General features: G+C 60.4%; 108 protein-coding genes, 1 tRNA gene and 2 pseudogenes (2 of these 111 running past the window's edge). 43 read left to right on the plus strand and 68 right to left on the minus strand.

The window, feature by feature from the left end; translation table 11 throughout:
- The 3 genes in view from RT21_RS08765 to RT21_RS08775 are tightly spaced (at most 55 nt apart) and all read left to right on the plus strand, a layout consistent with a single transcriptional unit that may run on beyond the window.
- A protein-coding gene (locus RT21_RS08765; RefSeq protein ID WP_046162442.1) for a M23 family metallopeptidase crosses the window boundary here: on the plus strand, positions 1-42 show its 3' portion. The gene continues 777 nt to the left of window position 1, outside the view; 42 of the gene's 819 nt are visible here — the last part of the coding sequence; the start codon falls outside the window, past its left edge; it ends in the stop codon at positions 40-42.
- Positions 43-61: 19 nt separating this feature from the next.
- Positions 62-604 (plus strand): hydrolase, encoded by a 543-nt coding sequence (locus tag RT21_RS08770; RefSeq protein ID WP_045425295.1) that lies wholly within the window; start codon positions 62-64, stop codon positions 602-604.
- Positions 605-659: 55 nt separating this feature from the next.
- On the plus strand, positions 660-1,967 hold the full coding sequence (locus RT21_RS08775; protein WP_046162443.1) for a mechanosensitive ion channel family protein: 1,308 nt from the start codon (positions 660-662) through the stop codon (positions 1,965-1,967).
- Between the two features lie 58 nt (positions 1,968-2,025).
- Here the strand turns inward: RT21_RS08775 and RT21_RS08780 are convergent, their stop codons facing one another.
- Positions 2,026-4,215 carry a TonB-dependent copper receptor gene (locus tag RT21_RS08780; protein WP_046162444.1) on the minus strand — a complete coding sequence of 730 codons (2,190 nt, stop codon included), beginning with the start codon at positions 4,213-4,215 and terminating at the stop codon, positions 2,026-2,028.
- A 54-nt stretch (positions 4,216-4,269) separates the two neighbouring features.
- Positions 4,270-4,671, minus strand: coding sequence for a DUF2946 domain-containing protein (locus RT21_RS08785; protein ID WP_046162445.1), 402 nt, complete (start codon positions 4,669-4,671; stop codon positions 4,270-4,272).
- 298 nt (positions 4,672-4,969) lie between these two features.
- Here RT21_RS08785 and leuA point away from each other — a divergent pair, with 298 nt between their 5' ends.
- The 6 genes from leuA to RT21_RS08815 all read left to right on the plus strand — a co-directional run bounded on the left by leuA (position 4,970) and on the right by RT21_RS08815 (position 10,938).
- Entirely contained in the window at positions 4,970-6,640 is a 1,671-nt protein-coding gene (leuA, locus tag RT21_RS08790; protein ID WP_046162446.1) for a 2-isopropylmalate synthase, read from the plus strand.
- Between the two features lie 319 nt (positions 6,641-6,959).
- The gene (locus RT21_RS08795) at positions 6,960-8,018 is read left to right on the plus strand and encodes an NAD(P)-dependent alcohol dehydrogenase (RefSeq protein WP_045425283.1); all 1,059 of its coding nucleotides are present in this window, start codon (positions 6,960-6,962) and stop codon (positions 8,016-8,018) included.
- A gap of 120 nt (positions 8,019-8,138) precedes the next feature.
- A complete protein-coding gene (locus tag RT21_RS08800) occupies positions 8,139-8,996 on the plus strand; it encodes a carboxylate/amino acid/amine transporter (RefSeq protein WP_046162447.1) in 858 nt (285 codons plus the stop codon).
- A 98-nt stretch (positions 8,997-9,094) separates the two neighbouring features.
- Positions 9,095-9,826, plus strand: coding sequence for an endonuclease (locus tag RT21_RS08805; protein WP_046162448.1), 732 nt, complete (start codon positions 9,095-9,097; stop codon positions 9,824-9,826).
- 101 nt (positions 9,827-9,927) lie between these two features.
- On the plus strand, positions 9,928-10,554 hold the full coding sequence (locus RT21_RS08810; RefSeq protein ID WP_046162449.1) for a DUF2238 domain-containing protein: 627 nt from the start codon (positions 9,928-9,930) through the stop codon (positions 10,552-10,554).
- A 3-nt stretch (positions 10,555-10,557) separates the two neighbouring features.
- Positions 10,558-10,938 carry a DUF2784 domain-containing protein gene (locus RT21_RS08815; RefSeq protein ID WP_046162450.1) on the plus strand — a complete coding sequence of 127 codons (381 nt, stop codon included), beginning with the start codon at positions 10,558-10,560 and terminating at the stop codon, positions 10,936-10,938.
- 51 nt (positions 10,939-10,989) lie between these two features.
- Here RT21_RS08815 and RT21_RS08820 read toward each other — a convergent pair whose 3' ends face one another.
- Together RT21_RS08820 and RT21_RS08825 are read right to left on the minus strand one after the other, a co-directional pair.
- Positions 10,990-11,784 carry an amidohydrolase gene (locus RT21_RS08820; protein WP_046162451.1) on the minus strand — a complete coding sequence of 265 codons (795 nt, stop codon included), beginning with the start codon at positions 11,782-11,784 and terminating at the stop codon, positions 10,990-10,992.
- Positions 11,772-12,920 carry a pyridoxal phosphate-dependent aminotransferase gene (locus RT21_RS08825; RefSeq protein WP_046162452.1) on the minus strand — a complete coding sequence of 383 codons (1,149 nt, stop codon included), beginning with the start codon at positions 12,918-12,920 and terminating at the stop codon, positions 11,772-11,774. Before RT21_RS08825 ends, RT21_RS08820 begins: the two co-directional genes overlap by 13 nt.
- Before the next feature lie 112 nt (positions 12,921-13,032).
- Between RT21_RS08825 and RT21_RS08830 the strand changes: the two are divergent.
- Positions 13,033-13,281 (plus strand): annotated as a pseudogene (locus RT21_RS08830) (serine O-acetyltransferase); the annotation flags it as partial.
- Between the two features lie 4 nt (positions 13,282-13,285).
- Here RT21_RS08830 and der read toward each other — a convergent pair.
- The 19 genes from der to trmJ all read right to left on the minus strand — a co-directional run bounded on the left by der (position 13,286) and on the right by trmJ (position 29,871).
- On the minus strand, positions 13,286-14,764 hold the full coding sequence (der, locus tag RT21_RS08835) for a ribosome biogenesis GTPase Der (protein ID WP_046162454.1): 1,479 nt from the start codon (positions 14,762-14,764) through the stop codon (positions 13,286-13,288).
- A gap of 106 nt (positions 14,765-14,870) precedes the next feature.
- A complete protein-coding gene (gene bamB, locus RT21_RS08840; protein ID WP_046162455.1) occupies positions 14,871-16,019 on the minus strand; it encodes an outer membrane protein assembly factor BamB in 1,149 nt (382 codons plus the stop codon).
- A 4-nt stretch (positions 16,020-16,023) separates the two neighbouring features.
- Complete coding sequence (locus tag RT21_RS08845) at positions 16,024-16,665, minus strand: YfgM family protein (RefSeq protein ID WP_046162456.1); 642 nt, start codon at positions 16,663-16,665, stop codon at positions 16,024-16,026.
- A 40-nt stretch (positions 16,666-16,705) separates the two neighbouring features.
- Entirely contained in the window at positions 16,706-17,989 is a 1,284-nt protein-coding gene (hisS, locus tag RT21_RS08850) for a histidine--tRNA ligase (protein ID WP_046162457.1), read from the minus strand.
- 14 nt (positions 17,990-18,003) lie between these two features.
- Positions 18,004-19,116 carry a flavodoxin-dependent (E)-4-hydroxy-3-methylbut-2-enyl-diphosphate synthase gene (ispG, locus tag RT21_RS08855; RefSeq protein ID WP_046162458.1) on the minus strand — a complete coding sequence of 371 codons (1,113 nt, stop codon included), beginning with the start codon at positions 19,114-19,116 and terminating at the stop codon, positions 18,004-18,006.
- A gap of 2 nt (positions 19,117-19,118) precedes the next feature.
- A complete protein-coding gene (locus RT21_RS08860) occupies positions 19,119-20,108 on the minus strand; it encodes a RodZ domain-containing protein (RefSeq protein WP_046162459.1) in 990 nt (329 codons plus the stop codon).
- Positions 20,105-20,863, minus strand: coding sequence for a type IV pilus biogenesis/stability protein PilW (gene pilW / locus RT21_RS08865; protein ID WP_046162460.1), 759 nt, complete (start codon positions 20,861-20,863; stop codon positions 20,105-20,107). The genes RT21_RS08860 and pilW overlap by 4 nt, the downstream gene beginning before the upstream one ends.
- 11 nt (positions 20,864-20,874) lie before the next feature.
- Positions 20,875-22,023 carry a dual-specificity RNA methyltransferase RlmN gene (gene rlmN / locus RT21_RS08870; RefSeq protein WP_045425253.1) on the minus strand — a complete coding sequence of 383 codons (1,149 nt, stop codon included), beginning with the start codon at positions 22,021-22,023 and terminating at the stop codon, positions 20,875-20,877.
- 20 nt (positions 22,024-22,043) lie between these two features.
- Complete coding sequence (gene ndk, locus RT21_RS08875; RefSeq protein ID WP_021209485.1) at positions 22,044-22,475, minus strand: nucleoside-diphosphate kinase; 432 nt, start codon at positions 22,473-22,475, stop codon at positions 22,044-22,046.
- A gap of 161 nt (positions 22,476-22,636) precedes the next feature.
- The gene (gene iscX, locus RT21_RS08880; RefSeq protein ID WP_045425251.1) at positions 22,637-22,834 is read right to left on the minus strand and encodes a Fe-S cluster assembly protein IscX; all 198 of its coding nucleotides are present in this window, start codon (positions 22,832-22,834) and stop codon (positions 22,637-22,639) included.
- 13 nt (positions 22,835-22,847) lie between these two features.
- Positions 22,848-23,186 (minus strand): ISC system 2Fe-2S type ferredoxin, encoded by a 339-nt coding sequence (gene fdx / locus RT21_RS08885; RefSeq protein WP_045425250.1) that lies wholly within the window; start codon positions 23,184-23,186, stop codon positions 22,848-22,850.
- Between the two features lie 5 nt (positions 23,187-23,191).
- The gene (gene hscA / locus RT21_RS08890) at positions 23,192-25,054 is read right to left on the minus strand and encodes a Fe-S protein assembly chaperone HscA (protein ID WP_045425247.1); all 1,863 of its coding nucleotides are present in this window, start codon (positions 25,052-25,054) and stop codon (positions 23,192-23,194) included.
- 41 nt (positions 25,055-25,095) lie between these two features.
- The gene (gene hscB, locus RT21_RS08895; protein WP_045425246.1) at positions 25,096-25,617 is read right to left on the minus strand and encodes a co-chaperone HscB; all 522 of its coding nucleotides are present in this window, start codon (positions 25,615-25,617) and stop codon (positions 25,096-25,098) included.
- Positions 25,618-25,624: 7 nt separating this feature from the next.
- A complete protein-coding gene (gene iscA / locus RT21_RS08900; RefSeq protein ID WP_045425245.1) occupies positions 25,625-25,948 on the minus strand; it encodes an iron-sulfur cluster assembly protein IscA in 324 nt (107 codons plus the stop codon).
- A gap of 10 nt (positions 25,949-25,958) precedes the next feature.
- Complete coding sequence (gene iscU, locus RT21_RS08905) at positions 25,959-26,351, minus strand: Fe-S cluster assembly scaffold IscU (RefSeq protein ID WP_045425243.1); 393 nt, start codon at positions 26,349-26,351, stop codon at positions 25,959-25,961.
- 47 nt (positions 26,352-26,398) lie between these two features.
- A complete protein-coding gene (locus RT21_RS08910) occupies positions 26,399-27,613 on the minus strand; it encodes an IscS subfamily cysteine desulfurase (RefSeq protein WP_046162461.1) in 1,215 nt (404 codons plus the stop codon).
- A 30-nt stretch (positions 27,614-27,643) separates the two neighbouring features.
- Complete coding sequence (iscR, locus tag RT21_RS08915) at positions 27,644-28,135, minus strand: Fe-S cluster assembly transcriptional regulator IscR (RefSeq protein WP_045425239.1); 492 nt, start codon at positions 28,133-28,135, stop codon at positions 27,644-27,646.
- Between the two features lie 183 nt (positions 28,136-28,318).
- Entirely contained in the window at positions 28,319-29,095 is a 777-nt protein-coding gene (gene cysE / locus RT21_RS08920; protein ID WP_046162462.1) for a serine O-acetyltransferase, read from the minus strand.
- A complete protein-coding gene (trmJ, locus tag RT21_RS08925) occupies positions 29,095-29,871 on the minus strand; it encodes a tRNA (cytosine(32)/uridine(32)-2'-O)-methyltransferase TrmJ (protein WP_046162463.1) in 777 nt (258 codons plus the stop codon). Before trmJ ends, cysE begins: the two co-directional genes overlap by 1 nt.
- Positions 29,872-30,023: 152 nt before the next feature.
- On the opposite strand from trmJ, the gene suhB reads away from it, so the two are divergent.
- Positions 30,024-30,839 (plus strand): type III secretion system regulator SuhB, encoded by an 816-nt coding sequence (gene suhB / locus RT21_RS08930; protein ID WP_045425233.1) that lies wholly within the window; start codon positions 30,024-30,026, stop codon positions 30,837-30,839.
- Positions 30,840-30,888: 49 nt separating this feature from the next.
- On the opposite strand, the gene RT21_RS08935 is transcribed toward suhB, so the two are convergent.
- The 6 genes from RT21_RS08935 to queA form a co-directional block, all read right to left on the minus strand.
- Entirely contained in the window at positions 30,889-31,422 is a 534-nt protein-coding gene (locus RT21_RS08935) for a glycine zipper 2TM domain-containing protein (RefSeq protein ID WP_046162464.1), read from the minus strand.
- 72 nt (positions 31,423-31,494) lie between these two features.
- Positions 31,495-32,403, minus strand: a complete 909-nt coding sequence (secF, locus tag RT21_RS08940; protein ID WP_046162465.1) for a protein translocase subunit SecF — start codon at positions 32,401-32,403, stop codon at positions 31,495-31,497.
- A 12-nt stretch (positions 32,404-32,415) separates the two neighbouring features.
- Positions 32,416-34,284 carry a protein translocase subunit SecD gene (secD, locus tag RT21_RS08945; protein WP_045425221.1) on the minus strand — a complete coding sequence of 623 codons (1,869 nt, stop codon included), beginning with the start codon at positions 34,282-34,284 and terminating at the stop codon, positions 32,416-32,418.
- Positions 34,285-34,351: 67 nt separating this feature from the next.
- The gene (yajC, locus tag RT21_RS08950; RefSeq protein ID WP_021209500.1) at positions 34,352-34,681 is read right to left on the minus strand and encodes a preprotein translocase subunit YajC; all 330 of its coding nucleotides are present in this window, start codon (positions 34,679-34,681) and stop codon (positions 34,352-34,354) included.
- A gap of 41 nt (positions 34,682-34,722) precedes the next feature.
- A complete protein-coding gene (gene tgt, locus RT21_RS08955) occupies positions 34,723-35,838 on the minus strand; it encodes a tRNA guanosine(34) transglycosylase Tgt (RefSeq protein WP_177327078.1) in 1,116 nt (371 codons plus the stop codon).
- Between the two features lie 14 nt (positions 35,839-35,852).
- Entirely contained in the window at positions 35,853-36,902 is a 1,050-nt protein-coding gene (gene queA / locus RT21_RS08960; RefSeq protein WP_046162649.1) for a tRNA preQ1(34) S-adenosylmethionine ribosyltransferase-isomerase QueA, read from the minus strand.
- A gap of 113 nt (positions 36,903-37,015) precedes the next feature.
- Here queA and RT21_RS08965 point away from each other — a divergent pair.
- The 3 genes from RT21_RS08965 (at position 37,016) to RT21_RS08975 (ending at position 38,351) form a co-directional block, all read left to right on the plus strand.
- Positions 37,016-37,102: transfer RNA gene (locus tag RT21_RS08965), tRNA-Leu, on the plus strand.
- 440 nt (positions 37,103-37,542) lie between these two features.
- Entirely contained in the window at positions 37,543-37,755 is a 213-nt protein-coding gene (locus RT21_RS08970; protein WP_003284681.1) for a cold-shock protein, read from the plus strand.
- A gap of 98 nt (positions 37,756-37,853) precedes the next feature.
- Positions 37,854-38,351, plus strand: coding sequence for an RDD family protein (locus RT21_RS08975; protein ID WP_045425216.1), 498 nt, complete (start codon positions 37,854-37,856; stop codon positions 38,349-38,351).
- 77 nt (positions 38,352-38,428) lie between these two features.
- Here RT21_RS08975 and lptG read toward each other — a convergent pair whose 3' ends face one another.
- Positions 38,429-39,490 (minus strand): LPS export ABC transporter permease LptG, encoded by a 1,062-nt coding sequence (lptG, locus tag RT21_RS08980; RefSeq protein ID WP_046162466.1) that lies wholly within the window; start codon positions 39,488-39,490, stop codon positions 38,429-38,431.
- Positions 39,483-40,604, minus strand: coding sequence for an LPS export ABC transporter permease LptF (gene lptF, locus RT21_RS08985; protein WP_046162467.1), 1,122 nt, complete (start codon positions 40,602-40,604; stop codon positions 39,483-39,485). The genes lptG and lptF overlap by 8 nt, the downstream gene beginning before the upstream one ends.
- Positions 40,605-40,789: 185 nt before the next feature.
- On the opposite strand from lptF, the gene RT21_RS08990 reads away from it, so the two are divergent.
- From RT21_RS08990 to rlmF, 8 genes are all read left to right on the plus strand, one after another.
- Complete coding sequence (locus tag RT21_RS08990; protein ID WP_046162468.1) at positions 40,790-42,283, plus strand: leucyl aminopeptidase; 1,494 nt, start codon at positions 40,790-40,792, stop codon at positions 42,281-42,283.
- 22 nt (positions 42,284-42,305) lie between these two features.
- Entirely contained in the window at positions 42,306-42,725 is a 420-nt protein-coding gene (locus tag RT21_RS08995; protein ID WP_046162469.1) for a DNA polymerase III subunit chi, read from the plus strand.
- Positions 42,726-42,851: 126 nt separating this feature from the next.
- Complete coding sequence (locus RT21_RS09000; RefSeq protein WP_046162470.1) at positions 42,852-43,217, plus strand: hypothetical protein; 366 nt, start codon at positions 42,852-42,854, stop codon at positions 43,215-43,217.
- A gap of 158 nt (positions 43,218-43,375) precedes the next feature.
- Entirely contained in the window at positions 43,376-46,210 is a 2,835-nt protein-coding gene (locus RT21_RS09005) for a valine--tRNA ligase (RefSeq protein ID WP_046162471.1), read from the plus strand.
- Positions 46,211-46,567: 357 nt separating this feature from the next.
- Positions 46,568-47,950: a sodium:proton antiporter NhaD gene (nhaD, locus tag RT21_RS09010; protein ID WP_045425201.1), complete on the plus strand. Its 1,383-nt coding sequence runs from the start codon at positions 46,568-46,570 to the stop codon at positions 47,948-47,950.
- Between the two features lie 73 nt (positions 47,951-48,023).
- Complete coding sequence (locus tag RT21_RS09015) at positions 48,024-48,320, plus strand: winged helix-turn-helix domain-containing protein (RefSeq protein WP_046162472.1); 297 nt, start codon at positions 48,024-48,026, stop codon at positions 48,318-48,320.
- 174 nt (positions 48,321-48,494) lie between these two features.
- A complete protein-coding gene (locus tag RT21_RS09020; protein ID WP_046162473.1) occupies positions 48,495-49,664 on the plus strand; it encodes a YbfB/YjiJ family MFS transporter in 1,170 nt (389 codons plus the stop codon).
- Positions 49,665-49,706: 42 nt separating this feature from the next.
- Complete coding sequence (rlmF, locus tag RT21_RS09025; protein WP_046162474.1) at positions 49,707-50,711, plus strand: 23S rRNA (adenine(1618)-N(6))-methyltransferase RlmF; 1,005 nt, start codon at positions 49,707-49,709, stop codon at positions 50,709-50,711.
- A gap of 34 nt (positions 50,712-50,745) precedes the next feature.
- Here rlmF and RT21_RS09030 read toward each other — a convergent pair whose 3' ends face one another.
- From RT21_RS09030 to RT21_RS09035, 3 genes are all read right to left on the minus strand, one after another.
- Positions 50,746-50,937: a hypothetical protein gene (locus RT21_RS09030; RefSeq protein WP_045425197.1), complete on the minus strand. Its 192-nt coding sequence runs from the start codon at positions 50,935-50,937 to the stop codon at positions 50,746-50,748.
- Between the two features lie 148 nt (positions 50,938-51,085).
- Positions 51,086-51,208 (minus strand): hypothetical protein, encoded by a 123-nt coding sequence (locus tag RT21_RS24125; RefSeq protein ID WP_256203886.1) that lies wholly within the window; start codon positions 51,206-51,208, stop codon positions 51,086-51,088.
- Positions 51,208-52,419 carry an MFS transporter gene (locus RT21_RS09035; RefSeq protein WP_046162475.1) on the minus strand — a complete coding sequence of 404 codons (1,212 nt, stop codon included), beginning with the start codon at positions 52,417-52,419 and terminating at the stop codon, positions 51,208-51,210. Before RT21_RS09035 ends, RT21_RS24125 begins: the two co-directional genes overlap by 1 nt.
- Before the next feature lie 150 nt (positions 52,420-52,569).
- Between RT21_RS09035 and yejK the strand changes: the two genes are divergently transcribed.
- Together yejK and RT21_RS09045 are read left to right on the plus strand one after the other, a co-directional pair.
- Entirely contained in the window at positions 52,570-53,577 is a 1,008-nt protein-coding gene (yejK, locus tag RT21_RS09040) for a nucleoid-associated protein YejK (RefSeq protein ID WP_046162476.1), read from the plus strand.
- A 177-nt stretch (positions 53,578-53,754) separates the two neighbouring features.
- Positions 53,755-54,552 carry an undecaprenyl-diphosphate phosphatase gene (locus RT21_RS09045; protein WP_046162477.1) on the plus strand — a complete coding sequence of 266 codons (798 nt, stop codon included), beginning with the start codon at positions 53,755-53,757 and terminating at the stop codon, positions 54,550-54,552.
- Positions 54,553-54,601: 49 nt separating this feature from the next.
- Here the strand turns inward: RT21_RS09045 and RT21_RS09050 are convergent, their stop codons facing one another.
- Positions 54,602-55,540 (minus strand): glutathione S-transferase family protein, encoded by a 939-nt coding sequence (locus RT21_RS09050; RefSeq protein WP_046162478.1) that lies wholly within the window; start codon positions 55,538-55,540, stop codon positions 54,602-54,604.
- 66 nt (positions 55,541-55,606) lie between these two features.
- Positions 55,607-55,906: a GIY-YIG nuclease family protein gene (locus RT21_RS09055; protein WP_046162479.1), complete on the minus strand. Its 300-nt coding sequence runs from the start codon at positions 55,904-55,906 to the stop codon at positions 55,607-55,609.
- A 273-nt stretch (positions 55,907-56,179) separates the two neighbouring features.
- Here RT21_RS09055 and mltF point away from each other — a divergent pair, with 273 nt between their 5' ends.
- Positions 56,180-57,640 carry a membrane-bound lytic murein transglycosylase MltF gene (gene mltF / locus RT21_RS09060; protein ID WP_045431649.1) on the plus strand — a complete coding sequence of 487 codons (1,461 nt, stop codon included), beginning with the start codon at positions 56,180-56,182 and terminating at the stop codon, positions 57,638-57,640.
- Positions 57,641-57,652: 12 nt separating this feature from the next.
- Here the strand turns inward: mltF and ybaK are convergent, their stop codons facing one another.
- Positions 57,653-58,123 (minus strand): Cys-tRNA(Pro) deacylase, encoded by a 471-nt coding sequence (gene ybaK / locus RT21_RS09065; protein ID WP_046162480.1) that lies wholly within the window; start codon positions 58,121-58,123, stop codon positions 57,653-57,655.
- A 130-nt stretch (positions 58,124-58,253) separates the two neighbouring features.
- Positions 58,254-60,554 (minus strand): 5-methyltetrahydropteroyltriglutamate--homocysteine S-methyltransferase, encoded by a 2,301-nt coding sequence (gene metE / locus RT21_RS09070; RefSeq protein ID WP_046162481.1) that lies wholly within the window; start codon positions 60,552-60,554, stop codon positions 58,254-58,256.
- A 391-nt stretch (positions 60,555-60,945) separates the two neighbouring features.
- Here metE and metR point away from each other — a divergent pair, with 391 nt between their 5' ends.
- The gene (metR, locus tag RT21_RS09075) at positions 60,946-61,872 is read left to right on the plus strand and encodes a transcriptional regulator MetR (protein ID WP_046162482.1); all 927 of its coding nucleotides are present in this window, start codon (positions 60,946-60,948) and stop codon (positions 61,870-61,872) included.
- Between the two features lies 1 nt (position 61,873).
- On the opposite strand, the gene RT21_RS09080 is transcribed toward metR, so the two are convergent.
- The 3 genes from RT21_RS09080 to RT21_RS09090 all read right to left on the minus strand — a co-directional run bounded on the left by RT21_RS09080 (position 61,874) and on the right by RT21_RS09090 (position 65,885).
- Positions 61,874-62,998 (minus strand): GNAT family N-acetyltransferase, encoded by a 1,125-nt coding sequence (locus RT21_RS09080; RefSeq protein WP_046162483.1) that lies wholly within the window; start codon positions 62,996-62,998, stop codon positions 61,874-61,876.
- Positions 62,999-63,080: 82 nt separating this feature from the next.
- Positions 63,081-64,331: a putative porin gene (locus RT21_RS09085; RefSeq protein ID WP_046162484.1), complete on the minus strand. Its 1,251-nt coding sequence runs from the start codon at positions 64,329-64,331 to the stop codon at positions 63,081-63,083.
- Between the two features lie 432 nt (positions 64,332-64,763).
- Positions 64,764-65,885 (minus strand): beta-ketoacyl-ACP synthase III, encoded by a 1,122-nt coding sequence (locus tag RT21_RS09090; protein ID WP_046162485.1) that lies wholly within the window; start codon positions 65,883-65,885, stop codon positions 64,764-64,766.
- 272 nt (positions 65,886-66,157) lie between these two features.
- Here RT21_RS09090 and RT21_RS09095 point away from each other — a divergent pair, with 272 nt between their 5' ends.
- Positions 66,158-66,688 (plus strand): hypothetical protein, encoded by a 531-nt coding sequence (locus RT21_RS09095; RefSeq protein ID WP_046162486.1) that lies wholly within the window; start codon positions 66,158-66,160, stop codon positions 66,686-66,688.
- 1 nt (position 66,689) lies between these two features.
- On the opposite strand, the gene RT21_RS09100 is transcribed toward RT21_RS09095, so the two are convergent.
- Complete coding sequence (locus RT21_RS09100; protein ID WP_046162487.1) at positions 66,690-66,902, minus strand: DUF3820 family protein; 213 nt, start codon at positions 66,900-66,902, stop codon at positions 66,690-66,692.
- A 187-nt stretch (positions 66,903-67,089) separates the two neighbouring features.
- Here RT21_RS09100 and RT21_RS09105 point away from each other — a divergent pair, with 187 nt between their 5' ends.
- The 4 genes from RT21_RS09105 to RT21_RS09120 all read left to right on the plus strand — a co-directional run bounded on the left by RT21_RS09105 (position 67,090) and on the right by RT21_RS09120 (position 71,056).
- Entirely contained in the window at positions 67,090-67,623 is a 534-nt protein-coding gene (locus RT21_RS09105) for an ankyrin repeat domain-containing protein (RefSeq protein WP_046162650.1), read from the plus strand.
- 134 nt (positions 67,624-67,757) lie between these two features.
- Positions 67,758-68,747: an aldo/keto reductase gene (locus tag RT21_RS09110; RefSeq protein ID WP_046162488.1), complete on the plus strand. Its 990-nt coding sequence runs from the start codon at positions 67,758-67,760 to the stop codon at positions 68,745-68,747.
- Between the two features lie 176 nt (positions 68,748-68,923).
- Positions 68,924-69,655, plus strand: a complete 732-nt coding sequence (locus RT21_RS09115) for a substrate-binding periplasmic protein (RefSeq protein ID WP_046162489.1) — start codon at positions 68,924-68,926, stop codon at positions 69,653-69,655.
- Between the two features lie 177 nt (positions 69,656-69,832).
- Positions 69,833-71,056 carry an MFS transporter gene (locus RT21_RS09120; protein ID WP_046162490.1) on the plus strand — a complete coding sequence of 408 codons (1,224 nt, stop codon included), beginning with the start codon at positions 69,833-69,835 and terminating at the stop codon, positions 71,054-71,056.
- Positions 71,057-71,225: 169 nt separating this feature from the next.
- Here RT21_RS09120 and RT21_RS09125 read toward each other — a convergent pair whose 3' ends face one another.
- On the minus strand, positions 71,226-71,951 hold the full coding sequence (locus RT21_RS09125) for an SIMPL domain-containing protein (RefSeq protein ID WP_046162491.1): 726 nt from the start codon (positions 71,949-71,951) through the stop codon (positions 71,226-71,228).
- A gap of 175 nt (positions 71,952-72,126) precedes the next feature.
- On the opposite strand from RT21_RS09125, the gene RT21_RS09130 reads away from it, so the two are divergent.
- Positions 72,127-73,074, plus strand: coding sequence for an alpha/beta hydrolase (locus RT21_RS09130; protein ID WP_046162492.1), 948 nt, complete (start codon positions 72,127-72,129; stop codon positions 73,072-73,074).
- 38 nt (positions 73,075-73,112) lie between these two features.
- Here the strand turns inward: RT21_RS09130 and RT21_RS09135 are convergent, their stop codons facing one another.
- Positions 73,113-74,015 carry an alpha/beta hydrolase family protein gene (locus RT21_RS09135; RefSeq protein WP_046162493.1) on the minus strand — a complete coding sequence of 301 codons (903 nt, stop codon included), beginning with the start codon at positions 74,013-74,015 and terminating at the stop codon, positions 73,113-73,115.
- 296 nt (positions 74,016-74,311) lie between these two features.
- Here RT21_RS09135 and RT21_RS09140 point away from each other — a divergent pair, with 296 nt between their 5' ends.
- Positions 74,312-76,171, plus strand: a complete 1,860-nt coding sequence (locus tag RT21_RS09140; RefSeq protein ID WP_046162494.1) for an SLC13 family permease — start codon at positions 74,312-74,314, stop codon at positions 76,169-76,171.
- Between the two features lie 57 nt (positions 76,172-76,228).
- Here RT21_RS09140 and RT21_RS09145 read toward each other — a convergent pair whose 3' ends face one another.
- From RT21_RS09145 to RT21_RS23805, 4 genes are all read right to left on the minus strand, one after another.
- Positions 76,229-77,239 carry an alpha/beta fold hydrolase gene (locus RT21_RS09145; protein WP_046162495.1) on the minus strand — a complete coding sequence of 337 codons (1,011 nt, stop codon included), beginning with the start codon at positions 77,237-77,239 and terminating at the stop codon, positions 76,229-76,231.
- A gap of 234 nt (positions 77,240-77,473) precedes the next feature.
- Positions 77,474-77,902, minus strand: coding sequence for a 3-isopropylmalate dehydratase (locus RT21_RS09150; RefSeq protein ID WP_046162496.1), 429 nt, complete (start codon positions 77,900-77,902; stop codon positions 77,474-77,476).
- Between the two features lie 85 nt (positions 77,903-77,987).
- On the minus strand, positions 77,988-78,209 hold the full coding sequence (locus tag RT21_RS09155; protein ID WP_045425167.1) for a hypothetical protein: 222 nt from the start codon (positions 78,207-78,209) through the stop codon (positions 77,988-77,990).
- A gap of 49 nt (positions 78,210-78,258) precedes the next feature.
- Entirely contained in the window at positions 78,259-78,411 is a 153-nt protein-coding gene (locus RT21_RS23805) for a hypothetical protein (protein WP_164863226.1), read from the minus strand.
- 201 nt (positions 78,412-78,612) lie between these two features.
- Between RT21_RS23805 and RT21_RS09165 the strand changes: the two genes are divergently transcribed.
- Both RT21_RS09165 and RT21_RS09170 read left to right on the plus strand, forming a co-directional pair.
- Positions 78,613-79,005: a hypothetical protein gene (locus RT21_RS09165; protein ID WP_046162498.1), complete on the plus strand. Its 393-nt coding sequence runs from the start codon at positions 78,613-78,615 to the stop codon at positions 79,003-79,005.
- Positions 79,006-79,130: 125 nt separating this feature from the next.
- Entirely contained in the window at positions 79,131-80,396 is a 1,266-nt protein-coding gene (locus tag RT21_RS09170) for a DUF445 domain-containing protein (protein WP_046162499.1), read from the plus strand.
- Here the strand turns inward: RT21_RS09170 and RT21_RS09175 are convergent.
- From RT21_RS09175 to RT21_RS09190, 4 genes are all read right to left on the minus strand, one after another.
- Positions 80,378-81,052 carry an ATP-binding cassette domain-containing protein gene (locus RT21_RS09175; RefSeq protein WP_046162500.1) on the minus strand — a complete coding sequence of 225 codons (675 nt, stop codon included), beginning with the start codon at positions 81,050-81,052 and terminating at the stop codon, positions 80,378-80,380. The two genes, RT21_RS09170 and RT21_RS09175, sit on opposite strands and share 19 nt — an antisense overlap.
- Complete coding sequence (locus RT21_RS09180; protein WP_045425160.1) at positions 81,045-81,806, minus strand: ABC transporter permease; 762 nt, start codon at positions 81,804-81,806, stop codon at positions 81,045-81,047. Before RT21_RS09180 ends, RT21_RS09175 begins: the two co-directional genes overlap by 8 nt.
- Complete coding sequence (locus RT21_RS09185) at positions 81,803-82,813, minus strand: ABC transporter substrate-binding protein (protein ID WP_082082140.1); 1,011 nt, start codon at positions 82,811-82,813, stop codon at positions 81,803-81,805. The genes RT21_RS09180 and RT21_RS09185 overlap by 4 nt, the downstream gene beginning before the upstream one ends.
- A gap of 113 nt (positions 82,814-82,926) precedes the next feature.
- A complete protein-coding gene (locus RT21_RS09190; protein WP_046162651.1) occupies positions 82,927-83,373 on the minus strand; it encodes an HIT family protein in 447 nt (148 codons plus the stop codon).
- A 244-nt stretch (positions 83,374-83,617) separates the two neighbouring features.
- On the opposite strand from RT21_RS09190, the gene RT21_RS09195 reads away from it, so the two are divergent.
- Positions 83,618-84,322 carry a glutathione S-transferase N-terminal domain-containing protein gene (locus tag RT21_RS09195; protein ID WP_046162502.1) on the plus strand — a complete coding sequence of 235 codons (705 nt, stop codon included), beginning with the start codon at positions 83,618-83,620 and terminating at the stop codon, positions 84,320-84,322.
- 145 nt (positions 84,323-84,467) lie between these two features.
- On the plus strand, positions 84,468-85,787 hold the full coding sequence (locus RT21_RS09200; RefSeq protein WP_046162503.1) for a serine hydrolase domain-containing protein: 1,320 nt from the start codon (positions 84,468-84,470) through the stop codon (positions 85,785-85,787).
- Between the two features lie 32 nt (positions 85,788-85,819).
- Here RT21_RS09200 and RT21_RS09205 read toward each other — a convergent pair whose 3' ends face one another.
- From RT21_RS09205 to RT21_RS09215, 3 genes are all read right to left on the minus strand, one after another.
- Positions 85,820-86,548, minus strand: coding sequence for an anti-sigma factor (locus RT21_RS09205; RefSeq protein ID WP_046162504.1), 729 nt, complete (start codon positions 86,546-86,548; stop codon positions 85,820-85,822).
- Positions 86,545-87,105: a sigma-70 family RNA polymerase sigma factor gene (locus RT21_RS09210; protein WP_335743690.1), complete on the minus strand. Its 561-nt coding sequence runs from the start codon at positions 87,103-87,105 to the stop codon at positions 86,545-86,547. Before RT21_RS09210 ends, RT21_RS09205 begins: the two co-directional genes overlap by 4 nt.
- A 112-nt stretch (positions 87,106-87,217) precedes the next feature.
- Positions 87,218-87,748 carry a DUF3455 domain-containing protein gene (locus RT21_RS09215; RefSeq protein WP_046162505.1) on the minus strand — a complete coding sequence of 177 codons (531 nt, stop codon included), beginning with the start codon at positions 87,746-87,748 and terminating at the stop codon, positions 87,218-87,220.
- A 582-nt stretch (positions 87,749-88,330) separates the two neighbouring features.
- On the opposite strand from RT21_RS09215, the gene RT21_RS09220 reads away from it, so the two are divergent.
- Both RT21_RS09220 and RT21_RS09225 read left to right on the plus strand, forming a co-directional pair.
- Positions 88,331-88,750 (plus strand): YciI family protein, encoded by a 420-nt coding sequence (locus RT21_RS09220; protein WP_046162506.1) that lies wholly within the window; start codon positions 88,331-88,333, stop codon positions 88,748-88,750.
- Positions 88,751-88,768: 18 nt separating this feature from the next.
- Complete coding sequence (locus RT21_RS09225; protein WP_046162507.1) at positions 88,769-89,188, plus strand: VOC family protein; 420 nt, start codon at positions 88,769-88,771, stop codon at positions 89,186-89,188.
- 885 nt (positions 89,189-90,073) lie between these two features.
- On the opposite strand, the gene RT21_RS09230 is transcribed toward RT21_RS09225, so the two are convergent.
- Positions 90,074-90,817: a Mut7-C RNAse domain-containing protein gene (locus tag RT21_RS09230; RefSeq protein ID WP_046162508.1), complete on the minus strand. Its 744-nt coding sequence runs from the start codon at positions 90,815-90,817 to the stop codon at positions 90,074-90,076.
- 76 nt (positions 90,818-90,893) lie between these two features.
- Positions 90,894-91,676, minus strand: a complete 783-nt coding sequence (locus RT21_RS09235; protein ID WP_046162509.1) for a sulfite exporter TauE/SafE family protein — start codon at positions 91,674-91,676, stop codon at positions 90,894-90,896.
- Between the two features lie 200 nt (positions 91,677-91,876).
- Between RT21_RS09235 and RT21_RS09240 the strand changes: the two genes are divergently transcribed.
- Positions 91,877-92,887, plus strand: a complete 1,011-nt coding sequence (locus RT21_RS09240; RefSeq protein ID WP_046162510.1) for a ribonuclease Z — start codon at positions 91,877-91,879, stop codon at positions 92,885-92,887.
- Positions 92,888-93,017: 130 nt separating this feature from the next.
- Positions 93,018-95,135, plus strand: a complete 2,118-nt coding sequence (locus RT21_RS09245) for a TonB-dependent receptor (protein WP_046162511.1) — start codon at positions 93,018-93,020, stop codon at positions 95,133-95,135.
- A gap of 172 nt (positions 95,136-95,307) precedes the next feature.
- Here RT21_RS09245 and hrpA read toward each other — a convergent pair whose 3' ends face one another.
- From hrpA to fadD2, 6 genes and pseudogenes are all read right to left on the minus strand, one after another.
- A complete protein-coding gene (hrpA, locus tag RT21_RS09250; protein ID WP_046162512.1) occupies positions 95,308-99,411 on the minus strand; it encodes an ATP-dependent RNA helicase HrpA in 4,104 nt (1,367 codons plus the stop codon).
- Between the two features lie 116 nt (positions 99,412-99,527).
- Positions 99,528-101,132 (minus strand): M28 family metallopeptidase, encoded by a 1,605-nt coding sequence (locus RT21_RS09255; protein ID WP_046162513.1) that lies wholly within the window; start codon positions 101,130-101,132, stop codon positions 99,528-99,530.
- A gap of 279 nt (positions 101,133-101,411) precedes the next feature.
- Positions 101,412-102,167 carry a methyl-accepting chemotaxis protein gene (locus tag RT21_RS24410; protein ID WP_371263606.1) on the minus strand — a complete coding sequence of 252 codons (756 nt, stop codon included), beginning with the start codon at positions 102,165-102,167 and terminating at the stop codon, positions 101,412-101,414.
- A 102-nt stretch (positions 102,168-102,269) separates the two neighbouring features.
- A pseudogene (locus RT21_RS24415) lies at positions 102,270-103,136 on the minus strand (cache domain-containing protein); the annotation flags it as partial.
- Positions 103,137-103,273: 137 nt separating this feature from the next.
- Positions 103,274-104,962, minus strand: a complete 1,689-nt coding sequence (gene fadD1, locus RT21_RS09265; protein ID WP_046162515.1) for a long-chain-fatty-acid--CoA ligase FadD1 — start codon at positions 104,960-104,962, stop codon at positions 103,274-103,276.
- Positions 104,963-105,174: 212 nt separating this feature from the next.
- Complete coding sequence (gene fadD2 / locus RT21_RS09270) at positions 105,175-106,863, minus strand: long-chain-fatty-acid--CoA ligase FadD2 (protein ID WP_046162516.1); 1,689 nt, start codon at positions 106,861-106,863, stop codon at positions 105,175-105,177.
- Between the two features lie 275 nt (positions 106,864-107,138).
- Between fadD2 and RT21_RS09275 the strand changes: the two genes are divergently transcribed.
- Positions 107,139-107,609, plus strand: coding sequence for a MaoC family dehydratase (locus tag RT21_RS09275; RefSeq protein WP_046162517.1), 471 nt, complete (start codon positions 107,139-107,141; stop codon positions 107,607-107,609).
- A 326-nt stretch (positions 107,610-107,935) separates the two neighbouring features.
- On the opposite strand, the gene ccoM is transcribed toward RT21_RS09275, so the two are convergent.
- The 4 genes from ccoM to RT21_RS09290 form a co-directional block, all read right to left on the minus strand.
- Positions 107,936-108,046, minus strand: coding sequence for a cytochrome c oxidase subunit CcoM (gene ccoM / locus RT21_RS24290; protein WP_045425123.1), 111 nt, complete (start codon positions 108,044-108,046; stop codon positions 107,936-107,938).
- 222 nt (positions 108,047-108,268) lie between these two features.
- Positions 108,269-108,430 carry a hypothetical protein gene (locus RT21_RS23810; protein WP_177327077.1) on the minus strand — a complete coding sequence of 54 codons (162 nt, stop codon included), beginning with the start codon at positions 108,428-108,430 and terminating at the stop codon, positions 108,269-108,271.
- Positions 108,427-109,053, minus strand: coding sequence for an alpha-ketoglutarate-dependent dioxygenase AlkB family protein (locus RT21_RS09285; RefSeq protein ID WP_046162518.1), 627 nt, complete (start codon positions 109,051-109,053; stop codon positions 108,427-108,429). The genes RT21_RS23810 and RT21_RS09285 overlap by 4 nt, the downstream gene beginning before the upstream one ends.
- Positions 109,040-109,339, minus strand: coding sequence for a hypothetical protein (locus RT21_RS09290; RefSeq protein ID WP_019341144.1), 300 nt, complete (start codon positions 109,337-109,339; stop codon positions 109,040-109,042). The genes RT21_RS09285 and RT21_RS09290 overlap by 14 nt, the downstream gene beginning before the upstream one ends.
- 180 nt (positions 109,340-109,519) lie before the next feature.
- On the opposite strand from RT21_RS09290, the gene rapA reads away from it, so the two are divergent.
- Positions 109,520-112,369 (plus strand): RNA polymerase-associated protein RapA, encoded by a 2,850-nt coding sequence (gene rapA / locus RT21_RS09295; RefSeq protein ID WP_046162519.1) that lies wholly within the window; start codon positions 109,520-109,522, stop codon positions 112,367-112,369.
- 164 nt (positions 112,370-112,533) lie between these two features.
- On the opposite strand, the gene RT21_RS09300 is transcribed toward rapA, so the two are convergent.
- On the minus strand, positions 112,534-114,026 hold the end of the coding sequence (locus tag RT21_RS09300) for a DEAD/DEAH box helicase (protein ID WP_046162652.1). 2,917 nt of this gene lie beyond the right edge of the window; 1,493 of the gene's 4,410 nt are visible here — the last part of the coding sequence; its start codon lies beyond the right edge, outside the window — the gene reads right to left on this strand; it ends in the stop codon at positions 112,534-112,536.

The raw sequence follows: 114,026 nt of genomic DNA on the forward strand, positions 1-114,026 counted from the left end.
CGGGTCGACCCGTCGATCTTCATCGGTGCGTTCAAACCCTGACCCGCCCCAAGGACCCCTTATGCTCATCAATGCGCAGGATTCGACGCTTGTCATCATTGACATTCAGGAACGGCTATTCCCCGCCATCGAAGACCACACCACGTTGGCCGAGCACAGCGCCTGGCTGATCCAGGTTGCCCAACGCGTAGGTGTGCCGGTGCTGGTCACCGAGCAGTACAGCAAGGGCCTCGGGCCTACGATCGCAGCCCTGCGCGATGGCATGGCTGACGAGGCGATCATCGAGAAGCTGCATTTTTCCGCAGCGCGCGATGGCGAACTGTTCAGACGTCCCGGTGGCGACCGCAAGCAGTTCATCATCAGCGGCATCGAAACCCACATCTGCGTGCTGCAGACGGTGCTCGACCTGCTGGCTCGCGGCAATCAGGTATTCGTGGTCGAAGAGGCTGTCGGATCGCGCCGCGCCAGCGACAAAGCGCTTGGTCTGGCACGCATGCAACAAGCCGGTGCCAGCATCGTTTCGCGCGAAATGGTTGCGTTCGAGTGGATGGAACAGGCAGGGACCGACCTCTTCCGCTCGATTAGCCGCGAGTTCATCCGCTGACAGGACACCCCCTGGCATGTGGTTGTGGTCTGACGCCAACTGACGGAGCGGTACGATGCAGGAAGAAATGAAGGTCTGGCTGGAATGGCTGGGCGAGCATGCCGAACTGGAGACGCTGGTCGCCAGCGCGGCGCTGGTGTTCGCGGCCTGGCTGGCCAACTGGGTGGTCAAGCGGATCCTGGTGAGCGGTCTGTACAAAATACTGCGCAGCACTCGCGAAACTCAGCTGCAAGATTTCGGCATCATTCGCCGGTTGTCCAACATCGTGCCGGCACTGGTGCTGTCGATTGGAGTGAATGCCGTACCGGGCCTGCCGGAAGCGGCCGTCACCGTCGTGCGCAATGTCTGCGGCGGCTTCATCGTGCTGACCATCGCCCTCGCCCTGGGTGCGCTGTTGGACATCATCAACATGATGTACCAGCGCCGCGCCGATGCGCATGTGCACCCCATCAAGGGCTATCTGCAGGTGGTCAAGATCGTGCTGTACGCGGTCGCCACCATCCTCATCATCGCCACCCTGATCGACCGTTCGCCGCTGATCCTGCTGTCCGGCCTTGGGGCCATGGCGGCGGTACTGATGTTGATATTTCAGGACACCATTCTGTCATTGGTGGCCAGCGTGCAGATCACCTCCAACGACCTGATCCGTGTTGGCGACTGGGTGGAAATGCCGCAGCTAAACGCCGACGGCGATGTCATCGACATTGCTCTGCATACGGTAAAAGTGCAGAACTGGGACAAGACCATCAGCAACATCCCGACCAAGCGCTTTATCAGCGACTCGTTCAAGAACTGGCGGGGCATGCAGGAAAGCGGCGGCCGCAGGATCAAGCGCAGCCTATTTCTGGATCAGCAAAGCGTGCATTTTCTCAGCAGCGACGAATGCGAGCGCCTGCATCGTTTCAACCTGCTCGATGAATACCTCACCGAAAAACGCCGAGAGATTGACGAGTGGAATGCCAAGCTTGAAGAGCGCGGCAAGGAGCCGGTGAATACTCGACGCATCACAAACATTGGCAGCTTCCGTGCCTACGTGGAGCGCTACCTGCGCAGCCATGGAGGCATTCACCAGGGCATGACCCTGATGGTGCGCCAACTCAGCCCTACTGCTGACGGCTTGCCGCTCGAGATTTACTGTTTCACCAACACCGTCGCCTGGACCCAGTACGAGGCGATCCAGTCAGACATTTTCGATCACCTACTGGCGATCCTGCCCGAGTTCGGCCTGCGCGTGTTCCAGCACCCGAGCGGTGCGGACATGCGCGAGGGCTATGGCTCGGTCAGCCAGCTGCTTAGCCGACCGATGCCGCAGTTGCCCCAACCGAGCGACCGGCGCGACGACGACAAGACCCAGGACGGCTGATTGCAGCCAGGCAGTGGAAAACCACCGCTGGCTGCTTCATGCCTGCTGAAAATGCGTGTCAGAAGCTCATGTCGACCCGCGCCCAATAGGTGCGGCCCGGCTCGTTGACACGACGGGTTGCGTCGAGCCCGTAGTCGGCGAAGCCAGCGCTGCCGGCCAGGTTGAGGTGCTCGCTGTAGGCTTTGTCCAACAGATTGTCCACTCCCGCGCTTAACTTGAAGTGCTGATCCAAACGATAGGCACCGTTGACCGCCAGCACGCCAAAGCCGGCACTCTCGTCGAAGTCCTTGCCGACGACGGTGCCCTGGTTTTTTGCAACCCTGCCCTGCGACGCGACCACTCGCCAGAGGCCACTGGTGCTCCAGTCGTCACGCTCGTAAGTCAGGCCAAACCGCCCCTCCAGCGGTGGGATCTGCGGCATGGCACGGTCATCGCTGCGGTTCTTTCCCCATGCGTAGGCAAGGCTCGCATCGCCTTTCCAGTTGCGGGTGAACCGGTAGCTTGCGCCCATCTCGCCACCGGCAATGGCGGCGTCAATGTTGCTTACCTCCGCGCGGAGCATGCTGGGCATCACGCCGGGCACATAGCTGAACAGGATGTAGTCTTCGACCAAACCGGCGTACGCGGAGACCCAGGCTTGCAGCGGGCCATCGGCATACTGCAGGCCGATATCCAGCTGCGTGGTCTTCTCCGGCCGCACCGAATCGAACGGCTGCACGCTGCCGACCGGACCGGGGTTGGAGACGAACAGCTCCCAGTAATCGGGGAACCGCTCGGCATGACCGAGGCCGGCGTACCCGGTGACCGGCATGCTGGCGAGCTCTTTTTCGTAGCGCATGAAGCCGCTGTAGAGCGTGTCACGCCGGGTGTCCCCTGCCGTCGGATTGGTCCAATCCTGACTGACCGGCATGCCCATCATGTTCTTCAGCGTCGGGTGATGGCTGTTGAAGAATGCTCGCTCATCGGTCGCCTCGTGCAGATCCAGCCGCAAACCGCTGATGACTTTCTCGCGTTCGCTGAGTTGCCAGGTCAGCTCGCCGAACAGGCCGTAACTGTGCAGGACGGCATCCGGCACCCAGGGCAGCGCGTCGCTACCCGCCGCCGCCACCATCTGATTGACCGCACCGGTCGGGTTCATGACCTTGCGATGCTCGCTGCGCTGCGCATCAATGCCGGCCTTCAAGTCGACATCGGACCATTGCCAGGTTCCGACCAGCCGGCCACCGAGCGTGCGGCGGTCGACCCGCGACAGGGTCGGCTGGGTCATCATCATTGTCGGAACGAAGTCGCGCAGGCTGTAGTTGTCCATGACGTGGTCGGCGTAGTTGTAATAGACCTGCGCCTCCAGCCCGTAGAAGGTCTCGCCGATATTGGTCTTCTCGAAGCGCAGCCCGAGACTTTCACGCTGGAACTGGCTGCCATCCATGCCCCGTCCGGCGTAGCGGGCGAAGCCGTCGCCACGGCCTGCGGTCAGCTCGACCAAGGTGTCCGCATCCGGCATCCAGCCGAGCGCGACATCGGTGTTCCATTTGTCATAGCGCGACGGCACGGTATCGCCATCGCCGTCCGCGTAGTCGTCAGCCTGCGAGCTGTTGGCCATCAGCCGCGCGTAGCCCTGTGTGCTACCGGCGGCGGCGTCCAAGTTGCGGTCGAAGCGACCGTTGGAGCCGGTCAGCAGACTGGCGTTGAGGCGGTAGTCGGGTTCGCTGAACTGCTCCGGCTCGCGCTCGAAAAGCACCGTGGCCGCCGAAGCGCCGGGGCCCCAGAGCACGGTTTGCGGCCCTTTGATGACGGTTAGCTTGTCGAAGGTGTCCGGGCTGATATAGGAGCTCGGCGAATCCATGCGGTTCGGACACGCACCAAGCATTTCGCCGCCATTGCTGAGCAGTTTCAACCGAGAGCCGAACATACCGCGGAACACCGGATCGCCGTTTACTCCACCGTTGCGCACCGCGGAGAAGCCCGGAATGGTCTTCAGATAATCCGCGCCGTCGCTGGCCGGCATTGGCTGGCGCGGGATCTTCGGATCGGTGACCACTTTAAGCAGGGATTGCTGCGCCACGCCGGTAATGATCATGGGCGTGAGCTGGATGGTCGATTCGGGGTTGGCTTCAGCGGCCATGCCATGACCCGCCAAGGCGCTTAACAGCGCGAGGTGAGCCAACTGCCAACGCAAGCGCAAAGGATGCAGGGAAAGGTTGACGGGCAGACGCGAGGCTACCGCCCGCACAGGGGTGATTCTGGACATAAAGATCTTCCACTTCTGAGATTTAGGAGGAGCCGCGCGTTAGCGGCTCGGAAATCAGCAGTGGAATACGGGTGGCGCCCGCGCATGTCCGCCGGTGAGGCGTGGCATGGCCGGCAGCGGCTGTTGAGGAATCAGCCGTGCGTAAACAGGCGCGAAATGAGGCAACGCAGGTGCGAAGGCCAGCACCAACGGCGGACTCAGCGTCAACAGCTCACAGTAACCGCAGAGGTCGAGCGAAGCGAGCCAGGCCGGCTGGCTATCCGAGCGCGATGGAGAATGCACCGCTGTCGGATGAGCTTTTGCATCGTGATGATGATGCTGGTGCGCGATCGGAGCTGCAGCGTCGGGCTGGGCAGCCTTAAGCTGCGACGCTGAATAGAGCGGTCCCACATGGATCATCAGCATGGCAAAAAGGCCAAGCCAGAGACCCGCTGTGAACTGTCCTTTGCGTCTCACGTAAATCCTGCCGTGGATCGGCTACTGCTCATCGTGAGCCGGATGATCGCACGCCCCGAGGCGCAGGGTGAGTGCGACACGGGGCCGCAATCGAGCCGAGCAATCAATCTTCGATTACGGCGACCAATCGACTGCTTATTTTCCTTTATGGATTTTTATTAGTGTTTTTCACCATTTTTTTCAAGACAGTTGCAATACCCGATAGGTGCGCCCTACATTCGGACCATAAATACGCATCGACCTGCTCTGCCCTCCCTGCTTCGCGCCGCGCTTCGGGGAGCTGCTCAAGGAAATCGCCATGACCATGCTCAAAGATCCTTCAAACAAATATCGCGCGTTTCCGGTGATCAATCTGCCTGACCGTACCTGGCCATCGCAGACCATCACTCAGGCTCCGATCTGGCTGAGCTCCGATTTGCGCGACGGCAACCAGTCGCTGATCGAGCCGATGGACGCGGCGAAGAAGATGCGTTTCTTCAAGACGCTGGTGCAGATCGGCCTGAAGGAGATCGAAGTGGGCTTTCCCTCGGCATCGCAGACCGATTTTGATTTCGTTCGCGAGCTGATTCAGGGCGGGCACATTCCGGATGACGTCACCATTCAAGTGCTGACCCAGGCTCGCGAGGACCTGATCACCCGCACCTTCGAATCGCTCAAGGGTGCCAAGCGGGCCATCGTTCATTACTACAACGCGACGGCACCGAGCTTCCGCCGCATCGTGTTCAACCAAGACAAGGCTGGTGTGGTGAACATCGCCGTCGCCGCTGCGCAGGTGGTCAAGCGTCTCGCCGATGCGGCGCCGGAAACCGATTGGCGCTTCGAATATTCGCCCGAGGTGTTCAGCTCCACTGAGACCGACTTCGCCGTCGAGGTCTGCAACGCGGTGATCGACGTATTCCAACCGACGCCTGAGAAGAAGCTGATCCTCAACCTGCCGGCCACCGTTGAGGCCGCCACTCCGAATATCTATGCCGACCAGATCGAATATTTTGGCCGCCAGATCAACAAGCGCGACTGCGTGCTGATCAGCCTGCACACCCACAACGACCGCGGCACGGGCGTTGCTGCCACCGAATTGGGCCTGATGGCCGGGGCGGATCGCGTCGAGGGCTGCCTGTTCGGCAACGGCGAGCGCACCGGCAATGTCGATCTGGTGACCATAGCGCTGAACATGTACAGCCAGGGCGTCGATCCGCAGCTGGATTTTTCCGACATCGATGCCGTGCGCAAGGTCGTCGAGGAGTGCAACCAGCTGCCGGTCCATCCGCGCCATCCCTATGTCGGCGATCTGGTCCACACAGCCTTCTCCGGCTCGCACCAGGACGCGATTCGCAAAGGCTTCAGCCAACAGGATCCGAATGGCCTGTGGGAAGTGCCCTACCTGCCAATCGACCCGGCTGACATCGGTCGCAGCTACGAGGCGGTGATTCGCGTCAACAGTCAGTCCGGCAAAGGCGGCATCACCTACTTGCTGGAGCAGGAGTACGGCATCAGCTTGCCGCGCCGGATGCAGATCGAGTTCAGCCAGGTGGTGCAGAAGGAAACCGATCGTCTGGGACTGGAGATGAACGCCAAGCAGATCTACTCCCTGCTGGAGGGTGAATACCTGCAAGCCACGGCGCCGTACGCCCTGAAGAGCCATCGTTTGCAGGAAGAAAACGGCACCAGCGCCGTGGAGGTGGAAGTCACCAGCGAGGGTGAAACCATGCACTGGCGCGGGATCGGCAAGGGGCCGTTGGAAGCGCTGGTCGCCGGTTTGCCGGTGAAGCTGGAGATCATGGATTACCACGAGCACTCGATCGGTGCCGGCAGCAATGCACGGGCCGCGGCCTATATCGAAGTGCGTCTGGATGGCGAGCGCCCGCTGCATGGCATCGGCATTGACGAAAACATCACCACCGCCAGCATTCGCGCGTTGTTCAGCGCCCTCAACCGGGCACTGCGTGAGGCCGAACTGAAAGCAGCCTGACCTGAGATGGCGGGTTCTGCTTAGGGCCCGCCACGCTACAACTAGAGCCGCCTGGGAGGCGGCACGATGGCCCACCGCTTGCCGCTACTCTGACGGCAGCATTTGCTCCCGACCCACCGTTTCGTCGTTGCATGACAGACGAGCAATCCCTCGCCAAAGAACCCGGCGCATCACGTACCGAACACCTGCGCCTGGGCCAGGTCTATCTCATTCCAGCAGAAATGCGTGAGTCATCGGCAGGATTGTGCAACCGGTCCTGTTCGCTATAGGCATAGGCTTGAGCACTTCCGCCACCCGATAAAACGCCACAGGAGCGCTCATGAGCACAACCATCGGTTACGCCGCATTTGATCCAAGCACACCACTCGCACCTCATACCTTCTCGCGCCGTGCCGTAGGGCCGAACGATGTGCAGATCGACATTCTCTTCTGCGGCGTCTGCCATTCGGATCTGCACACCGCCCGCAACGAATGGCACAACACCCTCTACCCCTCCGTTCCGGGCCACGAGATCGTTGGCCGGGTCAGTGCCGTTGGCGAGTCGGTCAACCGCTTCAAGGTCGGCGACATCGCTGGCGTCGGCTGCCTGGTCGACAGCTGTCAGAGCTGCCCCTCTTGCGGCGAGGGCCTCGAGCAGTATTGCGAGAATGGTTTTGTCGGCACCTACAATGGTCCCGCGTTCGGCGGTGGCGAGAACACCTTTGGCGGCTATTCCGACAACATCGTGGTGAACGAGAAATTCGTCCTGCGCATCTCGCATACCGAAGACAAGCTTGCCGCTGTCGCGCCCTTGCTATGTGCAGGCATCACCACCTATTCGCCGCTGCGCCAGTGGAAGGTGGGCCCTGGTCAAAAGGTCGGCGTGGTCGGTCTCGGAGGCCTTGGGCACATGGCGGTAAAGATCGCCAATGCCATGGGCGCGCATGTCGTGCTGTTCACCACCTCGCCCGACAAGAAGGAAGACGCCCTACGCCTGGGTGCCAGCGAAGTCGTAGTGTCGAAGAACCAGGACGAGATGAGCGCGCACCTGAACAGCTTCGACTTCATTCTCAATACCGTTGCAGCGCCCCACAATCTTGATGCTTTCCTGTCGCTGCTCAAGCGCGACGCGACCATGACCCTGGTGGGCGCACCGGCGTCGCCGCATCCCTCGCCGAGCGTGTTCGGCTTGATTTTCAAGCGCCGTCGTTTGGCCGGCTCGCTGATTGGCGGCATTGCCGAAACCCAGGAGATGCTCGACTTTTGCGCCGAGCACAACATCGTCTCGGACATCGAGATGATCGATATCCAGACCATCAACGAGGCCTACGAGCGCATGCTCAAGAGTGACGTGAAGTACCGCTTCGTCATCGACATGGCCTCGCTGAAGTCCGCGTAATCCACCCACCACGGGCGCGCCTGGCCGAAGCGCGCCCGTGATCAAAAACAGCGGGTTCAAACCGGCCCTTCCTTCTTTGCCGCCGAGCCGCTAAGGTCGCCGACCTTCTGAGGAGTCGGCATGCGCTACCTGATTTTCGTCACCCTGCTGTGGGCGTTTTCCTTCAACCTTATCGGCGCCTACCTCGCTGGCCAGGTGGACAGCTATTTCGCTGTGCTGACCCGCGTAGTGCTGGCCGGCCTGGTATTCCTGCCTCTGACCCGCTGGCGCGGCGTTGCACCGGGCTTCATAGCGGGCGTCACGCTCGTCGGCGCGTTGCAGTTCGGCGTCACCTACCTCTGCCTGTACCTGAGCTTCAACGTACTGACGGTCGCCGAAGTCCTGTTATTCACTGTACTGACGCCGTTGCACGTGACGTTGATAGACGACGCGTTGAACCGCCGTTTCTACCCCTGGGCGCTGGTAGCGGCCGCCGTTGCGGTATTCGGTGCCGGGCTGATTCGCTATGACGGCGTTTCTCGCGACTTTCTCGGTGGTTTCCTGCTGATGCAGTTGGCCAACTTCACCTTTGCCGCCGGCCAGGTTGGCTACAAGCATCTGGCACAGCGTTATCCATCCGATATTCCACTCCATCGTCGCTTCGGCTACTTCTTCATGGGTGCGCTGCTGATCGTACTGCCGGCCTGGCTACTGTTCGGCAACCCGGAAAAACTGCCCACCACAACCGAACAATGGGCAGTGTTGATATGGATGGGTGTGCTGGCCACCGCGCTCGGGCAGTTCTGCTGGAACAAGGGCGCCACTCTGGTGGATGCCGGCACCCTGGCGGTGATGAACAACATGGCGGTTCCTGTGGGGCTGGTGCTCAATCTGCTGTTCTGGGGCACGCAGACCAATCTTCTGCTACTGACGGTTGGCGGGCTGATCATCCTGGCCTCGCTGCAGATCAACCGGCTGGGTCACAAGCAGGCTCAATGACATTATGTAAGTTATTGTTATATGTGGATTTATCAGCGCAATAGGTAAGATAGCGCGCCCCGCATGGATGCATTTCTCAGTCAGTCGTCGAGAATCCCATGCGCTGTTACAGCCTGCTTCTGCTCGCCCTGCTTTTTCCTGTTCAGCTACACGCCGACGCTCCACGCACCTTTCGCGAGGCCAAGAAAATCGCCTGGCAGTTGTACGCCGAGCGACCCGTGGATTTCTATTGCCGCTGCGCCTTCAAGGGCAAACAGATCGACCTGGCCAGTTGTGGCTACATTCCGCGCAAGCAGCCCAAGCGTGCCGCGAGGGTGGAATGGGAGCACATCGTTCCCGCATGGGTGATCGGCCATCAGCGCCAATGCTGGCAGGACGGTGGACGCAAACACTGCACGTCTACCGACCCGGTGTTCAGCCAGGCCGAAGCGGATCTGCACAATCTGGTACCGGTGGTTGGTGAAGTGAACGGCGACCGCAGCAATTACGGCTTCGGCATGCTCAGCGAGAAGCCCAGCCAGTACGGCGCTTGCCCCTTCGTGGTGAACTTCAAGCAACGCACGGCCATGCCACCGGCCTACGCCCGCGGCGCCATTGCCCGCACTTACCTGTACATGAGCGAGCGCTACGGCCTGCGGCTGTCGAAGCAGGATCGCCGCCTGTATGACATATGGAATCGCCAATTCCCAATCGACGAGTGGGAACGGTGGCGCAACCGCAGCGTCGCCTGCGTTCAGGGCAACGCCAACCCATACATCGGAGCAGTCGATTTGCGGCGCTGCGGCCGTTCGCTTTCGCGTGCGGCCTCAGCACCTGGCCGAGAAGGTTAGCTGGCACACTTTGCCAAGCCGGGGCTCGCCGCGCTTACAGTTGCGGCTAACCCGGCAAGCACTGCATGCTGCCGGCTCTACCGTTAATCATGGCGACGCCAATGCAAGACCGTACGCTTTACGCAGCGCTGGGATCGGGTGTACTGCTGGCATTGATCTGTTCCGCTGTTGCACCCTACGACCGCGCAACCTGGCTGCTCGAGGTAGCGCCAGTGCTGATTGCCGCCCCACTGCTGATCTGGAGTCATCGGCGCTTTCCGTTGACCCACCTGCTTTATTGGGTGATCGCGATCCATGCGCTGGTGTTGATTCTTGGTGGCACCTATACCTATGCCCGCGTGCCGCCGGGGTTCTGGGTGCAGGACTGGTTTGATCTGGCCCGCAACCCTTATGACAAGCTGGGCCATTTCATACAGGGCGTAACACCTGCCTTGCTGGCGCGGGAAGTTCTGCTGCGTCGTCGCTTTATCGCCGGCGGCAAGATGCTGGGCTTTTTAGCGCTTTGCGTCGCGCTGGCATTCAGTGCCTTTTATGAGCTGATCGAATGGTGGGTAGCGCTTATCGCCGGCCAAGGTGCCGAGGACTTCCTGGGAACGCAGGGCGATCCATGGGATACCCAGTCGGACATGCTCATGGCGCTGATCGGCGCGGGGCTCTCTGTCACCCTTCTGGCGCGCATTCAAGACAAACACATCGCTCAGCTGGAGCGTTCGGGCAGGGCTGAGTAAGCCATGCTTTATCGTATTGGGGCCGATGCCGTGCTGATGCTGCACCTCGGCTTTATCCTCTTCGTATTGCTGGGGGGCTTGCTGGTCGCCTGGAAGCGCGGCTTTTTGCTGTTGCATCTGCCCGCGATGGCGTGGGGAATATTTGTAGAGCTGAGCGGGCGCCCCTGCCCACTCACCCATTGGGAAAACCTGCTGAGGCGGCTGGCAGGGGACGCAGGCTACGAGGCCGGCTTCGTCGAGCACTATTTGCTGCCGCTGATCTATCCGGCCTGGTTGAGCGTACCGGTGCAGTACCTGCTGGCCGCCGTGGTGGTCGTCGTCAACCTACTGATCTACGGGGGCCTGCTGTGGCGCAATCGTCACCGACACGCCGCAAAACGCTGAAGCCGTTTAGCCCGCGCTAGCAACCATACCATCGTAAGCATGGCTGAGCGCCTATAGGCTCAGTTCAAACGCGTCGCCATCGTGGTAGGCAGGAAACTTGCTGCGGAACTTGGCCAGATCGGCAGCGCGAAGTGAAGCGCGAAACACCCCATCGGCGTCACCGGCCTCCAGCAGCGGGTCACCGAGATAGTCCAGTACTTGGCTGTCACCACTGTAGGGGTAGCCTTTACCATCTTCCCCGACCCGATTCACCGCCGCGACATAGCAGAGGTTCTCGATCGCGCGTGCGGGCAACAGGCGATTCCAGGCATTACGCCGGGCTGCCGGCCAATTGGCCGTATAAAGGAGAAGGTCGGTGTCATGGGGATCGCGGCTCCACACCGGAAAGCGCAGGTCATAGCAGATCAGCGGGCGCACGTGCCAGCCGTTGAGTTCGAACAGAGCCTGTTTTTCGCCCGCCGTGTAGTGCTTATGCTCACCCGCCATGCGAAACAGATGGCGCTTGTCATAATGCAGAATTTCGCCGTTCGGCCGGGCCCAGAGCAGACGGTTGCGATGGCTACCATCGGCGGCCTCGATGATTACGCTGCCGGTGATCACCGCCTCCATACGGGCCGCCTGCTCGCGCAACCAGGCGTAGGTCGGGCCTTCTTCAGGCTCGGCGAGCTCGGCGGAGTTCATCGAAAAGGCCGTGGTGAACATCTCGGGCAACACGATCAAGTCTGCGCCGCGGGCGTCATCCAGCAACCCGATGAAGCGCTCACGATTGGCAGCGGCATCCTGCCAGACGAGCGTCGTCTGAATAAGGGCCAGTTCAAGGTCGGGTAAATTATTCAGATCGCGCATAGTCGTTCTGCTGCTTGGCGCAGCGTCTCCTCTCGTTTGGCGAAGCAGAAGCGGACGAGCCGCAACTCTGCAGGAGGCGTTTGGTAGAACACCGAAATCGGAATACTGGCCACACCGTGTTCACGGGTCAGCCACTCCGCCATGGCTACGTCGTCGAGATCCGGGCGAATCGCGGAATAATCGGCCAATTGGAAATAGGTGCCCGCGGCGCGCGTGAAGCGGAAGCGCGAGTTGGCCAGCAGATCGCAGAACAGATCACGCTTGGTCTGGTAGAACGCAGGCAGTTCCGCCAGATGCTCGGGATGCGCCGCCATGAAATCGGCAAGCGCCCACTGCAACGGGGTTACGCCGGTAAAGCTGACATATTGATGCACCTTGCGCAGCTCGTTGCTGAGCTCGGCGGGCGCAACTACGTATCCAGTCTTCCAGCCGGTGACGTGGTAGGTCTTGCCGAAAGAGCTGATGACGAAGGCGCGCTGATACAGCTCAGCATGACGCAACACACTGGCATGCTCACGGACGTCGAACACAAGATGCTCGTAGACCTCATCGCTGAGCAGATAGATGTCGCGCTCGCGGATCAGCGCCGCCAGACGGTCGAGATCATCGGCATTGATCAATGCACCGCTGGGGTTATGCGGCGTGTTCAGCACGATCAGTCGGGTGCGTGGGGTAATCGCCTCGGCGAGCTTCTGCCAGTCGATGGCAAAGTCCGGCAGGCTCAGCGCCTGATGCACACAGACGCCGCCGGCGAGTTCCACGGCAGGTTCGTAGCTGTCATAGCAGGGGTCGAAAACGATGACCTCATCGCCTGGGCGGATGACCGCGTGAATCGCACAGAAGATTGCTTGCGTCGCCCCGGGCGTGACCGTGACCTCGGCCTCGGCGCTGACCTGACGGCCATATAACGAGCTGACCTTGATTGCCACCTGCTCGCGCAGTGCCGGTAAGCCGGTCATTGGCGCGTATTGGTTGTGCCCTTCCATCACATGACGGGCAACCGCTTCGCGCAGCGCATCAGGCCCATCGAAGTCGGGAAATCCCTGCGACAAGTTTAACGCGCCGGTTTCAGCCGCCAGCTGCGACATGGTGGTGAAAATGGTGGTGCCGACATTGGGCAACTTACTGATGAGCATGACAGCCTTTCCGACAGGCCTGCCGTACGGGGCTTCGGCAGGGGAAAACAGAATAGCCGATCATGGCGGGCGGGTACGAGGGCGTCCGGGCCTGCGGCATTAGCTTCTGGAGTTGGGCGGGACCGGCAGGGTGAGCAGCGACCGGCACCCTAAGATACGCAGCGGTGTGATGATCGACGCAGGAGCGAAGATACTCGGCGATATCGCAATCGGCGAGGACACGAGTGTCGGTGCCGGAAGCGTGTTGCTGCAAGCCGTTTCACCGCACACGACCGTGGTCGACAACCCGTCCCGCCAAGTCGGCAAGCCGAGGCATGGACGACCGGCCTTGGACATGGACCAGTCGTTCGACGAGACCTGAGAAACTAGCGCTTGTCGCGGCGCTTCTTCTCGGCCTTCTTGTGGTGCGACATGAGACGGCGCTTCTTGTTTACCTGACGGTCGGTCAGGGTGTTCTTCTTGCCTTCGAAAGGGTTTTCGCCGCCCTTGTACTCGATACGGATGGGCGTACCGACCAGCTTCAGAACGCGTCGGTAAGTATTCTCCAAATAACGAGTGTAGGACTTGGGGATCGAGTCGACCTGGTTGCCATGGATAACGATTAGCGGCGGGTTGGCACCGCCCAGGTGTGCGTAGCGAAGCTTGATTCGACGACTGGCGACCATCGGTGGCGCATGCTCGCGAACCGCGTCTTCAAGGATCTGCGTCAAACGGCTGGTGGGCCATCGAGTCACGGCTGAAGCGAACGAGGCCTGCACCGACTTATACAAATTGCCAACGCCGGTGCCATGTTTAGCGGAGATGAAGTGGATGTCGGCGAACTCGACGAAGAACAACCGACGCTCCAGCTCGGTCTTCACATAGTCGCGCTCACTCGGCTCCATGCCGTCCCACTTGTTTAGTGCGATGACCAACGCGCGGCCGCTTTCCAGCACGAAGCCGAGCAGGTTCAGATCGTGTTCGACCACGCCTTCGCGGGCATCCATGACGAAAATCACGACGTTGGAATCCTGGATCGCCTGCAGCGTCTTGACCACCGAGAACTTTTCCACGGCCTCGAAGATCTTGCCGCGGCGACGCACACCGGCCGTATCGATCAGTGTGTATTTTTCGTCATCACGCTCGAAGGGAATGTAGATGCTGTCGCGGGTTGTACCGGCCTGGTCATAAACAATGACCCGCTCCTCACCGAGCATGCGATTGACCAGCGTCGATTTGCCCACATTGGGCCGGCCGATGATGGCGATCTTGATGCCATCCTTTTCGCTCGGTCCAGGGATGCGCTTGGGCTCTTCTCCTTCGGCAACCGCCTCGCCCTTTTCACCCTCGTCTTCGGCAACTTCGGCGTTGTCCTTGGGAAACACACCGAGTGCCTGCTCGAGCATATGGGTGATACCACGGCCATGGGCAGCGGCGATCGGCAGGGCGTCACCCAGGCCCAACGGGCTGAATTCCGCTCGGGCGATGTCTGGATCAATGCTGTCGACCTTGTTCGCCACGAGGAAGTGGCGCTTGTTCATCTTGCGCAGGTGCTCGGCAATCATCTGATCGCCAGGCGTCATGCCTGCACGCGCATCGACCATGAACATCACTGCATCAGCCTCTTGCATGGCTTGCAGGGACTGCTCGGCCATCTTGGCGTCGATGCCCTCCTCATCGCCGGTCAGACCGCCAGTGTCGATGACAATGTAGGTGCGGCCCTGCCATTTGGCCTCGCCATACTGGCGATCTCGAGTCAGACCAGCGTATTCGGCCACGATGGCGTCGCGGCTCTTGGTCAGGCGGTTGAACAGGGTGGACTTGCCGACGTTCGGGCGGCCCACCAGGGCGATTACGGGAACCATACGGCTCTCCACTGCGATATTTCAGAAAACACGAAGGCCGCTGCAAGGCAGCGGCCGAATATTTGTTGTTCCGTCTGGACGGAACAAGGCGCATGACGTGAGGCTGTCAATCCGCCTGGCGAATGGTCATCGCGACAAGCTTGCCATCGTTGCCGTAGGCATACAGCCAGTCACCTTCGACCACGGGTCGAGCTCGCACCCCGGCGCTATCGACGCGAGTTCGCGCGACGAAACGCCCATCAACTTGGCTGAGGAAGTGCAAATAGCCCTCCTTGTCTCCCACCACGACGTAGCTGGAAAAAACCGCCGGGGCGGAAAGCTGCCGACGTAGCAGCGAATCGTTGCTCCACAGCACGGTTGTCGATCGCTCATCGATGCCTAGCACCGTGCCGTCGGCTTGGCTCACGTAGACACTGCCATACCCCATCGCAAGGCCGGTCGCGGTGGACGCATCGCGTTGCCAGAGAATCCGACCGCTTTCGAGATCCAACGCTGCGGCGCGCCCCTGGAAGGAAGCGACATACAAGGTTCCGCCTGAAAGTAGCAGCCCGCCGTCGATATCGACTACGCGTTCAAGCTCGGAACGGCCTTGTGGAATGGCGACCCGCTGCTCCCAGATCGGCAACCCGCGACGGGTGTCCAGCGCCACCACCTTTCCACTGGAAAGGCCGGCGATTGCAAGTTCATTGGTCAGCAGTGGCGCTCCAGTACCGCGTAGCGTCAGCACCGCCGGCGAACTTTCGTAGCTCCAACGTTGCGCTCCGGTGTCGATTTCGAGCGCAATGACGCGATCATCCTGAGTCTGGACCACCACGACATCGCCGTTCACGGCAGGCGCAGCAAGCACCTCGCTGCTGACCTGGCTGCGCCAACGTTCTTCGCCGGTCGAAACATCCAGCGCCAACACTTCACCCCGTAGCGTACCTACCAGAACCAGACCATAGCCAGCGCCTACTGCACCGGAGATCGGGACCTCCAGGTCGTTCTTCCAGTTGACCTTGCCGGTCGTACGGTCCATTGCCACGACCAACCCTTCAACGTCGGCAGCAAATATCTCGTTACCGTAGACAACGGGAGTCAGCAGATTATAGGTCTCGCCCTGACCATCGCCGATGGAGCGGCTCCACTGTTCTTTCAGCTGGATTTCAGCATCAAACTTGACCAGTTCGGCGGGCTCGGGTTCTTTCTTGTCATTGCTGCTGCAACCCGCCACCAGGACGGCCAGGGCCAGCAATGCTGCAGTTTTCCAACGCATCAATTCACGCCTCTCCACGAGCCAGATCGTCAAGTTTCAGCTGCAGGCCACCAATTGCAGCATCCTGCGACAGCAATTCTTTCGCCTTGGAATAGGCAGCGTGGGCCTCGTCAGGACGCTCAAGCTTGACGAGCAGATCACCCCGCAACTCTTCGCGGCTGGCGGCAAATGCTTCAACCGCGTCGCCTTCCAATAGCGCGAGCCCTTCTTCGGCTTTGTCCTGAGCCGCCAGGATACGGGCCAAACGTTGGCGAGCCAGCTCTTCCAGAGTTTTGTCGGCAGGCTTGTCCAGCACCGCCTGCAACTCTGTTGCGGCCTCGTCGAGACGTCCGGACTCCACCGCCACCTTGGCGACGAAGAGGCTGCCGTACTGAGCGTAGTGAGAACCTGCAAATTCTTTCTGCAGCAGATTGCCCAAGCGCGAAATCTCGGCGGTATCTGCTTTCCCTTCTTCCAACGCGGCATTCAGCAACTGCTGGTAGATCGTCGAGGCGCTCTGGGCCTGATTGAGCTGGTGCTTCTGCCAGAACTGCCAGCCAAATACCAGCACCAGAGCGAGCGCGCCCCCCATCAGCAATGGTTTGCCGTTCCGCTGCCACCATTCCTTGATTTGCGCCAGTTGTTCTTCTTCGGTACCCGAGGTCACACTGTCACTCCTTACATTCGCTGAAATCGGACCTGTTTGCTCACGCCAAACAGGCAGCCAGACACTCGGGCAGAGCATCCCAGGCAATGCTTTGTTGCTCGCTATCGTCGCGCAGCGGCTTGCAACCTACCACGCGACCGGCCAGTTCGTCGTCACCCAGAATCAGTGCGAACCGGGCGCCGCTCTTGTCAGCTTTCTTGAACTGACTCTTGAAACTTCCGCCGCCCGCGTTGACCAGCAACCGCAGGCCGGGCAGCGCATCGCGCAATCGCTCGGCCAAGCCGAGTGCAGCCAGTTCGGACGCCTCACCAAAGGCACAGATGTAGGCATGGGCCGGCTGATTAAGCTCCTCAGGCACCAATTCGAGCGTCTCGAGTAGCAATACCAGACGCTCGATGCCCATGGCGAAACCTACGCCTGGCGTCGGCTTGCCGCCAAATTGAGTGACAAGCCCGTCATAGCGACCACCCGCACAAACGGTACCTTGCGAGCCCAGTTTATCGGTCACCCACTCGAACACGGTCCTGCCGTAGTAATCCAGGCCCCGCACCAGCTTGGGATTGATCTGGTAGTCGATTCCTGCCACTTCGAGACGGGCCTTGAGTCCCTCGAAATGCGTACGTGACTCTTGGTCGAGATAGTCATGCAAGGTCGGCGCATCAGCGAGCAGTGCTTGGGTCTGAGCGTTCTTGCTGTCGAGAATACGCAGCGGGTTGCTCGTCAGACGGCGCTGACTGTCTTCGTCGAGTTGCTCGAAATGCTGTTGCAGGTACGCCACCAGCGCGTCCCGATAGGTCGCCCTCGCCTCGCTGGAACCTAAGCTGTTCAGCTGCAGGGTGACTGCACCGGATAGGCCAAGCTTCTTCCAAAGTCGAGCCGTAAGCACGATCAGCTCGGCATCGATATCCGGACCCGGCTGATTGAACACCTCAACACCGATCTGGTGGAACTGACGATAGCGGCCTTTCTGTGGCTTTTCATAGCGGAACATGGGCCCCGCATACCAGAGTTTCTGTACCTGCCCGCCCCCAGTCATGCCATGCTCGAGCACCGCGCGCACGCAACCGGCAGTGCCCTCAGGACGCAGCGTCAGTGATTCCTCGTTACGGTCTAGGAAGGTATACATTTCCTTGTCGACCACGTCGGTCCCCTCACCGATCCCACGGGCGAACAGATCGGTGAACTCAAGAATCGGCAGACGAATCTCGCTGTAACCGTAGCTATCGAGCAGCTGTGCGAAGGTGGTCTCGAGGTAGCGCCAGACCGGCGTTTGGGCCGGCAGAATATCGTTCATGCCACGAATGGCTTGCAGGGACTTGCTCAATTCGTTTCCTTAGTTCAGCTGCGCAGAATCAGCGCAGCGTCTGTCTCGACTTTTTCCGCAGCCTTGCGACGAATCAGCTGCTCCAGTTCATCGACCAGATTGTCGTTGCTCAATTTCTGTGCCGGCTTGCCATCGATATAGATGAGGTTGTTCGGCGATCCGCCGGTAAGGCCGATGTGCGCCTCTTTCGCTTCCCCAGGACCGTTAACGACGCAGCCGATCACCGCGACGTCCATAGGCACAAGCAAATCATCAAGCCGGCCCTCAAGTTCGTTCATGGTCTTGACCACGTCGAAGTTCTGGCGTGAGCAACTCGGGCAGGCGATGAAATTGATCCCGCGTGAACGTAGACGCAGCGACTTGAGAATGTCGAAACCGACCTTGATTTCTTCTACCGGGTCGGCTGCCAGCGAAATGCGGATGGTGTCGCCGATGCCTTCGGCGAGCAACATGCCTAAACCCACCGACGACTTCACCGTACCCGAACGCAAGCCACCGGCTTCGGTAATGCCCAAGTGCAAAGGCTGCTCGATTTTGTCAGCCAAGAGACGATAGGCAGCCACAGCCATGAACACGTCAGATGCCTTAACGCTGACTTTGAAATCCGGGAAGTTCAGCCGGTCGAGATGCTCGACATGGCGCAACGCAGATTCCACGAGCGCTTCGGGTGTTGGCTCGCCGTACTTTTTCTGCAGATCCTTTTCCAACGAACCGGCATTGACGCCAATGCGGATCGGGATGCCGCGGTCCCGCGCTGCTTCGACGACGGCGCGGACACGGTCTTCGCGACCGATATTACCTGGGTTGATGCGCAGGCAATCGACACCAAGCTCGGCGACGCGTAGAGCAATCTGATAGTCGAAATGAATGTCTGCTACCAACGGCAAACTGACGCGCTGCTTGATCTTGCCGAACGCTTCGGCTGCTTCCATCGAAGGTACTGACACACGCACGATGTCAGCTCCGGCATTCCCTAGCCGCTCGATCTGGGCAACCGTGGCATCCACATCGCAGGTTTCGGTATTGGTCATGCTTTGTACGGCGATAGGCGCATCGCCGCCGACCGGTACGTTGCCTACCCAGATTTTTCGAGTAGGGCGACGCTTGATAGGGGACTCACTATGCATGATTACTGTCCGAGCTTTAGACGCGCAGTCTCGCCGCGCGTTTTGCCAGAAAGATTGACGGCTTCACCGTTGAAGCTGACCTGCACACCAGACGCAAAGCCCAGATGCAGATCTAGCGGGGTTTCACCGACCAGGGTGCGACTGCTGCCAGCCTTGGCGAGGCCGCTGTAGAGAACTTCGCCGTTCGCATCGGTAACCCGTGTCCAACAATCCGCCGTGTAGTCCAAGGTCAAACGGCCCTCCCCCGGTGCGACCGCCTCCACCTCGGCGACCTGGGCTGGCGTGGCGTCGGCCTCCGCAGCGGCCGGCGCCTCATTGGAAGGTGCAGTCTCGTCCTGTTGCAATGGCATTTCAGCTGTCGTTTCGACTGCCGGCTGCGCATCTGACTGCAACGTTTCGGTGTTGGCTACTTGGGCCTCGTCGCCGGTTACCGATGGGATCGGATTAATCGGTTCCTCGATTACGGGCTCAACAGGCTCCTCAGCTCGGTCGAGCAGATGAATCTCGGTGGTACCGTCTGCAGCCTCGACCTCAATTCGCTCAAGCGCGGAGACCGACGGGCCCGACTCGGTACGTGCCGAGCGATCCTGCCACCACAAGAATGCACCTACGCCGATTACCAGTGTCAGGATGAAGGTAAAGAAGCGCACCATGCTGCGCGATAGGCGCACGGGCTGATCAATGTGACCGAGGCTATTGACGCTACTGCCCGTTGCATCCGTACCGGTATGTTGGTCGAACTGCTGTACCAGACGATTCTGGTCCAGACCCAGAAGCTTGGCGTAAGCACGAACGTAACCGCGGGCAAATGTGTGACCAGGCAGCTGACTGAAGTCACCCGCCTCGATCTGGGTGAGCGATCGTTCCGACAGATTAAGCTGCTTGGCTACCGAAGAGAGAGACCAGTTTTTGCCTTCGCGTGCGGCGCGTAACGTTTCGCCAGGGTTGGCCAGGGCCGTCGGGGCAGCGGCTTCAGAATGGGGCGCTATCATCGTTGCTCCGAAAGAAACTGTTGATATTCAGGCGTCCCCGGATACAGGCGCTTGAGCTGCAAACCCAGGCTTGCCGCCTGATCGCGGTCCTGATGGATTTTCGCCAAACGGATGCCCAGCAACAGACTGCGGGCATTCTGCTCGGAAAGACTGCTGAAACCGTCGTAGTAGCGTTTTGCAGGAACGTACTGCTTGTCTTCATACGCCATCATGGCCAGTTCGAGCAGTGCGCGTGGTTGCCGACTATCGAGGCGCAGGGCGCGAGTGAAATAGGTTTCGGCCTGCTCTCGCTGACCTAGCATCAATGCGGTCATGCCCATGTTCTGAAAGACATGGGAGCGCCCAGAATAGAGATTATCTTCGGCTGCCTTTGCGAAACGCTCCATCGCTTCGGGATAGCGCTTCTGCTCGAAAAGGAAGCTGCCGTAGTTATTAAGGATACGGGCGTCATTTTGGCCAGACAGGGCCTTGCGGTAATGCTCGTCTGCCAACTGATTTTCCATCTCGTTTTGGAATACCAAGGCCAATGCCGCGTGGGCATCTGCACTGTTTGGATCCAACTCGAGCGCTTTGCGTAGCGGAGATTTGGCACGAGAAGCCTCGCCTTGCTGCAAATAACCGATGCCAAGCTGAATATAGGCATCTCGCGCTTCGTCGCGACCTTCAGAGGTACGCATCGGATTTACCGACCCGGAAGATACGCAGCCAACCATTAGGCTGGCGAGCACAAACAGCAGCGCGACGCGCAAGGTCATCAAAATCCCCCTCAGGAACGGTTCGTAGCAATGGGCGCCGTCACTGGCTCGGATTGCAGCTGGCGCACTGCGATATAGCGCTCGCTTCGGCGTGTTCTATCCAACACCTGCCCGACCAGCTGGCCGCAGGCCGCATCGATATCCTCACCGCGAGTAGTACGCACCGTCACATTGTGCCCGGCTTTGTGCAGGATGTCCTGAAAACGACGGATCGCATTGTTGCTAGGCCGCTCATATCCGGAATGCGGAAAGGGGTTGAAGGGAATCAGGTTGATCTTGCAGGGAATTTTCGCCAGTAGCGCGATCATCTGCTCCGCATGTTCAGGCTGATCGTTGACGCCCTGCAGCATCGTGTATTCGATCGTTAGAACACGCTTTTCGCCCAGATTGGAAATATAGCGCTGACAAGCCGCGAGCAGCATCTCCAACGGGTATTTCTTGTTGATCGGGACCAACTGATCACGCAATTCATCATTCGGTGCGTGCAGTGACAGCGCCAGCGACACGTCGATGACCTTGGACAGTTCTTCGATCATCGGCACCACGCCTGATGTCGAAAGCGTCACCTTGCGCTTGGATATACCGTATCCGAGGTCGTCCATCATGATTTGCATGGCGGCTACGACATTATCGAAGTTGAGCAAGGGCTCGCCCATGCCCATCATGACGACATTGGTGATGGCGCGATCAACCTTCGCCGGTATCGTGCCGAACGACTTGTTGGCAATCCACACCTGACCGATTACTTCGGCAGCGGTGAGGTTGCTATTGAAACCTTGCTTGCCCGTCGAGCAGAAACTGCAATCCAACGCGCAGCCTGCCTGGGAGGAAACGCAGAGCGTGCCCCGTCCACCTTGGGGAATATAGACAGTTTCCACACAGCTACCCGAAGCCACCCGCACCACCCATTTGCGAGTGCCGTCGGTGGAAATGTCTTCGCTTACAATTTCGGGGCCGCGGATCTCGGCAGAGGCCTTGAGCTTTTCGCGCAAGGCCTTGCCAATATTGCTCATGGCATCGAAGTCATCGACGCCAAAGTGGTGAATCCATTTCATGACCTGACCGGCACGAAAGCGCTTCTCCCCTATTGAATCGAAGAAGCTTTCCAGCTGAGGCTGGGTCAGCCCCAGCAGATTTACTTTACCGGTAATCGGAGTCATCTGGATTCACCTTCGCCTGATCAGCGAATGCGGGCACACACTTCGGTGGCAGAGAAGAAGTAGGCGATTTCGCGAGCGGCGGACGCCTCGGAGTCGGAACCATGAACAGCGTTCTCATCGATAGAGACCGCGAAATCGGCGCGAATAGTGCCAGGAGCTGCTTCCTTCGGGTTGGTAGCGCCCATCAGCTCACGGTTTTTGGCGATCGCGTCTTCACCTTCTAGAACCTGAACGATGACCGGACCAGAAACCATGAAAGCGACCAGATCTTTGAAGAAACCGCGCTCGCTGTGCTCGGCATAGAAACCGCCCGCTTCACGCTCGGACAACTGGACCATCTTCGAAGCGACGACGCGCAGACCAGCCTTCTCGAAACGAGAGGTGATTTCACCGATAACATTCTTGGCGACGGCATCAGGCTTGATGATGGAGAAAGTGCGTTGCAGGGCCATTTGAAACTCCAGAAAACGATAGGTTAAAGCGAACGAGTAAACCCGCGAATTATACGCGGGTCACGACGAAAAATATAAGGGTAGCCTCAAGCCTGAACTTGACCACAATAAGCAGTCAGCGCCGGTTAATTCTGTAACAGTGTCCAGCGGGCGGCGTGCGATTAGGCTTCTTCGATCCAGGCCGCCTGTATGGCTTCCAGAACCTTTTCGCCGCCGCGCGTCGGATCGTCAGAAAAACCCGGTAGCTCGACAACCCAACGATGCAGTTCGACGAAATTCACGTAGCGGGGATCCACGTCAGGCTTGCGCTCAGCCAGCTCAATCGCGATATCCAATACGTCAGACCATTTAAGCGCCATGATTCACCTCGCCTTAATGACCTTCGGACACTTGATTGATGGTGTACTTCGGAATCTCGACCACCAGGTCGATATCCGCGACAGCAGCCTGACAGGACAGCCTGGACGTAGGCTCGAGCCCCCACGCTTTGTCCAACATGTCATCTTCCAGCTCGTCGGAGGCTTCCAGAGAAGCAAAGCCCTCGCGGATCACCACATGGCAGGTGGTGCAGGCACAGGATTTTTCACAAGCATGCTCGATATCGATGCCATTTCGCAGCGCAGCGTCGAGCACCGTTTCACCGGGCTGAGCATCTACTACCGCCCCTTCCGGACAATGGTCGGCATGAGGCAGGAAAACAATCTGCGGCATCTGGTTCAATCCTCGATATCGTTAAGCCGCCGTCCGGCCAACGCGGCCTTGACGGTGGAATCTAGTCGGCGTGCTGCAAAAGCATCCGTAATCTGGCTAAGACGCTTGACTTGGCGTTCGATGGCGAGACCATCCTGACTATCAAGAAGACCACGCAATTCGTGCACCTGCGACTTGATCGCCGCGCGCTCTTCATCATCTAGCAAACGCTCGCCATCAACCGCCAATGCGCCCTCAACCGCCTCAAGCAATCGCTGCGCATCGACCAACTGCTCACGAAGCGCTCGGGCCGTTTTGTCTTCACTGGCCTTATGAAACGAATCTTCCAACATGCGAGCAATCTCACCATCAGTCAGCCCATAAGACGGCCTCACCTGGATACTCGACTCGACGCCGGACGCCAGCTCACGCGCCGATACACTGAGCAGGCCGTCCGCATCGACCTGGAAGGTGACACGGATCTTCGCCGCCCCGGCCACCATTGGCGGGATGCCCCGCAGCTCGAAGCGAGCCAAAGACCTGCAATCGGCAATGAGCTCACGCTCGCCCTGCAGCACATGAATCATCATGGCCGTTTGGCCGTCTTTGTACGTGGTGAACTCCTGGGCTCGAGCGACCGGAATGGTGGTATTGCGCGGAATGATCTTTTCCATCAGACCACCCATTGTTTCCAGCCCGAGCGACAGAGGGATCACATCCAGCAGCAACAGCTCCTCTCCATCGCGATTGTTGCCGGCCAGCGTCTCAGCCTGAATTGCTGCACCGATCGCGACCACCTGATCGGGATCGATATCGGTCAGCGGATCCTGGCCAAACATCTCTCCAACCCGCTCACGAACCCGCGGCACACGAGTAGAGCCGCCGACCATCACCACCGCATGGACCTCTTCCAGCTCTACAGACGAATCACGCAGCGCGCGCCTGCACGACTTGAGACTGCGAGCGATCATCGGATCGATGAGTTCGTTGAACATGGCACGTGTCAGAACGCCCTGCCAACCGGCGTAGCGTACTTCGACAGCTTCGGTTTCGCTGAGCTGCTCCTTGGCATCACAGGCAATTTTCAGCACTTCACGCTGGGTGCCCGGATCGAGATCCTGTGAGGCACCAGCCTTAGCCAGAATCCAGCCAGCAACTGCATGATCGAAGTCATCCCCACCTAGCGCTGTATCGCCACCAGTAGCCAGCACCTCGAACACACCCTTGGTCAGACGTAGGATGGAAATATCGAAGGTGCCGCCCCCCAGGTCATAGATCGCCACGACCCCTTCAGCTTCGCGGTCCAGACCATAGGCAACGGCGGCGGCAGTAGGCTCGTTTAGCAGGCGCAGCACGTTGAGATTAGCGAGACGCGCAGCATCCTTGGTCGCTTGACGTTGCGCATCATCGAAATATGCCGGCACCGTGATCACCGCACCGACCAGCTCGCCCCCCAACACTGCCTCCGCACGCTCACGCAACGCGCGAAGTATCTCCGCAGAGACCTCTACCGGACTTTTCGCGCCCTGCACCGTCTCGATGAAGGGCATCTGTGATTGCCCCTCACTGAATCGATACGGCAGCTGCCCACCCAGTTGCTTCACGTCACCAATACCGCGCCCCATCAAACGCTTGACGGACAGAATGGTATTCAACGGATCGCTGGCAGCAGCAGCTTTCGCCGCCCGCCCCACCTCAACCTGAGCGCTGTGATAACGCACAGCGGACGGCAGAATCACCTCTCCATCTGCATCGGCCAACGGCGCCGTAACGCCACTACGCAGGGCTGCAACGAGTGAATTGGTAGTGCCCAGATCTATGCCAACCGCCAGGCGACGCTGGTGAGGTTGCGGGCTTTGTCCGGGTTCAGCTATCTGAAGTAAGGCCATGTCTGTCTGATATCGGGCGCAGCGTCTGGCGCTACGCGGGGTTAATCGTCGAGGCGCTCTTCTAACTGGCGCACTTCCTGGGACAGCTTGTCGAGGAATTGCATGCGGCGCACCAGCCGTTCCGCCTCCTCGCGCTGCGACTCATCCCGCCAGATGCCGGCGAAAGAATCATTGAGATTTTGCTGAGCCACTTTGAGGCGAGCCTTGAAGGAAGCTACGCCTGCGATATCGGCATCGTCTTGCAACTCCTCGAGCTCTTCGCGCCACTGCATCTGCTGCATAAGGAAAGCGGGATCCTGAACGGTCGCCTCCAACGGCATCTCGCGACCTTCGAGCGTCAGCAGGTAGCGAGCCCGACGCGACGGGCTTTTCAAGGTCTGATAGGCCTCGTTCAGATTCGTCGAGCGCTCGATTGCGTAACGCTGCTCGGCCTCACCAGCATCAGCAAACCGGTCGGGATGAACCTTACGCGCCAGCTCGCGGTAACGAGACGACAGCATCCCCGGATCGATATCGAATGTCGGCTGCAGCTCGAACAGCGCGTAGTGACAGGGAGTTCCCACAGCGTCCTCAGATGTTGAAGCTTTCGCCGCAGCCGCATTCGCCACGCACGTTAGGGTTGTTGAACTTAAAGCCCTCGTTCAGCCCCTCGCGGACAAAGTCGAGCTCCGTCCCGTTGAGGTACACGAGGCTCTTCGGATCGATGATCACCTTCACGCCATGGCTGTCGAAGACCGAGTCCTCTGCAGCTGCTTCATCGACGAACTCAAGCACGTAAGCCAGGCCGGAACAGCCGGTGGTACGTACGCCCAACCGGACCCCAAGCCCCTTGCCGCGCCCTTCCAGAGAACGGCGCACGTGATCGGCAGCAGCGGTTGTCATGCTGATAGCCATCGATACCCCCTTAGGCCTGCGGCAACCCTTTTTTCTCACGGTAATCGCGAACGGCCGCCTTGATGGCATCTTCTGCCAGTACCGAGCAATGTATTTTGACCGGTGGCAGCGCCAGCTCTTCAGCGAGCTGGGTGTTCTTGATGGTTTCCGCCTCTTCCAGCGTCTTGCCCTTCATCCACTCAGTGGCGAGAGAACTAGAAGCGATGGCCGAACCGCAACCGTAGGTCTTGAACTTGGCATCTTCGATCACGCCCTGCTCGTTGACCTTGATCTGCAGGCGCATCACATCGCCACACGCCGGAGCGCCGACCATGCCGGTGCCGATGGAAGGATCCTCAGCGTCGAACTTGCCGACATTGCGGGGATTTTCGTAATGGTCAATGACCTTGTCACTGTATGCCATGGTGCAATCCTCATTGAATCAGGCTATGCGGAACTCGACCGTTCGAATCAGTGGGCTGCCCACTCGACCTGCGAAATATCGACGCCATCCTTGAACATGTCCCACAAGGGTGAAAGCTCACGTAGTTTCGTTACCGCCTCGCTGACTTTCTGCGCGGCGTAATCGACTTCCTCTTCGGTGGTGAAGCGACCGAAAGTGAAACGGATCGAGCTGTGTGCCAGTTCGTCATTGCGACCCAGCGCGCGGAGTACATAAGACGGCTCCAGCGAAGCAGAGGTACAGGCCGAACCAGAGGAAACCGCCAGGTCCTTGAGCGCCATGATCAGCGACTCGCCTTCGACGTAGTTAAAACTCAAGTTCAGATTGTGCGGCACCCGTGCGGTCATACTGCCATTTACGTACAACTCTTCCAGATGCTCAACCTGCTTGAAAAAGCGGTCGCGCAGCCGAGTGATACGCTCGTTTTCTACGGTCATTTCTTCTTTGGCAATGCGGAACGCCTCACCCATGCCAACCGACTGATGCGCAGCCAAAGTGCCCGAGCGCATACCGCGCTCATGCCCACCGCCATGCATCTGCGCTTCAAGACGTACACGCGGCTTGCGCCGCACATACAGAGCACCGACACCTTTGGGACCGTAGGTCTTGTGAGCAGAGAAGGACATTAGATCGACCTTCATCTTCTCCAGATCAATCTCCACCTTCCCAGTCGACTGGGCGGCATCCACGTGGAACAGAACACCACGCGACCGGGTGAGCTCGCCGATGGCGGCAATATCATTGATCGTTCCGATCTCGTTGTTCACGTGCATGATGGACACCAGCACGGTGTCGTCACGCAGCGCCGCCTCGACCATTGCTGGAGTGATCACGCCGTCTTCGCCTGGCTCAATGTAGGTCACTTCGAACCCTTCACGTTCGAGCTGGCGAGTCGTATCAAGAACGGCTTTGTGCTCGATCTTGCTGGTTACGATGTGCTTGCCCTTGGACGCATAGAAGTGCGCCGCGCCTTTGATTGCCAGGTTATTCGACTCGGTCGCGCCAGATGTCCAGACGATTTCGCGAGGATCAGCATTGACCAACTCGGCGACCTGACGGCGCGCATTCTCGACGGCTTCCTCGGCTTTCCAGCCAAAAGCGTGAGAGCGCGACGCCGGATTACCAAAGTTGCCTTCGGCAGTCAGACATTCGACCATCTTCTCGGCCACGCGAGGATCGACCGGCGTAGTAGCGGAGTAATCCAGGTAAATCGGCAACTTCATCAGGTATCTCCTATCAGGCTGTCGTCCTGCTCATTCGATGGCGGACGCTTCAATCTTATCCAGTTGCGGAGTCTGGCTATTGGCGCGGCGCATATCCTGACGCAGAGCCACTTCTTGAACCTCGCGGCGCTTCACCAGATCCGCCAGACTGATGCCACTCAAAAATTCGTGGATCTGCTGACTCAAATCGCACCAGAGATGGTGGGTCAGACAGGTGTCTCCCGAATGACAGTCACCCAGCCCCTGGCAGCGTGTTGCATCTACCGACTCGTTGACCGCGTCGATGACTTGTGCGACCTGAATGCCCGCCATTTCACGCGAGAGCTGATAGCCACCACCTGGCCCGCGAACACTGGTCACCAGGCTGCCACGACGCAACTTGGCGAACAGCTGCTCGAGATAGGAAAGCGAGATGCCTTGCCGCTCGGAAATATCCGCAAGGGATACCGGCCCGTGTTGCGCATGCAGCGCAAGGTCGAGCATCGCAGTGACGGCGTAACGGCCTTTGGTAGTCAATCGCATCGGTTCGCACCAAGCATCATGGTTTGAGGCAAGTATGCAATACCCGACTATTTAGATCAACTATAAGTCCCATTAAATCACTCGGACTTTAGCCGCATGAGATGATTTCTACGCGGCGTAGACTCCACCGACTTGCCCGCAGACAGGAATTCATCATAACAGCACGCCCGCCCTACCGCACTTTCAGGAGCGGGGCTCTTCGCCCGCCCGCTTGACCTCAGCGAAATCCTCCTCACGCAGCTCGGGCATCTGCTTTGCACAATAATCGCTGCCAAGTGCGGTCAACGCCTTACACATACCGTCCATGCGCTCCTCGACTGCCTGAACATGATCGAGCAACTGGCCGATAGCGCGCGCCACCGGATCCGGCATGTCCTCGGTCACACCGTATGCATCGAAACCAATCTTCTCTGCGATGGCCTTGCGCTTGGCCTCTTGCTCGTCATCGGACTTAGCAATAACCCGACCCGGAATACCGACCGCGGTGGCGCCGGCCGGAACCGCACGAGTCACTACCGCATTGGACCCGATCTTAGCGCCTGCACCCACCGTAAACGGGCCGAGAATTTTCGCCCCTGCTCCAACGATTACCCCATCCTCAAGTGTTGGGTGACGCTTGCCCTTGCTCCAACTTGTACCGCCCAAGGTCACCCCATGGTAGAGCGTCACGTCATCGCCGATCTGCGCCGTCTCACCGATGACGATGCCCATCCCGTGATCGATAAAGAAACGGCGTCCTATCTGCGCGCCTGGATGGATTTCGATGCCCGTCAGCCAACGCGCCAGATTCGAATTCATCCGTGCCAGCCACTTGCAGTCGTTCACCCAAAGCCAGTGAGACACCCGATGAAACCAGACAGCGTGCAGACCCGGATAACAGGTGATGACCTCGAATGCGTTACGCGCTGCCGGATCGCGATGGAAAACGCTCTGGATATCTTCGCGCATGCCTTCGAACATCAATCACCTCTCCGCTTGTGGGGTTCGCCGCGGACGGCCTTCTGGGTTTCGGTAAGGATTCCGCGCAGAATATTCATCTCCAGCTTGCTTATACCGCTACGGCCGTAAAGCCTGCGCAGGCGAGGCATGAGATGCCGGGGTTTCAGGGGATCAAGGAAGCCAATTTCGACCAAGGTCTGCTCTAGATGACCGTAATAAAGCTCAAGCTCATCAGCCGTAACCGGCTGGGTATCAAGCATCGAGGTTGTTTCGAGCTTCTCCTGCTTGGTCGGCTGATCGTTCGCTGCCAGCCAGGCCATGCGCACTTCATAAGCGAGCACCTGCACCGCAGCAGCCAGGTTCAACGAACTGAAGTCAGGATCTGATGGGATATGCACATGGTACTGGCAACGCTGAAGCTCTTCGTTGGTAAGCCCGGCGTATTCCCGCCCAAACACCAACGCAACCTCACCGCCCCGCTCGACCTGCTCAAGACAGACCGTTCCGGTTTCGCGCGGATCCAGCAGCGGCCAGGGTATGCGGCGATCGCGTGCGCTGGTGCCCAGCACGAGACTGCAGCCCACCAACGCCTCCTCGAGCGTCGCAACGATCTCCGCGGAGTCAAGAATATCGGTTGCACCCGAGGCCCGAGCGACGGCGTTCGGGCTCGGAAAGTCCTCCGGATCCACCAGCACCAAGCGGGACAAACCCATATTTTTCATGGCACGGGCCGCACCCCCGATATTCCCGGCGTGACTGGTATTGACCAACACCACGCGAATGCTCTGTAGCGACACGGTTTTTTCTCTATCAGGAAGCAGACCGAAAGCTTACAGGAAGGATCCGCAGCTTCGCCATTAACCGTCTGAACGAGCCCTTGCCGAGCAACACGCCGCATGGGTTTCTGATAGAATTGCCGGCTTTCTTTAAACGACCAGGTATTTGATCGATGCAGCCCATGCTGAATATCGCGCTGCGCGCCGCCCGTAGCGCTGGCGAAATGATTGTTCGTTCCACCGAGCGCCTGGACGTGATCTCGGTTAGCGAAAAGGACGCGCGCGATTACGTCTCGGAAATCGACCGCACAGCCGAACAACTGATCGTTGCTGCGCTGCGCAAAGCCTATCCAAACCATGGAATCCTTGGCGAGGAAGGCGGACAACTGGAAGGCAGCGGGGACGGCAAAGATTACCTCTGGGTGATCGACCCGCTGGACGGCACCACCAACTTCCTACGCGGCGTACCTCACTACGCAGTCAGCATCGCTTGCAAATACCGTGGTCGCCTCGAACACGCCGTGGTGATCGATCCGGTTCGCCAGGAAGAATTCACTGCCAGCCGGGGCCGTGGCGCCGCACTCAACGGGCGCCGCCTGCGAGTCAGCGCCCGGAAAAGCCTGGAAGGTGCACTCCTTGGCACGGGATTCCCGTTCCGCGACAGCCAGCTGGACAACCTCGATAGCTATCTCAATATGTTCCGAAGCCTGGTAGGCCAAACCGCAGGACTTCGCCGCGCCGGGGCGGCCAGTCTTGATCTGGCCTACGTCGCAGCCGGTCGCTATGACGCGTTCTGGGAGTTCGGCCTGTCTGAATGGGACATGGCCGCAGGCGCGCTATTGATTCAAGAAGCTGGCGGATTGGTCAGCGATTTCAGCGGCAGCCATGAATATCTGGAGAAAGGCCAGATCGTCGCGGGCAACACTAAGTGCTTTAAGGCGGTGCTAACCGCCATCCAGCCTCATCTGACTCCAGCATTGAAGCGGTAACCGCAATCCCCCAAAAAAAACGCCCTTCTGGGCGTTTTTTTATGTCTTGTCACTGCTGCGTCAGCACCAGCTGACCATCATGGACCGGAATTCTCTGACCAGGGTCGCGATCCATCCGAACCTGCCCAGACTTGCCCTCGAGATCGTACTCCACCTCGTAGCCGACGATTTTTTCATGGCTATCGGTGACCGTACTGCAGCGAGTTTCCGTTGTGCTATAGGTGTCATTCGCCTGCATGCGGCCTTGCACCTGATTGCCAGCGTAGCCACCGCCTACGGCTCCGGCGACCGTGGCAATCTTCTTGCCATTGCCGCCGCCAACCTGGTTACCGAGCAACCCACCAACGACCGCACCCACGGCCGTGCCAGCAAGACGATTGCTGTCCTGCACGGGCCTCTGGCGCGTGACCGTCACGTCCTTGCACACCTCACGAGGCGTCTGGATGGTCTCCTTGACTGGCCTCACGGCCAGCACGCTGGCAAATTCAGGCCCTCGATCGACCAAGGTGTAGGTTGCAAAGGCACCGCCAGCGCTCACCACAACCGCCCCCAGAACAGCACCCACCAGCATCGACTTGTTCACTGCGTCTTCCTTCTTCTACGGGCGAGGCCCGCGACGGCGCGTTGGACCTGTTACGCCGCGAGAAGTTCCAAGTCAGGGGAGTTCGTCCACCTCTTCGACAACAGGGGGGATGAGATCTTCACGCGTCAGATTCAGCCACACCAGCAACATGCCAGCCACGTAGACGGATGAGTAGGTACCAGCACCAACCCCAATCAGCAGAGCCAGCGAGAACCCCCACAGATTCTCGCCACCGAAAAACATCAGCGCGCCCACCGCAAGCAGTGTGGACACGGAGGTAGCAAGGGTCCGCAGCAGTGTTTGGGTGGTAGATATATTGATGTTCTCGAGCAACTCCGCCTTACGCAGCATGCGGAAGTTTTCCCGGATTCGGTCGAAGATGACGATGGTGTCGTTCAATGAATAACCGATGACTGCCAACACCGCCGCCAGCACCGTCAAATCAAAGGATATCTGAAACAGGGAAAACACTCCCAGCACCAGAATCACGTCATGGAACAACGACAGCACGGCACCAAGGCCAAATTTCCACTGAAAGCGGAATGCGACGTAAACCAGGATGCCGCCGAGGGCAAGCAACATGCCCAGACCGCCCTGATCCCGCAGTTCTTCACCCACCGCCGGCCCAACGAACTCGACTCGCTTAACCGTTACAGCGCTGCCCGCGTCGCCACCTCTCAACGCTTCGGCAATGCGCTCGCCCAGCAGCGGATCATCGCCTGGCATACGCACCAGGACGTCAGTGGTGGCACCAAAGCTCTGAACTACCGCCTCATTGAAACCTGAACTAACTAGTTGAGAGCGCACCTGATCCAGAGCGATCGGCTGCTCGTACGAGAGTTCGATAAGCGTGCCGCCAGTGAAATCCAGACCAAAATTCAGTCCTTTCACCGCCAGACTAGCTAGGGACACAAGCGTGAGCACTACGGTCAGGGCAAACGCCACGTGACGTACGCCCATGAAATTAATTACGCGTTTCATCGTGCTAGCCCCTTAAATCCACAACTTCTTGAGATCACGGCCACCGTAGATCAGGTTGACCATGGCGCGAGTCACGACGACGGCGGTGAACATGGAAGTCATGATCCCGAGCGAGAGCGTAACGGCGAACCCCTTGATAGGACCGGTTCCCATTGCAAACAGGATGCCCCCAACCAGAAGGGTCGTCAGGTTCCCGTCAACGATCGCCGAAAATGCCCGATCGAAGCCCTCATGAATGGCACGCTGCACCGACATGCCGTTGGCTATTTCCTCCCGGATACGCGAGAAAATCAGCACGTTGGCGTCAACCGCCATGCCCATCGTCAACACGATACCGGCGATACCCGGAAGCGTCAGCGTGGCACCCAGCATCGACATCAAAGCCGTCAGCACGATCATATTGAACAGCAGCGCGACCGTAGCCAGCACCCCGAAGAACTTGTAGATCAGCACCATGAACACCGCGACGAAGAGGAAGCCCCACATCGCCGCCTCAACACCGAGCTGGATGTTTTCGGCGCCGAGGCTCGGACCGATGGTGCGCTCTTCGGCAAAGTACATTGGCGCGGCCAGGCCACCGGCACGAAGCAGCAGTGCCAGCTCGGACGACTCGCCTTGGCCGTCCAGACCCGTGATACGGAACTGACTACCCAGTGGCGACTGGATGGTCGCCAAGCTGATGACTTTCTTTTCTTCTTGGAAGGTCTCGACTCGAACTTCCTGTTCTACACCGTCAACCATCTGCTTGACGTAGCGAGTAGTAGGCCGCTGCTCGATGAACACCACTGCCATGCTGCGCCCGACATTGTTGCGAGTGGCGCGATTCATCAGATCGCCGCCATGGCCATCCAGGCGAATGTTGACCTGAGGCCGGCCATTCTCGTCATAGCTCGCCTGAGCGTCGGTAACCTGGTCTCCGGTAATAATCAGGTTGCGCTCAAGCTGGACAGGAGGACGCCCCTCCTCACGAAACTCAAAGCTCTCCGTTGTTGCACGGGCAGCATCGGCTTCGGCGGCCAGTCGGAACTCGAGGTTGGCGGTCTTGCCCAGAATACGCTTGGCTTCGGCGGTATCCTGTACACCTGGAAGCTCAACGACGATGCGATTGGCACCCTGACGCTGAACCAGCGGCTCGGAAACGCCCAGTTCATTGACCCGATTACGGACTGTGGTCAGGTTCTGTTTGATTGAATATTCACGAATTTCTGCCAGCTTGGCCTCGGTAATCGCCAAGCGCAGTACCTGCTGGCCATTACGCTCAGTGGAGGTCAGCTCGAAATCGTTGAAGCTCTTGCGAATCAGAGACTGGGCAGCAGAAAGCGTGGCCTCGTCAGCGAAACCGAGCTGCACAGCATTTTCCAGCTGAGGGAGGCTGCGATAGCGCACTCGCTCCTTGCGCAACAGACTCTTGATCTCGCCTTCGTACACGTTGAGGCGGGTCTCGATGGCTTTTTCCATGTCGACTTCGAGCAGGAAATGCACACCGCCAGACAAATCCAGGCCTAGCTTCATCGGGCTTGCACCCAAATCGCGTAGCCACTCAGGGGTCGTGGGTGCGAGATTGAGCGCAACCACATAAGCATCGCCCAGCGCCCGACGCACTACGTCCTTGGCAGGCAGCTGATCGTCCTGATCGGTCAATCGCAACAGGCCGCCCCGCCCCTGCTCGTCCAGGTTCGCCGACTTGACCTCGATACCGGCTTCGGCAAGTGCCTTGCTGGCACGATCTAGATCAGCTTCAGTGACATTGAGCGAAGTCGCAGCGCCAGTGATCTGCACCGCAGGATCATCCGGATAAAGGTTGGGTGCCGAATAAATGAAGGCAATGCCAAGCACTACCACTATCAGCAGGTATTTCCAGAGGGGGAATCTATTGAGCATGACGCAGCCCGTCTAATGACGCGGGGCGCCTTGCGCGCCCCGTCGTTGGTGTTGAGTAGAAGTCAGCTCAGATCGCCTTCAGCGTGCCCTTGGGCAGCGTTGCGGCGATCGCCACCTTCTGGAACTTCAGCTCCACCGAGTCGGAGACTTCGATCACGACGAAGTCATCGGAAACTTTGGTGACCTTGCCAGCGATACCACCGGAAGTTACCACTTCGTCACCCTTCTGCAGGCCGCCGATCAGGTTCTTATGCTCTTTGGCGCGCTTGGCCTGCGGGCGCCAGATCATCAGATAGAAAATGACCAGAAAGCCGACCAGGAACAACCACTCGAAACCGCTACCAGCGGGACCAGCGGCAGCCTCTTGAGCATAGGCGGCGGGAATCAGAAAGCTCATGTAGCACTCCTGTTGCAGAGATCAGTTTAGTTATGGATTCGTCACGCAAGCGGCGGCGTTGGCAGGCCACGCTTGGCATAGAAGGCGTCGACAAAGGCCGCCAATGTACCCTGTTGGATAGCGTCGCGTAAACCAGCCATCAGGCGCTGGTAGTGCCGCAAGTTGTGGATGGTATTGAGCATACTGCCCAACATTTCGCCGCATTTATCCAGATGGTGCAGATAGGCCCGAGAGAAGTGTTTGCAGGTGTAACAATCACAACCGGCATCCAGTGGAGAATCGTCGTAGCGGTGCGAAGCGTTGCGGATCTTGACCACCCCGACATCGGTAAACAAGTGCCCGTTTCGCGCATTGCGGGTTGGCATCACGCAATCGAACATGTCCACCCCTCGGCGCACGCCCTCAACGAGGTCTTCTGGCTTGCCGACGCCCATCAGGTAACGCGGTTTGTCCGCCGGCATCAGTGGCGGCAGAAAGTCCAGCACGCGGATCATCTCCTCTTTCGGCTCCCCGACGGAGAGCCCGCCGATCGCCAGACCGTCAAAGCCGATCTCGCACAGCCCTTCTAGTGAGCGCTTGCGCAGCGACTCGTGCATGCCGCCTTGCACGATGCCGAAGAGTGCAGCTGGACTGTCGCCGTGAGCATCCTTGGAGCGCTTGGCCCAGCGCAGCGACAACTCCATTGAACGCCGTGCGACGTCTTCGTCAGCTGGATAGGGGGTGCACTCATCAAAGATCATCACGATGTCGGAGCCAAGATCACGCTGCACCTGCATCGACTCTTCCGGCCCCATGAAAACCTTGGCCCCATCCACCGGCGAGGCGAAATAAACGCCCTCTTCCTTGATCTTGCGCATCGCACCCAAGCTGAACACCTGGAAACCGCCGGAGTCAGTCAGGATCGGGCCCTGCCACTGCATGAAATCATGCAGGTCTCCGTGCGCCTTGATCACTTCGGTACCGGGTCGCAGCCACAAATGGAAGGTATTGCCGAGGATGATCTGCGCCCCGATCCCTTCGATGTCACGCGGTAGCATGCCTTTCACAGTACCGTAGGTACCCACCGGCATGAACGCCGGGGTTTCCACGCTGCCACGCGGGAAGGTCAGGCGCCCGCGGCGCGCCCGCCCCTCGGTCGCGAGCAGTTCGAAAGACATGTGGCAGGTACGACTCATTGGGAATCCTCGGGGCCGCGCGGGGCCGGATTGCGAGTGATGAACATGGCATCACCGTAGCTGAAAAAGCGATAACCCTTGGCAATAGCCTCGGCATAGGCGGCCATCGTTTCTGGATAGCCAGCGAACGCCGACACCAGCATCAAGAGGGTTGACTCTGGCAGATGGAAGTTAGTGACGAGCGCATCGACAACATGAAACGGCTTGCCCGGGTAAAGAAAGATATCGGTATCGCCACTGAATGGCTTGAGCACACCGTCGCGCGCAGCACTCTCAAGCGATCGCACGCTGGTGGTACCGACGGCCACCACCCGACCACCGCGAGCATGGCAAGCCGCCACGGCATCGACGACACCTTGGTCGACCTCGAGCCATTCGCGATGCATATGGTGTTCTTCGAGACGCTCGACACGCACCGGCTGAAAGGTGCCGGCCCCTACGTGCAACGTCACAAACGCACTCTCAACACCTTTATCACGTAGGGCCGCCAGCAATTCCGTGTCGAAATGCAATCCCGCCGTTGGTGCAGCAACTGCGCCCGCCCGTTGCGCATAAACCGTTTGGTAGCGTTCTCGGTCTGCCACGTCGTCCGGCCGATCTATGTAGGGCGGCAAAGGCATATGGCCGACGCGCTCGAGCAACGGCAGCACGTCTTCCTCGAATTCCAGTTCGAACAACGTATCTTGCCGCGCCAGCATCACCGCCTCACCGCCCCCCTCAATATGAATTCTGGCGCCTGCCTTGGGGGATTTACTGGAGCGGATATGCGCCAGCACCCGACGACCATCGAGCACGCGTTCGATAAGCACCTCGACTTTGCCGCCAGTGTCTTTTTGGCCGAACAGGCGCGCCGGAATGACCCGCGTGTTGTTGAACACCATCAGGTCGCCGGGACGCAGGTAATCGAGCAACTCGACGAAACCATGGTGACCCAAAGAACCGGTCGGACCATCGAGCGTTAGCAACCGACTGGCACGACGCTCGGCTAAAGGATGTCGGGCAATTAGCGAATCGGGGAGATCGAAGGAAAAAGCGGAGACTTGCATTGAAAGATCAGCACGGGGCATCAGGGGCGCAAAGCTTAGCGGAAACACCTCATTCTGACCACGCCAGACGATTGACCGCTTCGCAATGCATCCCTATACTGCGCCGCCACTGTGCCTCGATGGCGGAATCGGTAGACGCAGCGGATTCAAAATCCGCCGTTGGTAACAACGTGAGAGTTCGAGTCTCTCTCGAGGCACCATTATCAGTGGACCAGAGGCAGCTATTACTTCTGGTGAAGGGGAACCGCAGCTGAACAGCGGCTTCACCCCCAGGACAGGCCAACAGCAGCCTACCGAAGCAAGCCTTACGCATCATTGAAATGCAGATTAACACTGGCGAAACCGCTGGCTGCGCCGGCTGAATCAAACTGCGATAACACGAATTTCGGCAACACCAAAAAGCACTGAAAGAACCGCTTGCAGTGGGCATAATTCTATGGCTCCAAAGGGCTTGGCATCGCCCAGCGAGTTATCGTAGAGTGTGCCCACTGTGTTTGCATGGGTCGCTGTTGAATCGTGGCCTGATGCAGTAGATCTTCAGATCCGCTACATCCGTTCGACTATTTACTCCTTGCAACCAGTTTCCGCTTTCTGCACATGCAGAGGCGTTTCCACTATTGAGTTTCAAGGATACAAAGCTATGTCGAATCGTCAGAACGGTACCGTCAAGTGGTTTAACGACGAAAAAGGTTTTGGTTTCATCACTCCCGAAAGCGGTCCGGATCTGTTCGTGCACTTCCGCGCGATCGAAGGCAACGGTTTCAAGAGCCTGAAAGAAGGCCAGAAGGTCAGCTTCGTAGCTGTACAAGGTCAAAAGGGCATGCAGGCTGACCAGGTTCAAATCCAGGAATAAGCCCTACCCCGAAAAGCCCCTGATGACAACATCAGGGGCTTTTTTATGCGCGCGTTTCCGTAGAATGCGCCACCGCCTTCCCTCGCGAGACAACAAGCATGCGCAACCACCCTCTAAGCCCGCAGGGCCAGTTTCCTGCCGCCGGCCTGATTCGTAGACTCGCCGCTCTCTTCTACGATGCTTTTCTGTCGATTGCACTGATGATGGTGGTCACGCTTTTCTACCAACAAGTGATCTTGCGTTTTTTTTATGGGAGCGAAGGACTTAGAGCGGTAGCGGAAGCAGGCGGCCTGGATATAGACCCCATCCTCTCGACACTCTTACTGTTCGCCCTGTTCGCATTTTTTGCCAAATTCTGGACGCATAACGGTCAGACGCTCGGCATGCAGGTCTGGGGTGTGCGCATCCAGAACACCGATGGCAGCGCCATCGACCTGTGGCAGGCTCTGCTACGCTTCCTGATTGCGATCATGTCCTGGCTTGCCCTGGGATTGGGCTATTGGTGGATGCTCTGGGACAAGCAACACCGAACCTGGCACGACATCTATTCGGAGAGCCAAGTCGTGCAGCTACCGAAAAACATCCATAAGAAATAGCCTTAAGCCCGGAATCAATCTTCCTCCCCTGCACGACTTAGACAGCTCAAGGCTTTGGAGCTTGCTGCGGATTCCAATCAACCCGCACGCCGCAACAACCAGACACCTGCCAGCGCACAGATGCCCGCTGGCACAGCCACCGCCAGCAGCGGCGAGAAGCCGAACACCTGGCTCGCCGGACCCAACAGGTCCTGCAAAATGCGGAACACGAAGCCAACAATGACACCGGTAAAAATGCGCTGGCCGAGCGTTACGGAGCGCAACGGCCCAAAGATAAACGAGATCGCCAGCAATACCAGCGCCACCGTTACCGCCGGCTGCAACACCTTGCTCCAGAACGCCAACCAATAGCGGCCATTGTTCAACCCTTGCTCACCCAGATAGTGGATATAGCGCCATAACCCCGTGATGGACAATGCATCCGGCTCCATCACAACAGTACTGACCAGCTGGGGCGTCAACTGCACATCCCACGCCTCCTGAGCCGCCTTCGTGACCTCGGTATGATCACCTCGAAAGTGCGTCGTCGCGACATCACTGAGTAGCCACTGATCACCGTCGTAACGGGCTCGGCGGGCGAAGCTTGCCGACTGCAGCTGCCGTTGCTCATCGAAACGATAGCGGGTAACTCCAAGGAGCAAACCACTCGGCTGCACTGCATTGATATGCACAAATTCATCACCCTGACGATGCCAGAGCCCGCGTTTGCTGCTTTGCGCCTCACCAGCACCCTGTGCCGAGGAACGGCTGGCTTGCGCAATATTCTCGCTCCACGGCGATACATATTCCCCGATCAGCACCCCTATCAGCAGCAGCAGCAGCATTGGCTTCATTACGGCCAACACGATTCGCCCCAAAGACACGCCTGCGGCACGCATGATGGTCAGCTCGCTACTGCTCGCAAGCGTGCCAAGGCCAATAAGGCAACCAATCAACGCCGCCATAGGCAGCATCTCGTAGATCCGCGATGGCGTGGTCAGTAATACGTAAACGGCGGCGTTCAAGGTGCCGTAACCACCCTTCACATCACCCAACTCGTCAATGAAGGCGAACAACAAGGCCAGACCGACAATGATGCCGAGCACCGTCAGAATCGCCAGCAGAACATGGATGCCAATGTAGCGATCAAGCTTACGCATGGGCGGCCCTCGACAGGCTGCGGCGCTTGCTAATGGCAAGCCTCAGCGGTTCCCAGTACAACATCAACATCCCTATGGCAAAGAAGATTCCATGCACCCACCAGAGCCCCAAGGCCGGGGGTATTCGACCCTTGTCCAAAGCGCCACGTGCAGCGATGAGTAACGCGAGGTAAGCCATATACAGAAGAATTGCAGGCAGCAGCTTCAGAAAGCGCCCCTGGCGTGGATTGACCTTCGACAGCGGGACCGCGAGCAGCGTGACAATGAACACCAATAGCGGCAAAGAAAGGCGCCACTGCAGTTCGGATTGCAAACGAATATCGTCGCTCCCAAGCAGATCGAGCGTCGGCATTGACTCACGCTCGCTCAGCTCGACACTGACCTCCGGCCTGGGCAACAGCACGCCATAGGTGTCGTACTGGATCGCCCGGTAGTTTGCCTGACCCGGATTGCCGTCGTAGCGATAGCCGTTTTCAAGAATCAGATAGCGGCTCCCGTCAGGCTGAATTTCCTGGCGTCCGCGTTCGGCTACCAGCACGGAGAGCCCGCGCTTATCGCCAGTGGAGCTGGAAAGGTTGGTTTCGGAGATGAACACACCAGCCAACTCGGTGCGATCAGCAGTCAGCTCGCGGGTATAGGTCACACGGGTACCGTCGCGCAGTGTCTGGAAGCGGCCCGGCACCAGCGTGTCGAACTCGGTCAGCGAGTCCTGCTCGTTGAGGATGCGATCCACCTCAGCCACACCCTGCGGCGCCAGTCCGAGGCTCAACCAACCGACTAGGCCGGCAACCAGTGCAGCCGGCGCCAGGCTATATGTCAGCAGGCGGCGCTGACTCATGCCGGTAGCCGAGAGAACGGTCATCTCACTGTCGAGGTAGAGCCTGCCGTAGGCCAGCAGAATGCCGAGAAACAGGCCCAGCGGCAGAATCAACTGCAGGAATCCCGGCAGACGGAACCCCATGATCATTAGCAGGACACCCGGATCGAGCAGCCCCTGTGCGGCCTGCGCCAGATATTTGATGAAACGGCCGCTCATGATGATCACCAGCAGCACGGCACTTACAGCGCTCAGGGTAACCAGAAGCTCACGGGACAGGTAACGAAAGACGATCAAACCGGACACTCCAGGGTTGTCAGGCTCCGGCGGCTACGCTCAAACTAGCCACCAAGCAGCCGGCCCGCCCGTAACAGGACGTTGGATTCACTCAGCATTTTCCAGCGCCCCGGTAGACGAACCACCGGAAAACAAGCCCGGCATTATCCTGCAAACCCGACTCTTTGTCTTGGGGACTCGACGCCATGGAATTCGTTGTAAAGAACACCAAAGCCGCTGCAGCCAAAACAGCCACCCTTGTTCTGCCTGTTGGCGAAGAGGGTCTGCTCGGCGCGACAGCCCAGACTGTGGACCAGGCCAGTGGAGGCGCCATAAGCGCTGTGCTCAAGCGCGGCGACCTGAAAGGGAAACCGGGACAGACCCTGCTGCTGCATAACCTGCCAAACCTCAAGGCGGATCGCGTCCTGTTGGTTGGCACCGGCAAGGATGACGAGCGCGACGGGCGCCAGTGGCGCAAGATTGCCGGCGCAGCACTCGGCGTGCTCAAAGGTCTTGCTGGCAGCGATGCGACGTTCGCCCTGCAAGATGTCCAGGTCAAAGACCGTGACACCTATGCCCGCGCTCGCATGCTGGTCGAAGTATTGGCCGATGGTCAGTACGTTTTTGACCAGTTCAAGAGCAAGAAGAACGACGAACCCAAGCTCGGCAAGATCACCCTGTTAACTGACAAAGCGGATCAGGCACGCGTCGAGCAGGCTGCTCGCCATGCCGCAGCGATTACCGCCGGCATGAGCTTCGCCCGGGATTTGGGCAACCTGCCGCCAAACGTCTGCCACCCAAGCTATATGGCCGAGCAGGCCAAGCAGCTCGGAAAGGCCTTCAAAGGCCTTAAAGTCGAGGTTCTGGACGAAAAGAAGCTGCGTGAACTTGGCGCTGGTTCGTTTCTCGCCGTATCCCAGGGCAGCGATCAGCCAGGTTGCATCGTCGTCATGCAATACAACGGCGGCAAAAAAGGCGAACAGCCCTACGCCCTGGTCGGCAAAGGCATCACGTTCGACACGGGCGGCATCAGCCTCAAGCCCAGCCAGGGCATGGACGAAATGAAGTACGACATGTGCGGTGCTGCCAGCGTGCTCGGCACCTTCCGCGCCGCATTGGAACTTCAGTTGCCGATCAATCTGGTCGGCTTGCTCGCCTGCGCAGAAAACATGCCGAGCGGCAACGCCACCCGCCCCGGCGACATCGTCACCACCATGAGCGGGCAGACCGTTGAGATCCTCAACACCGACGCCGAAGGTCGGTTAGTGCTCTGCGATACCCTGACCTATGCCGAGCGTTTCAAGCCGCGCGCGGTAATTGATGTCGCCACCCTGACCGGTGCCTGCATCGTAGCGCTGGGCAGCAACACGTCCGGCCTGCTGGGCAACAACGACGAACTGCTGCAGCAAGTACTGGGCGCTGGCCAGAAAGCCGACGACCGCGCCTGGCAACTGCCATTGTTCGATGAGTATCAGGAACAGCTCGACAGCCCCTTCGCCGACATTGCCAATATCGGTGGCCCCAAGGCCGGTACCATCACCGCGGCCTGCTTCCTATCACGCTTTACCAAGGCCTACCCCTGGGCGCATCTGGACGTCGCTGGTACCGCATGGATCAGTGGCGGTAAGGAAAAAGGCGCGACGGGACGCCCGGTCCCCTTGCTGACCCAGTACCTGCTGGACCGAGCCGAGCAGGCATGAGCAAAGCGAGCGGATACCGGGCATGACTCGAATCGAGTTTTACGTGCTGCCGGACAGCCAGTCGGTGGGTCGTGCTAGAGCGGCCTGCCAGTTGGCGAGCAAAGGCTGGCAGCACGGCCTATCGGTATTTATTCGCTGTCAGGATAACCAGCAGTGCAGCGAACTGGACGAGCTGCTCTGGACGTTTCGTGCAGAGCGCTTCATTCCGCATGAGTTTCATGATGACGATCCCCACGCACCCGTGGTGATTGGCACGGAGCAGCCACCCGCTGCGGCACAAGGCCTGCTGATCAACCTCTCACCTATGCTATCGCCGCACACTGATCAGTTCAGCCGGGTGATCGAAATCGTCAATCAGCAGCCTGAGCTGCTGACCGTCTGCCGGGACAATTTTCGCCTCTATCGGCAGCGTGGCTATGATCCAAAGAGAGTCGAGCTTTAAGGCGCACTGGCCGAACGCGATGGAGCCGCCAACTCAGCGTCGATCAGCAACGATAGTTACTGGGCCAATGCCCGATCAGGACCACCCCCTTACACGCCTGGACGCTCAATTCCGGATGCCCCGTACATGACGCAATCGCGCCCCCCAAAAGCCCATCTTCTTGATGATCTGGAATCCATTCGTGCGCTGCTGGGTGACCAAGACCCGCCATTGCTGAGCGATACGCTGGACCCGGACAGCTTTCCCTTGCTTTCGGAAATCGTCGAACACCCACCCGCACCGGCCCCCGAACCTGAGGTCGAGCCGCGCGAACCTGCCGTGCGTACAGCTTTTCGGACGCTCGCCGAGCGTCATCTCGACCATGAATTGCGCAATGCTGCGCAACTCATTCTGCAGGAGGTCATCGACGACTATGTCCCGCAGATCGAAGCCGAGCTGCGCGTCCGCCTGGAAGCGCGCGCCGAGCAGCTGATCAAGTCCCATCGTTCCTGAGTTGCAGCCAACCGAGGCAAACGCCACGCCGGAATAGACACTTACGCGCGGCTAAGCTGTGCCGGCGGGACAAAAGCGGCATCGCAATCCTGCCGACCATCCACTTTGCCTTTATACTTGCCCGCTTTTCCGATCAGCCGTTCTAAGGGTCCCGCCGCATGGACAAGACCTACCAGCCGCACGCCATCGAAACCTCCTGGTACCAGACTTGGGAAACGAATAACTATTTCGCACCCCAAGGTTCAGGCGAACCCTACACCATCATGATCCCGCCGCCGAACGTCACCGGCAGCTTGCATATGGGCCATGGGTTCAACAACGCCATCATGGATGCACTGATTCGCTTCCGACGGATGCAGGGCCGCAACACCTTGTGGCAGCCGGGTACAGATCACGCCGGCATCGCCACTCAGATGGTAGTCGAGCGTCAGCTGAGCGCGCAGGGCGTCAACCGCCACGACCTGGGCCGCGAGAAGTTTCTCGATAAGGTCTGGGAGTGGAAGGAAGAGTCCGGCGGCAACATCACCCGTCAGATCCGCCGTCTGGGTTCCTCGGTGGACTGGTCGCGCGAACGCTTCACCATGGATGCGGGCCTGTCTAACGCCGTAAAGGAAGCCTTCGTGCGGCTGCATGAGAATGGCCTGATCTACCGTGGCAAGCGCCTGGTTAACTGGGACACCAAGCTGCACACCGCAATCTCCGATCTGGAAGTGGAAAATCACGACGAGAAAGGTCACCTCTGGCACCTGCGCTACCCGTTGGCCGATGGCTGCAAGACCGCCGACGGTCTGGATTATCTGGTGGTCGCCACGACTCGTCCGGAAACCATGCTGGGCGACGCCGCCATCGCCGTGCACCCTGAGGACGAGCGCTACAAGAGCCTGATCGGCCGCCACGTCATGCTGCCGCTGGTCAATCGTCTGATCCCGATCGTTGCCGACGATTACGTCGACCTTGAGTTCGGCACTGGCTGCGTGAAGATCACCCCGGCCCATGACTTCAATGACTACGAGGTCGGCAAGCGCCATCACCTGCCGCTGATCAATATCTTCGACCAGAACGCCTGCATCCTGGCCCGCGCCCAGGTGTTCAACATTGACGGTTCACTGAACGACAAGGTCGACGCCAGCCTACCGGATGGCTACGCGCACATGGACCGTTTCGATGCGCGCAAGGCCATCGTCGCCGAGTTCGACGCCATGAGCCTGCTGGAAAAGGTCGACGACCACGCGCTGAAAGTGCCGCGCGGCGACCGCTCGGGCACCATCATCGAGCCGTGGCTGACCGATCAGTGGTACGTCTCCACCAAGCCGCTGGCCGAGAAAGCCATCGCGGCCGTGGAAAGCGGCGAGATTCAGTTCGTGCCCAAGCAGTACGAGAACATGTACTTCAGCTGGATGCGCGACATTCAGGACTGGTGCATCAGCCGTCAGCTCTGGTGGGGCCACCGCATTCCAGCCTGGTACGACGAAGCGGGCAACGTCTATGTCGGCCGTGACGAAGTGGAGGTGCGCAGCAAGTACAACCTCTGCAACAACGTCGAACTGCGTCAGGACGAGGACGTGCTGGACACCTGGTTCAGCTCCGGACTGTGGACCTTCTCCACCCTCGGCTGGCCCGAGCAGACCGAATTCCTCAAGACCTTCCACCCCACTGACGTACTTGTCACCGGCTTCGACATCATCTTCTTCTGGGTCGCCCGGATGATCATGTTGTCCACGCACCTGACCGGGCAAATCCCGTTCAAAACCGTGTACGTACACGGCTTGGTGCGTGATGGCCAAGGTCAGAAGATGTCCAAGTCCAAGGGCAACGTGCTAGACCCGCTGGATATCGTCGACGGCATCACCCTCGACGAGCTGCTGACCAAGCGCACCAGCGGCATGATGCAGCCCAAGCTGGCGGAGAAGATCGCCAAGCAGACCCGCTCCGAGTTTCCTGAGGGCATCGCCAGCTACGGCACCGACGCCCTGCGCTTCACTTTCTGCTCGCTGGCCTCCACCGGGCGCGACATCAAGTTCGACATGGGCCGCGTCGAGGGTTACCGCAACTTCTGCAACAAGATTTGGAACGCCGCCAACTTCGTCTTCGAGAACACCGAAGGCAAGGACACCGGCACCAACGACGAACCCGTCGAGCTGTCATCGGTGGATCGCTGGATCATTTCCGCGCTGCAGCGCACCGAGGCCGAGGTGACTCGCCAGCTCGAAGCCTTTCGCTTCGACCTGGCAGCGCAGGCGCTCTACGAGTTCATCTGGGACGAGTACTGCGCCTGGTATCTGGAGCTGGTCAAGCCAGTGCTCTGGGACGAGACCGCCAGCGTTGAACGCCAGCGCGGCACGCGCCGCACCCTGGTGCGCGTACTCGAAACGGCACTGCGTCTGGCACATCCGTTCATGCCGTTCATCACCGAGGAAATCTGGCAGCGCGTCGCGCCGCTCGCAGGCAAATCAGGCCCGACCCTGATGCTGCAGCCGTGGCCAGAATTCAACCCGGAGCGCATCGACGAAGCCGCCGAAGGTGATATCGAGTGGGTCAAGGCCTTCATGCTGGGTGTCCGCCAGATCCGCGGCGAGATGAATATCTCGATGGCCAAACGCATCGACGTAGTGCTGGCCAACGCCTCGGCCGAAGACCAGCGTCGCCTCGCCGATAACGAGCCGCTACTGAAGAAACTGGCCAAACTGGAAAGCGTTCGCGTCCTCACTCAAGGCGAAGAACCGCCGCTGTCAGCAACGGCGCTGGTGGGCGACATGCAGGTCCTGGTGCCCATGGCAGGCCTGATCGACAAGGACGCCGAACTTGCCCGCCTCGACAAGGAAATTGGCCGCTTGGACGGCGAAGTGAAGCGTGTCGGTGGCAAGCTCGGCAATGCCGGCTTCGTCGACAAGGCGCCGGCCGAAGTCATCGACAAGGAGCGCGCCAAACTGGCCGAGGCCGAGCAGGCCAAAGCCAGGCTGCTCGAGCAACGCGAGCGCATCGCCAGCCTGTAACGAAGCCAGAGGCCAGCACTTGATGTGCTGGCCTTTTTGCTTAGGCATCTGCTCTTGATTGATGACAAGTCGCCTTCAGTGCCGCTGATACACTATGCCGCACACGACAATAACGAATTGCAACTGACAGGCCTGAACCAACGCGGAAAGTTCCACGACATGAAGTAAGTCAGCAGCGAAGCAAGCCCAGGTAGTTTGCTTTACGCGCAGCCGTCCACGACGCAGGTATTACCTTCCGTATCACGGTTACTTAATTCTCTCGCACCGCAAGTCGCCCATTTTTTAAGCCTGTCAGCCCCGAGCCAGAACAACAATCCGAATGGCCCGGTACGGTTTTTAAAAAATGGAGCCCCTCCGATGTATGTACTCATGGCTGTTCTATTTGTTCTGGGCTATCTATGCATAGCCTTCGAGCATCCGCTGAAAATCGACAAGGCCGCCGCGGCGATTCTCACAGCAGTGCTGTGCTGGACCGCATTGATACTCGGCGCGGAATCCATCGTGCCGCTGTTGCCGTCAGCCGGCCATGACCTGGCCGATCCGTCAGCCTATGTCGTCGAATCACTGCGGCATCATCTGGGCGAAATCTCGGAGATCCTGTTCTTCCTGCTCGGCGCCATGACCATCGTCGAACTCATCGATTCGCACGAAGGTTTCAAGGTCATCACTGACCGTATCCAGACGCGAAAGCGCGTGCATCTACTGTGGATCATCGGCTTCCTAACCTTCTTCCTGTCCGCCGCACTGGACAACCTGACCACCACCATCGTCATGGTCTCGCTGCTGCGCAAACTGATCCGCGGCCGCCCAGAACGCTGGTTGTTCGTCGGCGTCGTGGTGATAGCTGCCAACGCTGGCGGCGCCTGGTCACCGATTGGCGACGTTACGACGACCATGCTCTGGATCGGCAACCAGATCACCGCCTCTGGCGTGATCGTCGGGCTGTTTATCCCGAGCCTGGTCTGCCTGCTGGTACCCCTGTTGATTCTCAGTTTTAGCATGCGCGGCGAAGTGCCCCGCCCTGGCGCTCGAGCGCACCTGGCCGAAAGCAATCCGCCAGCGACTACGGCATTCGAGCGCAATCTGGTATTGGCGCTCGGTATTGGCGCGCTGGTATTCGTGCCGGTCTTCAAGACCGTCACCCACTTGCCGCCGTATATGGGCATCCTGTTCGGACTCGGCGTGCTCTGGGTCACTACCGAATTTCTACATCGTCACAAAGAAGACGATCACAAGCACCCGCTCTCGGTCGTGGGCGTTCTGCGCAAGGTCGATACTCCGAGCGTGCTGTTCTTCCTTGGCATCCTTCTGGCGGTTGCGGCGCTCGCTACAGCCGGTCACCTGACCCAGGTCGCCACGGCGCTGCGTGACACCCTCGGACATATTTATCCGATCAACTACAGCATCGGCCTGCTGTCGGCGGTGGTGGACAACGTGCCACTGGTTGCCGGCTCGATGAAGATGTATCCGCTGATCAGCCCGGAGACTCTTGATGCAGCGCCCGCCGCCGAAGTCGCCTGGCTGTCGCAATTCGTGGTCGACGGCAACTTCTGGGAGATGCTGGCGTATTGCGCCGGGACGGGAGGCAGCACGCTCATCATTGGTTCAGCCGCAGGCGTAGCAGCCATGGGCATGGAAAAAATCAGCTTCACCTGGTACGTCAAGCGCGTCAGCCTGCTGGCTTTCCTTGGTTACACAGCCGGCGCCGTGACCTATATAGGCATGCTCGCACTGCGTTGATGCACTACCGTCTAGCTCGCTGAGCGCACGAAGCCGCTCAGCGAGCCTAGCCGTTAACGTTCTGGGAACCGTAATGACAGTCAGCAAGACCAAGAGCAGTTTCTATCGCCGTTTATATGTCGCCTGGCTGATTGACAGCGGTGCAGCCACGAGCGTGCCTGCTCTGGTAGAAGCGACCGGAATGCCGCGCAGGACGGCACAGGACACCTTAGCGGCCCTTGCCGATCTGGACATTGATTGCCGCTTCACTCAGGACGACGGTGAGCGGCATAACGCCGGCCATTACCAGATCCATAACTGGGGCGCGATTGACCGGCTATGGATCGAACGCAACCTGGCGCAGATCAAATCCGTTCTCGGCTATCCGTGACTGCCCGCAGAATACCTAACTGCTCCAATTCCGCTCAGTGGACCCGGCAGGTCGAGCGGGTGCGTACTGATGCTACCCGCGTACTCGCAAATCCCCTTTAACCATCAGTAGCGTGGTCCTTTGCCAGGCGTGCCGCTAAGCTGTGGACCTGTTCGCCTGCACGGTTAGTCGTCAATGTCTCAACGCCCCGCCCTGTTCCCGGTTCTGCTCGCTGGTGCCGCCTTGCTGCTGGTTGTCCATGGACTGGGACGTTTTGTCTACACGCCACTTCTTCCGTGGCTGGTAGAGGACGGCTTACTGACCGTACAACAGGGCGCGAGCATCGCCACCTGGAACTACTTGGGGTATTTGGTCGGCGCGCTGCTCGCCCTGCGCTGGCATCAGGTCGCGCAGATACGTCGCAGCCTGCCCTGGGCACTGGTGCTGCACATCGTGACAACGCTGGCGCAGACCCAGGCCGAATCGGTGGAAGCCCTTTCGACGCTGCGCCTGCTCAATGGCATCAGCAACGGCCTGGTCTTTGTCCAGGCACCTTCGTTGATTCTGGAATGGTTAGCGCGTCATCGTCGCGTGTCGTCCAGCGGCCTCGTCTATCTCGGCGTCTGTGTGGGGCTGATCCTGTCCAGCTTCATGGTTAGCCTGAGCAACGGTGTACTGCAGGGCGCCGACCGCTGGTGGCCCGCAGCACTGCTCTCTATCCCCCTAGCCTGGTGGGGCTGGCGTCAGTTGGCGAACCTCGACATGCCGCCGGACGAGCCGCCCACGGAAACGACACAGCCTCCAAGCGGACGCCTGCTGGATCGTGCCAGCACTCCCCTGTTTCTCTCGTATGCCGGCGCCGGCATGGGCTATATCTTGCCGATGACCTTTCTACCCATGGTTGCCCGGTTGCAGGTTGAACCAGGCGACTTGCTGGTGGAAAGCAGCTGGTTGGTGGTGGCAGTGGCCACCCTGCCTTCACCCTGGCTCTGGAATCGCCTCGGCGCTCTGTTCGGCGACACACTGGCACTGCGCTTAAGCTATGTCACGCAACTGGCCGGTGTCCTGGCTGCGCTCTTACTGCCCGGCGCGTGGGGGATTTTGTTATGTGCCGTACTGGTCGGCGGGACCTTTCTTGGCACCGTGTTGCTGACCCAACGCCTGGCACGCGCCCTTCATCCGCACCAGGGACCGCGACTGTCAGCAGCACTGATTGCGCTCTACAGCCTGACCCAGCTGGCCGGCCCCTGGCTCACTGGCGTCTGGCTAGGCATGGGCGGCTCTCTGCACAGCGCCTTCTGGCTCGGTGCCGGCGCGCTGCTGTGGGGGCTGATCTGGATGCTGCTGGTGCCACGTCGAGCCTGAAAGCTGGGACAATACGGCTTTTACCGCTAGCGACAGCCGAACATGACATCCAGACCAGTCACACCGCCATTGCACAAGGCCAAGCCTGCGGTCAAAAAGGCCGTGCTGCACCCACGGAACCGCCACACCGGGCGCTATGACTTTCCAGCGCTGATAGCGGGCAACCCAGAGTTGGCGAAGTTCGTCGTCGTCAATCCCTACGGCAAGGAGAGCATCGATTTTGCCGACCCGGATGCGGTCCGCGTATTCAACCGGGCACTGCTCAAGCAGTTCTACGGAATCGTGCATTGGGATATACCGCCGGGTTACCTGTGCCCACCGGTACCAGGCCGGGCCGACTATCTGCACGGTCTAGCCGACTTGCTGGCGGACGAAAACGCTGGAGAGATTCCTCGCGGCACAGGCATTCATGCGCTGGACGTTGGCACTGGCGCTAACTGCATCTATCCATTGATCGGTCTGCGCGAATACGGCTGGCGCTTCACGGGGTCGGATATCGACGCAACTGCACTGGCGTCGGCCCGTACGATCGTCACCGCCAATAAGCTGGGCAAGAGCATTGCGCTGCGCCCGCAGCAGCAACCCCGCCACATATTTGAAAACCTGGTGCAGGCCGACGACCGCTTCGACGTCACGCTTTGCAATCCGCCCTTCCATGCTTCCCAAGCAGAGGCCAGCAGTGGCAGCCAGCGCAAGTGGCGCAACCTTGGCAAGCTCGACCCCAAGCGCAAGCTGCCCACCCTTAACTTCGGCGGTCAGGCGGCAGAACTTTGGTGTGAAGGCGGGGAGGCAGCATTCATTGCGCTGCTGGCGGAAGAAAGTCGCGGCGTGAGCCAGCAGGTCTGCTGGTTCAGCACGCTGGTTTCGAAAGCAAGCAACGTACAGCCGCTACAGGCTCGGCTCAAGAAGCTCGGCGCCCAGCAGGTCCGCGTATGCGAAATGTCCCAGGGGCAAAAGCGCAGTCGCTTCGTGGCCTGGAGCTACCTCGATGATGAACAGCGCGCGAAGTGGCGTGCTGATCGCTGGTCGAACCGCCAGTCAGGCTGATCGTTTCCGCTACGATCAGCTGAAACATTTCACCTCAGACGGCAATATCCCAGCGTTGGCGATCTTTCAGGGCCAGCGTCTGGATATACCGAGGCTCCCCGTTGATTTCCTCCAGCTCGGTCATCCCGGCGAGTTCGCCGACAACGCGATAGCGCTTGCCGACGCGCTTGTCCTGCAGCGGATAGAGCTGGGCGATCTGTTGGGCGAGTTCGGTAAGTGTGGACATGGTTCGGTAGCTCCAGATAACTGCATGCCGCAGCTTTTTACAGGCCTTAGGTTACGATTCAACGACAACCTTCCTTCGTCTCGCCTGTTGGAGCCACCCGTTGCGCAATTGATTCCCTACCAGAGGCAAAAACTACCCGAACGATTGATCAGCAGATACCTACACCCAGCTGTAGCAGAGCCAGGCCGCCTTGCTGCCAGCCCCACCAAGCCGCAACCAAGAGCAGCGACGCCAACACGGCGCCGCCAGTCCATAACCAGACGCGGCGCATCAGGCCGTACCTGCAGCCAAGCGCACGCGCTCGACAGGTTGCTCACGAATTGGCCAGTTGAGCGCAGCAGCCATCAGGCTCAGCGCGATAGAAATCTGCCAGACCAGATCGTAACTGCCAGTCGTGTCATAGACCCAGCCGCCCAGCCAGCCACCGAAGAACGAGCCGATCTGGTGGAACAGAAACACGATGCCGCCCAACATCGACAGATTGCGCACGCCGAACAGCGTAGCGACCGTCCCATTGGTCAAGGGCACGGTGGACAGCCACAGCAACCCCATGGCGATGCCGAAGGCATAGGCGGTCCAGAGCGTCAGCGGAGAGAAGAAGAACGCGCTGATCACAACCGCTCGGGCCAGATAAAGCGCGGTCAGCAATTTCGGCTTCGAATAACAACCGCCCAGCCAGCCCGCTGTGTAGGTACCGACGATGTTGAACAGCCCGACTAGCGCCAGCACCGTCGTGCCGGCCATCGCAGGTAGCTGCTTGTCGACCAGATATGCGGGCAGGTGTATGCCGATGAATACGACCTGAAACCCGCAGACGAAGAAACCCAGCGCCAGTAGGCGGAAGCCCGAGTGGCTGACCGCTTCACGCAGCGCCTCCATCAGCGTCTGCTGCGGGCCGGTCACTGGCGCTGCTGGCCCGCTGCGCAGCATCAACGCCAGCGGCATGATCAGAGCCACCAAAAGCCCCAGCGCCAGCAAGGCCGACGACCAGCCAAGCCAGCCGATCAGACCGAGCGTGCCGGGCAACATGGCAAACTGACCGAACGACCCCGCTGCGCTCGCTATACCCATCGCCATGCTGCGTTTTTCGACCGGCACCGCGCGCCCGACTGCGCCAAGGATCACGGAAAACGATGTTCCGGAAAGCCCCAGCCCAATCAGCAGGCCTGCACTGAGGGACAACGATACCGGGGAATCCGCACCCGCCATCAGCAACAGGCCGACCGCATAAAGCACGCCACCGAGCAGCACCGCACGGGCCACACCGAAACGGTCCGCCAGCGCGCCGGTAACCGGCTGCGCCAGGCCCCAGATCAGATTTTGCAGGGCGATGGCAAAGGCGAAGGTCTCACGCCCCCAGCCAAATTCCGCGCTCATGGGTGGCAGGAAAAGGCCGAATCCGTGTCGGATTCCCAGGGAAAGGGCAAGGATCAAGGAGCCACCCAGCAGGATCCAGGTACTGTTGCGCCAAATCGCATTCATCACTGACACACTTTGCAAAAATCGAGGGGGATCCATCTTACTCGCAACCACCTCGTCATCCACCTCCCCCTTTTTACTCAGGCGAACGGCGAGCGACAGGGTTGCTCGGGTAAACTGCCGCCTGTCTGCCTTCTCGACGCGAGTACCTCCATGCCGATTCGCCACTGCATCGTTCACCTGATCGAAAAAAAGCCGGACGGCACACCTGCCGTTCTCCATGCCCGTGACTCGGAGCTGGGCGATTCACAGGCCATTGAGAACCTGCTGGCCGATCTAAACGAAAGCTATAACGCCAAGCAGGGCAAAGCCTGGGGCTACTTTCATGACGAATCGGGCGCCTACCCCTTTAGCGGTTGGCTGACGCAGTACATGGACGGCAACCAGAATTTCACTGCGTTCAGCCGGCAAGCCGTGGAACACCTGCAAAAGCTGATGGAGGAATCCAACCTTTCCACCGGCGGCCATGTTCTGTTCGCCCACTACCAGCAAGGCATGACCGATTACCTGGCGATCGCATTGCTGCACCACAGCAATGGCGTGACCGTTACCGACGCGCTGGATGTCGCCGAAGCCCGGCACCTGGACCTGGGTCAACTGCACCTGGCGACGCGGATCAATCTGTCCGAGTGGAAGAACAACAAGCAGTCCCGGCAGTACATTTCCTTCATCAAGGGGAAGAACGGCAAGAAGGTCTCAGAGTATTTCCGCGATTTCATCGGCTGCCAGGAAGGTGTCGACGGCCCCGGTGAAACGCGCACCCTGCTCAAAGCCTTCAGCGACTATGTCGAAAGCGAAGACCTGCCTGACGAAAAGGCACGCGAGAAGACCAGTGCGCTGGTGGGCTATGCCAGCAGTCAGGCCAAGATCGGTGAGCCCATGTCGCTGGAGGAGCTGTCCGGGGTCATCGACGAGGAGCGCCCACGCGCCTTCTACGATCACATCCGCAACAAGGACTATGGCCTTTCGCCGGAGATTCCCGCTGACAAGCGCACCCTGAGCCAGTTTCAGCGATTCACTGGCCGGGCCGAAGGACTGTCGATCAGCTTCGAATCACACCTGCTGGGCTCGAAAGTCGAATATGACGAAGCCCGCGACATGTTGATCATTCGCAACCTGCCAACGCAGCTGACCGATCAGCTCAAGCGGCGCAAGGGATAAGCCCTGAGCGACGACGCCTGTACGCGTCGCAGGCTCCTGAGGGTTGTCGGAAGCCGGAGCCAAGCACGCCGCTACGAAAATCTGTCTCCTCGCTGGAATGAAACGGCCATCTGCCAGTCAGATGGCTGCTCATCGCTGCTGCAACCCTGTACGACCCGCTACGGCTAAGGATTCACAATGGATTGGCTGCACCTGATTATTCTGTCCCTGGTCCAGGGCATCACTGAATTTCTCCCGGTTTCATCTTCCGCCCACCTGATCCTTCCTTCGCAAGTGCTTGGATGGCCCGACCAGGGCCAGGCATTCGACGTCGCGGTACACGTCGGCACCTTGCTCGCCGTATTGATCTGTTTCCGTCACGAGGTGATCGCGACCACCCGTGGCTGGCTTGCACACGTGTTCCGCCGACAGGTCAGCGCGGAAAGCCGTCTCGGCTGGGCGATCATCATCGGCACATTGCCGGCGGGCATCATCGGCTTGCTGCTGGAGGACTACATCGAGCAGTACACCCGATCGATGCTCTTCATCGCGGCTACGACCATCATCTTCGGCCTGCTGCTGTGGTACGCGGACGTCAAGGGCCGGCGTGTCGCCGAAATGGATCAGCTGACCTGGAAAAGCGCGCTGATTATCGGCTTTGCGCAAGCGCTAGCGCTGATTCCCGGCACCTCGCGCTCGGGTATCACCATGACTGCGGCCCTGCTGCTCGGTTTCACCCGGCAGACCGCAGCACGCTTCTCCTTTCTACTGTCGATACCGCTGATCCTCGCTGCAGGCGGGTTGAAAGCGGTCGAGTTAGCCCAGTCAGGTGAAGCCGCGCCGTGGAATGACATTTTCATTGGCGCCGCACTGTCGTTCGTTGCGGCGTTTCTCTGCATCAAGCTGTTCCTCAAGGCGCTCGACGCCTTGGGTATGCTGCCCTTCGTGATTTATCGCTTGCTGCTGGGTGTGACGCTGCTATTCATCGCGCTCTGACGAACGGATTAAGAAGGCCCGCGCAACGGGTTTGCGCGGGCCAGAAGCATCAACGGGCGTCGATGCGATAGCCGATGCGAGGGAAGTGCACATGGACGACGCCAGCACGCTCATCCTCACGTCGCAGAATCAGCTCTTCCACGCCAGCGAAGACCAGCTCACCTTCAACCGGATCGGTGCCGTAATCCACTGCGGATACGGTCACGGCCTGCCCCGCCTCGAATCCATTGGGCTCGGAGAACGGTTCATCCGGCAATTCCGCAGGCGTCGCGTCGCGAGCAATAGACACGGCCTCTTCCGCCGATAGCTCGGACAGCGAGCCGTGCCCCACTGCCAGCACCTTGCCAAGCCAGGCCGCCACGTCCGGATAGGCATCGACCAGCGGCGCGGTCACTGGTGTGCCTTTAAGGAACCAAAGGCAATGGGCGACAGCGAAGTCCGCCACGCAAGGTGCAGCACCAAGCAGAAACTCTCCGCTGCCACGCGCTAATTGCTGTTGCAGGCGCGCCATCAGGACCGGCCAATGATTCTTCGCCTGTTCAAGCGGAATGCGGGCCACCGAGCCGCTGCTGAACAAGGCGGCGCGGTCCTTGCTGAACACCTCGATGAACGCTTTAGGCACTTGAGCGAAACGCATGGCCATGGATTCCGGCTGAAACACCAGGCTCACGGCATGCAGGAACAGCACCGAGTCAGCCCACTGTGCCAGCGTCGCCGCAACGAACTCCTGCCCTTCGGGAAACAGCGCGGGTGTGGCTTTCTCGGCTTCGAGGCGACGCGCAATCAGTGCGGTATCGCAATAGATGTCGGCGCCGACCTGAAGCACCGGCGTACGCCGATAGCCGCCTGTCAGCGCCGTGAGATCAGGCTTGGGCATGACCGGAGGAATTTGCACCGAACGCCAGGACAGCTGCTTGAAACCCAGCATCAGTCGCGCTTTTTCGGCAAAGGGCGAGGTGGGATAGTGGTGCAGGATCACTTCGTGCATAGCAGGCTCCGCCAGTCGTTAGGTAGAACGGCAGCTTACCCGCGCGAACGGAGGCAGCCTACCCGTTCAGCTGATTGCCTGGACATTCACCGGGCCACTGCCGGACTGCACCGAAACCAGCGCCTCCTTGGCCGACTTTTTCATTTGCTTGATGGCGCGCTCACGCCGCAACGCGTCGCCCTTGCTGCCAAGCGTCTCGACATAGACCAGTGCCACCGCCGGGCTGGAATGGAAGAACCGCGCCCCTCGCCCACTCTGGTGAGCGGCAAAGCGGCGCTGTGCATCGTCACTGATCCCGCAATAAAGCGAGCCGTTGGCGGCGCGTACGAGATAGACGAACCAGGGTTTGCTAGCAACGGTGCTCATGTAGCAGGCTCTCGAGAAGATGGTTGGATTTTCCCGGGCCGCGCCTGCCAGGGCAAGGCTGCTCTTGCCAACCAAAAAGCCGAACGTGTGCAGCGTGGTCTCGAATCCGTCGCGTTTGAACGCTTCCGCAATGTTCCGACACAGTTGTCGTCAGCGAGCGACCGGCAGCCAAGCCGGGGGTGGCAATGGCTGCAAGGCTCGCCGTTTCGCCTAGCAAAGTCCGTCGATCCTGTCGAGATATGGTGGCGGTTCGCCTTTGCGTATACTGCGCCGATGTTTGCCCAAACTGCATTCCGCACTCGCTGCACCTCCTGGTTGCTGGCGGCCGGACTCTTCCTGATGCTCAGCAGCTGCGCTGAACCGCCCAGCGCACTCGAGCGAATTAAGGAGGAAGGCGTTCTGCGCGTGATCACCCGCAACAGCCCTTCCACCTATTTCCAGGATCGCAACGGCGAAGCCGGCTTCGAGTATGAGCTGGTCAAGCGCTTCGCCAGCCATCTCGGCGTCAAGCTGCAGATCGAGACCGCCGACAGCATCGAAGAAATCTTCACCCGCCTGAATCGTCCTGGCGGTCCAACCTTGGCGGCGGCCGGCCTAGTAGCAAGCGAAGGACGCAAGGACTTGGCGCGCTTCACCCAGCCCTACCTGGATGTCACCACTCAGGTCGTCTATCGCCGGGGTCAGCGGCGCCCTACCCAACCCGAAGACCTGGTCGGTAAACGCATTCTGGTGCTCAAGGGCAGCAGCCAAGCCGAGAAACTCAAGGCGCTACAGAGCGAATTTCCGGATCTTCGCTATGAGGAATCGGATGCGGTTGAGGTGGTCGATTTGCTGCGCATGGTCGATGAGGGCCAGGTAGATCTGACGTTGGTCGAGTCCAATGAGCTGGCGCTGAATCAGGTCTACTTCACCAATGCACGAGCGGCATTCGATCTCGGTGAGCAAAGCAGCCTGGCATGGATCGTTGGCAAGGGCGAAGACAACAGCGTGCTCGAAGCGGCCAACCAGTTCCTCACCCAGGCGCAGGAGAACGGAACACTGCAGCGCCTGAGAGAACGTTACTACGGTCACGTCGACGTGCTCGGCTACGTTGGCGCCTATGCCTTTGCCAAGCACCTGCAGCAACGTCTGCCGCGCTATGAAAAGGTATTCCGCGAGACGGCCAAGGAACACGGCGTCGACTGGCGTCTGCTTGCCGCCATCGGTTATCAGGAATCCCACTGGCAGCCCGAAGCGACCTCGAAAACCGGCGTGCGGGGGCTGATGATGCTGACCCTCAATACCGCCAAGGCCATGGGCGTGAACAATCGTCTCGACCCCGTCCAAAGCATTCGCGGCGGTGGAAAATACATCGCCAAGGTGCATGCCAACCTGCCGGACAGCATTGAGGAGCCGGACCGTACCTGGTTCGCCCTAGCCGCCTACAACGTCGGTGGCGGCCACTTGGAAGATGCGCGCAAACTGGCCGAAAGCGAGGGCCTGAACCCGAACAAGTGGCTGGACGTGAAACAGATGTTGCCAAGGCTGGCGCAGAAGCAGTGGTATACCAAGACGCGCTACGGATACGCACGCGGAGGCGAGCCGGTGCATTTCGTGGCCAACATTCGCCGCTATTACGACATCCTCACCTGGGTGACTCAGCCGCAAATGGAAGGCCAGCAACTGGTGAACAACGAGATACACGTTCCCGGCATAAACTCCACCGAACTCGGTGAAATTCTTCCGCCGCTCTGATCCTTCCGGCCCTCAGGCTCTTCCGATGGGGGCGAAGCTGCCTGCGGTATGCTCGGCCAGCACCTCAGCCGCCAACTCCACCTCCAGCCCTCGCCGCCCGGCGCTGACATAGATGCTCGGTTGCGCCTGCGCCGACACGTCAATAAACGTGCGTAGCCGCTTCTTCTGCCCCAGCGGACTGATGCCACCGACCAGATAGCCGGTCGCGCGTTGCGCCGCCATGGGATCGGCCATGTCGACCTTCTTCACCTTGCCCGCCTGCGCCAGCGCCTTGAGATCAAGCGAACCAGCAACCGGCACGACAGCCACCAGAAGCTCATTTTTTTCGCTGCAGGCGAGTAGTGTTTTGAACACTCTCGCCGGTTCGAGGCCGAGCTTCTCAGCGGCTTCGAGACCATAGGATGCCGATTTAGGATCGTGTTCGTAGCTGTGGATGCGGTAGTCGGCCTTGGCCTTTTTCAGCAGATCGATAGCGGGCGTCATGGCGAAAAGAATCGTCGAGGAAAGGTCGCTACATTAGCCAAAAACACAACGGCCCGCACAATGTGCGGGCCGTTGCTGTTGCGTCGCGGCCGGGTCGACAGATCGGCCCGCCACGCCAGCAGACAACCGGTCAGGCAACCTTGGTCCGGTACGCCACCCGCAACTGGCGGGCGGCAGCGACCATGTTGACCAGAGCCGCCTCGGTTTCCGACCAGCCGCGGGTTTTCAGGCCGCAATCCGGGTTGACCCAGAGCCGCTCGGCCGGGATTCGCTCGGCGGCCTTCTGCAGCAGCTGAACCATTTCAGCCGTGTCTGGGACGCGCGGCGAATGGATGTCGTAGACGCCGGGACCGATGTCGTTGGGATAGTCAAAGACGCGGAACGCTTCCAACAGCTCCATTTGCGAGCGGGAGGTCTCGATGGTGATGACGTCAGCATCCATCGAGGCGATCGCCTCGATCACATCGTTGAATTCGCTGTAGCACATGTGCGTGTGGATCTGCGTTTCGTCGCGCACACCGCTGGCGCACAGACGGAACGCATCGACCGCCCAATCGAGATAGTGCCCCCACTGGGCGCGCCGCAACGGCAGACCTTCGCGGAATGCCGCTTCGTCGATCTGGACGACTTTGATGCCCGCCGCTTCGAGATCACAGACCTCGTCCCGGATCGCTAGCGCCAGCTGCCGCGCCTGTTCCTCACGGCTGACATCCTCGCGAGTAAACGACCACATCAACATGGTTACCGGCCCGGTCAGCATGCCCTTCATGACCTTACGGGTCTGCTGCTGCGCATAGCGAATCCACTCCACCGTCATCGCAGCCGGGCGGCTCAGATCGCCGTAGATCACCGCCGGTTTCACGCAACGCGAGCCGTAGCTCTGCACCCAGCCGAAGCGGGTAAAGGCATAACCGTCGAGCTGCTCGGCGAAATACTCGACCATGTCGTTACGCTCGGCCTCACCGTGTACCAACACATCCAGACCCAATCGCTCCTGGACGGCAATTGCGTGACGAATCTCGGCGTGCATCGCCTCGGTATAGTCGGTCAGGGCCAGCTTGCCCTGCTTGAACCCCTGACGCGCCAAACGGATCGCTGGGGTCTGCGGGAACGAGCCAATGGTGGTCGTCGGGAATGCCGGCAGATCCAGCCGAGCGCGCTGCTTCTCGATGCGGCGTTTGAAGGCGGATTGCCGCTGGCTATGCCTGGGCTTGATCGCAGCCAAGCGCGCCTGCACGGCGGGCTTGTGGATCCGTGGAGACTCGGCGCGGCTCGCCTGAACCTCGCGGCTTTGTTGTAACGCGGCCTGTACCTGGGCATCGTCCGGTTGATTGACCGCTCGCGTCAGCACGGCAACCTCCGCGCATTTCTGCACGGCAAACGCCAGCCAGCTTCGCAGCTCAGCATCCAGTTGGTCCTCCCGCGCAAGGTCCATTGGTGCGTGCAGCAACGAACAGGACGGCGCGACCCAGAGTCGCTCGCCCAACCGCTCGGCAGCGTGACGAAGCACGTTCAAGGCTTTATCCAGATCGCACCGCCAGACGTTTCGTCCGTTGACGATGCCCAGGGAGAGGATTTTGTAGGCCGGCAGTCGATCAAGGATGACCGGGTACTGGTCCGGCGCACGCACCAGGTCGATATGCAGGCCATCGACCGGCAACGCCGCGGCCAAGCCAAGGTTGTCTTCCAAGCCGCCAAAATAGGTTGCGACCAGCTTCTTCAATGGCGCGCGCTGCAACAGGTTGTAGGCTCGCTCGTAGGCGTTCTTCCAATCTTGCGGCAAGTCGAGCACCAGGATCGGCTCATCGATCTGCACCCACTCCACTCCCTGCGCGGCGAGCCGCTCCAGCACTTCCCCGTAGACCGGAAGCAGTCGCTCGAGCAGCTCCAGCTTGTCGAACGCTTCCCCCTTGGCCTTCCCCAGCCAGAGATAGGTCAACGGCCCGATCAGCACCGGCTTGACCGCGTGGCCCAGGGCCCTGGCCTCTTCCACTTCCTCGAACAATTGCGTCCACGACAGCTCAAAGGACTGATCAACGCTGAATTCGGGGACCAGGTAGTGATAGTTGGTATCAAACCATTTAGTCATTTCCTGCGCTTGCCCACCGCCGCAGCACTGGTGAGTTACACCACGCGCCATGGCGAACAACGTCTCCAGAGTCGGCTGACCGCCGGCCGGACGAAAGCGCTCAGGCACAACGCCAAACATCAGCGAATGGGTCAGCACCTGGTCATACCAGGCGAAATCGCCCGCAGGCAGCAATTCAACGCCAGCATCTGCCTGCAGCTGCCAATGGGCCGCTCGCAATTCCCTACCGACCCGGCGCAGCTCGGCCTCGCTGAGGTCACCCTTCCAGTACGCTTCGAGCGCCTTTTTCAATTCTCGGTCGGCGCCAATACGTGGGAAGCCCAGGGAATGCGCAACAGCCATGACAATCTCCAATTCGTTCGTGTTCGATGAGCGAATTGTGACGGCCCGAGATCAATGAAACAAACTCACGCAACTACAGATCATCATTAGATATATTCATGTCATCGTTGCTGCCCCCTTTTTCAAACCGAACGGACCGAGATGCGATAAGCAGTCGCTACGCGCCGTCCAATCCCGGCTCGAACCTGCGGGTTGTCGAATGGCTCTGCCAGCACCCGATTCATGCTCATTGCCCTGCCAAGTTCATTCGAGATGTAGGCTCGACAACGATCGGCGCGCTGGGACACACTTCGCCGCCGCGATGAGATTTGCTCAAGTCACCTCAGTCTTGCTTTAGCTAGCACCCTCTCGAACCTAGGCCCCGCCCACGAAATAGCAGGAAGTCCCCAGCATGCTGGAAATACGCCACCTGAAAACGCTTCATGCACTGCGCGAAACCGACAGCCTGGTGGAGGCCGCCGAGCGGCTGCATCTGACCCAATCAGCACTGTCCCATCAGTTCAAGGAACTTGAAGAACGCTTGGGCTTGCAGCTGTTCGTGCGCAAGACGCGTCCCGTACGTTTCACCAGTGCGGGTTTGCGCCTGTTGCAATTGGCCGACAGCTTGCTGCCACAGCTGCGCAGCGCCGAGCGCGACCTGGCCCGACTGGCAGGCGGCACCGCGGGTCGCCTGCACATGGCGATCGAATGTCACAGTTGCTTTCAGTGGCTGATGCCGACCATCGATCAGTTCCGCGATGCCTGGCCGGAAGTCGAGCTGGACCTGGCTTCGGGGTTTTCCTTCGCACCGCTGCCGGCCCTGGCGCGCGGTGATCTGGATCTGGTGGTGACGTCCGACCCGATCGAGCTGCCGGGCATCACCTATGTGCCGCTGTTTACCTACGAAGCGCTGCTCGCCGTCGCCAACCAGCACGCCTTGGCATCCCGCTCGTTCGTACGCGCCGAAGACCTGGCCAGCGAAACCCTGATCACCTATCCGGTGGAACATGATCGGCTGGACATCTTCACGCGCTTCCTGGAGCCGGCTGATGTCGAACCGGCTCAGGTTCGCACCTCGGAGCTCACCGTGATGATGATGCAGCTGGTGGCTTCCGGTCGGGGCGTGTGCTGCGTGCCCAACTGGGCGTTGCATGAATACAGCGCTCGCGGCTATGTGACGGCAAAGCGCCTGGGCGAGAAAGGCCTGTTCGCCACGCTCTATGCCGGCATCCGTGCCGACATGCTGGACTCGCCATTCATGCGCGATTTCCTGCTGACCGCCAAGGACACCTCGTTCTCGACGCTTGAAGGGGTCAGCGCAGCGCCGAAGACGAAATAGCTCATTCCTGCCGATAGGGCAGCGCGTCGCGCGCGGCCTCGGCATAGCGCAACACGCCCAGACGTTCCTGCTGTAGGAACTCGCTGACCGCCGCACGCAGCCCCGGATGCTCCAGGTAGTGCCAGGAGCGCGTGATCACCGGTTCGAAACCGCGTATCAGCTTGTGCTCGCCCTGTGCTCCGGCATCGAAGCGTGACAGGCCGGCGGCAATCGCCTGATCGATCCCTTGGTAAAAGCAGGTTTCGAAATGCAGGCGATCAGAGTCCGCAAGGCTGCCCCAGTAGCGACCATACAGCTCGCCTGCACTGATCAGGCTGAACGCCATGGCCACCGGCCGCCCGTTCTGGCAGGCGAGCACCACCCGGATCGCCTCGGGCATCCGCTCGGCCAGCAGGCTGAAAAAGCTGCGAGTCAGATACGGCGCCTGGCCGCGCACATGGTAGGTATTGGCGTAACAGGCATAGACGAAATCCCACTCCTGTTCGCTGACTTGGTGACCTTCACGCCATTCGAACTCGATCCCCTGTCCCGCTACCTGCTCGCGCTCCTTGCGCAGCTGCTTACGCTTGCGCGAAGTGAGGCCGCCCAGGAAATCCTGAAAGTCGCGGTAGCCGCGGTTGTGCCAGTGGAACTGGCAGCCGATGCGCTCGAGCCAACCATCACGGCCCTGGAAAATCGCATCGGCGTCCGGCTCGGTAAAGTTCACGTGCAGGCTCGAATAGCCCCCTTCTGCCAAGCCGGCGGTGAGCTGGTCGAGCAATTGGCCCGCCGCCTCGCAGTCACCCAACAGCCGCGCACCGGTCACCGGCGAGAACGGCACCGCGCACAGCAACTTCGGGTAGTACTCAATGCCAGCCCGATGACAGGCGTCGGCCCAGGCCCAGTCAAATACGTACTCGCCGTTGGAGTTGGTCTTGCGATACAGCGGCATGGCCGCGCGCCAGCGCCCCTGGGCATCGACCAGCAGGCGATGCGCCGGGCCCCAGCCACTGCGGCCACCGACGCTGCCGCTGTCCTCCAGCGAGGCGAGAAAAGCGTGGCGCAGAAAGGGTTGCCGGCGGTCGAGCAGCGCATCCCAGCGGGCCGGGTCAAGGTTGGAGAGGGAGCGAATCGTCTGGATAGGCATGCGCGTCAGTGTGGCCCAGTGCGCAATCGAAAAAAAGCCCCGCGCAGGCGGGGCTCAAGGGAGCCTCAATGCAGCCTGGCGATCAGAACTTGGTGACCAGATCCAGCTGCAGGGTGTCGACACCGGTGTCATCCGCAAAGCCGTCCAGAGAATCGGTCTCGGCCATGAAATAGGTGGCGCCCACAGAGACGTTCTTGCCCAGGTCATAGCCCAGCTTGAACTTGTGGCCACGGGAGCCCGTCAGGCCAGCGGCGAAGTCGGAGTCGGTGAAAATGCTGACCACCGAGTCGCGCTGTACGTCGCGGTAGTTGTAGTCGAAGGCCAGCTTGTTATAGTCGGCGGTGAAGCCCGCCAGCCAGGCGGTATCCTGATCGCTGTCGGTGTCGGTGTTGACCACGTACTGGCCATAGACGGAAACGGGCACGGGCAGATTTTTCAGGCTCATCTGGGCGAAACCTTCCCAGAGCTGGAACTCGTTGGTGGTGTTGCCGAACTGCGTCAGCACGCTGGCAGCGTCGTCTGCCGTTTCGTTGTCGAACGCATAGAGGCTGCCGCCGAGCGTGAATGCCACCGAGTCGCTCAGGTCGAAATGCGCACCCAACTGGCCGGTGTACATCTGGGCATCGTGGCGGAACTCCACGCCCTCGCCATCGACGTTGTCCTCCATGTTGAAGTAGCCGGCGTTGGCGAACACGTCGAGACCACCGACCGGCAGGGTGTAGGTAGCAGCGAAGCCCTCGGGATTGATATCGCCATCCCAGATCACGTCGGCGACACTCACCCAGGGCTGGGGCATCTTGCCGCCGAACAGGTGTAGATTGTCGGACTCGCCCGGGTGCCAGTCGAGATAGGCCAGGTCCAGCCAGATATCTTTCTTGTCGAAGTAGTCTTCCATGGTCTGATTGGTGGAGCGGCGATCATCACTGCTGCCAGTGGCGATGCGGATGCCGGCGTCCACGTCGTCGTTGACCTCGGAGTAGAAGCCCAGGCGCATACGCAGGCGCTGACGGTTCTCGTCCTCCTCGTCACCGGTGCCGCCTTCGACGCTCACCATTTCTTGACGCAGGCGCAGATCGCCCTTGATCTTGGTCCTAGCGACCCAGCCCAGCTTCTCCTTGAAATCATTTGCTGCAGTAGATGCCGCCGCTTGCTCTCGCTGCTCCTTGGCCAGTTCAGCCTCCAGTTCGGCATGCTGGGTCGCGGTGATCGAGCCGTTGGCCCTGAGCATTTCAAGCAGCTTCGCATCGACAGCAGCGCTGGCTGGCGCACTGACAGCAAGCAACAAGCCGGTGCACAGCCCCGATGCGATCTGCTTGGAAACGGTTCGACTCATCAGAAATCCCCTCAATAAATTGACATCTAGGCACTCCTAGCCTGCTGGCTCGTTTGTGCTGGGGGAATCTTCGTCGCTCTTTGTTACCAGGCCGTGTCGCCGCGATGAAGGTTTTGTTTCGGAGGAGCTTTCAGCCAGGCTCAGCACAAGCTCTACGCCGGCATTGCGCTTGCGCCGACTGCAGGCCAAGGCTCGTCGTCAGTTCAAGCGGCCGTTTCTCATCACCCGCGCCGTATGCCCATGGGAGAGCCCGCCATGGCATAAAGCGCTGGCGTGGATCCAGGCGCCATCGAGGCCGATCGTGCCCAGCGTGAGCAGGCGGCTTTGAGGAAAATACGGCTATGTGGCGTAGCCACCGGATCTGCAGCGCCTGCAGTCGACGCTGACAGGCCCTGCTCCACCGCTGACGGCGCTGACGCCGGCAGCCATGCATTAGCGTTTACGCAGGATTACGCTGCCGATCGAATAACCCGCACCAAACGAGCTGAGCACACCGAGGCTGCCCGCTGGCAGATCGTCCTGATGCTTGTGGAACGCGATCACCGAACCGGCCGAACTGGTGTTGGCGTAGGTGTCGAGAATGACGGGCGCTTCTTCCGGACCGGCATCGCGGCCGAGCAACTTGCGCACGATCAGCTGATTCATGTTCAGGTTGGCCTGGTGCAGCCAGAAGCGCTTGACCTCGCTGACCTCGATTTCGTTTTCCTTCAGATGCTCGCCGATCAGCTCGGCCACCATCGGGCAGACTTCCTTGAACACCTTGCGGCCTTCCTGAACGAACAGCTTGTCCGGGTTGGTCATGTATTCCTCGGCGGCGCGATTGAGAAAGCCGAAGTTGTTGCGGATGTTGTTGGAGAACTCCGTCGCCAGCTTGGTGCTAACGATGTCCCACTGATAGCCCGAGGTGGCCTGATCGGCGCGCTCGACGATGACCGCCGTGCAGGCGTCGCCAAAGATGAAATGGCTGTCGCGGTCGCGGAAGTTCATGTGCCCGGTGCAGATCTCCGGATTGACCATCAGTACTGCCCGCGCCTGCCCCAGCTGAACCGAGTTGGCGGCATTCTGGATACCGAAGGTCGCCGAAGAACAGGCGACGTTCATGTCGAAGCCAAAGCCCTTGATCCCCAGCGCCGCCTGCACTTCGATGGCGACTGCCGGATAGGCGCGCTGCAGATTGGAACAGGCAACGATCACCCCGTCGATGTCAGCTGCGGTTTTGCCAGCCCGTTCAAGGGCTTGCTGAGCGGCCTTGACCGACATTTCGCAGAGGATCGACCACTGGTCGTTGCTGCGCTCGGGAATGCGCGGAACCATGCGATCCGGATCGAGGATGCCAGCCTTGTCGGTAACGAAGCGGCTCTTGATGCCGGACGCCTTCTCGATGAACGCCGAGCTTGATTCCGGCATCGGCTGGATGTCACCCGCTTCGATCGCTGCGGCATTTTCATCATTGAAACGACGCGAGTAGGTGTTGAACGACTCGACCAACTCGTCGTTGGAAATGCTCTGGGCAGGGGTGTAAAGGCCGGTACCGCTGATGACGACGTTATGCACAGTCGTTCCTCTCGAATATTGGCTGATCGTAATCGGGCGTCGGAACAGGAGCGAAGCCGGCCAGCGCCGATGCGATCGTTCATGCCGCGTCTGTTTATATGGCGGCTATTGTGCACGAAAACTGAACAGAATCTGCAGCTCAGCGCGTAAAAGCAGCCAAAGGTTATCGAGGCACGACGGCGGACATCGCTGCCGCCCAGAAGCCAGCAGGCTGGGCCTGGGCAGGCTTTCGGTTATCCTTGCGCTCCCCGCACCGCAGGAATGTTTCCCCCATGAAAGACCCACTTGCCGAACTGATCCGCTTGATCAGTTCGGGCTGCATGAGCGACGACGAGATCAACCGGCTCGCTGACGAAGCGGCTCAAGCCTATGCCGACCCACAGGCCTTTCTGCAGGCCAACCCGGACATCATCTACGACGATGACTTCCCCATCCCGCTGGGCGAATGGATGATCGTCGGCAGCCTTCCGGATACCGTGCTGTTCCAGGCCGACGATTACCAGGCGCTGTTCGAGCAGATTGTCGGTTCGTTCGGCCCGGACGTGGATTTCATCCTCAAGCCCAAGCAATTGGCCAAGACCGAGCCGTTGAAGGCACTCAACCGCATCCAGACCCAGCTCAGCAGCCTTTACCCGGAAAAAGGCGGTTACGTGCTGGTGGACTTCAGCGAGCCACTGGACGATGTGTTGCAGGCCGTACTCGTCTATACCTGCGACATCGAGCGGGTCATGGCCCTGGCAGTAGAAGTGGGTATCTACGCCGCGCCCGCGCTGGCGGCGCTACAGGCCCAAAGCCAGGCGTGAATCAGCGGCGGCGCAATGGTTCGAGCAGCGGCGACAGACCGTTGTGGTCGATCTCCTGCATCAGCGCCAGCAGCTGACCCAGATCCCCGGGCGGGAAGCCGACCCGGGCGAACCAGTTCAGGTAGTTGCCCGGAAGATCCGCGATCAGCCGGCCCTTGTATTTGCCGTAGGGCATCGTCTGGGTCACCAGGCGTTCCAAGTCTTCAGCTTTCATTGCAGCAATTCATCGGCAGATGGGCGGCAAATACTGCCATAGCCGATCTGGCCGTGCAGCCTTGCGCCCGTTTCGCACATTTGCGCGACCTATCGGTCGGATAGAAACGCAGCTGCCCGTGCAGACCGTTCGGCAGCTCGACGCGTCTGCGCCGCTGCGCCCAACCCTGAAAGCCGAGGACATCAAGATGACGGATCAACCGAGCCCCAAGCCCGAACTGGACGACGCCGCGCTGGCGTTCGCCGCTCAGGTTTTCGAAAGCGCCCGCAGCGGTGATGCCGAGCGCCTCACCGATCTGCTCGGTCGCGGCTTGCCCGCCAACATTCGCAACCACAATGGCGACAGCCTGTTGATGCTCGCCAGCTACCACGGCCATTTCGACGCCTCGCGCGTGCTGCTGGAGAACGGTGCCGATCCCCAGCTGCGCAACGACAAGGGCCAGAGTCCGCTGGCGGGCGCTGCCTTCAAGGGCAACCTGCAAATGGCGCGCCTGCTGCTCGATCAGGGTGCCGATGTCGAAAGCGCCTCGCCCGACGGCAAGACCGCCCTGATGATGGCGGCCATGTTCAATCGCAGTGACATTGTCGAACTCTTACTGGCGCGCGGCGCAGACCCAAGCCGGGCTGACATGAACGGCGTAACGCCTCTGGCCGCTGCGCAAGCCATGGGCGCCCAGGACACACCCAAACTGCTAACCGAAGCCGTTGCTGCCTGCAGCTGAGTTTCAGCTTCGCAGCGTCTGAACGACGTCTCTCCTGTACCCAACGCATCGCACATCGGACGGCTGCAGCTGTCAGTAACCGTGACCTGGCCAACCGCTGAGCTGGTCGCCCCCGTTCAAACAGAGGAGCACTCATGAGCATCGAAACGCTATCGATCGAAGGCATCGCCACGCCTGTGTCGCGTATTGGCTTGGGCACCTGGGCCATCGGTGGCTGGATGTGGGGCGGCGCGGATGACGACCGCTCCGTCACCACCATTCGCAGTGCCCTGGAACGCGGCATCAACCTGATCGACACCGCACCGGTGTACGGCTTCGGTCACTCCGAAGAGGTCGTCGGCAAGGCCCTAGAAGGCGTGCGCGACCAAGCGGTGATTGCCACCAAGGTCGCGCTGGACTGGAGCGAAGGCGGCCCGCGGCGCAATTCGACGCCCGCTCGTATCCGCCAGGAAATCGAAGACTCGCTGCGTCGGCTGCGCACTGACCGCATCGACCTGTATCAGGTGCATTGGCCGGACCCGCTGGTTCCCATCGAAGAAACCGCGGCCGAATTGGAGAAGCTGCGCCAGGAAGGCAAGATCCTCGCGATCGGCGTGAGCAATTATTCCACCGAGCAGATGGATACGTTTCGTAAAGCCGCGCCGCTGGCCTCCGTGCAGCCACCGTATAACCTCTTCGAGCGCGCCATCGAAGCCGACGTACTGCCCTACGCTCGGGATAACGGGCTGGTGGTGCTCGGCTACGGCGCCCTGTGCCGCGGTCTGCTTTCCGGGCGGATGACCAGCAGCACCACCTTCGATGGGGACGACTTGCGCAAGTCCGACCCGAAGTTCAAGTCGCCGCGCTTCGAGCAGTACCTCGCTGCAGTCGAGGCATTGAAAGCGCTAGCTCACGACCGTCACGGCAAATCCGTGCTGGCGCTCGCCATCCGCTGGGTGCTCGACCAAGGCCCGACCATTGCTCTCTGGGGCGCTCGTCGACCAGACCAGCTGGACGGCATCGACGATGCCTTCGGATGGTCGTTGAGTCCACAGGACCTGACGGACATTGATGCACTCCTCGCCGAGCACATCACCGATCCGGTAGGACCGGAATTTATGGCGCCGCCTAGCCGCAAGGCGTAACGCCTGTGGTTCTGCCTGAAGCTGCAGCGTTACTTCAGGCAGAACCAGAAACGACTCGCTTCGCATTATTCATGCACTGAATGGACACAAGCGGAACGATGTCGCGATAATCCGCGCCTTCTCGAACATGGACTAACCCCTACAGGGTCGGTCATCGACGAAGGATCGTTCCAACCGTGCGCGCACTGTCCGTTGCCGTGTCCCTTCTGTTCTTTTCCGTGTTGGCGCCGGCTGCGGAGCGCCCACTGCGATTCTCGGTCAGCGACAGCTCGACCATGCCCATGATTCATCTAGAGAACGGTCACCCTACAGACGGCATTCTTCACGACCTACACAGGCGCATCGCCGAAAAGCTCGGGCGTAAAGCCGAGCAACTGGTGATGTCACGAACGCGCATCCAGCCGCTGCTGGCCGAGGGCGCAGTCGATGTCAGCTGCTATATGAACCCGGCCTGGCTGGCGGTAGACCACGCAAGTTATCGTTGGAGCGTCCCGTTCATGACGCAGCGCAGCATTCTGGTGGCTCGGCCTGGAACACCTCCAGCCAAGCTCTCCAGCCTGCGCGGCCGACGGGTCGGTACGGTGCTCGGCTTCTTCTACCCGGAGGCGGATGCATCGTTTCGAGACGGCACCTTGATTCGCGACGATGCACGAACAGAGCACCTGGTGCTGGAAAAACTCGCTGCCGGACGTGAACGTTATGCGATCAGCACTCAGGTAGCACTGGATTGGTTCAATCGAGACAGACCTGTAGACCGCAGACTAAAGGCAATCGACCGGCTCTCGGAGTCCTCTATCCACTGCATCGTGCGTGATGAGACTGACGTCCCGGCCCGGGAGATACTTGAAGTCATGCAACAAATGCAGCACAACGGCGAGTTCGAGGCGATCCTGGCGAAGTATCGATAGCCGCTCGGCCTCGCATGTTCGACCTTGTTGCGTCATAAGCGCGCTCTGCCCCCTCAATCCTCAGACGAACTTCAACCTACGATCGCTGCCTACCTATTCGCGCTAATCCCGCTAGCCCAGTGCCGCTCAACGCAAGCGGCGCGTGTCCGCTAATCGACCCATCCCATTGAGGCACCGATGACCCAAGTGAACGCCACAGGCAAGTCGACATTCTCGGCGCGTGCCATATTGCTGATCGAGCTGGCCCTGGCCATGGGTGGGTTCGCCATCGGTACGGGCGAATTCGCCATCATGGGGCTGATGCCCAACGTTGCGCAGGGGCTGGGGATCAGCGAGCCGCAAGTGGGCCATGTGATCAGCACCTATGCCCTGGGTGTCGTGGTAGGCGCACCGCTGCTGGCGATCCTCGGCTCGCGGATGTTCCGCCGGCACCTGCTTTTGCTGCTGATGGGCTTTTTCGCTCTGGGCAATTTCGCCAGCGCCATCGCACCGGATTACCACTCGTTGATGCTGTTCCGCTTCATCGCCGGCCTGCCCCACGGGGCCTACTTCGGCGTGGCGATGCTGGTCGCCGCCTCAATGGTTGCACCTGACCAGCGAGCCAAGGCAGTCAGCCGCGTGCTAGCGGGTCTCACCATCGCCATGCTGATCGGCAATCCCACCGCCACCTGGCTGGGGCAATGGCTCAGCTGGCGCTGGGCGTTTGGTCTGGTCGGAATGATCGCGCTGCTGACGGTGTTGCTGGTGGCGATCTTCCTGCCGCTCGACCGCAACGAGCCGCGCAACAATCCGATGCGTGAACTGAGAGATTTCAATCGCAAGCCGGTGTGGCTGGCGCTGGCTATCAGTTCGATCGGTTTCGCTGGCATGTTCTGCGTGTTCAGCTACCTGGCACCGACCATGCTGGAGGTCACTGGCGTTAGCGAGAACTGGATCCCGGTGGGGCTGGCCGCTTTCGGTCTGGGCGGCATTGTCGGCAACCTCTTTGGCGGTTGGTTGTTCGACAAGCTGGGGTTCAAGGCTGTTGCCTGGCTGTTGCTGTGGAGCATCCTGGTCCTACTGATGTTCCCGCTCGCTACACACTCGCTGTGGACGATCTTCCCAGCCGCGTTTGCGGTAGGCACTATGGTGTCGCTCGGCCCGCCCCTGCAGACCCACTTGATGGACGTGGCGGGCGAGGCCCAGACGCTTGGAGCTGCGTCCAACCATTCAGCCTTCAATGTCGCCAACGCCCTCGGGCCGTGGCTCGGCGGACTGGCGATCAGCGCAGGGCTTGGCTGGACCTCGACTGGCTACATCGGCGCCGCTACCGGCGCCGTCGGCTTGCTGGTGTTCTGGTGGGCCTGGACCGCAAGCAGTGGAAGCGAAGAAACCAGGGGAGCCGCCACCGTCTGCGATTGAGCGAATGACCTCATCGAATCGTGAACTGGCAAAACCGAAACGCCTGCTGATTGACCCGCCAAAAAGCACCGCAAACAGCGCCATGTTCGGAGGGATATCGAGTCTCCCGCCACATGAGGTCAATCCTTCTACAACCGCGACGGGCCTCGGCGTCCCAGCAATGGGAGAATTACTGCAGCGCGTATTCGAATGTGCTGACCACGCGTAGACGCTTGCCCGGCGTGCGGCCGGTGTCCATGTCGCTGCCGTCATCATCGAGCACGCGGATCACGCCCTGGTTGGCGGTCTTCAGTTCACCAAGTTGCGCGCCGGCATCTTCGGCGAACTTTGCAGCCTGCTCGCGGGCGTTGCGGGTGGCGTCTTCCAACAGCCCCGGTTTGAGGTCGTTGAAGCCACGCAGCTGGTAGCGCGGGCCACTGAATCCGTTCTGTTCGGTATCCAGCTGGATGCCGGCCTGAATCAGCGGATCTACACCATTGGCAGCCTTGCCGACCGCTTCGACACGTGCCGATTTCACCAGCACCTGACCACTGCCGTTGAAGCGCAGGGCGATTTCCTGCGGCGCCCATTCGCGCGCCAGCAGGTCCTGAACCTGCAACGGGCGGACCTCGATCTCGTCGTCACTGAAACCCTGTTCGTGCAAAAACGCCACGACCCGACTGCGGTCCTCCGACAGGCCCTGCTGAACGCTGGCGAAGTCATTGCCGGCACGGCGGAAGCCAAGTGTCCAGACGGCAAAATCACTCGCCACGTTCCGCTCAGCCAGGCCTTTGACCGTCACCGAGCGATCCGCCATCCGGAAGCGCTCCACGCCCTGCCCCACGGACCAACCGGCGAAGGCCACCGCAGCGGCGATCAACAGGGCGGGCAGCAAACCGATACGTGCTGTAGTCACGATGAAGCTCCATTACGGATAAGAACCCGTGATGCTACTCCGCACTGGCGCTCGATGGCGTGTGGTTACCAGCGCAACGCTGCAATCTGTAGTAATGACTTGCCGTCGCTAGCCGCTTGCATGCCTCGCCCGCTGGCCGCTCAATGTCGATTCCCGAAGGAGACCTTCCCGCTGCATGTCGAAATTGCCATTTTTCCGCACCAGAGCCCGCACCTTTGTTTCGCTGATCGTCGCCGCAGTGTTCACCCTGCTGCCCGTCGGCTGCTCGATGCTCGAACAGAAAGAGCGCGAACTGGTGTTTCGCATCGAGCCCGGTACCGCCAGCTGGTACCGCGGCCTGCCAAACGGTGTGGATGAGCTGGAGTTAAGCGCGCCTGCATTCGGCGACAGCCAGAACATCCACGCCTGGTGGTGGCCAGCTGACGAGCGGGACGCACCGGCGATCCTTTATCTACACGGCTCGCGCTGGAACCTCACCGGGCACCTGTTCCGACTCGAACAGATACGTTCACTGGGCTTCTCCGTATTGGCAATCGACTATCGTGGCTTTGGCCAAAGCCTCGGCGAGCTGCCGTCGGAGGCCAGCGTATATGAGGATGCGCGTATCGCCTGGGACCATCTGAAAACCCTGCAGCCCGATGCGGACAAACGTCTGATCTATGGCCACTCGCTGGGTGGTGCAGTGGCGGTGGACCTCGCCGCCGAGCTGGGACGCGAAGCCGAACGCCGTGGCGAAGCGCCGGAAGCGCGTGCGCTGATCGTCGAATCCACCTTTACCAGCCTGGCCGATATCGCAACGGAGGTGACTGACACGCCCTGGCCAGTCCGCTGGCTGGTGTCGCAGAAATTCGATTCCATCGACAAGATCGATCAGGTCGGCATGCCGCTGTTACTGGTCCATGGCACGGCTGATCAATATGTGCCGGCGCGCTTCAGCGAAGAACTCTTCGCCGCCGCGCAAAACCCCAAACAGCTGCTGCTGATCGAGGGCGGCAACCACAACAACGCCATGCGCGTGGGCCGCCGCGCCTATGCAGACGCGGTCCGCCAGCTGTTGAACGAGCCTGCCGTGCACAGTGCCGATAATCAAACGCTCCCAGTCACCCAGGCCAACCGCAGTTAGCGCCGTTTTCGCCGCCAAACAGGCCTAAAACGTCGCGCTCAGCACGCCTCGCTGACTGAGGGTTGCGTCTCGCCCGACCAGGGATTGCGACCTTCCCCGATCCAGGCCAGGCTCGCCTGCCAGAAACCGTCTCGATGTCGCTCACGAAACAGGTCGAAGTGCCCGATCTGCTCCATGCCCAGTACCGCCGGACTCAGCTGGACCTGCTGCACAGCGGCATTGCGGTAGTAGGACAGCCCGCGGGCGATCGCCGGGGGCGTGCCGTACTCGTCGTCGCTCAGGCTCACCGCCAGGATCGGCGCGCTGATCGCGGCGAAGCGGCGTAGCACCTCGGCCCGTTCGTGCTCCGGATAGCTCTGTTCCAAGCGTGCCCGGCGGAATGCCCATTCGCGCGCGACGCCTGCGGGCAGGTCTTCCAGCCAGCCCAGTCGGCGGCCGGGAAAATATCCGCACAGCGCCGTCACCGCCGGCATGAACAGGTGCCACTTGGCAAACATCTGCCAGCGTTGCGCGGCGGCATAGTCGCGCCAGTAGGCATATTGCGCGCCCACACTGAGAAAACGATCGACCTCGGTAGCGGACTCGGCAAAACCCGGCAGAAAACCACCGATGCTATGACCGACGGCCACCAATGGCCCATCGGGATCACGCTGACGCATCCAGCGCACCGCCGCATCAAAGTCCAGATCGCCCCAGTCGCGCCAACGGATGGTCGCCTTTCGCAAGCTGGCCGGGCGTGACCCGCCGATACCGCGATAGTCATACGTCAGCACCGCATAGCCACGTTCGCGCAGGAAGCCGGCGTAGCGCGCGTAATACCGCGCCAGCACACCGGTGGCGCTGCTGACGATCACCGAGCCACGTGCCTGTCCCGGTGGCAGCCAGATTTGCGCAGCGAGCGGGTAGCCATCGCGGCAATGCAGAGAAAGTTGCTTGGGCATGGGCAGGTTTCATTCTGGAGTCTTCTACATCCTTGCCTACCGGAGCGGGTCTTGCCAGTGACCGGGCCGGTAAAACAGCCTGGCCGCAGCGAATTTGCCCTCCGATCACAGCAGTGTCTGGCTCGATACCGGCGCATAGCGCCAAATGTCGAACGCAGCGCTGGCTCAGCACCCGCTCAAGCGGCTAGTGTATCGCCGCCTTGCCGCTTCGCTTTGGCGAAACCCGTCTAGATCCAGCCGTTCGGCCCTTAACCGTCATCCGTTCACTGCGGCAAAAGCCGTTATCGGAGTTATCCATGCAAAGCGATCAGCTGATCGTGTTCGCCGTTCTCGCCGCCACATTGGGCCTGTTCGTGTGGAATCGCTGGCGTTACGACATCGTCGCCCTTGCCGCCTTGCTGGTGGTTACCCTGGCCGGCATCGTGCCGCCGGAAAAGGCGTTCATGGGCCTTGGCCATCCGGCCGTGATCACCGTTGCTGCGGTGCTGGTGCTCAGCCGCGGCTTGCTCAATGCCGGCGTGGTGGATTCGCTGGCGAGGCACCTAACCAAGGTCGGCGATCGACCCTGGATCCAGGTGCTGACGCTGTCCGGTATCGTCGCCTTGTGCTCGGGCTTCATGAACAACGTCGGCGCACTCGCGCTGTTCATGCCAGTAGCCGTCTGGATGTCGCGCCAGAGCGGCCGCTCGCCTTCCTATCTGCTGATGCCCCTGGCTTTCGGCTCTTTGCTCGGCGGCACCCTGACCCTGATCGGCACGCCGCCGAACATCATCATTGCCGGCTATCGGCGTGAAGTCAGCGAAGCGCCGTTCGGTATGTTCGACTTCCTGCCGGTGGGCCTCGCGATCACCCTCGTCGGGGTGCTGTTGATCGCTCTGCTCTGGCGCTTGACGCCTCGTCGCGAGGACCCGAGCGGTGAGCAGGAACTGTTCGAAATCAGTGCTTACTTGACCGAACTGCAGATTCCGGCCGACAGCAAATACGCTGGCCGCACCCTGCATGACCTGATCGCTGCGGGCGGTGACGAGGTCGATGTGATGGTCACCGGGCTGGTACGTGCCGGAAAGTACCACCGTATGCCGTCGACCTATGAAGTGCTACGCGACGACGACATCCTGCTGGTCGAAGCCGACTCTGACAGCCTGAAACGTTTTCTCGATGTGACCCACCTGCGCCTTGCTGCCGAAGCCGACAGCAAGGCGGAAGCCCGTGAAAAAGCCGAACAGGACAAACAGCTGAAACGGAACGGTGAGCCTGACAAACAGCCCGAAGCCGCCGATTCCAAAGCCGACCGCAACGCCGAGCGCGCACTGGCCGAGGCCATCGTGACTGCAAGTTCGTCTTTGATCGGTACCAGCGCCTCCGGTCTGGCACTGCGTGAGCGCCATGGCGTCAACATCCTGGCCGTGGCTCGCCAAGGGCAGCGATTGCAACAGCGGCTGGGCAAGATCCGCTTTGCCGCGGGCGACATCCTGCTGTTGCAGGCGCGTGAGGATCAGCTGCAATCGACACTTAACAGTCTCGGTTGCTTGCCGCTGGCATCGCGCGGCCTGCGGATCACCGCGCCTCGCCAGGTACTGCTCGCCAGCAGCATCTTTGCCGCCGCGCTGGCGCTCATTGCGCTAGGCATGGTGCCGTCCGCCGTCGCATTGGTGGGTGCCGCCCTGGCAATGATTCTGGTCGGGCTGGTCCCCACCGGGGACATCTACAAGAGCATCGATATGTCGATCGTCGTTCTGATTGCCGCGATGCTGCCCATTGGCGAAGCGCTGGAAAGCACCGGAGGCTCGCGCCTGATCGCTGATGCCCTGCTGGACGTTGGCCAGGCCGCCCCGCCGGCAGCCACCGTGGCGATCCTGATGGTGGGTGTGATGCTGCTGTCGAACGTGGTCAACAACGCCGCCGCCGCGGTGCTCGCCGCGCCCGTGGCGATCGCCCTCGCGCGCGGTATGGACGCCTCTGCCGACCCGCTATTGATGGCGGTCGCCATCGGAGCTTCCTGCGCCTTTCTGACGCCCATCGGGCACCAGTCGAACACGCTGGTCATGGCGCCCGGCGGCTACCGTTTCGGTGACTACTGGCTGCTCGGGCTACCGCTGTCGATTCTGGTGGTGCTGGTGGCCGTGCCCGTCATCCTTTGGGTCTGGCCGCTATAGCTGCATCCACGGCAGGCACGGATATCGGCGCACCGGCCACCGCACCCGCGGCGCGGCTCAACGCGTCTTGAGCCCATTCAGCAACGCCTCATGAAACACATCCGGCGCCTCGACCTGCGGTGAATGGCCCAGTTCAGGAAAAGGCACCAGGGTCGCGTCGGGAATCATCGCTGCGGCCTGCCGGCCAAGTTCGGGGTAGTCGCCCAGGCGTTGCGCGACGTCTTCCGGGGCCCGATTGGAACCCGGTGCGGTGCGGTCCTTGCCACCGATCAGCAACAGGGTCGGCACGCCCAGCGTGTCGAATTCGTGGATCACCGGCTGGGTGAACACCATGTCGGAGGTCAGCGCCTGGTTCCAGGCAACGATCTCTTTGCCGTCACCGGCGTACATCCCAGCGAGCATGTTCACCCAGCGGTCATAGCGCGGCTTCCAGCTGCCGTTGTAGTAGAACTTCTGCTGGTAGGCTTTGATCTTTTCGAAGTCGGTCTTCAACTCGCTCTGGTACAGCTCTTCGATTGGCGCATAGGGCACGCCCTTTTCTTGCCAATCCTCGAGCCCAATGGGGTTGACCAGCACCAGCTGCTCGACCGTCTGTGGATAGTTAAGCGCGAACCGTGACGCCAGCATGCCACCCATGGAATGACCGATCACCGTGGCCTGTTCGATGTCCAGCGACTGCAAGAGCGCCCGGGTGTTATGTGCCAGCTGCGCAAAGCTGAACTGGTAAGCCTCAGGCTTGCTGGAGCTGCAAAAGCCGATCTGATCAGGCGCAATGACTCGATAACCCTTCTGCGAGAGCACCTCGATGCTCTCCTCCCAGGTTGCCGCACAGAAGTTCTTGCCATGCATCAGCACGACCGCTCGCCCGTTGGCCTTGCCCGCGGGGGCCACGTCCATGTAAGCCATGGTCAATGGCTGGCGCTGAGACGAAAACTCGAAGCGCTTGATCGGGTGCGGATACTCAAACCCTTCAAGGTGCGGGCCGTAGGTCGGTTGTTGCTCAGCGTGCAGCGCAGGGACCAGAGCTAGCCCGGCGACGAACATCAGGGAGGATATGGCTCGTTTCACGCATCGACTCCTGGCAGGCGACCATTCGGCCGCGATGGCGTATGGGTCGTTGTGCGGAGCCGGCTGTTACCAACGTTCAGACAGGCGCCGAAGGCTCAAGCACAACGGTTTGCCTATCTGGGAGCACGAAACTGGAGGGAGGGTTCGGCGAGGCCGGTGCAAGAATGTTTCTTCGTGATACCGCGTCGCGCCAGTGACCAGACTGAGACACCGGTCGCGAACGATGCAGCGCTGCTACTGCGCGTCGACCTGCTGGATATCGAAGCCGATGCGGTTATCACTGCTGATGCGGAACTGCAGCGTTTCACCCGACTCGACCCGCGCCGCTTTTTCGCGCAGCAGACTGCCCTTGCCGCACAGCGTGTCGTCCTCAGGGTCCGATTCAATGCTGACGATGCGCATCCCGGCCGGCACATGCAAGTGCACCTGCTCGCCGACATGGATCCGCGCCGCCAGCCTGCGATCGACCATCACCGCCACGTAGCAGCCGCCGCCGCGAATGCCGAAGTCGCGGGTCACCACCAACTCGCCACCATTGGCCACAGGTGTCTGAAAGCCACGCAGTCGCTCCTCCGGCACTGGCGTGATGTCCTCCGGGTCCGCCTGCCAGGACGAGCAACCGGCCAAAGCCAACACAGGGATGAGTGCGAGCATCATGCGCATAAGGATTCTCCTGTCAGATAAGCGAAGCGGTGATGGTATGACAGGTGTGTTCGCTCACCGTGCGGAAATATGCGCTCACTTGGATCTAACGGGTCGACACCGGATGACTGCTGCCCGGATAAGGCCGCTCTTCTTCCAACGTCCCGTGGCGATCGTAGACCTCGACCGATGCGGTCTTGCCTTCCATCAAGCTATCCAGGCCGGTGAACATTTCATCCTTGGTCAGGGTTCGCAATACCGTTTCCTGGGATTGCTGATCGGTCAGCTCCCAGCCCATCGGGGTCGGGTTAACGTGATATTTGTCCATCTGGCACTCCTGGGTGTTGCGCAGTTTCGGCTGCGCAGGTCATTCAACTTCAGCCGCGGCTGTCTTGGTCGTCATCGATCTCGCTGTCGTCGAAATCAGGATCCTCGCCTGCTTCCTTCTCGCCAGCATCGGTCATGGTGACGTCCGGCAGGTCGTCGGCTGGCTTGTCCTGCTCACGCTGAGTCTGGTCGCTCTGGTTCATGGCTACCTCGTTGCGTTGGTGCGAAAGGGTCTAACCATTTGGAGCAACAGCCGGCCGATAGCGTTCGCCTGTTCAGACACCGGCGGTCCGATCAGCCCGCCTTGATCGAAAGAATCCAGCATCCTTCCCAACTTGCGATTGCAGCGCCCCCCGGACTCCACCACACTGCCGACAATCCAATCTTTGACCGGAGCTGCTGCCATGCCTGCCACCCAAACCCCGTCGCGCGACAGTATTCTGGCCGACCCGGATGCACTCAACTGCACCATCTACCGCGCTCACGAAACGGACCCGGATGGTGAAGAACGCGACATGGGCGACGCCCGCGTCATCATCACCGGGCAGTTCGAGCCGCCGCAGGAGTGGGATGCCAAGGCGCGGGCCGACTATTTCGACGGGATGCCGGAAGACGCTTTCTTCACCGCTGTATTCGCCAGCGAACCTGGCTCCGACTCAACAGGGTTCTTTACCGTCGAAGCCGACGATTATGCTGCCGTCACCGAACAGGACGGCAGCATCTCCATGTTCTACATCTGCGAGCGGCTGGACGACGACAGCTACGTGCTGCTGCGCGAGGAAGACGACGAGGAATAAGCCGCGTAGACAGCTACCGAACCCTCACCTCGCTAGCCGGGTCTGTCTTGTATAGGCAGACCCGTCGGCCATACCCGATACGCTGACTAACACCCCGCATACCATTCGCCGCAAAGAGGAATCGCATGAGCCCTCTGCACCGCCGCTGGCAATCCCCTGTCACACGAATGAAGCTGGTCGCCGGCCTTCTCCTGTTGCTCGCCGCGCTGCTCTACGTCATCGCAACCGCCATGGAGCCGCGTCACCCGGCCTGGGGCTACCTCGCCTCTTTTGCAGAAGCGGCAATGGTCGGTGCGATTGCCGACTGGTTCGCCGTGACCGCCCTGTTCCGTCACCCGCTCGGCCTGCCGATCCCGCATACGGCGATCATTCCGCGCAGCAAAGCGCGCATCGGGCGGAACCTGTCGACCTTCATCACCACTCACTTCTTGTCCACACCGATGGTGCTGGCCAAGCTCGAAGCACTGGATATCGGCGGCCGGCTCGCCAACTGGCTGCGCCATCCCGCTAATGCCGAAGCGGTTGGCCGCCAGCTCACCGGCATGGCGCGGTTCGGCGTCGAGTCGCTGCACGACGAGCGCGTGCAAGCGTTCGTACAGGCCAAGCTGATCAACCGAGCGCGCAAGGTCGATCTCGCACCGATCTGCGGTCAGGTGCTGGAAATGCTTACCCGACAGGGCAAACATCAGGCGATGCTCGATGAAGCGCTGATCAAGGTCGATGCGCTGCTGCAGGACGATGACACCCGTGCGCTGGTGGCCGATGCCATCACCGCTGAGGTCCGCACGCTGCGCTATCTGGGACTCGGCAAGGCGGTCGGCGGTTGGTCGGCGAACAAGTTCGTTGACGGCGTATCGGCTGTCATCGCCGAGATCGCCGGTGACCCTGAACATCCGCTACGGGAGCGCTTCGACGAGCATGTTGCGGAGTACATCAACCGGCTCAAGCATGACCCGGCTTATCGGCTGGAAGTCGAACGCATCGTCGCTCAGCTGCTTGAACATCAGGCGACCACCGATTACCTGCAGACGCTCTGGCGTGAGCTGACCGAGTGGCTGGAAGCGGATCTGGAGAGCGCGGATTCACGCATCGGCAAAAGGATCGTGCGCCTGACCCAGGGCTTGGGCGACTCGCTTTCCGCTGACACGTCCATGCGTACCTGGATCAACGAGCAACTGATGGCGGCCGCGCCCAGCCTGCTCGAGCGCTACCGCGGGCAGATCGGCAAATACATCACCCAGCGCGTGGAAAACTGGGAGAGCCGCGAACTGGTCGAGCAGATGGAACAGAGCGTCGGCAAAGACCTGCAGTACATCCGCATCAACGGCACGCTGGTGGGCGGGCTGGTCGGGCTGCTGCTGCATGCCTTGACTCAGCTGGCAGCTGGCTGAGCATTGAGCGAGCGCAGCGTGTCACAGATCTGACTGGCATTGGTCCCGTCGGTCAGCGGTCGATCCCAACGCAGCGTTGCAGGCTGGCCGTTCATGTACCACAGCCGATTGGCGAGCTGATCGGCGTCGCGCGCATCGTGGGTCACGCAGATCAGCGCCATCTGTGGCTGCCCTTCAAGCAGCCGGACAATCAGCTCGCGCAATTCGGCAGCGCGGTCCGGGTCCAACGAGGCAAAGGGCTCATCGAGCAAGAGCAGATCAGGTTTTACGGCCAGGCACCGAGCCAGCGAAGCGCGGCGCGCCATACCCAACGAGAGCTGATCCGGCAGACGATCACCAGCATCGCCCAGGCCGACGTCGGCCAGTAGCCGATCGATATCGCCCGCCTCCGCGCCAACCAGCTTGAGGTTCTGCCGCACCGTGTACCAGGGCAGCAGACGGTGCTCCTGAAACAGGTAGCCGACGCGCCGCCCGGATTGAAGACGGATCATCGGAGCCAGGCGTGGATCAAGGCCTGCGATGGCGTTGAGCAAGGTGGTCTTGCCGACGCCGGAGGGGCCCAGCAAGCAGATTCGATCCCCGCCCCGCACCTGTACGTGGATCAGCCCGAGCACCGGATGGCCTGCCGCTACGCCATCGATGCGCAGCTCAAGCATGCTGCATTCCGGCGTTGCGCCAGCTCGATGCGCGACGCTCCAGCGGCTGCAGCAGCGCCAGCTCGATCAGCTGTACGACGGCAATGAAGGCCAGGCTATAAGCCAATATGCTCGCCACATCGAAGACCTGAAACGCCATGTGCAGCTGAAAACCGACACCATCGGAGCGGCCCAGCAGTTCGACCACCAGGACGATCTTCCAGATTAGCGCCAGGCCCCCGCGGGTCGCCGCCATCAGATACGGAAACAGCTGTGGCAGCCAGACGTTCGCCACCCGCTGCCAACGGTTGAAGCCGTAGACCTGGGCCATTTGTTCCAGCTTCGGATCGAGGCTGCGCGCGCCTTCGCGCACCGTCACCGCCACGTTCGGCACTTTATTGATCACCACCGCCAGCACCGCTGCCGCTTCCACCAGACCGAACCAGACGTAGAGCAAGATGATGGTGACCAGCGCTGGCAGGTTTAGAAAGAGCACCAGCAGCGGATCGAGCACCGCGTTGGCGAACCGCGAGCGCCCCATCCAGACGCCCAGCAGCGCACCCAGCGCCATCGCAAGCGCAAAGCTGATCAGCACCCGGCGCAGGGTGACCAACAGATGATGAGGCAGCTCACCACTCTGGACGGCGAGCCAGAACGCATGAGCGACCTCAGCCGGCGAAGGCAGCAGCGGTGTGTCCACTGTCAGCGCAATGATGGCCCACACCGCGACCAACAGCGGCAGCGCAACCCAGCAGGCATAGCGCGAGCCGGTCATGGTTCGCTCGGAAACAGCGCCGCGGGCATCAGCTTTTCCGCCTCGGCGCCCGTCAGCAGCAACAGCCGATGCAGCGCAGCGATACGCGCCGCGTCCAGCGGTTGGGGGATGCCTTCGACAAAGCTGTCATGCAGCGCAGCGAACACCGCGTCGTTATCGGCCCGCATCAAGGGCCGGATTTCCTGCCAGAGATCGGGCTGACTCGCCAGCTGGTCCTTGGTCTCGCGCAACGCACGGGAGAAGCGCTGCAAGAGATCGTCGTGCTCACTGGCCCAGGCTTGCGGGAACAGGTAGCCGAGCACCGGGAGATCGGGGTCAAGACCCAGCGTTCCAATCAGATCCGCCAGACCGAAGGCAATACGCACACCGCCCTCACCACGCAGGCGCGCCGAGAAGTGCCAGAAGGTCAGCAGCGCATCCACCTGGCCACGCCGCAACGCCTGGCTGAGCAGGGGCGGCGCCGCGTACTGCACCGTCGCCTCGCGGGCCAGGTCAATCCCCTGCCCCGCCGCCACCTGCTGCAGCAGTTGCCAGCCAAGCCCGTCCGGCCCACCAGCGACCCCAATGCGCTTGCCGCGCAGGTCGGCCAGGGTGCGAATAGGGCTGCCATCGTTGACCAACACTTCACCGATCTGCGAGGAAAACGGCAGGTAGCGATACGCCATCCCAGCCTCGTAGCGCGCCTGTGCCCAGAGCAGGTCGCTTACCGCGCCGTCCACGCTGCCGCTGCTCAGCGCCAGACGCGACGCTGGCAAATCAGCCACCAAACGCACCTCGAGATCGAAGCCGTTGGCCTTGTCCAACCCGTGACGCTTGAGATGGTCGAGTTCCCAATGCGGCGTGCCGAACTGCAACACGCTAAAGGTCAGCACCGGCAGCGGTTGCGCCTCGCCCTGCGCCTGAACGAACAACGGGACTACCGCGAGCAGAACCACACGCCCGCATCGAAGCGCTGCGAGGCATGCACGAGCGAAAGACAAGGTGAGGAACCACGGAGCAGGCTTCATGCCCGCAGGGTACGAAGCCTCACATCAGCCACGAATAGTACTTTGGTGTTTCTTCGCTGCTGCGATGGTCGCGGCTGCAACCGGTGCGGCAGCGATGCCAGTTCAGGTGCCGATCAGTGCTCGCTCTCGGCAAGCTTGCTTACCAGCCGCGCCTGCAGCTTCTCCAGCTCTGCCAGATCGGCCTTACCCGCCGCGTGAATGCCGAGCCCCTCGCCCGAATAGCGCGGGACGATATGCACATGGATGTGAAAAACCGTCTGCCCCGCCGGCGCACCGTTGAACTGCGCCACCTGCACGCCATCGGGCTGCAACTCCTCGACGATCACACGCGCGAGCTTCTGCACCACCGCCATCATCTTGCACAGCGCATCGGTATCCACATCGAGGATGTTGCACGCGGCGGACCGCTTCGGAATCACCAGCGCATGCCCGTAGGACTGCGGAAACAGATCCAGGAAAGCGAGTACATCGTCATCCTCGTAGAGCTTGTAGCAAGGCGCATCGCCGCGAATGATCTGGGCGAAGATGTTTTGTGGGTCGTAGGGGGTAGTCAGGGACACGTGCGGCGCTCCATGGCAGGGGTTGGAGTCCAAACCATAGCGGGCACCAATGCCCATGCAAAGCGGCGGATCCAACAACGTCACTCTGACAACCGACTTAATCAGGCGCCCAAGCGCGCGTGCCACACTTCAACCAGACAGCAACGCGCAGAGACTGCGGCTGTCCGAATCGAAAGCGGCCAAGACGCGCTGCCGCAATACGACGCCCTGTTTCCATCGCCGACGTCCCCCTCAGGAGGAACCGATGCACGATCTATCCGCCTTCACCATCACCCAGAAATGGCCTGCCAGTTACCCGGATCGTCTGCAGTTGTATTCGCTGCCCACGCCCAACGGGGTGAAGGTGTCGATCATGCTGGAAGAGACCGGTCTGCCCTACGAGGCGCATCTGGTCAGCTTCGAGAGCGGTGACCAGCGCTCAGAAGAATTCCTTTCGCTGAACCCGAACAACAAGATTCCGGCGATCCTCGATCCCAACGGCCCGGACGGAGAGCCGCTGGCATTGTTCGAGTCCGGTGCGATTCTGCTGTACCTGGCCGAGAAAACCGGTCAGTTGATGCCGGAGAACGCCGCAGCCCGCTACGAAACGATTCAGTGGCTGATGTTCCAGATGGGCGGCGTTGGCCCGATGTTCGGCCAGCTCGGTTTCTTTCATAAGTTTGCCGGCAAGGATTACGAAGACAAACGTCCGCGCGACCGTTACGTCGCCGAAGCCCAACGCTTGCTGGGCGTGCTGGAAAAGCGCCTGGAAGGTCGCGAATGGATCATGGGCGGGCGCTACAGCATCGCCGATATCGCTACATTCCCGTGGGTCCGCGGGCTGGTGGAGTTCTACGAAGCGCGTGAACTGGTGGAGTTCGAGCGCTTCGTCAACGTCCAGCGGGTACTGGATGCCTTCGTCGCCCGGCCAGCGGTGGCCAAGGGGCTGAATATTCCACCGCACGGGTGACGCTGGACTAGGGTTGACGGAGTGGATCGCTTATCGGGGGCGGCTGTTGGCTGACCTCGCCACAACAAAACCGTGAGGTGACGGTATGGCAGGCAACAGCTTCCGACTCAGACCGCGCTCCCCGGATGCCCACTGTCGAGAACCGATGCAGCGTCACGAACGCTGGGCCAGGCGTCTAGTGGCCGCGATCTGTCTGGCCAGCCTGTGCACGAGCGCTCAAGCACAGCTGACGGCTGCGGAGTCCGACCCGGTCAAGTTGGGCTGGATGCAGGGCTTTCCGCCTCCTGCTGAAAAACTGATCGGCCAGCCGGATTCGAACTACTTCAGCTTTCCCAAGCTTCGCTGGACCGTGTGCCATATCCGCGAGCTGCTGCCTACCGAGGCCGTCAGCCGAGGCCTGGATGCACCGGCGCCGTTACGCCAATCGCTCGACAGCAGCATCGATGCCGTCAGGTTTATCCCCCTCGGCACCCGCGAGCCGATGACGTGGGAACAATCACTGGCAGCGAACTACACCGACGGCATCATCGTGCTGCACCAGGGCCGTGTGGTGTACGAACGCTACGCCGGCTGCCTCAACGAGCAGCGCAAGCACGCCGCGATGTCGATGACCAAGTCCCTGACCGGCCTGCTGGCCGAGATACTGGTTGCAGAAGGCACGCTCGATGATCAGGCCATGGTGGCAAATCTGGTTCCCGAGTTGGCCTCCAGCGCTTTCGGTGATGCCACCGTACGGCAGGTCATGGACATGACCACGGCGCTCGACTTCAGCGAGGACTATGCCGATCCCAACGCCCAGATCTGGAGTTACAGCGCGGCGGCGAACCCATTGCCCAAGCCTGCCGACTACAAAGGGCCGGTCGGTTATTACCAGTACCTGCAGACCGTCGCCAAGCGCGGTACCCACGGTGAGGCGTTCGGCTATCGGACCGTCAACAGTGATGCACTGGGTTGGATCATCGCCCGCGTGTCCGGCAAGGCGGTCAGCGAACTGGTCTCCGAACGGCTCTGGCAGCACCTGGGCACCGAGCAGGACGCTTACTACACCGTGGATGCACTGGGTACACCGTTTGCCGGTGGTGGTCTGAGCGCCGGCCTTCGGGACATGGCCAGGCTCGGGCAGTTGATGCTCGATGAGGGGCAACACGACGGAGCGCAATTGTTCCCTGCAGAAGTCGTTCGGACCATTCGCACCGGGGGCGATAAGCAGGTGTTTGTCAAAGCCGGATACAAGACGCTACCAGGCGGCAGCTATCGGGCGATGTGGTGGGTGCTGCACAACGCCAATGGCGCTTTCGCCGCTCGCGGTGTGCACGGGCAAACCCTCTACATAGACCCGACAGCCGAAATGGTGATTGCCCGATTCGCCTCCCACCCCTCGGCGAAGAATGCGGACAATGACCCCACTTCGCTGCCGGCCTATCAGGCGCTGGCCGACCATCTCATGGAGAAAGCAAAGCGCTGATCAGATGGGGCGCAGCCTGTTGCGCCCCGTCTTCAAATGACCTTGGCCGCACGTCCGATGAACTGGATCGGCCCGGTCGGCAGCCCGGTTGGCGAGCCGGTCGGCTGTTCCAGCGTCAATTCGAATAGCTGGTTGGGCTGCAACGGCGGCAAATCGTCGAGGCGAATCCTTACCGGCTCACCCGGCTTGACCAAGCCGAGGGACACCGGCGCCTGCCAACCTTCGGCCTTGGTCCAGAGTTGCAGGGCCTTGTCCGGCGGCAGTTCGGTAACGCCCAGCGGTATCAGTTCGATTTCACGTGTTTGATTGCTGGCCTGCACGACCCAACCCGGTGAAAGGTCCTGCGGGGTGGCGAGCACAACGAGCCAGGTCGGCGACGGCGTGGGCGACAGGCGTGTCAGTAACACGACCCCGAGCACCAGCGTGGCGGCCATGCCGGCTGCAGCAAAACCACGCCACAGCGCCAGGCTCTCCCACCAGCTGTTCGGGCGGGCGGGTACAGCCGGAGCGGCCTGGCGACTCGTCTCGTCCAGGCTGCGCTCGATTCGATTCCACAGGCGCGGCGAGGGCGTTTGCGGTTCGACCAGATCGGTCAGGCAGAGCAGCCGCGCTTCCCAGTAATCGACTGCTGCTTGCAACTCAGGCTCCACGGCAAGGCGCTTTTCGACCGCTTCCCTGTCTTCCGCAGAGAGGGTTCCAATTACATATTCGCCGGCGAGTTCGTGCAGGGCCTCGTTCGGATCCTTGGGTTCGTTGTTCATCCGATGCACTCACGAAGGGCGGTCAGGCTGCGGCGAATCCAGGCTTTTACCGTGCCCAGTGGCGCACCCAGGCGCTGGGCGATTTCCTGATGCGAATAGCCGTCGACGTAGGCGTGAAACACGCAATTGCGACGCACCGGTTCGAGTTGTTCGAGACAGGCTTCGATCCTGCCGGGGTTTACCCGCCAATCGAAGGCGTCGGTTTGTTCCTGCCAACCGTCGATGGCGGCGTGCTCCATGTCGCCCTCCTCGTCCGGTTCCATCTGGACGTGGCGAGCGTTGTTACGTACGGCATTGAGCGCCAGATGGCGGGTCAGGCTGAAGATCCAGCCGCGAGCCGAGCCACGCGCCTGGTCGTAAGTACCGGCCTTGTTCCAGATGCGGATGAAGGCGTCGTGAACGATGTCTTCGGCCAGGGCCACATCTCGCACGATGCGCTGAACGACGCCGAGCAGTCGCGGGCTTTCCTGCTCGTAAAGCTGCTGCAATGCAGATCGTTCGCCACGTGCGCAAGCGCGCAGGGCCGCTTCGTAATCGAACAAGGGGGGTTGCGACACGGTATCTGCCATCCGCTGGTTATCGACACCCCCGACGCATACGGGCCGGGGAGTCAGAGCATAGAGGCGATCAGCGCTCATATCGAGCGGCTTTTCACCCACTGCGCGTTGCTCACTTGTTGGCCCAGAACAGATAGTCGGCCTGGTAATCAACGATCTGGCGCTCGCCCTCGTTGGCCGCTGCGCATGTTTTGGCCGGTGCTACGCCACCCTTGGTCGCGACGCGCTGGACGTAGGTGACACCTGTCATGGCGCCCTTACCTTCAGCCGGGTTGGCCTTGACCAGCTGATGAGGAATGTTGCCGTCGCTGGACGGGGCAATGGCGACCTGAGTACCGGTCACCTTGGAGCCGTCCATCGCTTCCCAGGTTGCAGGTGGGCCGTAGTATTTGCCGACCTGCTTACCGCTGCGGTCGTTGAGCGCCGCCTTCGGCCCCATGAAGACCCAGGCCATCTGGCCGGGCATGTCGGTCTTGGCTTGGCATTCATAGGTGATTTGGCCGACGCCGACCGTTTCCATGGCGACCTTGTGGCCGTCCGGTACGCGCACGGCTTCAGGTACGTCCATCTGGGCGAAAGCGCTGACAGAACAGCCAATGGCCAGTGTCAGACCGGTCAGGCAGAGGATCTTTTTCGCGTCCATTTTGGTGTCTCCGGGTAGTGATCGGTTGGGCGGCCAAGCAGCCGCTACCTGTACTACCCGTCAGGCAGACGATTGGATGCAATGAGTTTGAAAAATAATCTGCTTAGCTTTGCGCATGACCAGTCGCGCCGATGCCGAACTGCCTTTCTACATTCGTAGAGAACACGCGATGCCCTATCTGACCACCCCGGAATTCCCGACCGTCGATCAGCAAGCTATGACGCACTCAGTGCAACGCTCGCATCGAGTGGCCCGCCGTCCGGCATCCTGTTTCACTCATGTGCTGCCGTACCCCATGGCTGGCGCATCACCGATCTTTGGGAGAGCGCAACCGGTTTCGATCGGTTCGTCGACGTATCGCTCCTGCCCGCCACCCGCGCATTGGGCTGGCCAGAGCCGTCGCGCAGGGAATGTATCGCCACGTATCACGCAGGCATGGTTCATCGCTGAATGAAGAATCGCTCCCTGAAGAAAAAGACGTTTGGTTGTCGATTTGGCTGGGCTCGGAACGACTAGGGATCAGTGCCAGCGGATGCGTTGACGCCGACGTGGCCGTCCTTAACTCACAGAGGAACCGAAGCGATGCGATTCATGGTGATGATCAAGGCCAACGCGCAAACCGAAGCGGGCGAGATGCCCAGCGAGGATGTTCTTGCAGCCATGGGCCGTTACAACGAAACCCTGGCCAACGCGGGCGTGCTACTTGGTGGCGAAGGCTTACACCCCAGCAGCCGAGGTGCGCGGGTGCGTTTCGACGGCGGCCAGTGCTCGGTCGTGGATGGCCCCTTCCTCGAAACCCGCGAGCTAATTGCAGGTTTCTGGCTATTCCAGACGGCTTCGTTGCAGGACGCCATCGATTGGGTAAAGCGCTGCCCGGTATCGGCCGTCGGTGAGTCGGAAATCGAAATCCGACAGGTGTTCGAAGCCGAGGACTTCGGGGCGGAATTCACCGCCGAATTACGCGAGCAAGAAGAACGCCTACGCGCGCAAATCAACCACTAACCGCACTAGGAGAATCGAATGAAGATTACCCCTTACCTCACCTTCGACGGTCAGGCACGTGACGCCTTTACGCTGTATCAGCAGGTACTCGGCGGCGAACTGGAAATGATGACTTTTGCACAAGCGCCTGACGCTGGTCACTTCCCGGCGGAACATCGCGACCGAATCATGCATGTCTGTCTGAGCCTCGGCGAATTCTCGCTCATGGCGTCGGATACCATGCCGGAAGATCCCGCTTGTGGCGGAGGACCATACGAAGGCATTAAGGGTTGCTCGATCTCATTGCACCCCGAAAGCATCGCCGAGAGTGAACGCCTATTCGCAGCGCTTTCGGAGGGCGGGCAGGTCGTAATGCCCCTGGGGAAAACTTTCTGGGCCGAGCGTTTCGGCATGTTTATCGACCGCTTCGGCGTGTCCTGGATGATCAACTGCGCTTAGTGGCAAGCAGCCATTCCCTCGACTCATTCGAACAGATTTGTCCAGTCTTATAGCAGCGAAATTATCTAAAAAACCCGTTGACAGATAATTTTATGCACATAAGACGTCGTCGGGTTGGATCTGCTCGCGAGGGTGTGGCAAGCGGCAGACTAAACAAACCTAAGTCTTTGATTAAAAAGGCTTTATAAATAATGAGTAAAAACTCGTCGATCTGTTCTGAGCCGCGCCAGATGGGCGTTTGAGCAAGTCATCCAATATATGTTCACAGTGTTATCCACAGCTTTTGTGGATAACACACCACTCCCCAAGCACACCGGGGCTTAGCGGTCGCCGGCCACGCCCTTACCCTTTAATTGTTACAGTTTTGCCGACCATGCCGTGGAGCCTTTCGGGGGACTCAACCGGGGAAGCTACCTCGGCTTTTGCCGACGTGTTGCCGATTTGGCTATGTACGCTCGTCGTGGCGGTAGTGCTATTTCCCCAGTGCGTTGGTTCGCTGCGCTGAAGACGCGACGACGGATATCACGCCTTCACGGTTGTGACCACGGACAAGGGGTTGCAAGCCGTACGGGATGGGCAGGTGCTTTCACCCGACCCTATCTACCTGTCCAGTCAGCGAGCCGTGCGGACTGAACGCGCAAGCAACGGCCTGATCAGGTCAGTGGCCTCGACGGCGGAGGCCTAGCAGCATCAACACCAAGCCTGCCCCCAAAAAGCCGGGCGCCATCCATAGAAAGGTTTTCGTCTCCGACGCAAGGCCAATCGCCAGGCAAGCAACTCCTGAGACGAGCAGAGGGATGGCCGGCGTAAGATAGGACATCGTGTGGCGCTGCATGGTCGGCTCCTGAGGGATTGGGGACAACATTAACCGATACGAAAGGAGCGCTAGTCAACGAGCGTCAGGGAATCGAGCAAGGCCCGCATGTCCTGCCAGTGCGTGCCTTCCCAGAAAATCCGATCACATTGATCGCAGCCCAAAAAACGCTCATGGCGCGCCTGCACCCGCGGCGGCACACGATCGAGTATGGCCTCCTTGTCCACCGGATGCAGTGGTACGTTGCAGCTCAGACACAGGCTGAAGGGCCGGGCATGGCTGGCCAGATCGAACCGTTGGTACAGTTCGCGTAGCTGGTCTTGAGGTTTGATTGCATGTACGTAGCAGCCGTGCAGCACCAACCGATGCATCAGCAGCGCACGGTCGCGGGTCAGCAGCGCCCGGCGTTCACGGTTGGCCAGCTCTGCCATTGCCGCATCTTCAAAATTGTTGTCGTAGAGGGTGTCGAAGCCAGCCATTCGCAGCAGCCGCGCCAGACCTCCGAGGTGGGCATCGGCCACGAAGCGGGGCGGACCCGGCGGCAAGGGTTCAGTGGCGGTCAGGGAGCCGATATCCAACTGTTCGAACTTGGGATACACGGCGACTCGGTCACCCGCCTCGATTGGCCAGTCGAGGCCAGCCGGCGCGCCATTGACTAGGACTAGCGCCACCTCGATATGCGGTACGCCGAGCGCTTCGATCATGTGCTTGGTGGTGGCCGACTCGGCGCAGGAACAGCGAAACGCCTGCCCGCGACGCTCGACGGCAAGGAATGCGTTCAACCTGGCATAGAAGCGAAACGTTGCATTCGTCATGGTATCTGGGCACCGCCAACCGCGCATGCTCTGCCAAGAATTGCGCGGCGCGTGTCACTCCCGAAAAAGCGATAGGTCAGATTAGCTTATAGCCGATCATCGCCAACATGACTGCCAAGCAAGGTCGTAACACCGCTTCCGGCACGCGGCCGGACAGGTTGCTGCCCAAATAAATGCCCGGCAACGATCCTATCAGCAGGTAGCTCAGGATGGTCCAGTCCATGTTGCCCATGCTGGCGTGACCCAGCCCGGCTACCAGCGTCAAAGGCACCGCATGGGCGATCTCAGTCCCCACCAGGCGGCGCGTGGCGAGCAAGGGGTAAAGGAAGAACAGCGCCACTGTACCCAGCGCACCCGCGCCTATCGAAGTCAGGGTGACCATTGCGCCAAGCACAACGCCCACAGCTACGGTCAGGATGTTCAACCCGCGCTGCGACAGCCTGGGTGTCGGGCCCGACAAGCGAGCTGCCACAGCGAGCAGTTGCTTCTTGAACAGCACAGCCAGCGCCGTGAGTACCAGCACGATGCCAAGGGAGTGTTTGATGATCGCGTTGAGCGCATCCTGGTCCGTGTGCAGCCCTTTCAACAGCCACAGCGTCAGCGCTGCGGCCGGCACGCTGCCCAGCGCCAGCCAGCCGGTAATGCTCCAGTCGATATTGCGATTCTTCTGGTGTACCCAGACGCCGCCGGCTTTGGTAATCGCTGCGTAGAGCAGGTCGGTGCCCACGGCCGCAGCCGGGTTGACGCCGAACCACAACAGAATCGGCGTCATCAGCGAGCCGCCGCCTACACCGGTCATGCCAACGATAAAGCCAACCAGCAGGCCGGCTACAACAAAGCCGATTACACCGAATTCCATGCGAACGTCCGATTCAAGGCACACAGGCCGCGTCAAAGGCCAGCAGCATAACGGTCCGAACTAGCAATCCTTAATATAAGTTCGTGCTTTCTTAGTAGCTAAAAGATATATGAACCCGGCAAGGTGCCCCGGTCGGGTGTAGGTTTATCAGCCGGCACTCGGCCGCCATACTGATGCGACGACTAGGCACGAGCATTACCATGGACTTGATCTTCCTTGGCACTTCTTCCGGCACGCCGACTAAGGCCCGCAATGTCAGCGGCGTAGCGCTGCTGGAGGACAGCGGCAAAGGCTGGTATCTGATCGATTGTGGCGAAGCTACCCAGCATCAATTGCTGCATACGCCGCTGACGCTGCATGGCTTGCGAGCCATTTTCATCACCCACGTGCACGGCGATCACTGCTACGGCTTGCCGGGTTTGCTCGCCAGCGCCGGCATGGCACGGCGCCAGGAGCCGCTGGATATCATCGCTCCGCGGGCGATCGAAGACTGGGTACGTGCCACGCTGGACATGAGCCAGAGCTGGCTACCCTACGAACTGAGGTTTCACGCCACCGAGTCGTTCGACGGCTGGTGCAGCTCGCAGATGCGCGTCGAGGCCACCGCCCTTTCCCATCGGGTCCCGAGCTGGGGTTACAGCTTCACGGAAAGCCGTCCCGATCCTAGCCTCGATGTCGACAAGCTCGACCGCGACGGCGTGCCGCGCGGCCCACTCTGGGGCGCTCTGATGCGCGGCCATGACATCGAACATGAGGGACGCACGCTGCGTAGCGAGCACTATCTAGTGTTCAGTCGTGCACCGCGTCGTGTCGTTATAGCGGGCGATAACGACCAGCCCGAACTTCTACGCGAGGCCTGCCAAGGCGCGCAACTGCTGGTCCACGAAGCGACCTATACCCAGGCCATCGCCGAAGCCGGTAAAGCTGATTTTGGCCACAGCACAGCCGCGCAGGTCGCCGCATTCGCAGCGTCGGTCCAGCTGCCGTATCTGGTGCTAACACACTTCAGCGCGCGGTATCAAGGCGCACCGAACAGAGGCTTATCAATAAACGACATCCGCGTGGAGGCAGCAGAGCATTTCAGCGCGAACTTGATTTTGGCCGAAGATCTGTTGCGGATCAGGCTGGACAAGCAAGGTCAGCTGCAACGGGTGGAACGGCTTAGCAAAGATGCGCGAGAAGCAGCCGTGAGCCGGCCAGGCGGCTCGTAGCATAGGGGCGAGGCGGGAAACTATAACGGAGAGCGTAAAGCCAACCGACAACCACTAACGATAATCTCTATCATTTACATTTAGTTTACACACCGCTATCGTCGCCTCCTCTTCCACTGGAGATGACACCGTGCCATCAAATGTAACCCGTCTATTGCCGCTGCTCAGCGTGCTTGCAGCTCCGGCTGTTTACGCACAATCCGCTTCCCCGCTTGAGCTTCCTGCCACCGCAGTAACCGGTGCCCGCGAAGAAGCGAGCTATAAGCCCGAAGAGAGCAGGACTGCCCTGAAAATTGACGCTCCGCTGCGCGATATTCCGCAGTCAGTCAATGTGGTTCCCCAGAGCGTGCTCAGGGACCAAGGCGCCGACTCCCTCGAGGATGCGCTGAAGAACGTACCGGGCATCGGCCTGAGCAACGGCGACGGGCAACGCGACCAGGTCACCATCCGTGGCTTCAGCGCCATTGGCGACCAGTACATCGATGGCATTCGTGATGACGCGCTTTACTACAGGGACATGTCGAACATCGAGCGCGTGGAGGTGCTCAAGGGGCCGGCGGCAGTACTTTATGGTCGTGGCTCGTCTGGCGGCCTGATCAACAGCGTGACCAAAAAACCTACATTCACGCCAGAGCAGGAAGTGGGTGTCAGCTTCGACAGCGAAGGAAAACGGCGCACTCAGTTCGATGCCGGCTGGGCCGATCAGGAGCAGAAAAACAAGGCGTTTCGTGTAACCGGCGCGCTGGAAGACAGCGACACCTTCCGCGAAAACGGTTTTCTGGAACGCAAGGCCCTGGCGCCGTCTGCCTACTTCCAGCTCTCCGACGATCTGGAGATCAACATCGGCGCGTCATATCTGTACGACAAGCGTCTGATCGACTTCGGCATTCCGGCACTCAACGGCCGCCCGGTCGATGTGGACCGCGATAAACGCTTCGGTTCGGTCGACGCGGATCAGGACTACACCCGCAGCGAAGTCTTCTCGCTGACTGCCGGTATCGATTACCGCATCAATGATGCCTTCACGCTGAGCAATACCAGCCGCTATTACCATTACGACCTGGACCGCAACAACACCCTGGCTCACACCGACGCCAACCGCTTCGTCACTGCCCCGGACGGTACCCTGCTGGTCAAGCTCAAGCGCGGCAATGTGCAGCGTAAAGAGGATGGATGGTTCAACCAGACCGAGCTGAAACAGAACGCGGTCCTCGCTGGAATGAATCATCAATTGCTTTACGGCGTTGAGTTCGGACGTCAAGAAAAGGACCAGCAGTTTTTCAACCAGGATGATGTAGCGAGGGTGCCTGTTTATGGCGATGCGCTACAACCGGTGCCGTCTCAGGCCAACCGGAAGACCGGCGACGGTCTCAATACGCAGGAAACTACAGGCCTCTACATCCAGGATCTGATCGAGCTGTCGCCACACTGGAAAGCGTTGTTAGGCGTGCGTTACGACGAGTTCGACCAGACCTTCCGCGACGACCTCAACGGCAAGACCGAGCTGGAGCGTACCGATTACACGCTGAGCCCGCGGGCGGGTCTGGTCTGGCAGCCGGATGACAGGCAGTCCTACTACCTTTCGGTCAGCCAGTCCTATCAGCCCTCAGGCGAAATGTTCCAGGTCAGCGCAGCCAACGTGGAACTGGAGCCTGAGGAAACCACCAACTACGAGATCGGCGCTAAATGGAACCTGTTGCAGGATCAGCTCACGTTGACCGCAGCGGTATTCCGCCTGGAGCGTACTCAGATCAAGACCACCGACCCAGTCAACCCGGCCAAGCTGGTACTGGCGGGTGAGCAACGCACTGACGGGTTCGAAACCACCTTCATGGGTCAGGTCTCGGACAACTGGCAGCTCTATGGTGGCTATGCCTTCCTGGATGCGGAGATCACCAAATCGAACAGCAAGACCAACGGTATTGCCAACGAGGGCCAGGTGCCGACGCTCACACCGCGCCACAGCGCCAACCTGTGGGCGGTGCGCTCACTCACTCCCGACTGGCGTGTTGGCATGGGCGCCAACTACGTCGGCAGCCGGTACACCTCGCTGGATAACGAAACCGAGTTACCCGGCTACACCACATTCGATGCAGCGCTGTTCTATCAGCAAGAGCAATGGGATGCGGCACTGCGCCTGTTCAACGTCTTCGATAAGGAGTACTACGCCTCGGCCCATGGTTCGGTCGACCTGATTACCTCTGGCGCGCCGCGCACCCTTGAGCTGAGCGCTAACTACCGATTCTAAACGCCCTTCGGATACCCGAAACAAGCGAGGCGCTTGTTGATAAGCGCCTCGTTTTATTAGCGGCCTATGCCACCGTCAGCACTGGTCCGGCTTGCAATGTTGCGGGCTGCTTAGGGTGCGCCTGAAAAACAATGACGGCCTAAAGAACAGCCGCGACTGCAACGCTCTACGGTCAAGCCTCCACCTGGCTCCACTGCTTGTTCAAGCGCTTGTCCGATACCGCCATCTTCGTGCCCAGCTGCTGGGCCCAGAGCGACACGCGATACTCCTCCAGCATCCAGCGGTACAGCACCAGTTCCGGATCGCGCTTGCCTTCCTGCTGATGCTTTTTCAACCGCGCCTGGTACTGCTCCCAGTAGCCAGCCAATTCGCCGGACCACACCCGATCACGCTGCAGCTGCGCGCCGATCTTCTCAAAGCGCTGTTCGACGGCTTTGAGATAGCGCGGGTATTCCTTGAGCCATTCGCCCGGTGTTTCGCGAACGAAGCCGGAATAGACCAGATTGCCCAGCTGCGCCTTGATGTCGTTGAGCGCAACCGCCTGGGCCAAGTCGATCTTGCCCTTGAAGCGCTTCTGCAGGCCATGCCAGATCTTGAGGATGTCCAGCGTCAGGCGGGCCAGACGTTCAGCATGGGACGCCCAGTCGCCACGCTTGCGTTCCGCCAATGACGCAAGCGCAGCACCATCGCGTGGCAGTTGCGCTTCGCCGTCGAGGATGCAGCTGTCGAGGCTGGCCAGAAGGATGTCCTCGACCAGCGCATCGATCTTGCCCATGTCGCGGTACAGCAACGCCAGCTCGGTCAGTCCCGGCAGCTTGTTGCGCAAGTACTTGGCCGGTTCGGCCAGTTGCTGCAGCAGCAGTCGTTGCAGGGCGCGGCGGTGCTGATAGTCGGCTTCGGCCTGGGTCGGGAAGCGGCCTTCTTTGACCACCCCGCCCTCTTCCACCAGTGCCGGGTAGACGGTCATGGACAGCCCCGCCATTTTCGCCTGGGCTTTTTCCGCCACCTGGGCGAAGCCCTTGGCCTCCACCGGTTTCTGTTCAGCCTTTTGCTGCGGGGGCGCCAGTGCGGCCTGGCTCGCCTCGTTGAAACGCGCAGTCAGTTCGGCAAGATCACGCCCTTCGCCGAGAAACTTGCCGCGTGCGTCGACAACCTCGATGTTCATTTTCAGATGACTTTCCAGGCCCGCTGCGGCTTCGCTCCAGGCCTCGTCCGGAACCCGTGCGCCGGTCATGCGCAGCAGCTCGCGACCCAGCGCCTCAGGCAGCGCGCCCTCCGCAAAGCTGACTTTCGAGAGTGCCGCCTTGACGAAGTCGGGCACCGGCACGAAGTTCTTGCGGATTGCTTTCGGCAGGTTGCGCACCAGCGCCACCGCCTTTGCCTCGATTAGCCCTGGCACCAGCCAGTCCAGCCGTTCGCTGCGCAACTGCGGCAGCAATGGCGCCGGAACACGCAGAGTCACGCCGTCGCGCGGATGGTTGGGTTCGAAATGGTACTCCAGCGGCAGTTGCAGCTCGCCGATGCGCAGATGATCCGGATACATCGCCGCCGTGACTTCGCTGGCATCACGCGCCAGCACGTCTTCGTCGCGCATGATCAGCAGCTGCGGATCGTTGACACTCTCGCGCTTGTACCAGCTTTCGAAACTGGCGGTCTGGTAGATGTCCTGCGGCACGCGAGCGTCGTAGTAGGCGAACAGCGTGTCTTCATCGGCAATGATGTCGCGTCGCCGCGCCTTGGCTTCCAGCTCGTCGAACAGCTCCAGCAGCTCGCGGTTGGCGGTGAGTGCCCTGGCGCGACTGTGCATCTCCCCGCGCACCAGGCCTTCGCGAATGAACAGCTCCCGTGCGGCAGGCGGGTCGATAGGCCCGAAATGCACCGGGCGCCGCGCCACCACGATCATGCCGTACAGGGTGACCTGCTCGAAGGCCACCACCTGGCCGCGCTTCTTCTCCCAGTGCGGCTCGAAGTGGTTGGTCTTGACCAGGTGCTTGGCCAGCGGCTCGATCCAGTCCGGCTCGATCTTCGCCACCATGCGGGCGAATAGCTTGGTGGTTTCGACCAGTTCCGCCGCCATGATCCAGTTGGGCTTCTTGCGCCCGATAACGCTGGACGGGTGCACCCAGAAGCGCCGTTGCCGCGCGCCGAGAAAGTCGCCCTCCTCGGTCTTGTGCCCGACCTGGCTGAGCAGGCCGGACAGGATCGCCTTATGGACGGCCGCGTAACTTTTGGCCTTCTGCGCAGCCTCGTTGGCTTCGGCTTGCTCGGCCAGCTTGACGTTAACCTTCTTGTCCTTGGTCAGGGCTATCTGATCGGCAGAGGCGCCTTTGCCGTCATCCTTGTGGAAGCCCGATTGCTGGCGATCCTTATCAGCGATGGCCTGATCGCCAGCAAGCTGGCTCCTACGGTTGTTCGCGTTATCGTTGAGCTTCAACTCCCGCACGATAAGCGTCAGTTGCCGATGCGCATCACGCCACTCACGAAGGCGGAGATAGTTGAGGAAATTCTTCCGGCACCAGGTGCGCAACGGATTGGAACCCAGCGCCTGACGCTGTTCCTCGAAGCCGCGCCAGATATTGATCAGCGCGGCGAAGTCCGAATCCGGATCTTTCCACTGCGCATGAGCCTGATCAGCCTGTTGCTGGCGATCGGCCGGGCGCTCGCGTACGTCCTGCACCGACAGCGCGCTGGCGACGATCAGCACCTCGGCCATGCTGCCCAGCTGCGCTGCTTCAAGCAGCATGCGGCCCAGGCGCGGGTCGATGGGCAAACGCGCCAGCTGTCGGCCCAGCGGTGTCAGCTGGTTTTCGCGATTGACCGCTGACAGTTCCTGCAACAGGTTGAAGCCATCGCTGATCGCCCTGCCATCCGGCGGCTCGATGAAGGGGAAATCCTCGATCTGGCCAAGGCGCAGATGCAGCATCTGCAGGATGACCGCCGCGAGGTTGGTGCGCAGGATCTCCGGATCGGTGAATTCGGGCCGGCCGAGGAAATCCTCCTCGCTGTAGAGGCGAATGCAGATGCCCGGCTCGACCCGCCCACAACGGCCTTTGCGCTGGTTGGCGCTGGCCTGGGACACAGCCTCGATGGGCAGACGCTGCACTTTTGCGCGATAGCTGTAGCGGCTGATGCGCGCCGTGCCCGAATCGATCACGTAGCGGATACCGGGCACGGTCAATGACGTCTCAGCCACGTTGGTTGCAAGCACGATCTTGCGACCGGCCGCGGGGCGGAAAATCTTCTGCTGGTCGGCCGGCGTCAGCCGCGCATACAGAGGTAGTACCTCGGTGAAACGTAGGTTCGCCTTGCGCAGTACCTCGGCGGCGTCACGAATCTCCCGCTCGCCCGGCAGGAATACCAGCACGTCGCCGGGGCGCTGGCCGACGCTTTTTTCATGCGCCTCGATTTCGTCCAGCGACGCCAGAATGCCTTGGTCGACAGTAAGATCGTCCTCGACCCGGTTGCCGTCCTCGTCAGTCTCTGCAGCCAGCGGGCGATACCAGGTTTCGACCGGGAAGGTTCGGCCGGACACCTCGACGATGGGCGCGCCATTAAAGTGCTCGCTGAAGCGCTGCAGATCGATGGTCGCCGAGGTGATGATGACCTTGAGATCCGGCCGCCGTGGCAGCAAGGTCTTGAGGTAGCCGAGCAGGAAATCGATGTTGAGGCTGCGTTCGTGGGCCTCGTCGACAATGATGGTGTCGTAGCGCTCAAGGAAACGGTCGTGCTGGGTTTCGGCCAGCAGGATGCCGTCGGTCATCAGCTTGATCAGCGAGCTGTCTTTGCTCTGGTCCTCGAAGCGGACCTGATAACCCACCAGCTCACCCAGTGGCGTACCGATTTCCTCGGCTACCCGCGTCGCGACGCTGCGTGCAGCCAGTCGACGCGGCTGGGTATGACCGATCAGCCCGTGTACACCACGTCCGATTTCCAGGCAGATCTTCGGCAACTGGGTGGTCTTGCCAGAACCCGTTTCCCCAGCAATCACCAACACCTGGTGCTTTTCCAACGCAGCCTTGATCTCCTCGCGCTTGGCGGCAATCGGCAGGCTGTCGTCGTAGCGCATGGTCGGCACGCTCTGCCGCCGCGCAGCGGCCTTGGCGGCAGAGGCGTGGAAACGTTCAAGCCACTGGGCGAGGCGCTCGTCTTCGAGCGGTGCATCGCCAACTTTCTTGCGCAGGTCATGCAGCTGACGCCGCAAGCGATGGCGATCGGCGTACATCGCCTGGTCGAGGTTTTTCAGGAGTTGATCAAAGGCGGGCGTTGCGTCGGTCATGGACAGCCGTAAGCGATAGCGTGAAGGCCGCGATTGTCGCAGATTTGGCCGGCTGGCCGTAGGGAAAGGGTCTGATTGAAAGACCGCGCCGGCTGACCGGCGCGGATTTCAGGTGGTTAACGGATCCAGTGGCCCCAGCGAGATTTCTCCTGCACTTGCTGAATGCGCATCGTGCCGATGCTCTGCTCAGCCGCTGCGGCTATCTCGTCATCGATCACCTTGGTCGACAGCGACAACCAGCTGGTGGTGAAGGCCAACGCATCGCCGTGCAACTCCAACGCCTCGGTGGAGATATTGCTGAGGTCGTCACACTCGGAGTGGTAGCACGGATCGTATGCCAGCCCGGCGGTACCGCCATAGCGCTGGGCCTGCTCCACGCTCTTGATGTCTTCGGCACCGGTGAACAGCCCACCGAACGCAATGCCGTCATCGAAGAACTGAGCATAGTCGGAGCGGAAGTCGATCTCAGTGCCTTCGGACGGCGCGTTGCGCAGCTGGAAGTAGGAGCGGAACAGACGCTCGATAGCCCCCGAACCGGGTGGGCCTTGCAGACCGAAGTCCGAGCCGTCGCCGTCATAGATGAAGTTCGCGTAATTCGGCGAACCGATCATGTCGACGTTCAGGTAAGCCTTGATCTGCTGCTTTTCCTCCTCCGGCAATTGGTTGACGTAGTAGGTCGAGCCGACCAGCCCCGATTCCTCGGCGCCCCACCAGGCGAAGCGCACCTTGTTAAGCGGGTAAGCCCTGCTCATCAGCGTTGCCATTTCAAGCAGCGCAGCACTGCCGGAACCGTTGTCATTGATGCCGGCCCCTTCGAACACCGAATCCAGGTGCGCACCGACCATGATTACATTGTCAGGATTGCCCCGACGGGTCTCGGCCAGCACGTTGTAGGTTTCGGTCCGCTCGCGTACCACGTCGACGTTCATGCTCAGCTGCAGCCCCTCGGTCCCAGCCCAGGTCACGCCGTTTTGATAAGTGGAAAACAGCACCGGGATGCCGCCGTCGTAGTCTTCACCCAAGGTGGCAACCAAGAGCCCCTTACGGTCCTCGGTATCTCCCTGATTGAAGATGATTGCTCCTGCTGCCCCGGCCGCTGCTGCATTGGTTGCCTTCTGGCCAAACGCACAGGCGCCGCGCTGCATCAGGGCAATGGCGCCGGCAGGGAAGCCTGCAAAATCTTCCGGCTCGCACCCGCTGGTGGAGGTGTTGCCCAGGCCGAGGGCAAGGTCGACCGGAACGACCGGGGCGGTCACGGTCCCGGGGTCGGTCTGATCGGCATAGGTGAAGTCTTCCTCCCAGGTGTACTGCACGGTTTGGGGCGCTACCGCAGCGAGTGAGCCTGGCCCTTCCGGGTAGAACGCGAGGAAGGGAAAGCTCTGCACCCTTACGCGATAACCGGCGCGTTCGAGTGTGGTCCGCACGTAGTCGACCGACGCCTGATAACCAGGCTGACCAGACGCGCGATTGCCGTTGTTCAGGGAGGCGATGTCCTGCAGGTTCTGCAGGTGCGTCATGATGTTACTGGCCTGCATACAGCGCGGCAGACCAAGCGGCGTGCCGACCAGCAGCGGTGTGCGACAAACCCTTGAGTCGGGCTTGCCCGGACTCCAGTAATCGTCAAACGCAGGAATTTCTGCTGTGGGTGCAGCCAAGGCTGCGGTGGAAGCTAGTAAAGCGAAAGAAGCAACTACCCGACGTGCATTGTTTTTCTTTTGCATGGGTAACTCATCCTTGCAACGAGATTGATGGGCAGGCCGCAAAATGGCATGCGCCATCGTCCCCTACGGCTTTAAGCGGACGCGGCCATAGGGGACTAGACCGGAACGGTTACGTTCCGGTTCTCGCTCTCCAGCCGGACGGCAGCACCATCCGTCGCCTCGCCGGAACCTGTCTCGATGTACTTCGCGCGGACCACGCCAGCGCTTGGAAGGGACGTGCATAAGGATCAATGGAACCGCAGCGGGACTTGCCCGCGCTGCGTTCAAATGTGCAACAGGTCAAACGCGGAACTGCCCGACCAATCCTTGAAGGCGTGCGCCCAACCCATCGAGTTCACGTGCGGTCTTAGCGCCCTCGGCGGCATCGTTGGCAACACCATCGACCGCATCGGCGATGTGGTGAACGCTGCGGTTGATTTCCTCGGCTACCGCGGTTTGTTCTTCTGCGGCGCTGGCGATCTGAGCGTTCATCGAGTTGATGGTGCCGATCAGCGCAGCGATTGCATCCAGCGATTCGCCTGCCTGATTGGCCTGCTCACGTGTGGCCTCGCCCTTCTCGCCAGCGCGCCGCATGGTGCCTACGGTATGCGAGGTGGCGCTCTGCAGCCGGTCGATCATGTTCTGGATCTCGCCAGTGCTCTGTTGGGTACGACTGGCAAGGGCCCGCACCTCGTCTGCGACCACGGCGAAGCCTCGGCCAGCTTCCCCGGCGCGGGCCGCTTCGATCGCCGCGTTCAGGGCTAGCAAGTTGGTCTGCTCGGCAATCGCACGAATTACATCCAGCACACCGACAATGCCCTGCACGTCCCGCTGGAGCCCTTCGAGCGAAGAGCCACTGTCCCGCAGTTCACCCACCAACTCATGAATCTGCTCGATGCTGCGGTCAACCACCTGCTTGGCCGCCAGGCCTTGCTGGTCGGTCTCTTGCGCCGCTTCCGCCGCCCGCTGCGCGCTCATCGCCACTTCGTGTGCGGCAGCCGACATCTCGTTGATCGCTGTAGCCACCTGATCGGTCTCATGCCGCTGATCAGCCATGGCTTGCTCAGAACGCTGCGCCTGGCTGGCAACCGCACCGACCAGACCGGTCAGTTCGGTAGTAGTACCTGCAACCTGTTGTACCAGGATGTGGATCTTCTCAACGAAACGATTGAAAGATCCGGCCAGCTCGCCAAGCTCATCACGGCTCGTGACCGGCAACCGATGGGTCAGATCGCCGTCTCCGGCGGCCATGTCATCTAGATTGCGCTTGACCAACAGCAGCGGTCTCAGGATGGCATTGCTCAGGAACAGCGCCAGCCCCGCGATCAACACCAGCAGTACGGCAGCTGAGCCGAGCATGATGGTCGTCATACGATCGATGCGTTGTTGAAACGCCATGCGCGCCGCCTGCACGTCCCGCTCGACCCCATCAAGGTTTAACGAGGTGCCGAACGCAAGCTTCCACTTAGGAAGGTATTCGGCATAGCCGATCTTTGGCACCACTGCCTTGCTATCCGGCATTTCAAAGCTGTAGTCGACGAAATGTGTGCCGTCCTGACCAGCCTTAACCAGCTCGCGAATCGCATAGACACCATTGGGGTCCTGGTATCCAGAAAAGCTCTCGCCGATCTTTTCACGTGTGTCGCCCTGAAAAACTCTCACCGCCTGGTCGTCGTAGCCCCAGAAATAACCATCGGTGCCATATGAGAGTGCTTCGAGAAGCCTGACTGCCTCGGCTCTCGCGGCCATGTCACCGTCGGCAGAACGGTCGTAGAGCGCACCAACTGCATTGCGCGCCACTTCCACGTAATGCTTGAGCTCGGCGCGGCGATCCCGCGTAAGGCTTTCCCGAGCGTTGCTCTCCTGCTGCCTTGCTAGGTCGTTCAGTTCATAGACTGCGATGCTACTCAGCACCACGGCCAACATGAGCGTCGGCACCAACCCCAGCAGCAGCAACTTCACTCGTAATCGAAGGTTGGAAATCATCGACTTGACCCCACTATTTACATGGATTAATACCGGCATTGTGACAAGTAACAGGCGCGCCAGACAGCAGCCAAAGGTCGCATGTAAAGGAGTTGAAGCCCTTCAGCAGGGACTAAAAGCAGCCGGACAGAAACGCAAAAGCCCCGCCAAGGCGGGGCTTTTGTGTACCACTACGGTTATTTCTTTCCGAGCTTCTTCAGCTCTTCGTCACGCAATTCGCGGCGCAGGATCTTGCCCACGTTGGTGGTCGGCAAGCTGTCGCGGAATTCGACGGTTTTGGGTCGCTTGTAGCCGGTAACGTTGTCATGCATGTGCTGCATGACCTGCTCCTTGGTCAGACTTTCGCCCGGCTTGACCACCACAAACAGCTTGATCGCCTCGCCTGCTCGTTCGTCCGGTACACCGATAGCAGCACACTGCAGCACACCGGGTAGGGTCGCGAGCACGTCTTCCAGTTCGTTGGGATAGACGTTGAATCCGGAGACCAGAATCATGTCTTTCTTACGGTCGACGATGCGCATGTAGCCGTCGTCCTGGATGATGCCGATGTCACCTGTCTTCAACCAACCGTCAGCATCCAGGATTTCATCAGTGGCATCCTGGCGCTGCCAGTATCCCTTCATCACCTGAGGACCCTTGACGCAGAGTTCGCCGATTGCGCCCATCGGCAGGTCGTTACCCTCATCGTCGATCACTTTGCACAAGGTCGACGGCATCGGGATGCCGATGGTGCCGATCTGGATGCCGCCGAACGGATTGACCGAAACCACTGGGCTGGTCTCGGTCATGCCGAAGCCCTCGCAGATCTCACACCCTGTGACTTGCTGCCAGCGCTCGGCAGCGGCCAACTGAAGGGCCATACCACCGGAGAACGTGGCTTTCAGTGAAGAGAAATCCAGCTTGCGGAAGTCTTCGTTGTTGCACAGCGCCACGAACAGGGTGTTGAGCCCGACAAAACCTGTGAAGCGGTACTTGCCCAGATCCTTGACGAAGGTCGGCAGATCGCGCGGGTTGGTGATCAGCACGTTATGCGCGCCGATCAGCATCATGGTCATGCAGTGAAAGGTGAAGGCATAGATGTGATACAGCGGCAACGGCGCAACCATGGTTTCGCAACCATTACCCAGCTCGGAGCCCATCAACGCGCGGCACTGCAGCATGTTGGCGACGATGTTGCGGTGGCTCAGCATCGCTCCCTTGGCTACGCCTGTAGTACCACCGGTGTATTGCAGAACCGCCACGTCATCACTGGCCGGATTGGCTTCGCGCGGCGCCTTGCCGCGACCCAGCGCCATGGCATCGGTGAACTTGACCGCCTTGGGCAGGTTGTAAGCCGGCACCATCTTCTTCACATGCTTGACCACAGCATTGACCAGCATACGTTTGACGGTCGGCAGCATGTCGCCAACTTCGGTCACCACCACGTGGCGGATGCCGGTTTTCGGCAGCACCTCTTCTGCTAGATGGGCCATGTTGGCCAGGCAGACTAATCCCTTGGCGCCGGAATCATTGAACTGGTGCTCCATCTCCCGCGCCGTGTAGAGCGGGTTGGTATTAACCACGATAAGACCAGCGCGCATGGCGCCGAACACGACAATGGGGTACTGGAGAACGTTGGGAAGCTGGACCGCGATGCGATCGCCGGGCTGCAGATCGGTGTTCTGCTGGAGATAGGCTGCGAACTCACCGGACAGTTTGTACAGCTCACCGTAGGTCAGGGTCTTGCCGAGGTTGCTGAAGGCCGGCTTGTCTGCGAATTGCTCACAGGACTGTTTGAGCACAGCCTGAATGTTCTGGTACTCATCGGGATTGATCTCGCTCTTGACCCCGACAGGATACTTATCCTTCCAGAAGTTATCGGTCATGAAACCCCACTCCTAAGCGACAGCTTTACTGCATATAGCAGCTGTTTTGTTGTGTTTTGTTAATTTTTGTACGGAAGTTCCCGCCAAAAAGTGGACTGGAGGTTAGCAGTTTTGAAACTGGCCGAACAGTGTCCGGCCAGCTCGGAAAGGACACAAAGTGACCGAGCTGGATTAGCCGGTCACTTCTAGAGCGTCATCAGGCGTCGCTCGGTTCAAGTCTGATCGCGCAATTCCCGGCGAAGAATCTTGCCCACAGGTGTCATCGGAAGAGAATCTCGGAAGACCACGTGTCGGGGCACCTTGTAGCCCGTGAAGTTTTCCCTGCAATACGCCTTCAGCTCATCGACGGTCAGGCTGGCGTCGCTGCGCACAGCGAACAACTTCACGGCTTCACCGGACTTCTCGTCGGGCACGCCGATCGCTGCGCAGGCAGCCACCTTCGGGTGCGCCATGACCACGTCCTCGATCTCGTTGGGGTAGACGTTGAAGCCGGACACAATAATCAGGTCCTTCTTGCGATCAACGATGCGGACGAAGCCATCAGCATCAATCACCGCGACATCACCAGTTTTAAGCCACCCCTCAGCATCCAGCACCTCGGCAGTCGCGTCTGGGCGTTGCCAGTAGCCCCTCATAACCTGCGGACCTTTGACGCAGAGCTCACCGCGCTCGCCGAGGGGGAGCTCGCTGCCGTCATCGTCGATCACTTTCAACGTCGTGCCCGGCACCGGCAGGCCGACGGTTCCCAGACGTGAATGTTCACCATGAGGATTCGCGCAGACCACAGGTGAAGTTTCGGTCAAGCCATAGCCTTCGGTCACAGTGACGCCGGTCATGCCCTTCCAGCGCTCGGCTACCGCAGAAACGAGCGCCGTGCCGCCTGAGTTGGTGCCCTTGAGCGAGGCGAAGTTGATTTTCTTGAATTCAGGATGCGACATGAGCGCGACGAACAAGGTATTCAGCCCGAGGAAGGCCGTGAACTCCCACTTCTGCAGCTCTTTGACGAAACCATCAATGTCGCGAGGATTGGTGATCAACACGTTATGGTTGCCGGTCACCATCATGCACATGCAGTTAACTGTGAAGGCGTAGATGTGGTACAGCGGCAGCGGCGCGATCATGATTTCCTGCCCTTCCTTGATGATCGTATGCCCTTGCTCGTCCAGCTGCTGCATGTTGGCGTGAACCTGCTGCATATTCGCCACCAGGTTGCCATGGGTCAGCATGGCGCCTTTGGCCACGCCAGTCGTGCCGCCGGTGTATTGCAGGACTGCAATATCGTCCAGCGTCAGCGCAACCGGCTTGAGGCCATGCCGCCCGCCATCACGCAGCACGTGCTTGAACGACACGGACTGCGGCAGGCTGTAAGCCGGCACCATCTTCTTAACATGCTTGACTGCAGCGTTGACGAGCAGCCCCTTGAGCGAAGGCAGCATGTCGCCGATACGCGCCTCGATGAGGACCTCGATACTGGTGTCGGGTACAACCTCCTGCACGAGCTTCCCGAAGGTATTCAGGTACACCAGTGCCCGCGCACCGGAATCCTTGAACTGGTGGCGCATCTCCCGCGCGGTATACAGCGGGTTGGTATTGACCACGATAAGCCCGGCGCGCAACGCACCGAACACAGCGATGGGGTATTGCAGCAGGTTGGGCATCTGCACTGCGATGCGGTCACCGGGCTGCAGGTCGGTGTGATTTTGTAGCCAGGCCGCGAAAGCCGCCGAGTAACGTTCCAGGTCCGCATAGGTCAGCGTCACACCCATATTGCTGAAAGCGGGACGGTCTGCGTGAGTCTTGCAGGAGCGCTCGAATACCTCCACCACCGAGCGAAAGCCGCCCAGGTCCACGTCGTTGGGCACACCAGCGGGGCGTTTGTCATTCCAGAAGTCAGGTTGCATTGTTATTGGCCTCTATACCTGAGAGTGTCTGGCCCACTCGCGGCGGGCTGTGGCGAACTTAACAGCTCCGCTGTGCCGCGCAATAGCGAGGCGGGTGTAATCAGTGATGTGAATCTCCAGCCACTGCGCTAACCCTGCCCTGGAACAGGACAACCCCGCCGCAGACCTCTAGAATGCTGCCACCCAAGCGCCCGCACCGGCGCGCCCGCCATTTCCTGCCGCGGCTTCTGTCGAGGCCGGCCCTACCGTCCGTTTCCGTATTCTGAGGTTTACGCATGAGCACATTGAGCAATACCCCCTACGCTGACCTGGAAGTGGGCCAAAAGGCCACCTACAGCAAGACCGTAGAAGAACGCGACATTCAATTGTTCGCCGCAATGTCAGGCGACCACAACCCGGTCCACCTGGATGCCGAATTCGCCGCCTCGACGATCTTCCGTGAGCGCATCGCCCATGGCATGTTCAGCGGCGCACTGATCAGCGCAGCCGTGGCGTGCGAGTTGCCAGGGCCCGGCACTATCTATATTGGGCAGACGATGCGTTTCGTTCTTCCCGTCAAGCTGGGCGATACGCTGACCGTGCGCCTGGAAATTCTCGAGAAGCTGCCAAAATTTCGCGTCCGCATCGCCACTCAGGTATTCAACCAGCGCGACGAGATGGTCGTTGACGGCGAGGCCGAAATTCTCGCCCCCCGCAAGGCACAGACCGTCGAAATCAAAGCCCTGCCCCCGGTCACAATTGGCTGAGTCAACGAAGATCGCTAGAGCCTTCCGCCGCACAAGCCCATCGTTTGACGGCTGCTGAACTATGCAGGGAGGCCCACGCACCAGGGCGTCTGATTGTCGCCCTTCGGCAATTGACTGGCCCCAGCGACATGAGGCGCATCGGTACCCCGGGGAGCAGCCTCAAGCACACGCTAAGACGCCAAGCCACAGTGCACCAATGAACCGATATCCCGCCCTGAACCCGCCACTCGGTTCATGCGACCCCAGCGCCGCCGCTGAAACGCAGACAAAAAAAAGGGCGACCTAAGTCGCCCAAATGCCTTGCGTGCTCTTTGCCTCTAGCCGGATCACCGCTTCTTATGCGCGTCCCGCCAGATGAAATATCCGAAACCGCCGAGGAAGGCGACCATAAGGCCGACCGTGACCACCCCTGCGAGCACCACATTATCGACGAACATGATTTCCTACCTCCAAAGCTGTTTCGCTGTCTGATGGCTGCATAGTCTTCCTCTCCGCCGATAAAAAAATTGACCGACGTCAATCGCTGCGGAGCCTTTGAACAAAGGCTCCGCAGGAGCTGATCTGGATCAAAAAAACGGGGTGTCAGAAGGATGCAGCGGAACAGAAGCCACGCGATCGGCTATTGCACTGGCTTGGAAACGGACGGTCAGAGAGACCTGTCAGCGCTTTTTCGGCTTGGTCTTGGGCTTCTTCTTCGGCTTGCTCAGCGGTAGCACTTGCTCGAAGGCCTGGCGCATCTCGACGAGTCGCTTTTCCTTGATGTCGTGGATGCGCTTTTCACGTTCAGCGCTGAAGTCGATCAGCGTTTCTTCACTGCTCATAGGATGGGCTCGCGGATGATCTGGCGGAAAGTCAGGTTGAGGCGCGGTGCTCGGACCTTTCGTGTTCTGGCGATCTGGTGCTGCCAATGATGCTGCGTGAGACCGCTCATGACCAGCAGCGATCCATGCTCGAGCGCGATGGAGTGCGCAATCCTGTTGGTTCCCTTGCGACGAAAATCGAAACGCCGCGTTGCGCCCAGATTGAGCGAGACTACTAAAGGCTGATGGCCCAGCTCTCGCTCGTCATCGCTGTGCCAGCCCATGGCATCTTGCCCGTCGCGATAGAAATTGAGCAGCGCACCGTTCAATGACTGGCCGACCTGCCGTTCCACCTGTTGGCGGATATCAGCCAGCAATGGCGTCCAGGGAAGCGGTTCGTGAGTGAGGCCTGAATACTGGTAGAGCGCGTCAGCATCGCCATACCAGGCGACCAGTCGCGGCACGGCGATGCTGCGGCCATAGAGTTTGATCTGTGGTTGAGACCATGGCGTCTGCGCTGAAAGCTGCGACAGCCATTGGTCCGCCAGGCCTGGATCGACCCATTGCGGGAAATAGCGCAGATCCGCGTCTGGCAGTTCGATCACCTCGCTGTTGGCAGCCCCAGACAGATCAAACCTCGACATCCACCCATAACCCCTGTCGCGGAAGCTCTTCAAGGGCGGCCTGATCTTCTTCGGCGGTCTCGCCTTCGGCCAGCTCCTGAGCGGTATAGCCGCGACGACGCTGCCGCCTGCGTTGCTCGTCGCGAAGCATCTGCTCGGCTTCCTGCGGGTGACGACGATCGAGGCCCACCGAGCTTTCGTTGGCGCTCGGCTGAACGGGCGTCACCGGCGCGATATCAGGTCTCGGCTTGACCACGTCCTGTTGCGCGGTGACCTGGACTGTACCGGGTGGAATAACTGGCAGCATTTGTGCTCTCCAAAAGCAACGCCAAGATCAAGCGCCATTCGGGCAGTCCTGAACCAACCGAACGCTTAACCTGCTGTCGACTTTAACAGCAACGCTACACTGACTGGCGCGGTATCTGTCGTCGCTCTATCGGCAGTGTTCCGTTAATATACCTGGCTTTTTTACAGCGGGAGGCAGGGCATGGCGCAGCAGTATCTACCGGGGCAACGCTGGATCAGCGACAGCGAAGCGGAACTCGGTCTGGGAACCATCCTCATGCAAGATGGCCGCATGCTCACCGTGCTCTATCCCGCAACGGGTGAGACTCGCCAGTACGCCGCCCGCAGCGCCCCGCTGACCCGTGTTCGTTTTGTTCCGGGCGACGAGATCACGCATTTCGAAGGCTGGAAGATGACAGTGCGCGAGGTCGACGATGTCGATGGCCTGCTGGTCTATCACGGCCTGACCGCACAGAGCGAAGCCCGCACGCTGCCGGAAACCCAACTGTCGAACTTTATCCAGTTCCGCCTTGCCAGTGATCGCCTGTTCGCCGGGCAGATCGACCCGCTGAACTGGTTCAAGCTGCGTTACCACACCCTGGAAAACCAGAGCAAACAGCTGACTTCTTCGCTGTGGGGCCTGGGCGGCGTGCGTGCGCAACCCATTGCACACCAGCTGCATATTGCTCGTGAAGTCGCCGACCGAATCGCTCCGCGCGTTTTGCTCGCGGACGAAGTGGGCCTGGGCAAGACCATCGAAGCCGGCCTTGTGATCCATCGCCAGCTGCTCTCTGGCCGCGCCAAGCGCGTGTTGATCCTGGTTCCGGAAAATCTTCAGCATCAGTGGCTGGTGGAAATGCGCCGCCGCTTTAATCTGGAGGTCGCACTGTTCGATGACGAGCGTTTCATCGAGAGCGATGCCAGCAACCCCTTCGAAGACACCCAGCTCGCACTGGTCTCGCTGGAATGGCTGAAGGATGACGAGCGCGCTCAGGACGCTGCCTTTGCCGCCGGCTGGGATCTGCTGGTTGTGGACGAAGCGCATCACCTGGTCTGGCACCCGGAAAACGCCAGTGCCGAATACAAGCTGGTCGAACAGCTCTCTGAAGTCATACCAGGCGTTCTGCTGCTGACCGCAACGCCCGAACAGCTCGGCCAGGAAAGCCACTTCGCTCGCCTGCGTCTGCTCGACTCGAATCGTTTCCATGACCTTGAAGCCTTCCGCGCCGAGAGCGCCAGCTATCAGCCGGTCGCCCGCGCGGTGCAGGAACTGCTCGACGAAGGCCGGCTGTCGCAGGAAGCGCACCAGACCATCCATGACTTCCTCGGCGCCGAAGGTGAAGCGCTGCTTGCCGCGGCCACCGATGGCGACATCGAAGCCAGCAGCCGCCTGATCCGCGAGCTGCTCGACCGCCACGGCACAGGCCGCCTCTTGTTCCGCAACACCCGCGCCGCTGTGCGCGGTTTCCCTGAGCGTCAGCTACATCCCTATCCGCTGCCCTGCCCCGCCGAGTACCTGGAGCTGCCGTTGGGTGAGCACGCCGAGCTGTATCCGGAAGTCAGCTTCCAGAGCCAGCAGGAAGAGCCGGACGCGCAGAACCGCTGGTGGACCTTCGATCCGCGCGCCGAGTGGCTGATCGACACGCTGAAAATGCTTAAGAAGTTCAAGGTGCTGGTCATCTGTGCCCACGCCGAGACTGCGCTGGATCTGGAGGACGCGCTACGCGTGCGCTCCGGCATCCCCGCCACCGTATTCCATGAAGGCATGAGCATCCTCGAGCGCGACCGCGCCGCCGCCTACTTCGCCGACGAAGAGTTCGGCGCGCAGGTGCTGATCTGTTCCGAGATCGGCAGTGAAGGCCGTAACTTCCAGTTCGCCCACCATCTGGTGCTGTTCGATCTGCCGGCGCACCCGGATTTGCTCGAGCAGCGCATCGGCCGTCTCGACCGGATCGGTCAGGCACATGTCATTCAGCTGCACGTGCCCTATCTGGAAACCAGCCCGCAGGAACGTCTGTTCAAGTGGTACCACGAAGCGCTCAATGCCTTCCTCAACACCTGCCCCACCGGCAACGCCCTGCAGCATCAGTTCGGGCCGCGCCTGTTGAATCAGCTGGAAGAAGGTGACGACGACGAGTTCCAGAAGCTCATCGAAGAGGCCAGCGCCGAGCGCCAGCGGCTGGAAGCCGACCTGCACGCCGGCCGCGACCGCCTGCTAGAACTCAACTCCGGGGGTGGCGAACAAGGCAAGGCGCTGGTCGAAGCCATCGAAGAGCAGGACGACCAGTTCGCCCTTCCAATTTATATGGAAGAACTGTTCGACGCCTTCGGTATCGACAGCGAAGACCATTCCGAGAACGCCCTGATCTTGCGCCCCAGTGAAAAAATGCTCGACGCCAGCTTCCCGCTCGGCGACGACGAGGCGGTCACCGTTACTTATGACCGTGAGCAGGCGCTGGTCCGCGAAGACATGCAGTTCCTGACCTGGGAACACCCCATGGTGCAGGGCGGCATGGACCTGGTGCTGTCCGGCTCCATGGGCAACACCGCGGTCGCGCTGATCAAGAACAAGGCACTCAAGCCCGGTACCGTGCTGCTGGAACTGCTGTATGTCAGCGAAGTGGTGGCGCCGCGTGCGCTGCAGCTCAATCGCTTCCTCCCGCCTTTGGCGCTGCGCTGCCTGCTGGATTCGAACGGCAATGACCTGGCTTCGAAAGTCGCGTTCGAAACCCTGACCGATCAGCTGGAAAGCGTGCCTCGCGCAAGCGCCAACAAGTTCGTCCAGGCCCAACGCGACGTACTGGCCAAGCAGATCGCCGACGCGGAAGCCAAGGTCACCCCGCGCCACACCGAGCGCGTCGCCGAAGCGCAGCGCAAGCTGAAGGCGAGCCTCGACGAAGAGCTGACGCGCCTGACGGCACTGCAAGCGGTCAACCCGAGCGTGCGCGATAGCGAGATCGAAGCCGTGCGCAAGCAGCGCGAGGAAGGCCTGTCGATGCTGGAGAAGGCGGGTCTGCGTCTGGAGGCGATCCGCGTGCTGGTCGCCGGCTGAGGTTTATCGCGGTACGAGAAGGCCGGCTGCGAGCGATCGCAGCCGGCCTTCTTGTTTGCGTCTCCGGACGTTTTTTCAGTACTTGTCCATCGAGATCAATCACATGCAACCGAACGACCGATCTCGCACGTTCAACCCTTCCCACCATGGGAGTCGGTGCAGTACTAACGCCGCGCCACCGCCAGCAGCTGCCTGGCCTTTCGCTGGTCGTCTTCGTCCAGCTCTGCGAGCAGCTCCGGTTTTCCGGCAATCAGCAACGCCAGGGGTACACCGTCACGATAGAGGATGCGGTTGCCTGCAATAGCGGGTACGCGCTCGCCAGGTAGCAGCGTGCCGACCTGATTCAACGGGTCGACTGCCGAAACCGCAATCATCTCGCCGGCCAGCGGGCGCTTACGTACCTCACGCAGCAGGCCAACCGCTTCGGGCAAGGCGAACTGTTCGCCCGGCACGCCCGCCACGAAACGCCCGCCGCGAATGTCTCCCCGCGCTTCGAGCCGATGGTAGACCCGCAGAAGATCCCTCCAGGGCGGCAGCCAATCCGCCTCCCGGTCCAGCAATCGCCAAAACACCACGCCGTAGCGACGCAGCAAGGTCATCGCAATGTGCTCCAGCGCTTCGGGGTCGAGTGCGGGCCGACGCGCCGAGGTCTCGACCGGCGCTGGCGTGCCTTTGCGCACCAGCGCCCAACGGCCGGCATCGGCCATGCCGCCGATGAAAGGGCCGCCGCGGCTCTGTCGGGTGCTGCGTGAACGCTTCACAGCGGGCGCTAGTAGCGCCCGCAGACCGGCGAAGCTGTCGGCATTGACCAGCCCTACCGCGACCAGCTCACCCAGAGCATCCTCCAGTTCGCTGCGCAACAGGCGTGCCTCCTGCTGGAGTTCGTCGAAGAACAAAGCACCCTGCCCTTGCAACGTCTCGAACACCCGCTGCGCGCGTGAAGAAAGCTCGGGCTGCGGCGCCTCGCTGGCCAGTGCATACCAGGCTGCCAGCTGCCGGCGCGGGAGTAGCACGATGGGCGTGCCGCGCACCGGCCCGCTGCTGGCTTTGATCCGCCCGGCCAGACGCGTCCAGACGATGCGCCCGGAACGACATAACTCATCGAGCCAAGTGCCGCCGTAATCCTTCAAGCGCGCAGGCAGCAGGTCGCTTTCCCAAGCGCCCGCAGCGGCTTGGAAACCTTCCAGTTGCTCGACCACGGTATCGAGCGCCTCGGGGCCCTGCATTCGCGTGGCCTCGGATAGGTGCTGCCAGTCGAATAGAAACCGCATGAAATCAGCGCGCTCGACCGGTTCGATTTCGCGGCGCAGGCGCTTGACTGTGTAACGATGGATACGCGCCAGCAGGTGCCGCTCGCACCACTCATCTTCACGTGCGCCAGGCGTAAAGCGGCCGCGTAACACATAGCCCTCGGACTCCAGGCGCGTCAGCGCCAGCGCAACCGCCGAGGCCGGCAAGGCCAGCGGCCGAGCGATCAGCGGTACCGGCAAGGGGCCGAAGCCGGTCAGGCGCGCGCGGATCAGCTCGACCAACGCGTCGTCTTCGCTCGATTTCTGATCGAAGCCGGGCAACGGTTTGAGGACCGGCTCGCAACGAGCGCTGGGATAGATCGACTGCAACAGCGCCAGACGCTCGATGGGTAACCAGAGCGCGCGAT

The organism is Pseudomonas sp. 10B238, from assembly GCF_000970615.1.
Lineage (GTDB): Bacteria > Pseudomonadota > Gammaproteobacteria > Pseudomonadales > Pseudomonadaceae > Stutzerimonas.

What these genes read in the sequence shown, in the direction of transcription:
- RT21_RS08770 (WP_045425295.1), top strand. Translation starts at nt 62, where the DNA reads ATGCTCATCAATGCGCAGGATTCGACGCTTGTCATCATTGACATTCAG.
- RT21_RS08775 (WP_046162443.1), top strand. Translation starts at nt 660, where the DNA reads ATGCAGGAAGAAATGAAGGTCTGGCTGGAATGGCTGGGCGAGCATGCC.
- RT21_RS08780 (WP_046162444.1), bottom strand. Translation starts at nt 4,215, where the DNA reads ATGTCCAGAATCACCCCTGTGCGGGCGGTAGCCTCGCGTCTGCCCGTC.
- leuA (WP_046162446.1), top strand. Translation starts at nt 4,970, where the DNA reads ATGACCATGCTCAAAGATCCTTCAAACAAATATCGCGCGTTTCCGGTG.
- RT21_RS08795 (WP_045425283.1), top strand. Translation starts at nt 6,960, where the DNA reads ATGAGCACAACCATCGGTTACGCCGCATTTGATCCAAGCACACCACTC.
- RT21_RS08800 (WP_046162447.1), top strand. Translation starts at nt 8,139, where the DNA reads ATGCGCTACCTGATTTTCGTCACCCTGCTGTGGGCGTTTTCCTTCAAC.
- RT21_RS08805 (WP_046162448.1), top strand. Translation starts at nt 9,095, where the DNA reads ATGCGCTGTTACAGCCTGCTTCTGCTCGCCCTGCTTTTTCCTGTTCAG.
- RT21_RS08810 (WP_046162449.1), top strand. Translation starts at nt 9,928, where the DNA reads ATGCAAGACCGTACGCTTTACGCAGCGCTGGGATCGGGTGTACTGCTG.
- RT21_RS08815 (WP_046162450.1), top strand. Translation starts at nt 10,558, where the DNA reads ATGCTTTATCGTATTGGGGCCGATGCCGTGCTGATGCTGCACCTCGGC.
- RT21_RS08820 (WP_046162451.1), bottom strand. Translation starts at nt 11,784, where the DNA reads ATGCGCGATCTGAATAATTTACCCGACCTTGAACTGGCCCTTATTCAG.
- RT21_RS08825 (WP_046162452.1), bottom strand. Translation starts at nt 12,920, where the DNA reads ATGCTCATCAGTAAGTTGCCCAATGTCGGCACCACCATTTTCACCACC.
- der (WP_046162454.1), bottom strand. Translation starts at nt 14,764, where the DNA reads ATGGTTCCCGTAATCGCCCTGGTGGGCCGCCCGAACGTCGGCAAGTCC.
- bamB (WP_046162455.1), bottom strand. Translation starts at nt 16,019, where the DNA reads ATGCGTTGGAAAACTGCAGCATTGCTGGCCCTGGCCGTCCTGGTGGCG.
- ispG (WP_046162458.1), bottom strand. Translation starts at nt 19,116, where the DNA reads ATGCATAGTGAGTCCCCTATCAAGCGTCGCCCTACTCGAAAAATCTGG.
- RT21_RS08860 (WP_046162459.1), bottom strand. Translation starts at nt 20,108, where the DNA reads ATGATAGCGCCCCATTCTGAAGCCGCTGCCCCGACGGCCCTGGCCAAC.
- pilW (WP_046162460.1), bottom strand. Translation starts at nt 20,863, where the DNA reads ATGACCTTGCGCGTCGCGCTGCTGTTTGTGCTCGCCAGCCTAATGGTT.
- rlmN (WP_045425253.1), bottom strand. Translation starts at nt 22,023, where the DNA reads ATGACTCCGATTACCGGTAAAGTAAATCTGCTGGGGCTGACCCAGCCT.
- ndk (WP_021209485.1), bottom strand. Translation starts at nt 22,475, where the DNA reads ATGGCCCTGCAACGCACTTTCTCCATCATCAAGCCTGATGCCGTCGCC.
- iscX (WP_045425251.1), bottom strand. Translation starts at nt 22,834, where the DNA reads ATGGCGCTTAAATGGTCTGACGTATTGGATATCGCGATTGAGCTGGCT.
- fdx (WP_045425250.1), bottom strand. Translation starts at nt 23,186, where the DNA reads ATGCCGCAGATTGTTTTCCTGCCTCATGCCGACCATTGTCCGGAAGGG.
- hscA (WP_045425247.1), bottom strand. Translation starts at nt 25,054, where the DNA reads ATGGCCTTACTTCAGATAGCTGAACCCGGACAAAGCCCGCAACCTCAC.
- iscA (WP_045425245.1), bottom strand. Translation starts at nt 25,948, where the DNA reads ATGGCTATCAGCATGACAACCGCTGCTGCCGATCACGTGCGCCGTTCT.
- iscU (WP_045425243.1), bottom strand. Translation starts at nt 26,351, where the DNA reads ATGGCATACAGTGACAAGGTCATTGACCATTACGAAAATCCCCGCAAT.
- RT21_RS08910 (WP_046162461.1), bottom strand. Translation starts at nt 27,613, where the DNA reads ATGAAGTTGCCGATTTACCTGGATTACTCCGCTACTACGCCGGTCGAT.
- iscR (WP_045425239.1), bottom strand. Translation starts at nt 28,135, where the DNA reads ATGCGATTGACTACCAAAGGCCGTTACGCCGTCACTGCGATGCTCGAC.
- cysE (WP_046162462.1), bottom strand. Translation starts at nt 29,095, where the DNA reads ATGTTCGAAGGCATGCGCGAAGATATCCAGAGCGTTTTCCATCGCGAT.
- suhB (WP_045425233.1), top strand. Translation starts at nt 30,024, where the DNA reads ATGCAGCCCATGCTGAATATCGCGCTGCGCGCCGCCCGTAGCGCTGGC.
- secF (WP_046162465.1), bottom strand. Translation starts at nt 32,403, where the DNA reads ATGAAACGCGTAATTAATTTCATGGGCGTACGTCACGTGGCGTTTGCC.
- secD (WP_045425221.1), bottom strand. Translation starts at nt 34,284, where the DNA reads ATGCTCAATAGATTCCCCCTCTGGAAATACCTGCTGATAGTGGTAGTG.
- yajC (WP_021209500.1), bottom strand. Translation starts at nt 34,681, where the DNA reads ATGAGCTTTCTGATTCCCGCCGCCTATGCTCAAGAGGCTGCCGCTGGT.
- tgt (WP_177327078.1), bottom strand. Translation starts at nt 35,838, where the DNA reads ATGTCTTTCGAACTGCTCGCGACCGAGGGGCGGGCGCGCCGCGGGCGC.
- queA (WP_046162649.1), bottom strand. Translation starts at nt 36,902, where the DNA reads ATGCAAGTCTCCGCTTTTTCCTTCGATCTCCCCGATTCGCTAATTGCC.
- RT21_RS08970 (WP_003284681.1), top strand. Translation starts at nt 37,543, where the DNA reads ATGTCGAATCGTCAGAACGGTACCGTCAAGTGGTTTAACGACGAAAAA.
- RT21_RS08975 (WP_045425216.1), top strand. Translation starts at nt 37,854, where the DNA reads ATGCGCAACCACCCTCTAAGCCCGCAGGGCCAGTTTCCTGCCGCCGGC.
- lptG (WP_046162466.1), bottom strand. Translation starts at nt 39,490, where the DNA reads ATGCGTAAGCTTGATCGCTACATTGGCATCCATGTTCTGCTGGCGATT.
- RT21_RS08990 (WP_046162468.1), top strand. Translation starts at nt 40,790, where the DNA reads ATGGAATTCGTTGTAAAGAACACCAAAGCCGCTGCAGCCAAAACAGCC.
- RT21_RS08995 (WP_046162469.1), top strand. Translation starts at nt 42,306, where the DNA reads ATGACTCGAATCGAGTTTTACGTGCTGCCGGACAGCCAGTCGGTGGGT.
- RT21_RS09000 (WP_046162470.1), top strand. Translation starts at nt 42,852, where the DNA reads ATGACGCAATCGCGCCCCCCAAAAGCCCATCTTCTTGATGATCTGGAA.
- RT21_RS09005 (WP_046162471.1), top strand. Translation starts at nt 43,376, where the DNA reads ATGGACAAGACCTACCAGCCGCACGCCATCGAAACCTCCTGGTACCAG.
- nhaD (WP_045425201.1), top strand. Translation starts at nt 46,568, where the DNA reads ATGTATGTACTCATGGCTGTTCTATTTGTTCTGGGCTATCTATGCATA.
- RT21_RS09015 (WP_046162472.1), top strand. Translation starts at nt 48,024, where the DNA reads ATGACAGTCAGCAAGACCAAGAGCAGTTTCTATCGCCGTTTATATGTC.
- RT21_RS09020 (WP_046162473.1), top strand. Translation starts at nt 48,495, where the DNA reads ATGTCTCAACGCCCCGCCCTGTTCCCGGTTCTGCTCGCTGGTGCCGCC.
- rlmF (WP_046162474.1), top strand. Translation starts at nt 49,707, where the DNA reads ATGACATCCAGACCAGTCACACCGCCATTGCACAAGGCCAAGCCTGCG.
- RT21_RS09030 (WP_045425197.1), bottom strand. Translation starts at nt 50,937, where the DNA reads ATGTCCACACTTACCGAACTCGCCCAACAGATCGCCCAGCTCTATCCG.
- RT21_RS24125 (WP_256203886.1), bottom strand. Translation starts at nt 51,208, where the DNA reads ATGCGCCGCGTCTGGTTATGGACTGGCGGCGCCGTGTTGGCGTCGCTG.
- RT21_RS09035 (WP_046162475.1), bottom strand. Translation starts at nt 52,419, where the DNA reads ATGAATGCGATTTGGCGCAACAGTACCTGGATCCTGCTGGGTGGCTCC.
- yejK (WP_046162476.1), top strand. Translation starts at nt 52,570, where the DNA reads ATGCCGATTCGCCACTGCATCGTTCACCTGATCGAAAAAAAGCCGGAC.
- RT21_RS09045 (WP_046162477.1), top strand. Translation starts at nt 53,755, where the DNA reads ATGGATTGGCTGCACCTGATTATTCTGTCCCTGGTCCAGGGCATCACT.
- RT21_RS09050 (WP_046162478.1), bottom strand. Translation starts at nt 55,540, where the DNA reads ATGCACGAAGTGATCCTGCACCACTATCCCACCTCGCCCTTTGCCGAA.
- RT21_RS09055 (WP_046162479.1), bottom strand. Translation starts at nt 55,906, where the DNA reads ATGAGCACCGTTGCTAGCAAACCCTGGTTCGTCTATCTCGTACGCGCC.
- mltF (WP_045431649.1), top strand. Translation starts at nt 56,180, where the DNA reads ATGTTTGCCCAAACTGCATTCCGCACTCGCTGCACCTCCTGGTTGCTG.
- ybaK (WP_046162480.1), bottom strand. Translation starts at nt 58,123, where the DNA reads ATGACGCCCGCTATCGATCTGCTGAAAAAGGCCAAGGCCGACTACCGC.
- metE (WP_046162481.1), bottom strand. Translation starts at nt 60,554, where the DNA reads ATGGCTGTTGCGCATTCCCTGGGCTTCCCACGTATTGGCGCCGACCGA.
- metR (WP_046162482.1), top strand. Translation starts at nt 60,946, where the DNA reads ATGCTGGAAATACGCCACCTGAAAACGCTTCATGCACTGCGCGAAACC.
- RT21_RS09080 (WP_046162483.1), bottom strand. Translation starts at nt 62,998, where the DNA reads ATGCCTATCCAGACGATTCGCTCCCTCTCCAACCTTGACCCGGCCCGC.
- RT21_RS09085 (WP_046162484.1), bottom strand. Translation starts at nt 64,331, where the DNA reads ATGAGTCGAACCGTTTCCAAGCAGATCGCATCGGGGCTGTGCACCGGC.
- RT21_RS09095 (WP_046162486.1), top strand. Translation starts at nt 66,158, where the DNA reads ATGAAAGACCCACTTGCCGAACTGATCCGCTTGATCAGTTCGGGCTGC.
- RT21_RS09100 (WP_046162487.1), bottom strand. Translation starts at nt 66,902, where the DNA reads ATGAAAGCTGAAGACTTGGAACGCCTGGTGACCCAGACGATGCCCTAC.
- RT21_RS09105 (WP_046162650.1), top strand. Translation starts at nt 67,090, where the DNA reads ATGACGGATCAACCGAGCCCCAAGCCCGAACTGGACGACGCCGCGCTG.
- RT21_RS09110 (WP_046162488.1), top strand. Translation starts at nt 67,758, where the DNA reads ATGAGCATCGAAACGCTATCGATCGAAGGCATCGCCACGCCTGTGTCG.
- RT21_RS09120 (WP_046162490.1), top strand. Translation starts at nt 69,833, where the DNA reads ATGACCCAAGTGAACGCCACAGGCAAGTCGACATTCTCGGCGCGTGCC.
- RT21_RS09130 (WP_046162492.1), top strand. Translation starts at nt 72,127, where the DNA reads ATGTCGAAATTGCCATTTTTCCGCACCAGAGCCCGCACCTTTGTTTCG.
- RT21_RS09135 (WP_046162493.1), bottom strand. Translation starts at nt 74,015, where the DNA reads ATGCCCAAGCAACTTTCTCTGCATTGCCGCGATGGCTACCCGCTCGCT.
- RT21_RS09140 (WP_046162494.1), top strand. Translation starts at nt 74,312, where the DNA reads ATGCAAAGCGATCAGCTGATCGTGTTCGCCGTTCTCGCCGCCACATTG.
- RT21_RS09150 (WP_046162496.1), bottom strand. Translation starts at nt 77,902, where the DNA reads ATGCGCATGATGCTCGCACTCATCCCTGTGTTGGCTTTGGCCGGTTGC.
- RT21_RS09155 (WP_045425167.1), bottom strand. Translation starts at nt 78,209, where the DNA reads ATGGACAAATATCACGTTAACCCGACCCCGATGGGCTGGGAGCTGACC.
- RT21_RS23805 (WP_164863226.1), bottom strand. Translation starts at nt 78,411, where the DNA reads ATGAACCAGAGCGACCAGACTCAGCGTGAGCAGGACAAGCCAGCCGAC.
- RT21_RS09165 (WP_046162498.1), top strand. Translation starts at nt 78,613, where the DNA reads ATGCCTGCCACCCAAACCCCGTCGCGCGACAGTATTCTGGCCGACCCG.
- RT21_RS09170 (WP_046162499.1), top strand. Translation starts at nt 79,131, where the DNA reads ATGAGCCCTCTGCACCGCCGCTGGCAATCCCCTGTCACACGAATGAAG.
- RT21_RS09175 (WP_046162500.1), bottom strand. Translation starts at nt 81,052, where the DNA reads ATGCTTGAGCTGCGCATCGATGGCGTAGCGGCAGGCCATCCGGTGCTC.
- RT21_RS09180 (WP_045425160.1), bottom strand. Translation starts at nt 81,806, where the DNA reads ATGACCGGCTCGCGCTATGCCTGCTGGGTTGCGCTGCCGCTGTTGGTC.
- RT21_RS09185 (WP_082082140.1), bottom strand. Translation starts at nt 82,813, where the DNA reads ATGAAGCCTGCTCCGTGGTTCCTCACCTTGTCTTTCGCTCGTGCATGC.
- RT21_RS09195 (WP_046162502.1), top strand. Translation starts at nt 83,618, where the DNA reads ATGCACGATCTATCCGCCTTCACCATCACCCAGAAATGGCCTGCCAGT.
- RT21_RS09200 (WP_046162503.1), top strand. Translation starts at nt 84,468, where the DNA reads ATGCAGCGTCACGAACGCTGGGCCAGGCGTCTAGTGGCCGCGATCTGT.
- RT21_RS09205 (WP_046162504.1), bottom strand. Translation starts at nt 86,548, where the DNA reads ATGAACAACGAACCCAAGGATCCGAACGAGGCCCTGCACGAACTCGCC.
- RT21_RS09215 (WP_046162505.1), bottom strand. Translation starts at nt 87,748, where the DNA reads ATGGACGCGAAAAAGATCCTCTGCCTGACCGGTCTGACACTGGCCATT.
- RT21_RS09220 (WP_046162506.1), top strand. Translation starts at nt 88,331, where the DNA reads ATGCGATTCATGGTGATGATCAAGGCCAACGCGCAAACCGAAGCGGGC.
- RT21_RS09225 (WP_046162507.1), top strand. Translation starts at nt 88,769, where the DNA reads ATGAAGATTACCCCTTACCTCACCTTCGACGGTCAGGCACGTGACGCC.
- RT21_RS09230 (WP_046162508.1), bottom strand. Translation starts at nt 90,817, where the DNA reads ATGACGAATGCAACGTTTCGCTTCTATGCCAGGTTGAACGCATTCCTT.
- RT21_RS09235 (WP_046162509.1), bottom strand. Translation starts at nt 91,676, where the DNA reads ATGGAATTCGGTGTAATCGGCTTTGTTGTAGCCGGCCTGCTGGTTGGC.
- RT21_RS09240 (WP_046162510.1), top strand. Translation starts at nt 91,877, where the DNA reads ATGGACTTGATCTTCCTTGGCACTTCTTCCGGCACGCCGACTAAGGCC.
- hrpA (WP_046162512.1), bottom strand. Translation starts at nt 99,411, where the DNA reads ATGACCGACGCAACGCCCGCCTTTGATCAACTCCTGAAAAACCTCGAC.
- RT21_RS09255 (WP_046162513.1), bottom strand. Translation starts at nt 101,132, where the DNA reads ATGCAAAAGAAAAACAATGCACGTCGGGTAGTTGCTTCTTTCGCTTTA.
- RT21_RS24410 (WP_371263606.1), bottom strand. Translation starts at nt 102,167, where the DNA reads ATGGCTGATCAGCGGCATGAGACCGATCAGGTGGCTACAGCGATCAAC.
- fadD1 (WP_046162515.1), bottom strand. Translation starts at nt 104,962, where the DNA reads ATGACCGATAACTTCTGGAAGGATAAGTATCCTGTCGGGGTCAAGAGC.
- fadD2 (WP_046162516.1), bottom strand. Translation starts at nt 106,863, where the DNA reads ATGCAACCTGACTTCTGGAATGACAAACGCCCCGCTGGTGTGCCCAAC.
- RT21_RS09275 (WP_046162517.1), top strand. Translation starts at nt 107,139, where the DNA reads ATGAGCACATTGAGCAATACCCCCTACGCTGACCTGGAAGTGGGCCAA.
- ccoM (WP_045425123.1), bottom strand. Translation starts at nt 108,046, where the DNA reads ATGTTCGTCGATAATGTGGTGCTCGCAGGGGTGGTCACGGTCGGCCTT.
- RT21_RS23810 (WP_177327077.1), bottom strand. Translation starts at nt 108,430, where the DNA reads ATGAGCAGTGAAGAAACGCTGATCGACTTCAGCGCTGAACGTGAAAAG.
- RT21_RS09285 (WP_046162518.1), bottom strand. Translation starts at nt 109,053, where the DNA reads ATGTCGAGGTTTGATCTGTCTGGGGCTGCCAACAGCGAGGTGATCGAA.
- RT21_RS09290 (WP_019341144.1), bottom strand. Translation starts at nt 109,339, where the DNA reads ATGCTGCCAGTTATTCCACCCGGTACAGTCCAGGTCACCGCGCAACAG.
- rapA (WP_046162519.1), top strand. Translation starts at nt 109,520, where the DNA reads ATGGCGCAGCAGTATCTACCGGGGCAACGCTGGATCAGCGACAGCGAA.